Genomic DNA, 113,579 nt, shown 5'->3' with positions numbered 1-113,579 from the left:
GCCACCAGGTAGGGGCCGCCCTCGCCCGATACGGGCTCGACCCACCCTCAACGGATACAGCCCTGCTCATCCTCACCGAGCTTGTCACCAACGCAGTCATCCACGCGTCCGACCTGTCGCCCCGCGTCGATATCGCCGTCGCGGTCCGGTCAGACCACCTCGTGATCGCGGTCCACGATCGGCACCCTCACCGCCCCCGCGTACTTCCCGCATGCCGCCCGGACGGAGGAGGCTGGGGACTGAAGATGGTTACCGATCTGACCACGGAGTCGGGTGGCACCGTCGAAATGCCCGCTGACCCGGACCGGCACGGCAAAACCGTCCGCGTAACCCTCCCGCACCGGGCCGCATGAAGGGCTGCAGCAGACTGCGCGGCCTTGACGGGGCCGCTATAGCACGGGCCACGCCTCAGCCCAGATGTTCCTGGGCTCCACGCCTGTACATAAGTATTTGCGCCTGCGAAGGCGGGACGAACGGCCTTGCCCGGACCTGTATGTACAGGGCACACGCGGGACTCCTGCTGCTAGGGCTCGGGGCCGCGCTCTCCGCGTGCCCTAAAGGTCGGTAAACCACGGTCGATGAGGGCACGTCCGGGACCGGTTATTGAGGCCCTCACTGCCACGTTTACGCAGGTCAGCGACTCCGCGAACAGAAGGTCGCACCCACCGGACTACCTGCAATACTACTGGCGGACGCCTCGCCGGTCGTGCTCGTACCCGGCTGTCCGGTACGTACCGGCTTCGTCGGCCGGAGCCCTTTTTGCCCGTAGGGTCGACAGCATGCGTCTGAGCACTGTCATCCTGCCCGTTTACCGCTGGAACGAGGGAGGGGAGGTGTGGCGGCGGGCCGAGGAGCTGGGGTTCCACACCGCCTACACCTACGACCACCTCTCCTGGCGGGTCCCGTTCCGCGATACCCCCTGGTTTGGCGCCGTGCCTACGCTGACCGCCGCTGCAACGGCGACTGAGGGGTTGCGGCTTGGGACCATGGTTACGTCCCCAAATTTCCGGCACCCGGTGACGCTCGCCAAGGAGCTGATGACGCTCGACGACATCTCCGACGGCCGGATCACGCTGGGCATCGGGGCCGGCACCAACGGCTTCGACGCTGCCGTGCTCGGCCAGCAGGAGTGGACGGCAGGCGAACGGGCCGACCGGTTCGCCGAGTTCCTCTCCCTGCTCGACGCGCTGCTCACGGGGGACAGCACCACCTCCGAGGGCCGCTTCTACTCGGCCCACGAGGCCCGCAACATCCCCGGCTGCGTGCAACGCCCCCGTATCCCCTTCACCGTCGCCGGGAACGGGCCGCGCGGCATGGCCCTCGCGGCGAGGTACGGCGAGTCATGGGTCACCACCGGCAACCCCAAGGGCTACGCGGAGGCGGTCGCCGCCCAGCGCCCCGACCCCGGGCCGGCCTCGATCCGCGCGCAACTGGAAAAGCTCGACGCCGCGTGCGCCGCCGCCGGTCGGGACCCGCAGCAGCTGCGGCGGACCTTCCTGCTCGGCTTCGCCCCCGAGGAGCCCTGGCAGTCCCTCGACGCCTTCGTCGACTTCGCCGGCACCTACGGCGAGCTCGGCATCGACGAGATCGTCCTGCACTGGCCCGTCCCCGACACCCGCTTCGCCGCCGACCAGACCGTCTTCGAACGCATCGCCACCGAAGGGCTCAAACAGCTCGGCTGAGACTGTGTGGCATCATCGCCGCAGGTCAGGATGAGATGGGTGAACAAGGCTCGACTGAGGTGACCATGGTGCCGAGGCGCAGCCATGCGGTCGCCGTCGCGGCGGCGGTCAGCGTGGGTACGGCACCGAACCAGGGGCCGTCGCGGAACGGGACCCGCCAGGAGAGGTGGTCGTAGGTGTAGGCGGTGTGGAACCCCAGCTCCTCGGCCCGGCGCCACACCTGGCGCCCCTCCTTCCAGCGGTACACGGGCAGGATCACAGTGCTCAGACGCATGAGGCCGACCCTACGCCGACCCTGTGACACTCCTGTCCCGTCGTGTCCCGCGCGTGCCCCACTGCTGGTCACTGAGGGTGTGGCGCCGGGTGGGGTGCGTCCTTGGTGAGCGCGTCCATCGTGCGGGCCCGCACCTCGCGTTCGGTGGCCGCGGCGATGAAGGCCGCAGTATGGCGGGGGCCGGTCAGCGCCCGGACGGAGCGGACCGTGGACGCGGGCAGGGTGACCGTGATGTGCTCGGCCTCCCCTGGTCGAGCCGCAGGCCGAGGCCGCTGAGGCTGGGCCGCCTCCCCGAGATGGCGCTGGACGAGCTCGGTCGCCAGCATCCGCATGGCGCGGGCCAGCTCGGCGTCGACGGTCTGCTGGGCGAGCGGTCGCAGCCTGCGGACGAGCGCGGCGGCCTCCGTCGCCTCGGCATCCGACGGCGGGTGGTCGAGGTAGCGGCGGAAGACGTGCTCGCTGGTGAACTGCAGGAAACGCTGGGCGATGTGCTCGACCTGGCCGCGCAACTCTCTGAGATGGCCGGATATGGCACGCAGCGGCACGCCCGCCGCGTGCAGCTCCGCTGCGACTGCCAGCTCCTGGGGGCTGGGGACGAGGAATTCGTCCTCGGCATCCGGCACCGGTTCCAGGACACCGAGCTCGACCGCCTCCGCGATCGCACCGTCGTCGTCCACCCCGCCGAACCTTGCCACCAGCTCGGCACGGCCGATCCGGGCCGGCCGTTCGTCCGACCACGGCCGGTCGACCTCGCTGACGAGACCCAGCACTCCTCCGAGCCCCGTGCCGGCGTCCCAGGCTTCGAGCAGCTCCTTGATGCTGGCCAAGGTATAGCCGCGTTCGAGCAGTTCGGCTATCTGGTGGAGGCGGCCGAGGTGCACCTCGCTGTAGAGATTGGCGCGGCCGCGCCGTTCCGGCTTCGGCAGCAGGCCGCGGTCCTGGTAGGCGCGGATCGTACGGACCGTGGTGCCGGACTCGCGGGCCAGATCGTCGATCCGGTACGCCGGGTAGGCGGGCGCGGCGCGGTCGTCGGTGACGGTGGACAAGCGATCACTCCGCTCTTGGCTTCGCACGGCGTCAGGAGGTGGCGGCCCGCCGCATTGCGGCCGCAGCGGCCCTCGCCGCGGGCGACGTGGCCAGGTATTCGACGGCCGCTCGCATCGAGCCCTCCTGCGAGGGATGGTACGACCGGCGCAGATAGCGGGGTATGGCTGCACCCAACTCGCGCCAGGTGGGGAGGAGCCCCTTCTTCACGGCCTTGTTGTGCTCGCGCAGCGAGTAGCGGATGCTGCCGCGCAGCTGCGGATCGTGGCGTATCAGATACGAAGCGCCTGCGGCCCACAGCCACAGCAGCACGGGCGCAGTGACGGCCATCCCCTCGATCCGGCGGACATAGCGCGGAAGACCGCTGCCGCCGGTGTGCTGGTACATGTCGAAGGCCACCGAGCGGTGTTCCACCTCTTCCGCGCCGTGCCAGCGCAGCAGGTCGAGCATAACGGGGTCGGGGTCGGCGGCGTCGAGGCTCTCGGCGCTGAGCACCCAGTCGCCGAGCACGGCGGTGAACTGCTCGATCGCGGCGATCAGCGACAGCCGGAAGCGCAGCCACTCATTCGCCGGCACCGGCGCCCACACCGGCGGCTTCTCGCCGAGCAGCACGTCGAAGATCCAGTCCACGTGCCTGGTGTACGGCTTGGTGTCCAGCCCCTGCTCGGCGAGGTGGTCGAGGACGTAGGAGTGCTGGACGCTGTGCGTGGCTTCCTGGCCCATGAAGCCCTTGACGTCCGCCAGCAGCTCGTCGTCCGTGACCAGCGGCAGCGCCTCCTTGAAGACCTTGACGAACCAGCGCTCACCGGCGGGCAGCAGCAGATGCAGCACGTTGATCACATGCGTGGCGGTCGGTTCGCCGGGTATCCAGTGCAGCGGGGTGCGCTCCCAGTCGAAGGAGACGCGCCTAGGTTTGATCTCGTACGTGGCATTCATCGGTGAGCTCCTACAAGGGCGGGTCGAGACGGGCCATCGCGCGCAGAGCCCTGGGGGAGAGCCGGGCCAGCAGCCGTGCGCCGCGTGCCTCCGGGGTCACCGGGACCACGGCCGCATTGCGCAGCACGCCGTGCAGCAGCGCGCCGGCGACCTTCTCCGGTGGGTAGTTGCGTATCCGGTACAGCCGCGAGGACTTCGACCGCAGACGCTCCTGCTCCTTTTCGGTCACCCCGGCGAAGCGCGCAGTCGCGGTGATGTTGGTGTTGACGAAGCCGGGACAGACGGCCGTCACACCGATGCCGTGCTCGGCCAGCTCGGCACGCAGGCACTCGCTGAGCATCAGGACGGCCGCCTTCGACGTGCTGTACGCGGGCAAGGCGCGGGAGGGCAGATAGGCGGCGGCCGACGCGGTGTTGACGATGTGCCCGCCCTGCCCGCGGTCGACCATCTGCCGGGCGAACAGCCGACAGCCGTGGATGACGCCCCACAGGTTGACGTCGAGCACCCGGCGCCACTCCTCGGGCGAGGTGTCGAGGAAGGTGCCGGACAGACCGATCCCCGCATTGTTCACCAGCACGTCGACGACGCCGTGTTCGGTGCGGACCTTCTCTGCGAGCTTCTCCATCGCCTGCTCGTCGGAGACGTCCACCGTCTCGGCCCATGCGCCGGGCGCGCCCAGCAGACGGGCCAGCTCCGCGGTTCGGGAGGCCGTTTCCGCATCCCGGTCGACGGCGACAATCCGCGCCCCGGCCTCGGCGAACGCGAACGCCGTGGCACGGCCGATGCCGCTGCCCGCCCCCGTCACCAGGACGAGCTGTCCGCCGAAGCGCTCAGCGAAAGGGCCGCAATCGCCGGTCAACCCTTTGGCGGGGCTGGTGGTCCCGCCGCCCGCATCCTCGGTGGCGGTGACGAACTCCGTGATCCATTCGGCGAGTTGACCGGGCCTGGTGCGGGGCAGCCAGTGCTTGGCGGGGACGGTGCGGCGTCGCAGTCCGGGAGCCCACCGGTCCAGGTCGTCGTAGAGCCGCTCGGAGAGGAACGGATCGCCGGACGGCGTGATCAGCTGGACGGGGGCATGGGCATAGGCATCGGCGCGCGGGTGCGCCAGCCGTTCACGGACGTTGTCCCGGTACAGCCAGGCGCCATGAGCCGCGTCCTGCGGAAGCGACGGGGTCGGGTACTCGCCCGGTGGGAGTTTCTCCACGCGGGCCAGCATCCTGGGCCACTGCCGTCCCAGTGCCCCGCGCCAGGCCAGTTCGGGAAGGACGGGCGTGTGAAGCGCGTACACGTACCAGGAACGGGCGCCCTGTCCGAGGAGTTGGGCGACCCGGCGCGGAGTGGGGTGCCGCATCCGGTGCTTGATCCAATGGCCGAAGTGGTCGAGCGACGGCCCGGAGACGGAGGTGAACGACACGATCCGGCCCTCGGTGCGCTTGGCTGTGGCGAACTCCCAGCCCTGCACCGATCCCCAGTCGTGCCCGACCAGATGGACCGGCCTGTCCGGGCTCACCGCGTCGGCCACCGCCAGGAAGTCGTCGGTGAGCTTCTCGAGGCGGAAGCCCCCGCGCAGCGGCCGGGGCGCGCTGGAGCGTCCGTGGCCGCGCACGTCGTACAGCACAACATGGAAGCGGTCCGCGAGGCGCTCGGCGACGGACGACCACACCTCCTTGCTGTCGGGGTAGCCGTGGACCAGCACCACCGTCGGCCGGCGGGCGTCCTCCTCCTTCCCCTCCATCCCGTACTCGGCGACGCACAGCTCCACGTCGCCCGACCGCACCCAGCGCTCCCGCGCCTCTCCGTTCCCGTTCATGCCGCCGCCCCCTTGTCGGTTTCCTGCCACCGCTTCACGTGCGGCAGTTCGTCGTCCAGCCAGAAGGCGTCGTCCTCGGTGACCACGAGGATCTCCTCGAACTTCGCGCCCGTGCCGCGGAATCCCAGATGCGGCTCGACCGCCCACAGCCCCGGCTGCGGAGGGTGGTCCGACATCCGGTACGGACTCCACAGGGGCGACCAGCCCTCCCGGTGCCCGTGCAGCGCGTCCTTGGCCAGGCCGCGCAGACTCTGCGTGCCGAACCCCGCTATGTGCGGCGACCAGCGGTGCTCCTTGACTCGGTCGACCTTGTGCGCGATCACCCCGAACGGGTAGGCACGGTGGCGGTTGGTGTAGCCCTGTCTGGCCATGAGGCGGTCCACGTCCTCGTAGATCCGCTGCAGCGAACGCCGTTCGCGTACCTCGCGCAGGATCAGGTCGCGGTGGTCCCGCAGATCGGCGAGGAGCCGGTCATGGACGGGGTTGGGCCCCAGACATCCGGAGTAGCCGATGTCGGCGGTGAAGCCGCGGTGTATGGGCGCCAGGTCGAGGATGAAGGGCATCCCCGCCTCCAGCCTGCGGTGCGTCGGGAAGAACTGCGTGGGGATCTTGAAGCCTACGAACGCCGTGCGGTCGCCGAACCAGGCGAACGGCAGATGGAACCAGTCCCGCACCCCGCGCTCGACCGCCCACTCCCGCATCGCGCGGGCGGCGTCCCGTTCGGTCATTCCCGGCCGCAGCTGGGCGGCGACCGCCTCCGCGCAGGCGTACGCCAGCCGCTGCACGTCCCGGAAGCCGTCGAGAGCGTCTGGCTGCACACCGCGTACACCGCTCATGGTGCCGTCCCGTCCTCCGACGAAGCTGACATCAACGAATGTGACAACGCTCCATGGCTGCGTCAAGAGGTCCGCCGGGCCCTGTGGAAAACTCCCGATCACGCAGTGCCCGCCCACCGTCCCCCTATGTGCCCCCTACGGTGAGCCACGCGGTATCAGCCCGCAGGAGTACGTACGGCCACGACCCAGGAGTGACGACTGCTGTGGCTCGCACCACTACCGTCGAGGACGTGACTGTGATCGCGACCGAAAGCCTGACCAAGCGGTATCCACGGGTGACCGCTCTGGACCGGCTCACCGTGGAGATCGCCCCCGGTGTGACGGGACTCGTCGGCGCCAACGGCGCCGGCAAATCCACCCTGATCAAGATCCTGCTCGGGCTCTCCCCGGCGACCGAGGGCACGGCATCCGTCCTCGGCCTCGACTCGCGCACCGACGGGCCGGCCATCCGCGCGCACGTGGGTTACATGCCCGAGCACGACTGCCTGCCGCCCGACGTCTCGGCCACCGAGTTCGTCGTCCACATGGCGCGCATGTCCGGGCTGCCGCCGACAGCGGCCCGTGAGCGCACCGCCGACACACTGCGCCACGTCGGCCTCTACGAGGAGCGCTACCGGCCGATCGGCGGCTACTCGATGGGTATGAAGCAGCGCGTCAAGCTCGCCCAGGCGCTGGTCCACGACCCGCAGCTGGTGCTGCTCGACGAGCCGACCAACGGCCTCGACCCGGCGGGGCGCGACGAGATGCTCGGCCTGATCCGCCGCGTCCACACCGACTTCGGCATCTCCGTGCTCGTCACCTCCCACCTGCTCGGCGAGTTGGAGCGCACCAGCGACCAGGTCGTGGTCATCGACGGCGGCCGTCTCCTGCGCTCCTCCTCCACACAGGAGTTCACACAGGCCACCGGGTCGCTCGCGGTCGAGGTCACCGACACCGACCGCCACCCGGACGGCACCCGTGCGACGCTCGACGCGCTGGCGGCGGCCGGCCTGACGGCCCGTGCCGACGGCCATCTGCTGCTCGTCGACATCCGGGACGAATCCACCTACGACACCGTCCGCGACACCGTCGCCGAGCTGGGCGTCGGCCTGATCCGGATGGAACAGCGCCGCCACCGCATCGCCGAACTCTTCACCGACGAGACCGACCAGCCCGACGAGGAAGGGGGCGATCGCGATGCCGCCTGAGACGGCTGCAGCGGCGTTCGGCAACGCGGCCCGCGCCACCCGCACCGTCTCCGCCAGGACCTCGCTGGGTCCCTTGGGCTGCAACGACATCCGCACCCATCCCCACACGACAACGTCGGCCTTCAAGACCACAACCAAGTCTCAAAGGCCGACGTCACACCAAGCCCCCGATTAACCAACAGCGTCCGGGAAGTTTCGGGGCCCGTGACACGCCCGCTGGAAACCGGGATTAGCGGCACAGTCGGTACTGGTTCCGGCTAAGACGCCCTCATATCGAATATCGGGTCAGGAACCGGCGGACCCGGAAAAACCGGCCTGGCCCGGGATGAGGCCGGTAGCCTGGAGGCCCGCTCCGCCAGAAACCGACGAAGCGGCCAGCTCGGACTCGACGTGATGGATCGCGTGTGCGAGACGGTGAATGGCGTGGTGGTGGCCGCCGGAAACGTTGTCCAGATCGCTCTCGGCGATCTCGCGTGTCTCGACCTCGGGTGTGAAGTCTTTACGCATGACCGACCCTTCCCTTCATGGCTTTGGGCGTCACCGAATGTGCGGGACACCTGCTTGGCGCGAGATCAAACCACATCGCCGAGCTGCCCCACTACCTGGCCAATCGGGCATTCCCATAGATGTTCCGGTATTGCGACATGTCAACGTGCAGAAGCCTCCACTGGGTGCCGACAACTCCTCCACGCGTTTTTCGGCGGTCGACACTCTTGGAGTTGGCCTGGACGTTGATGCCGATGGGACATATGCGTCCCTAAGGTTGGGCGGTCGCGCCACGTAGCGAGATTCTGTGAAAATTCTATGCCTTTTCCGGGCGGGTAATGCACAAGGTCGCCGAGTCTGTGATCTCGTGTGAGTCTGCTCAAACCTGTGGGGCGCCGTACCTCGTGGCTGTTCCCGTCACGCTCATCGTGGTCATCACTGTGGCGGACATCCACTCTGCTGCAGACGTCCATCTGGGATCGTTGCTGGTCATTGCGACCGCCCTCACCGGTACGTTCGCAGGCCCATGCCTGACGGGCTTCATGGGGCTCTGGCCCTAGCGGCCCAGATGATCATCTCGGTGTTCCACGGCGGGCTGGCGACGACCAACCACCTGGCGCAGCTGACCGCGCTCGCCGCGCTCTCGGTCGTGTTCTTCTGCGCGACGCGTGAACGCCGCATGCTCAAACTGGCGCAGGCGCAATCAGTGGCTGAGGCCGCGCAAAGGGCCCTGCTGCGTCCGCTTCCTCACCGAATCGGCCCGCTGCAGATCGCTGCTTTGTACCTTGCCGCCGAAGACGAAGCCGACATCGGCGAGGATCTGTACACCGCTACACGCACCGACATCACCAGCCCTGCTGGTGGACATCCCCTGACCGCGACCCTGTAGTCGAGATGACCAGCTGCGGTCTCCCCTCCGCTACTCCTGCTCAGGGGGAATTACGTCATACCCATTGAATGCTCCCACCCCGTGCCCCGCTCGGCGTAGGCAGGTTGGGCCCCGCGGGCCCCACCGTCGACGTGTTCTCCTTCGAGCCCGGTGACACGCTCCTCCTCTACATCGATGGCGTCATCGAGGCCCGCGACCGCAGCGGAGCCTTCTACCCGTTCGCGGAACAGGTCGGACGGTGGACCGAGAGCAGCCCCGCGACCCTCCTGCACCACATCCGCCGGGATCTCCTTGCCCATACCGAGGGATGCCTCGGTGACGACGCCGCCATCGTCGCGGTCCTCCGCACGCCCGCCCCCCACTCCGGCCACCACCACTTCGGGAAGATTGTCTACGCGGGCGGTGCCCACCACTGATCGCATCCGCGCGACGTCGGACCGTCCCTGGTGGCCTTCCGGCTGGCCATGTGAAAGCCGAGGTCCAGACCAACAGAAGTTATTCAAGAGGCAGAACTTGACGGGATGTGTAAGAGTCCGCCACAGTGATGCCGCCTCACGCAGGGACAGCGATCCACCGCTCGTAACGCCGGTACCTTCGCGCCGCGTTCGCACCTGAGCAGGCATCTTCCTCGCATGGCCATCCCCCCACTCCCCTTGTATTGATGCCCCGACTCTCCCCTTGGGGGTCCTGCGGAAATGACTCGCACCATCCCACGCTCGCGGCTCGGCGCCATCGCCACCACCGCGGCCGTCGTCACCTGCGCCACCGCGGCGCTCAGCCTCAGTACGGCGGGCATAGCCCAGGCCGCCCCGATCAGCGTGTCCGGATCGATGGAAGGCGCCCTCCAGATCCACCCCGGGGACTGGGTCGCCGCCGGCTACCACTTCCGCGTCCAGGGCGCCAAGAGCGGTGGCACCTACACCTTCGCCCAGGCCGAGGTCCGCCTGCCGGTCAGCTGCTCGGCGGGCAGCAAGTCCGTTGCCGGCGACATCACCGTCCCGCTGGCCACCGGTCCGTGGACCGTGCGCCCGGGCGACGGTGACCTGCACCCCTGGTCCGACCAGGGCGCACCGGCCGCCTACCAAGGTGGGGTGAAGGCACCCGACCTGTGCGGTGGCGGCCCGATGTACGACGACGCCGCCTCCGGTGGCGCCACCTTCGCAGCCGACGTGCACTCCACCAACACCCACGACCCGATCGCGGTCCAGTTCCACTACCGCGTCCCCGCTGCCAAGGGCAAGGGCAACATCGACTGCGCGGACGGCATCCAGCACCCGGCCGACGTATGCGGTGCCTCCGAAAGCCCCACCGTCGACCTCACCCCCACCCCGGTCACCGCCCCCACGACGGCACCTGCACCGACCAGCCCCGCACCGACCGGCACACCAAGCCACGGCGCGTCGGCCCCACCGTCACCCACCAGCCCGTCCGCCCCGGCGTCCAGCGCGAGCCCGGCACCGAGCGGGAACCTCGCTCACACCGGTACCTCCGCCATGACCTGGCTCGCCATCGGCGCCGTCCTGCTGCTCGTCGGACTCGGCTCCGTGTCCACGACCCGACTGGCCCGCAACCGCCGCCACTGAATCGACGTCACAGCATCACCAGCGGTTCACACTGCGGCGATCGGTGCGTCGCACAGCACGTCAGGCGCCTTCCCACACCGATCGCCCACCGGCCCCGCGAGACTCCCCCAGCTCGCGGGGCCACCTTTGCGCGCGGACCGACCCAGCACCCATCCGCCACCACGCCCGCGTTCAGCCCGGCCAGCCCCGGCCGGCCTCAGCCAGCGGGGGCTTTCCCGTGTGGTCTGTAAGAGAGCGTCTTCGCCGTTGGAACCTCGTTCGGCCCTCCCTGCGTTCCCCCGGCGCCCGGGCAGGCAGCGTACCGAGCGGGCGGGTACGGGCAGCCCCTACCTCTCTCGGCTGACCCTCACCCATAACCGTCACCCTCCGGGCTGACGACCTAGGCACCGTGGACGCGAGACAGTAGGCCCGTGAGCATCATCAACCAAGTGGCGAGCAGGGCCGGAGGGGCTGATCGTGACCGTTCCCACCAGTGAGCCACCAACGGGGGCTTGCGTCTACGACATCGGCTACCGCCACTACGACGGGGCGCGGCTCGGCCGCGGCTATGTGCGCCGCTCCCTCTATACGCAGAGCCTGCGCGGTGCGTACGGGCTCGGCCGATCGGCGAAGTCCAAGATCCTGCCGGTGATCCTCTTCGCCGTGATGTGCCTGCCCGCGGGCATCATGGTCGCCGTCACGGTCTATGCGCACCTGACCAAGCTTCCGGTCGAGTACACGCGTTACGCGATCTTTCTTCAGGCCGTCATCGGCCTGTTCACGGCGGCGCAGGCCCCGCAGGCGGTCTCCCGCGACCTGCGCTTCAAGACCGTCCCGCTCTACTTCTCCCGCCCGATGGAGCGCATCGACTATGTCATCGCCAAGTACGGCGCCATGGCCTCGGCGCTGTTCATCCTCACCGGGGTGCCACTCGTGATCCTGTACATGGGCGCGCTCCTGGCCAAGCTCGACTTCGCCACTCAGAGCACCGGCTTCGGCAAGGGGCTGCTTGCCGCCGCGCTGCTGTCGCTGCTCTTCGGCGGCATCGGGCTGGTCATAGCCGCGCTGACGCCGCGCCGAGGCTTCGGCGTGGCCGCGGTGATCGCGGTGCTCACCATCTCGTACGCCGCCGTGAGCAGCGTGCAGGCCGTCGCGTACCGGCAGGGTCACACCGGCGCGATCGGCTGGCTCGGGCTCTTCTCGCCGATCACCTTGATCGACGGGGTGCAGAGCTGGTGGCTCGGCGCCACCTCCTCCTTCGTCCGCGGCTACGGTCCGCCTGACGCGGCAGCAGGGTTCGTCTACCTCCTCGTCGTGCTCGGCCTGATCGCCGGATGTTTCGCGCTGCTGATGCGCCGTTACCGAAAGGTCGGGCTGGGATGACCACCATCGCCATCGACAATGTCTCGCGCTGGTTCGGGAACGTGGTCGCGGTCAACGACGTCACGATGGCCATCGGCCCCGGCGTGACGGGCCTGCTCGGGCCCAACGGCGCCGGCAAGTCCACTCTGATCAACATGATGGGCGGGTTCCTCGCCCCCTCGACCGGCAGCGTCACCCTCGACGGCGCCACCATCTGGCGGAACGAGGAGGCCTACCGGCACATCGGCATCGTCCCTGAGCGCGAGGCGATGTACGACTTCCTCACCGGTGCCGAGTTCGTCCGTGCCAACGCCGAGCTGCACGGCCTGCACGAGCCCGGTGCCGCCGCGAAGAGGGCGCTGGCCACGGTCGAGATGGAGTACGCGCAGAACCGGCGCATCGACACCTACAGCAAGGGCATGCGGCAGCGGGTGAAGATGGCCTCTGCCCTCGTCCACGATCCGTCCGTGCTCCTGCTCGACGAGCCGTTCAACGGCATGGACCCGCGCCAGCGGCTGCAACTGATGGGCCTGCTGCGGCGGATGGGCGCCGACGGCCGTACGGTGCTGTTTTCCTCCCACATCCTGGAGGAGGTCGAGCAACTCGCCCACCACATCGAGGTGATCGTGGCCGGGCGGCACGCGGCATCGGGCGACTTCCGCAAGATCCGCCGCCTGATGACCGACCGGCCGCACCGCTACCTCGTCCGCTCCAGCGACGACCGGACGCTCGCCTCCGCGCTCATCGCCGACGGGTCCACGACCGGCCTCGAACTCGACGCCCACGAAAAGGCGTTGCGTATCCAGGCCGTCGACTTCGCGCGCTTCACCGAACTGCTGCCGCGCGTCGCCCGCGAGCACGGTATCCGGCTCTACGAGGTATCACCCTCCGACGAGTCGCTGGAAAGCGTCTTCTCCTACCTCGTAGCGGCCTGAGCGGCCAGAAAGGAGCTCCGAGCGATGTCCGTCGCCTCCGCGACCTACAACCCGACGGTCGCCCGGCTCACCTACCGGGCGCTGCTCGGCCGCCGCCGTGCGCTGATCCTCTTCGCACTGCCGCTGCTGCTGCTCGTGATCTCGGCCGCCGTACGGGCGCTGAGCGGCGCCGACGACCAGACGGCCGGCGACGTGCTCTCCGGCTTCGCGCTCGCCACCATGGTGCCGTTGATCGGCGTCATAGCCGGCACGGGCGCGATCGGTCCCGAGATCGACGACGGCTCGATCCTCTATCTGCTGGCCAAGCCGGTGAAACGCCCGACGATCATCGTCACCAAGCTACTGGTGGCGATGGGGGTGTCGGTCACCTTCGCCGCGATACCCACCTTCTTCGCGGGGCTGATCCTGGACGGCAACGGCCAGCACCTCGCCGTCGCCTTCGGGGTCGCCGCGGCCGTTGCGTCGCTCGCGTACAGCGCGATCTTCCTGCTGCTGGGCGTGGTCACGCGGCACGCAGTGGTGGCCGGTCTCGTCTATGCGCTGGTGTGGGAGTCGCTGATCGGCAACCTGGTGCCCGGCGCACGCACCCTCAGCGTTCAGCAGTGGGCGCTCGCGCTGGCGCAGAAGGTCGCGGACCCGGGCGCCGTCTCGTCGTCGGTCGGCCTGCCGACCGCGGTGGTGCTGCTGATAGGCGTGATGCTGGCGGCCACGTGGTTCGCCGGCCGCAAGCTCCGTACCCTCACGCTCGCGGGGGAGGAGTAGCGAGCGAGCGGCGGGCAGCGGGCAAAGGCGACGGGCGAAGGCGAGCTGTATCCGCACAGCGAATGCGGCCATCATGTGAGCGATGGCCGCACACCACGAGCCCGACGAGTCCAGCCGAGGACGGCGCCGCATCACTCCGCGCGAGGCGGCGCGTACGGGGCTGCACGCCGTGCTGGACTGGGTACGGCACTCCCCGGGCACGCACACCTGGCTGGTGATCCTCGCGATCACCAGCGGAGTGATCGCCACAGCCTCGCCGAGCGTCCGCAACTTCCTGCTGCACCACAACAGCACCAACCTCGTGCAGCTGCGCGACCACCCCATTCGGGTGCTTTTCGTCAGCGCGTTGTGGATCGAGTCGCCGTCCGGTTTCGCGTTCTACTTCGTCTTCTACGAGCTGGTCCACGCGCCGGCCGAGCGCTGGCTCGGCACCTGGCGCTGGCTGCTGACGGTGGCGATCGCGCACGTCGGGGCGACGCTCGTCAGCCAGCAGGCGGTGCGGCTCGGCATCCAGTACGAGCGGCTGCCCCGCTCGATGGCGCATACCGTCGACATCGGGGTCAGCTACGGGCTCGCCGGGGTGATCGGGGTGCTCACCTACCTGGTGCCGCGGCCCTGGCGCTGGGGCTATGCCGTGCTGATCATCGGCTTCTTCGGCTGGTCGGTGATCAACGGCCGTACCTTCACCGACCTGGGCCACTTCACCGCGATGCTGCTCGGGCTCGCCTGTTACGCGCTGACGCCCACGGCACGCCAGCGGGGCCCGCGGCCGCGTCACCCGTCACGGGTGCCACCTCGCCCGACCGGCGAGAGCGATCGGGCCGACGGGACCGGCCGCGCCGACCACGCCGCACACGGCGCGGTCTACGGTAGCGCCGTCAACGGAGCAGCGAAGGCGCCGCCCGGTCCAGCACCGAAGTGACCCGCTCCCAGGTCGCCGTGTCCCGTTCGACAGCGTCCAGCTGATCGCCCTCGCCGCTCCCCCACCCGGTGGCCACAGCGACCGGATCGCCGCCGCCCGCGGCCGATGCGGCGAGCGCGGCAGCACCCAGCGCGACCAGTTCGCTCTGGCGCGGTACGACCACGGGCCGCCCGGACAACCTCCGTACCGCCTCCTGCCACACCCGGCCGCGCGCACCGCCGCCGACCAGCCGCAGCGGTTGCGCGGCCACCGCCGGGTCCGCCGGGTCCAGGCCGCAGGCGCGCAGCAGGTCGTCGAGGGCGCGCAGCACGGTGACGACCGCACCCTCGTACGCGGCGCCGAGCAGCTGCTGGGGGGTGGTCGCATGCCGCAGCCCGACCAAGAGGCCGGAGGCGGTCGGCAGGTCGGGGGTGCGTTCGCCGTCGAGGTACGGCAGCAGAACGGCCTCGCCGCCCGGCACCGCGTCCTCGCGCTCCAGGCCCAGCAAGGACGCGACCCTGTCGACGGCGAGCGTGCAGTTGAGTGTGCAGGCGAGCGGCAGGTACGAGCCGTCTGCCGCCGCGAATCCGCAGATCGCGGGGTCCGTGGCGCGGGCATCGGTGGCGGCGAAGACCGTGCCCGAGGTGCCGAGGCTCACCACCGGATGGTCGAGCAGTCCGGCATGGCCGAGTCCGAGGCCCACCGCCGCGGCCATGTTGTCGCCGGTTCCGGCGGCGACTGGGATCCCGGCGGGCAGCCTCAGGTGGCCGGCCGCGGCCGGGGTGAGGGCGCCGACCCGTGCGCCGCCGCTCGCCGCGACCTCGGGGAGCAGCCCGGCGTCGAGGCCGATGAGGGCGAGAAGCTCCTCGTCGTAGGCGCGTTTCCCGGTGTCGTACCAGCATGTCCCCGACGCGTCGCCCGGATCGGTGACCCCGGTCCCGCTCAGCCGCTCGGTGAGGAAGTCGTGCGGCAGCCGCACGGCGACGACCCGGGACGCCGTCCGCGGCTCGTGCTCGCGCAGCCACGCCCACTTGGCGGCGGTCATCGCGGCGACGGGCGCGCTTCCGGTCCTGGCCGCCCAGGCGTTCGGGCCGCCCAGCGCCCGGGTGAGCGCTGTGGCCTGCGGGGCGGCGCGCACGTCGTTCCAGAGCACGGCGGGCCGCAGCGGTCCGCCGTCCACTCCGAGGACGACGAGCCCGTGCTGCTGCCCGGCGACCGCGATCCCGGATACGCAGGAGGCGGGCACCCCGGCGGCGGCCAGCCCGTCGGCCACGGCGAGCCGCAGCGCCTGCCACCACTGCTCGGGGTCGCTCTCACGCGCCCCGCCGACACCGCTGACGCTGTGCGGTGCCCGTCCGACGGCGAGCAGCGTGCCGCTCTCCGCTGCGACGAGGGCGGCCTTGGTGGACTGCGTGGAGCTGTCCACGCCGATGACGACAGGGGGTACCCCCGGAAGGGAGGGGGAGGACTCATGCATGTCGGCACCTCGCTTCCGCGGACCCTTGTGCGGACCCCTTGTGTGGATCACGTTGTTGCGCTCCATAATTAGTCATGCCGCAAAACAAATCCAGTGCCCATAGTGCCGATCCCTTCGCCCCCACCTCCGAGGACAAGTTCACGTTCGGCCTGTGGACCGTCGGCTGGCAAGGGCGCGACCCGTTCGGCGACGCCACCCGCCCGGCGCTCGACCCCGTCGAGTCCGTCCACCGCCTCGCCGAGCTCGGCGCCCACGGCGTCACCTTCCACGACGACGACCTCATCCCCTTCGGCTCCACCGACACCGAGCGCGAGGCGCACGTCAAGCGGTTCCGCCAGGCGCTCGAAGCCACCGGCATGAAGGTGCCGATGGCCACCACCAACCTGTTCACCCACCCGGTCTTCAAGGACGGCGCGTTCACCGCCAACGACCGCGACATCCGCCGGTACGCACTGCGCAAGACGATGCGCAACATCGACCTCGCCGCCGAGCTCGGCGCCTCCGTCTACGTCGCCTGGGGCGGCCGCGAGGGCGCCGAGTCCGGCGCCGCCAAGGACGTACGCGCAGCACTCGAACGGCTCAAGGAGGCGTTCGACGTCCTCGCCGAATACGTCACCGAGCAGAGGTACGGGCTGCGCTTCGCGCTCGAACCCAAGCCGAACGAGCCGCGCGGCGACATCCTGCTGCCGACCGTCGGCCACGCACTCGCGTTCATCGAGAAGCTGGAGCGGCCGGAGCTGTTCGGGGTCAACCCCGAGGTCGGCCACGAGCAGATGGCAGGGCTCAACTTCGCGCACGGCATCGCCCAGGCGCTGTGGGCGGGCAAGCTCTTCCACATCGACCTCAACGGGCAGTCGGGCATCAAGTACGACCAGGACCTGCGCTTCGGGGCGGGGGACCTGCGGTCCGCCTTCTGGCTGGTCGACCTGCTCGAATCGGCGGGGTACGAGGGCCCGCGCCACTTCGACTTCAAGCCGCCGCGCACCGAGGACTTCGACGGTGTGTGGGCGTCGGCGGCGGGATGCATGCGCAACTACCTGATCCTGCGGGAGAAGGCGCGGGCGTTCCGCGCGGACCCGGAGGTCCAGGAGGCGCTGCGGGCCTCCCGGCTGGACCAGTTGGCAGCTCCCACGCTCGCTCCCGGTGAGACGCCTGCCGCGTTGCGGGCGGACCGGGACGCGTTCGAGGAGTTCGGCGTCGAGGCGGCCGGACGGCGGGGGCTCGCCTTCGAACGGCTCGACCAGCTGGCGCTCGACCATCTGCTCGGGGTTCGCTGACGGAGCCCGTCCGGGCGCTGCGCCCAAGGCTCTGGCGCTGCGCTACCTCGCGGTGCGGGGCGGCGCGGTGCTTCGCCGCCCGGCGCCTCCGTCGCAGCTCGCCTCCTTGTCGCCCGGAGGCGCGAGACGAGACGCGCACCCGCCGAGGCACCATGCCGCCCCGCGGCGCAGCGTCACCGCAGGCGGGACTCGGCACCCCTCGGCAGTGATGCCCACACAGCGTGGGCCGCCGCGCCCCGCGCGGCGACCGTGGTGCCCGCGAGCGACGCGGCCAACAGGCGGTCCTCGGCCCAGAGACCGGAGACGACGCGCTGAGCGAGCTCACGGCCCGCGGCCGCCGCGAGCCACCGCGCAAGACCGCGATAGATCCCGCCCAGCACCACGGCGTCCGGGTCCAGCAGATTCACCGCGCCCGAGAGCGCCAGGCCCAGCATCTGCCCGGCGTCCTCCAGCGCGCCGACCGTCGCCTCGTCACCGGCGGCGGCCCTGCGGGCCAGCTCCTCGACGCCGTCGAGCCCCGCCTTCTCGTCCAGGCCGACGGCGCGCAGCAGCGCTGCCTGGCCCGCGTACTGCTCCAGGCACCCATTCGCCCCGCACCGGCATCGCGGGCCATCCGGCCGGACCACGACATGGCCGATCTCCCCGGCGAAGCCGTGCGCGCCACGGAAGAGCTCGCCGTCCACCACGAGCGCGCCGCCGATGCCGATCTCCCCGCTGACGTAGAGGAAGCTGCGCCGCGGTCCGAGGCCGCCGAACCACAACTCGGCGAGGGCGGCGAGGTTCGCCTCGTTCTCGGCCGTCACCGGCAGCGCCCGGTGGCCGGGACGTGCCGCCGCCAGCGCCTGCGCGAAGACGCCCTCGGCGGCGACCTGGCTCCAGCCGAGGTTGGGCGCCTGGCGTACCGTGCCGCCGGAGACCAGGCCGGGCAGCGCGAGCTCGGCCGCCACGGCGTGCAGCCCGTGCTCCTCGGCGGAGGCGAGGGCCCTGGCGGCCAGCTGCGCGGCACGCCCGAGCGCGTCCGCCGGGGGTCCGCCGCGGTTGTCGGTGTGCTCGGTGAGCCGGAACCGGTCCGCTCCCGAGAGGTCGACGACGCTCGCCGAGATGTAGTCGACGTTGATCTCGACCCCGAGCCCCGCCGGGCCGGTACGGCTCATGCGCAGCACCGTGCCGGGACGCCCCGCCTGGCCGCTGAACGCCTTGCCGTGCTCGGTGAGATAGCCGGCGTCGATCAGTTCGTCGACGAGCGAGGAGACGGCGGCCCTGGTGAGCCCCACCCGGGAGGCGATACCGGCCCGCGTCGCCTCGCCCTCGTCGAGGACGGCTCGCAGCACCAGGCTGAGATTGTGGCTGCGCACCGACTCCTTGCCCGCCTTGGGGCCGAGCGGCGCGAGGTTCGTCTTCATCCTGATGGTGAGCGTAGCCGCCCGTCCCCCGGCCCGCTTGCCGGTACGCCGGCGGGCCGGGGGACGGGCGGCCCGTCAGCCCGCCTCCGCGACGGGTTCGGCGAACTGCGCGGCGTACAGCTTCGCGTACGCGCCGCCCGACTCCAGCAGGTCCTCGTGCGTACCCTGTTCGACGATCTGCCCGGACTCCATCACCAGGATGACGTCGGCGTCGCGGATGGTGGAGAGCCGGTGCGCGATGACGAAGCTGGTCCGGCCGGCGCGCAGTTGGTTCATCGCGTGCTGGATCAGCACCTCGGTACGGGTGTCGACGGAGCTCGTCGCCTCGTCGAGCACGAGGATCGCGGGCTCGGCGAGGAACGCGCGGGCGATGGTGATCAGCTGACGCTCGCCCGCGCTGACGTTGGAGCCCTCCTCGTCGATCACCGTGTCGTAGCCGTCGGGGAGGGTGCGCACGAAGCGGTCGACGTGGGTGGCCTTCGCCGCCTCCACGAGCCGCTCCCGGGTGGCTCCCTCGACGCCGTAAGCGATGTTGTCGGCGATCGTGCCACCGAAGAGCCAGGTGTCCTGCAACACCATGCCGATGTTGCTGCGCAGTTCCTCGCGCGACATCCCGGCGATCTCGACGCCGTCCAGGGTGATCCGGCCGCCCGTCACCTCGTAGAACCGCATGAGGAGGTTGACGAGCGTCGTCTTCCCGGCGCCGGTGGGCCCGACGATGGCGACGGTCTGGCCCGGCTTGACCGCGAGCGACAGGTCCTCGATGAGGGGCTTGTCTTCCTCGTAGCGGAACGAGACGCCCTTGAACTCGACCTGCCCGCGCACCACTTCCGGGCGCGGCGCCTCCTCGGGGGCGGGGTCCGGCTCCTGCTCGGCCGCGTCGAGCAGCTCGAAGACCCGCTCGGCGGAGGCCACACCCGACTGGACCAGGTTGGCCATCGAGGCCACCTGCGTCAGCGGCTGGCTGAACTGGCGCGAGTACTGGACGAACGCCTGCACATCGCCGATCGACAGCGCACCGGAGGCGACCCGCAGCCCGCCGATCACGGCGACGAGCACGTAGTTGAGGTTGCCGATGAACATCATCGCGGGCTGGATGGTCCCGGAGATGAACTGGGCCCGGAACCCGGCCTCGTAGAGCGCCTGGTTCTGCTCGCGGAAGATCGCCGCGGACTCACGCTGCCGGCCGAAGACCTTGACCAGCGAGTGCCCGGTGTACATCTCCTCGATGTGAGCGTTGAGCTTGCCCGTCGTCTTCCACTGCGCGACGAACTGCGGCTGGGCGCGCTTGCCGACGCGGGTGGCGACGACCACCGAGACCGGCACCGTCACCAGGGCGACCAGCGCGAGCAGCCACGAGATCCAGAACATCATCGTCAGCACGCCGACGATGGTCAGCAGCGAGGCGACGATCTGGCTGAGGGTCTGCTGCAGCGTCTGCGCGATGTTGTCGATGTCGTTGGTGGCGCGGCTGAGCACCTCACCGCGCGGCTGCCGGTCGAAATAGCTCAGCGGCAGCTTGGCGAGCTTCTCCTCGACCTGTTTGCGCAGCCGGAAGACCGCGCGCTGCACGATCCGGGTGGCAATGCGCGCCTGGACGAAGCCGAAGGCGGCGGCGCCCACGTAGATCAGCAGCACCCACAGCAGCACGACGCCGACGGCGTGGAAGTCGATGCCCTTGCCCGGGATGACGCCGTGCATCGACGCGAGCATGTCGGCGAGCTTGCCCTGCCCGTGGGCGCGCATCCCGGCGACGGCCTCGGCCAGGGTGGTGCCGGAGGGCAGCATGCGGCCGATGACCCCCGCGAAGATCAGGTCCGTGGCGTGGCCGAGGATCTTCGGGCCGAGCACGGATAGTGCGACGCTGCCGGTGGCCAGAAAGAGGACGAGCGCGACGATGCCGCGCTCGGGGCGCAGCTCACGCAGCAGCCGTTGGCTCGAACCCTTGAAGTTCATGGACTTCTCGGCGGGTTGACCGCCCATCCATCTCGCCGGCCCAGCGGCCGGCGCGGGCCCCCTGCGCGGGGTGGCCTCGCGTGCGTCGCTCACGCCGCCTCCTCTTCCGTGAGCTGGGAGAGCACGATCTCCCGGTACGTCTCGTTGTCGGCCATCAGTTCGCTGTGGGTGCCGGTGCCGACGATCCGGCCTTCGTCGAGGACCACGATGCGGTCGGCGTCGCGGATGGTGCTGACGCGCTGGGCGACGATGATCACGGTCGCCTCGCGAGTCTCGCGTGACAGCGCGGCGCGCAGCCGCGCGTCCGTGGCGTAGTCGAGCGCCGAGAAGGAGTCGTCGAAGAGGTAGACCTCGGGTTTGCGGACCAGCGCGCGGGCGATCGCAAGACGTTGGCGCTGGCCTCCGGAGACGTTGGTGCCGCCCTGCGCGATGGGTGCGTCCAGGCCCTCGGGCATCTTCTCGACGAAGTCACGGGCCTGAGCGACCTCCAGCGCGTGCCATAGCTCCTCGTCGGTCGCGTCGGGCTTGCCGTAGCGGAGGTTGGAGGCGACGGTGCCGGTGAACAGGTACGGCTTCTGCGGCACCAGGCCGACCACCTCGGCCATCGTGTCCGCGTCCAACTCCCGTACGTCCACGTCGTCGACGAGCACGGCACCCCCGGTCGCGTCGAAGAGCCGCGGGACCAGGCCGATCAGGGTGGACTTGCCGCTGCCGGTGGATCCGATGACGGCGGTGGTCTCGCCGGGGCGGGCGGTGAACGAGACGTCCTTGAGCACCGGTTCCTCGGCACCCGGGTAGCGGAACTCGACGTCCCGCAGCTCCAGATGGCCGTGGCGGGCGACGGAGCGGATGGGGGTGACGGGCGGCACGACGCTGGTGTCGGTGGCGAGCACGTCCTGGATGCGCTCGGCGCACACCTCGGCGCGCGGCACCATCATGAACATGAAGGTGGCCATCATCACCGACATCAGGATCTGCATCAGATAACTGAGGAATGCGGTCAGTGCTCCGATCTGCATGTGTCCGCTGTTGATGCGCTCCCCGCCGAACCACAGGACGGCGACGCTGGAGGCGTTCACCACCAGCATCACGACCGGGAACATCATCGACATCAGCCGGCCGGCCCTGACAGCCACGTCCATCAGCTCGGTGTTGGCCTTCTCGAACCGCTCGCGCTCGTGGGTGTCGCGCACGAAGGCGCGAATCACCCGGATGCCGGTGATCTGCTCGCGCAGGATGCGGTTGACGTTGTCGATACGTTCCTGCATCCCGCGGAACAGCGGCCGCATGCGCCGCACGATCAGCGAGACCAGGATGCCCAGCACCGGGACGATGACCAGCAGCAGCGAGGAGAGCGGCACGTCCTGGTTGAGCGCCATCAGAATGCCGCCGACGCACATGATCGGCGCCGACACCATGAGCGTGAACGTCATCAGAACCAGCATCTGGACCTGCTGGACGTCATTGGTGGTCCGGGTGATCAGCGACGGTGCGCCGAAACGACCCATCTCGCGGGCGGAGAAGGACTGCACACGGTCGAAGACGCAGGCACGTATGTCGCGGCCCAGCGCCATCGAGGTGCGGGCGCCGAAATACACCGCGCCGATCGCGCAGACGATCTGCGCGAGGGTGACGGCGATCATCCAGCCGCCGGTGGAGAGGATGTAGCCGGTGTTGCCCTTGACGACACCGTTGTCGATGATGTCGGCGTTCAGGGTCGGCAAATACAGGGTTGCGAGCGTCTGCACAAGCTGCAGAAGCACGATCAGCGCGACGGGTTTGGTGTAGGGCCTCAGGTGAGCCCGCAAAAGTCGGACCAGCACACCGGAACCTTACGTGAGCACCCGCAAGGGCGTACGGGGTTTTTCCGCGACCCCGTTCGACGCCGATCGGCGATACTGCTGGAGAGGGCCTACGGGCCGCACTCAGAGGAGAAGAGGTGGGGCGCCGATGCTACGCAACGGTCTGGAACCGTGGCACCTGGTCATTGTTGTGCTCGTGGTGTTTCTGCTGTTCGGCGCGAAGCGGCTGCCCGACACCGCGCGTGCCCTCGGTAAGTCGCTGCGGATCCTCAAGAGCGAGACGAGGGCGCTGAAGGACGACTTCAAGGAGGCCGCCTCCGACGAGCCTCAGGCGTCCGAGAAGCAGGACGCGCCTGCTCAGCGGACGATTTCCAACGCGCCGGGGGACAGCACGACCGCGCGTCCCGTCGTGGACAAGGAGCCGGTCGAGGGCGACGCGAAGAAATGACCCGGGTCGGGCTCAACCCCCGGTGACGCCTGTGCGTCGTGTCTTTACGTAGTCTTGGTAATCCTTGTAGGACGTACCGGAACGTAGAACGTAAAGGCACACCGGAGGACCATGTGGGCGCGTCCCTGACCAGAGCGAGCCGTGGGCTGCTCGCGCTGCTCCCAGCCCTGCTTCTCGCGGCCCTTGCGCTGATGGCGGCGGAGCCCGCCGCGCACGCGGCGAGCGGCAGCGGGAGCGGTATCCCGGCCGTGGCGGACGCGCTGAAGAAGAACCCGGTCTACGTGGACCCGCGCGCCTCGTCGCAGCTCACCTCCTCCGACGCCGAAGCCCTCGCCAAGAAGATCAAGGACTCCGGCAAGCCGGTCTTCGTCGCCGTGCTCCCCGCCGCGCCGGAGTTCCCGCCCAAGACGCTTCTGCAGGATCTGCGCGCCGAGGTCGGCATCACCGGTGTCTACGCCGTTCACCTGGGCAACGGGTTCAACGCGGGGGCGGACCCTCAGGTCATGCCGCACACCGCTGTGCTCAATCTCACCGGCGCCCTCAAGCGGTCGTACGGCAGTGATACGGCGGGGCTGCTCAACGCCTTTGCCGACCAGGCCGATCAGCAGGCCGCCGGCCACGCCCCGGACAGCTGGGGCTCGTCCGGCGGAGGCGGTGGCAGCGGCGCGGCGATCGCCGCGGGTGTGGTGGTCGTGGCCGGTGCGGGCGGCGGATACGCGCTCTACCGCCGCAGCCGCAAGCGGAAGGCCGAGCGGGAGCAGGCGGCGCTGGACAGGCTGCGGACCGTCATCGACGAGGACATCACCGCCTTCGGCGAGGAGCTCGACAGACTGGACTTCAACCCCTCCGCCACCACCTCCGACGACGCGATGCGGCGCGATTACGAGCACGCCCTCGACTGCTACGACCGTGCCAAGGCGGCGATGGCCGCTGCCCGCCGTCCGGACGACGTCCAGCAGGTCACCGAGGCGCTCGAGGACGGCCGCTTCTCGCTGGCCACGCTGGAGGCCAGGCGCAGCGGGGCACCGCTGCCGGAGCGTCGCCTGCCGTGCTTCTTCGACCCGCGGCACGGGCCGTCGGTGCGTGACGTGGAGTGGGCACCGGCCGGCGGGGCGGTCCGCAGCGTCCCGGCCTGCGCGGCGGACGCCGCCCGGCTGGCCGACGGCGAGGAGCCGATGACCCGTACCGTCCAGACCGCGTCGGGCCCGCAGCCGTACTGGGACGCCGGTCCCGCGTACGCGCCCTGGGCGGGCGGCTACTTCGGCGGCTTCGGGGGCGGGCTGCTGCCCGGGCTGCTGGTGGGCACGATGCTGGGCAGCGCGATGAGCGCCCCGTACGCCTACGCGGACACCGGGCCGGGATTCGACGGCGGCTGGGACAACGGGGGCGACGGCTGGGGCGACGCGGGCGGGCCCCAGGGCGGCGACTATTCGGGAGCCGACTTCAACCCGGCCGACTTCTCCGGCGGCTTCGGCGATGTCGGAGACTCCGGTGGGTTCGGGGACTTCGGCGGGGGTGGTGACTCGGGCGGCGGCTTCGGGGGCGGCGACTGGTGACCGCAGCATGAGGGCGGCACTCGGGTGACAATGACCCGGTGCAGCATGCGGACGTCGATTACCAGCGGGAGCTGGAGCGTGCCCGGGACGCGGCGCTCCGCGTCGCCACCACCGGCCGGGTCGCCGACTACATACCGGCGCTCGCTGCGGCCGACCCCGAGGCCTTCGGCATGGCGCTCGCCACCACCGACGGCGAGGTCTTCGGGGTCGGCGACTGGGAGCAGCCGTTCTCCATCCAGAGCATCTCCAAGCTCTTCACGCTCGCCCTCACCCTTGCCGTCGGCGGTGAGTCCATCTGGAAGCGGGTCGGCCGGGAGCCGTCGGGCACCCCGTTCAACTCGCTGATCCAGCTGGAGACGGAGCACGGCATCCCGCGCAACCCGTTCATCAACGCGGGCGCCATCGTCGTCACCGACCAGCTGCACAGCCTCACCGGCGACGCCCGCGGTGCCGTGCGCGACTTCCTGCGCGCCGAGTCCGGCAATCCTCTGCTGGAGACCGACTCCGTAGTGGCCGCGTCCGAGGCCGACAACGGCCACCGCAACGCCGCCCTCGCCCACTTCCTCGCCAGCTACGGCAACCTCGACAACCCCGTCGACACTGTTCTGGAGCACTACTACGCGCACTGTGCGACGGCGGCGAGCTGCCGTGACCTGGCCCTGGCGGGCCGCTTCCTCGCCCGCCACGGTCTGCGCGCGGACGCCAGCCGGCTGCTCTCCCGCAGCGACGCCAAGCGCATCAACGCGGTGCTGCTGACGTGCGGGATGTACGACGCGGCCGGGGAGTTCGCGTTCCGTGTGGGCCTGCCGGGCAAGAGCGGCGTCGGTGGCGGGATCCTCGCCGTCGTCCCCGGCCGCGGCACCCTGTGCGTCTGGAGCCCAGCGCTCGACCCCGCGGGCAACTCCGTCGGCGGTGTGGCCGCACTCGACGCCTTCACCACCGCGACGGACTGGTCCGTCTTCTGAGGCGATGCAAGCGAGCCCGCCGGCCGCATGATGGCCCCAGAGGGGGGCGGTAGCACGCTCAACTACTACACGCTGTAGAAGTAATCCGGCGAAGATGGCGTGGGCGCGACGTGGCGCTCGCGACGGCGATGGGGCGGTGCGGTGGGGCTCGAAGCGGTGCACGCGGTCAACCCGATGAACAGCGCTGCGGTGCTGTCGGCCTTCGGCGCGCTCGGCGTACTGGTGGTGATCTTCGCAGAGTCCGGGCTGATCGTGGTGGGCTTCTTCCTCCCCGGCGACACGCTGCTCTTCCCGGCCGGACTGCTGTGCAGCGGCGGCCACGGACCCCACCTGCAGCTGGGGCAGGTGCTGGTGTGCGCCGCGGTGGGGGCGGTGACGGGCGCGCAGGCCGGTTACGAGATAGGCCGGCGGGGAGGCAGGGCGCTGCTCGCCCGCAGCTCCAACCGGCAATTGAAACGGGGCATCACCCGGGCGGAGGAGGTGCTCGCGCGCTACGGATACGGCAAGGCCATCGTGCTCGGCCGCTTCGTCCCCATGCTGCGGACGGTGCTCAATCCCGTGGCCGGGGCGCTCGAGGTGCCCGCACGAACCTTCCTCCTGTGGCAGGCGATCGGCGGTGTCGCCTGGTCCCAGGGGCTTGTGCTCGCAGGGTATGCGCTGGGCGCGTCCGTCCCGCACGTCGACCACTATCTGCTGCCGCTGGTCGGCCTCATCGTGTCCGTCTCCCTGCTGCCGCTGGTCGGCGAGGTCGCGCACGGTCGGCGAGCACGAGCAGCGGCACGCAATACCGCGGCGGCCGCCGACGCGCGTGAGGAGCGGACCGGCGGGAGACAATGAGCCCATGTGCCGGCTCTTCGGGATGAGCAGCGCGCCGCGACGGGTGCGCGCGACCTTCTGGCTGCTCCAAGCGCCGGACAACCTCAGCAACCAGAGCCGCCGTGACCCCGACGGCACGGGCCTCGGGTACTTCGACGCCTCCGGCGCACCGATGGTGCACAAGGCGCCGATCGCCGCATACGAGGACCGCGCCTTCGCCGAGGAGGCGCGGGAGGTGGAGTCGGCCACGTTCATCGCCCATGTGCGCTATGCCTCGACCGGCGGCCTCGAAGCGCGCAACACCCATCCCTTCCTCCAGCGCGGGCGGCTGTTCGCGCACAACGGCGTCATCGAGGACCTCGGCAGGCTCGACGCCCACCTGGGCGCCGACCTGTCCCTCGTCGGCGGCGACACCGACTCGGAGCGCTTCTTCGCCCTGATCACGCGTGAGGCCGAGTCGAACGGCGGTGACGTCGGCGCGGCGATCGAGAGCGCCGCCCGCTGGATCGCCGGCCATTTGCCCGTCTACGCCCTCAACCTCGTGCTGACCACCCCCGGTGAACTGTGGGCGCTGCGCTATCCCGGCACCCATGAGCTGTACGTCCTCGAACGAACCACCGGCGGCCACCACGGCGACCGCCGTCTCGACCACGCCGGCAGCGGAGGCCGACTGCGCGTCCACTCGCGGGAGCTGGCCGAGGTCCCGGCAGTGGTGGTCGCCAGTGAACGGCTCGACGACAATCCGCACTGGCGGCTGCTGCGCTCCGGCGAGCTCCTGCACGCAGGCCCCGGCCCCCGCGTCACCTCCCGCGTCGCCTTGCCGGAGCCGCCCGCCCAGCTGCTCACCCTCGACGACCTGCGCCCCGAGGCCGCCGCCTCGCAGGGCGTGGCGTGATGCTCCACGTCCCACAGAGTTTCCACAAAGACCCGTCCTACGGTGCCCCCGTCGACAACACCGGAAGGACGACATCGTGATGAGGAAGCTTTCGCTGCGCAGGCGCGGGACCGTGGTGGCCGGAGTCGTTCTGGCGGGCGCCCTGGCGGTCGGCGGTGCGACCGCATTCGCCGCCACATCGCCGTCGACGTCGACATCGACGCAGGCGTCCGTCCCCACAGCCGCCCACAAGCACCACGGCAAGCACCCTCGCCTCCGCAGACTGCACCTGCTGGGCGTGCACGGTCAGGCCACCGTGAAGAACGCCAAGACCGGCCAGTACGTGGTCCGCGAGTGGCAGCGCGGCCAGGTCACCGCGGTCTCGGGCGCCGACGTGACGGTCAAGAGCGCCGACGGGGTCAGCTGGACCTGGGCGGTGGCGCAGAACTCCAAGATCACCCGCGACGGCAAGAAGATCAGCGAGTCCGTGCTGAAGGACGGCGACACCGTTCTCGTCGTGGGCAAGCAGAGCGGTTCGGCCAACGACGCCGGCCGGATCTTCGCCCCGACCGCTGCCCACCCCCAGACCGGCACCAACGCCTGACCGACGGCCTGAGATGACGCTGGAACAGGTGGCGGAGCGGGGGCGCCGGATCGTCGGCGGCCGGTACGCGGTGCGTGAGGAGCTGGGTCGCGGCGGGATGGCCGAGGTCCATCTCGCCGACGACCTCAGGCTGGACCGGACGGTGGCGGTGAAGACGCTGCGGCCGGAACTGGCGGGGGACCCGACGTACCGGGCGCGTTTCCTGAGGGAGGCGCAGTCGGTCGCGTCGCTCAACCACCCAGGGATCGTTGCCGTGTACGACACGGGTGAGGACGGCGAGCCGGGCTTCGGCCTGCCGTACATCGTGATGGAGTACGTCGAGGGCCGGACCCTGCTCGACCTCGTCCGTTCCGGCCCGCGGCCGACGCCCCGTCAGGCGCTGGAGCTGACAGCGGGCGTGCTCGACGCTCTCGGGCACGCCCACCGCAGCGGCATCGTGCACCGTGACATCAAGCCGGCCAACGTCATGGTGACCGCCGACGGGACGGTCAAGGTCATGGACTTCGGCATCGCCCGGCCCCTCGGGGTGAGCGGCGCGACGCTCACCCAGACTTCCATGGTCATCGGAACGGCCGAATACCTCTCCCCCGAGCAAGCCCGCGGCCAGACGGTGGACGCCCGCTCCGACCTGTACTCCACGGGCTGTCTGCTCTACGAACTGCTCACCGGGGGATCGCCGTTCACCGACGACACGCCGCTCGCCGTGGCCTACAAGCATCTGGGGGAGGAGCCGGAACCGCCGTCGGCGCGCGCGTCCGGGCTCACGTCCGCATGCGATTCCGTCGTGCTCACGGCGCTCACCAAGGACAGGGATCGCCGTTACGGCAGCGCCGAGGAGATGCGCGCCGCCGTCGAGCAGGCGCTGCGTGCGCTCGACGCACCCGAGACCCAGGCGAGTCCGGTCCACGAGCGCGAGGTGCACGAGCGCGAGGTGCACGAGCGCGAGGTGCACGAGCGCGAGGAAACCGCAGGGGCGGAAACAGAGACAGAAACCGCCCGGATCGCGGAGGCGCCGCGGCGCACCTCCCGCCGCCTGTGGCCGGTGGTGGCCGTGCTCGCCGGGATCCTGGCGGTGGTGGGGGCGGGCGCGTACATCGCCACCGCTCCGGGGACCGCCTTCGGCTCCGGCTTCGGCTCCGGCTTCGGCTCCCGCTCCGCAACGGTGCAGGTGCCTGACCTGGCCGGCAAGACCGTCGTGCAGGCGAGGACCGCGGCCTTCGCCGCCGGGCTGCACGTCGTGCGCGCCGGGATGGGTGACTGCGCGGCGACCGGCACCGGGCTGGTGCGGCGGGTCTGCGCGCAGATCCCCGTCTCCGGTAGCCGCCTCGCCCGGGGCTCCACGATCAGGCTGCTGCTGACTCCCTGACGGCGACGGCTGCACGGGACGGCACGTGCGGGCGGCCGCCGCAACGACGAATCGCACGTCGCGCAGGGAGTCCAGATCGGTGAGCGGGGCGCCGCCGACGACCAGGGGGCCAGCGCGGTGGCCGACGGCGATGCGGCCTGTGTCGGAGGCGCGAGACATGAGACGTCAAGGATCTTGGCGCGGCCTGTCGCGTTTTCCACCCGAATGCGGGTAAATGGTTGTCATGGTGACGATCAGCGCGATGTACGCCGCCGCCGGAGGTTCCTTCGACGCCGGTCCGCTTCTCATGGGCATCGCCCTCGTCGTGGGTCTGGGCCTTGTCGGGATCTTCTACGGCTGGCTCAGGAGCGGCCCGCAGCGGTCACGGCCGTCGAGGCTGAAGGAGCCGCAACCGCGTGCAGGGGCCTGGCAGACCCCCGATGAACTGGGGCAAGAGCCCCCGGCCGACCATGGCCCGGGGCACCAGGAGGGGGAGCCGGTCGAATACGAGAAGGGAAGCAGTCCTCCGGAGGAGGTGCCGCACGACGGGAGGCGCCGCATGCCGTACGAGCTTAGGGACTCCTACCCGGGTCCGCGGCACTAGCGCTCGTCCCGCTGAGTGCGCCCGTCGGCGGCCGGAGCCGCCGGCAAGGGGAGATATGTGCCTGTCGGCTCGCCGCCGCCCGTGCGGGCTGAGCCATCGGAGTGGTGTTCATCAGAAGATCGGCGCATATCGGGCGTCGGTCCCACTGGTCCCGAATTGCACACTCATCATGAGAAAGGTATATAGACCGCTCCGATTGAAAGCGAGGGACCGTGGCTACCACCAGGGTCACGAAGATGTGGACCGTCTTCGTCTTCGCCTTCCTCAAGTTCCTTTCCGCGCTGGGCCTCAAGAGCGCGGCGTCCGACCGGCAGCCGGCGGCGCAGCAGCCCGCCGCGCAGCCGGACACGCAGCGGGGCGTGCAGTCGCCCGCGCCCTTCATCCCGGCCGCCGCGGATCCGCCACCGTGCGAACTGCCGTACGGGCTGCCGTACGAGGGGTTTCTCCCCCCGACGATCAAACAGCGCATCCGCGCGGAGGCTCACGGCTCCACGCCGACGGCCCGACGCATCTGCCGCGGCAGCGCTGACGTGGCCGGTACGGCATCCACGTCCGCGTCCACGGGGGCCATCCCTGCCCCACGTGGCGGTCACGGCGCGGAGTTGGGCACACCGGGGCTCGCCGCATAGGCCTGAGACGGGGTCATCGACACGCCGTTCACCTCGACCGTGTCCTCGGTGCCGACCTGGGCGCATGTGTTCTGATCGCCCGTCTGCGCGCTGGATCCCGCGGTCACCGCCGTCGCGGCGACTGACGGGGACGGTGATGCGGACGGTGACGTGGACGGTGACGCGCTGCTCGTCGAGTTCGCGGCGTCCGGACGCATGGCCGCCTGTGCGTGAGACCCTCCGGACGGGCTGGGGCTGGGGCTCGCGGAGGCGCCGGTCGTCAGCGGCTGGTCGTTGGCGATCGCGTCGAACAGGCTCTTCGCGGCAGGGGCGACGACGACCCTGTCGGCGTTGTCCGGGTCCGGCAGCGTCTGCATGGTGACGAACGTGATGCGACCGGAGGGCACCTTGCTCACATCCGATGCGAATCCGAGCAGTTTGGTGATGCTGCCGAGTCCGTTGTCCACGGTCAGCGCCTTGCTCGCGGCGTTCACAACACCGTAGAGCGCGGCGGGGTCGGTGAGCGTGCCCGCGCTTTCCAGGGTGCGGATCAGCGACGCGAGATAGGTGTGCTGGGCGACCGTACGTCCGAGGTCGCTGCCGTCGCCGAAGCCGTGCCGGGTGCGCAGGAACTCCAGCGCCGAGACGCCCTTGAGGGTATGGGTGCCCTTGGAGAGCTTCAGGTGTGAATAGGTGTCATAGACGTCGGCGTTGACGCAGAGCGGCACGCCGCCGACGGTGTTGGACATGTTCACCACGCCGGAGAAGTCGGCCATCATGAAGTGGTCGACAGGGATGCCCGTGACCTGGTGGACTGCGGCCACCTGGCAGGCCGGCCCGTAGGCGAGCGCGCTGTTGATCATTCCGGCCCTGGCGGGGACGGTGCGCCCAGTCGTGGGGTCCGTGCACGCCGGCAGTTCGGTCACTGTGTCGCGGGGGATGCTCATCACCGTGGCGTTGGAGCGGTCCGCCGCCACGTGCACGATCATCTCGACGTCCGCATTGCCCGGTCCGCTGCCGCAGTCGCCGCCGAGCCTGCAGTCCTGGGCGGTGGTACGGGAATCGGTCCCGATCACCAGGACGTTGATCGGGGTGCGGCCGAACGCGTCCGGTTTCTCCGTCCCGTTGCCGGTGATCGGCACCTTCTCCAGGTTGCTGTTGAACTGCTCGAAGAGCAACGCTCCCGCCCCCGCGACGATCAGGACGAGTGTGCAGACCGCGATCGCCGCGAGCCGTGCGATGATCCGCCGTATGTGCCGCGCGCGGCCGCCGCGGGCCACTGCCCGCCGCCCGTCGGATCCGCCGTCCGACGGGCCATCCGAGGCCAGTTCATCCGGACGGTGCGATATGTCGGTCACAGCTCACCCTTCGCGCAGTGCCGTGTGCACTCTCGATGAGTCAGACACGTAGCCCAGGCCAAGGGATGCACAGCAGCCCGACAGGTGATGGCCCCCGAGCCCTCGGGTGCGGGGGCCTGGCCGACGTGGCGCTCTCGCTCGCCGAGGGCGCGGTGAGGTGATCTGCGATGCTGCGGCGCGCCGCCGCGGGTCCTTGTGCGCGGCCGGCCGGATTCTCAGACAACTCACAGGTACGCGAAAGCTCACTTTCAGGCAGGCCGTAGAAGGTGACATCCATGGCTGCACTTCCATCGACCTCGTCCGCCGTCCGTGCCGGGCTCTCCCGTCCCGACGGGGCCCCCATCCGCGTCCTCGTCGTCGACGACGAGTCCGCTCTCGCCGAGCTGATGTCGATGGCGCTGCGCTACGAGGGCTGGGACGTCCGCACCGAGGGCGACGGCAACAGCGCGCTGCGCACCGCCCGCGCATTCCGGCCGGACGTCGTCGTCCTCGACATCATGCTGCCGGACGTGGACGGGCTCAACCTGCTGCTGATGCTGCGCCGCGAGATACCCGACGTGCCCGTGCTCTTCCTCACCGCCAAGGACAGCCTGGAGGACCGGATCGCCGGGCTCACCGCGGGCGGCGACGACTACGTCACCAAGCCCTTCAGCCTCGAAGAGGTGGTCGCGCGGCTGCGTGGGCTGCTGCGCCGCGCCGGGATGACGGCCGCCCGCAGCGAATCGCAGCTCGTGGTGGGTGATCTGGTGCTTGACGAGGACAGTCACGAGGTGTGCCGGGCGGGGCAGTCGATCCATCTGACGGCGACCGAGTTCGAGTTGTTGCGCTATCTGATGCGCAATCCGCGCCGGGTGCTGAGCAAGGCGCAGATCCTGGACCGGGTGTGGTCCTACGACTTCGGTGGCCAGGCCAACGTCGTCGAGCTGTACATCTCGTATCTGCGCAGGAAGATCGATGCGGGACGGGCCCCGATGATCCACACCAGGCGCGGCGCCGGCTACCTCATCAAGCCCGCAGAAACCGCGTGACGGGCGGCAGGGCGCCCATCCCGCGCCGTTGCTGGTCCCTGCGCACCCGGCTGCTGGTCTCCTCCATCTCGCTGATCGCCGTGGTCTGCGCCACGGTCGGGGTGGTCACCGCACTGGCGCTGCACGCCAAGCTCTACGAGCAACTGGACAAGCAGCTGGGCGGCGTGGCACTGCGCGCCCGGCATCCCCGGCCGCCCGGCCAGTTCCCGCCGGCGGGCGGCACGGACCCGCTCGACTTCGTCACCGGCCCCGGTCAGCAGCTCGGCACACTCGGCGCAGTCGTCCAGAACGGGCAGGTGGCGAAAGGCGAGTACAGCCGCCCCAGCTCCAACCAGCGGGCCGTGACCGATGTGCTGGACGCCGCCCAGGCCGCGGCGCTCGCCCGCGTCTCCGAGGACGGCCGGCCGCACTCCGTCGACCTGCCGGGACTCGGCACCTACCACGTCGCGTACATACACAACGACGACGGGGTCGGTCTCCTCGTCGGCCAGTCCGCGTCCGGCGTCGAGGGCACCATGGACCGGCTGATCCTCGCGGAGGTCCTGGTGACGGCGGGCGGCCTGATCGTCGCCGCTGTCGCCGGCATCGCGCTTACCAACTCGGCGCTGCGCCCGCTGCGCCGCGTCGCCGCGACCGCCGGCCGTGTCTCCGAACTGCGGCTGCACCGGGGCGAGGTGATGCTCGATGAGCGCGTGGCCGAGGTGGACACCGACTCGCGTACCGAGGCCGGGCAGGTCGGTGCGGCGCTCAACCGGCTCCTGGACCATGTCGCCTCGGCGCTGGAGGCGCGGCACGCAAGCGAGATGAACGTACGCCGGTTTGTCGCCGACGCCAGCCACGAGCTGCGCACGCCGCTCGCGTCGATCCGCGGCTATGCCGAGCTGACGCGGCGAGGCAGTGAGGAGATCGGCCCCGACACCCGCCACGCACTTGGGCGTATCGAGTCCGAGGCGGGACGGATGAGCACACTCGTCGAGGACCTGCTGCTGCTCGCCCGCCTCGACGCCGGGCGCCCGCTCACCCTCGCGCCCCTGGACATCTCGCCCCTGGTGGTGGACGCCGTCAGCGACGCGCGCGCTGCCGGGCCCGGTCACCACTGGCGTCTCGAACTGCCCGACGAACCGGTGGTGATCCTCGGCGACCAGGAACGCCTGCACCAGGTACTGCTCAACCTGCTGGGCAACGCACGCAACCACACTCCGCAGGGCACCACCGTCACCGCCCGCGTCACCGACCGGCGTGACGACGTTCTCGTCGAGATCGAGGACGATGGCCCTGGCATTCCCGGCGAGTTGCTGCCGTACATCTTCGAGCGGTTCGCGCGCGGCGACGCCTCACGCTCCCGTCACGCCGGATCCACCGGGCTCGGTCTTGCGATCGTGCATGCCGTGACCGTCGCCCACGGCGGCCGGGTCGGGGTGGAGAGCATGCCCGGGCGCACCGTCTTCCAGGTGCGGCTGCCCGGTCCCGTCGGCAACGGCGAGGTGGCGGCAACCTAGTAGCGTGATCGGGTGCCCGTCGCAGAAGGGACCAGATCCGCATGAGCGCGCCACCGCTTCCCGGGGTGCTTGGTGACATCGCACCGATCCTGGAACACTGGGGCTACTGGGCCGTGGGCGGTCTGATCTTCGTCGAGGACTTCGGTGTCCCCTCCCCGGGCGAGACGATCCTGATCGCCGCGGCGCTGTATGCGGGAGCGGGCCAGCTCAACATCGTCGCCGTCATCGCCATCGGCATCGTCGCCGCCATACTCGGCGACAACGTCGGCTATCTCATCGGCCGCACCGGCGGGCACGCCCTGGTTCAGCGCTACGGCAAATACATCTTTCTGACCCCCGAACGGTACGAGAAGGCCGAGAAGTTCTTCACCCGCCACGGCGGGAAGATCGTCACCGTTGCGCGCTTCTTCGAAGGGCTGCGCCAGGCCAACGGCATCATCGCCGGCACCACCCAGATGCCCTGGCTCCGCTTCCTCGCCTTCAACGCGCTCGGCGCCGCGCTGTGGGTCGGTCTGTGGGCCGGTGTCGGCTACGCGGCGGGCAACCACATCACCGCCATCTACACCCAGATCAACCGCTACTCGACCTATGTGCTCGCCGCCGTTGGCGTGCTCGTCGTCGCTCTGGTCGTCCGCACTGTGCTGCGCAGGCGGCAGGCCAGGAAGTCATCTGCATGACGCAGCAGACGCCGGCGCTGCAGCGCCGGCTCGGTGTCTTCGACGCGGTCGTGATCGGACTCGGGTCGATGATCGGCGCGGGGATCTTCGCGGCGCTGGCTCCGGCGGCACGGGCGGCCGGTTCGGGTCTGCTGCTGGGGCTTGCGGTCGCCGCGGTGGTGGCCTACTGCAATGCGACCTCATCGGCGCGACTGGCCGCGCGCTACCCGGCGTCGGGCGGCACCTACGTCTACGGCCGCGAACGGCTCGGCCCCTTCTGGGGATACCTGGCGGGTTGGGGGTTCGTCGTCGGCAAGACGGCCTCGTGCGCGGCGATGGCGCTGACCGTGGGCTCGTATGTGTGGCCGGCGCACGCGCACGCCGTGGCGGTGGGTGCGGTGGTGGTGCTGGTCGCCGTGGGCTACGCCGGGGTGCAGAAGGCCGCGTGGCTCAACCGGGTGATCGTCGCCGTCGTGCTCGCGGTGCTCGTCGCAGTGGTGGTCGCCTCGCTCACCTCGGACGCGTCGGATGCCGGGCGCCTCGACGTCGGCGGGGACGCCACCGCGGGCGGCGTGCTGCAGGCGGCCGGTCTGCTGTTCTTCGCCTTCGCCGGGTACGCGCGCATCGCCACCCTCGGCGAGGAGGTGCGCGAACCGCGGCGCACCATCCCGCGGGCCGTCCCGATCGCCCTGGCCATCACCCTGGCGGTCTACGCCGCTGTGGCGGTGGCCGCGTTGAGCGTGCTGGGGGCCGGGGGGCTGGGCACGGCCTCGGCGCCGCTTGCCGACGCGGTGCGCACGGCAGGGGTGCCGGCGCTGCTCCCGGTGGTGCGTGCGGGGGCTGCGGTGGCGGCACTGGGCTCGCTGCTCGCGCTGATCCTGGGCGTCTCGCGCACCACGCTGGCGATGGCGCGTGACCGGCACCTGCCGCGCGTACTCGCCGCCGTCCACCCGCGGTTCAAGGTGCCGCACCATGCGGAGCTCGCCGCCGGGGCGGTGGTGGCGGTGCTCGCGGCGACCGTGGACGTGCGCGGGGCAATCGGCTTCTCCTCCTTCGGCGTGCTCGCCTACTACGCGATTGCCAACGCCTCGGCGTGGACGCTCACTCCACAGGAGGGGCGGCCGCCGCGCATCGTCCCGGTGGCGGGCCTGGTCGGCTGCGTCGCGCTGGCCTTCTCGCTGCCGGTGGTCTCGGTGGGCATCGGCGCGGGGGTGCTGGTGGCGGGGGCGGCCTGGTACGGCGTGCGGCGGGCGCTCGCGCGGCGGTAGGCCCGTCTCGGGTACCGGGCGGGGGTATCGTCGTCGCCATGACGGACCGCACCCGGGCAGACCGCAGGCCGCAGGCGGCCCGGCTGCTCGCCGTGTGCGCCGTCCTCGTCGGCCTGTTCCTGATGCACGGTGCCCCGTCGGGTGCGGCGGGCGGCTGTCACGGATCCATGCCCGTGGCCACCATGCCGATGGCAAACATGGCCCACATGGCGCCCGTAGCGCACCTGTCGCATGCCGTCGCCGTTCATGACGAGCAAGCGCCGCGCCTGTCTCCCGCAGGCGTGCACGGCGGGTCGTGCGTGTCCACCCCGGCGCACGATCCGGTGCCGGTCGGGGCCGCGGGGCTGTCGGCGGTCGTGACGGCGGCGGGTTGGGCGGTCTTCGGCCGGCGGCCCGGATCGGGGGGTGTGCGGTGGCGGGGACCACCGATGGGTGGGCGAAGCCTGTTGTCACGGGTGTGCGTTGCGCGGACGTGACGAGGCCACCCGGATCCGCAGTATCCGCGGTCCGGGCGCAGCGTCCTGTTCATCGCACCCCGGAAGGCCTTTCCTCATGTCTGTTGTTTCCGCACTGCTCGCCATCACATCCCCCTCCCGGCGTACCTGCGCCGCCGCTTCCGTCGCGGTGGCGCTGGCGCTGGGGCTGACCGCCTGCGGCTCCAGTTCCTCAGGCTCCTCCGACCATGCGGCGGCGCCGGGCGTGGGCCACCACGACTCGGCCATGCCCATGCCGGGCATGGCCGCCATGGCCACCGGCGACGGCCTGGCCTCCGCACAGGACGGCTACGCGTTCACCTCGGCTACCACGACCCTTCCGGCCGGGAAGGAGGTCGGCTACCGGTTCACCATCAGCGGCCCGAACGGCAAGCCGGTCACCGGCTTCGCCGTCGACCAGACCAAGCGCCTGCACTTCTACGCCGTCCGCTCGGACCTCACCGGCTTCCAGCACACCCACCCCACCATGGCCGCTGACGGCACGTGGACGGCGGGGCTTGCGGCTCTGCGGCCTGGATCCTGGCGGCTTTTCGCCCAGTTCACCCCGGACTCCGGTCCCGGCGGGGGGCAGGACTTCGTGCTCAGCCGCACCGTCACCGTTCCCGGTACGGCGTCCACGACGGCGCTGCCCGCGCCCGCCTCGTCCGCGACGGCCGACGGCTACACGGTCACCGTCAACGGTACGTTGAGGGCTGCGGTGGCTCGCTCCCTCACGGTCACCATCACCCGGGACGGGCGTTCCGTGACCGACCTGCAGCCTTATTTGAGCACCTATGCGCACCTGACCGCGTTCCATCAGGGCGACCAGGCCTTCGCTCACCTCCACCCCACCAACGCAGTCGACGGTGATCATGGCGGGCCCGCGCTCACCTTCAACGCCGAGCTGCCCAAGTCCGGCGACTGGCGGCTGTTCCTGCAGTTCCAGACCGCAGGCACGCTGCACACCGCGGCGATCACGCTGCATGCCGGCTGACGTCTGCCGCGCGCAGGGGGTGCCGCCATCCCGTGGTGGCGCCCCTCACCGGGCGTGCGATGACACAGACGGCAACGACGCGGCAAAGTCCCTGATCTTGGCGTTCTCGTCGGCGCCGCGCCAGATCGCCACGGCCCTGGCGGGCGGAAGCCCGGTCATCGGTACGAACACCACCTCGGGGTGGCGGTAGAGCAGCATGAGCGCGGTGGAAGTCGCGCAGACCTCGTTGCTCGTGGCGACCCGGCTGAGCATCTCGGGCTGGGTCGTGACCGGCCGTCCCCTGCGGATGGGCCGCCCCGCGGGCGTGTGCGTCGGGAAGAACCCCTCGCGTACCTCCTTCGGGGCGGAAGGCGGCGTGTCGACCATCGTGAGCTCGGCGAGCTCCTCCGCGTCGACCGACGACCTCGTCGCCAGCGGATGGCCTGCGGCGAGGGCGAGCACGCGCGGGTACTCGGCAATCACCGGGCCGCGCGTCAGATCGGGCTGATGGACCGGCCAGAGGGTCACCTGAATGTCCACCTCGGCCCTCCGCAGCGGTCCGAAGAAGTCACTCCAGCGTGTTTCGACCGTGCTGATCGACGACTTCGGGTGGGCGCGGCGGAAGCCGGCCACCGAGGCGTCGACGGCGCCGGCGAACGGGCCGAGAAAGCCGATGCGCAGCTCGTGCGCGAAAGCCCGGGTCTCCTCGACGGCGCGCTGCAGCCCCTCGAAGCTGGGCTTCGCTCGTTCCAGAAGGAAGTGACCGGTGGGTGTGAGCGTCACGCGGCGGCTTGTGCGGTCGAAGAGCCTGCCGCCGATGCGTCGTTCGAGCGACTGGATGAGCTGGCTCACTCGCGGCCGCGAGAGCCCGAGCCGCTCCGCCGCCTTGGCGAAGTGCAGTTCCTCGGCGAGCGTCAGGAATGCCTCTATCTCCCCAAGTTCGGTAAACGTCACTTACCGATCGTACAGAAGAACGGTCTTGATGAGGGCCCCGCACTTGGGAACGATGGGTTCGGCCTGCCGCAGGCCCTCCCCGCGGGGGAGGGAGGGCCTGGTCGGCGGTCTGTTGAGACCCTTCGCGGGAAGATCCGCCCCGGTGATCGTGTTGGGGAGGGCGAGGCGCATCCGGGCCTTCCTCGACGGTTCCCCGCTTCGCGTCATCGGCTGAGCCATCGGGACCGGCGGGACCGGCGGAACGGGCTGACCCGCCGGGACGGCCTGCTACGTCGGGGTGGTCGGGGTGGTCGGGGTGGTGTGCGAGGCCGAGCCGCGCAGGACGTCCAGGCGGCGCCGGTATTCGTCCTCGTCGATCTCGCCGCTGGCGAACCGCTCGGCGAGCAGCTGCTCGGGGGTGCGCCAGTCGGGCGGCGGGGTGCGGTCGATGCCGTCGTTGCCGGTGGGGGCGAGGGCGCGGAAGAGCAGGGCCACCACCGTGATGATCAGCGCCCAGAACGCGACGGTGCCGATCGACATCGTGAACCAGCCCCAGCCGCTCATGCCGTGGCCGTACCAGAACATCATCGCCTTTCACCTCCGGAGGCCGGCTGGCGGCCGGGCGGTGCCGGCCACCGGGCCTTCACTCCATATATGCCCGGCTTGGCCGCTCCTCAGGCGTGAATTCGCTCTTCGTCAATCCACCCTTGACGTCAGCGCGGTGGCGCGGTGGTGCCGCGGACTTCGAGGCCGGGCGTGGTCAGCACTACCTCGGCGGGGCGGGCGGGGTCGGCGATCCGGTCGAGCAGGCACTGCGCGGCGCGGCGGCCCACGTCGTGGCTGGCGTTGTCGACGGTGGTGAGCCACAGATGGCGCAGGCGCGAGAGATAGGTGTTGTCGTAGCCGACGAGGGACAGGTCGCGGGGCACCTGGAGGCCGAGTTCCTCCGCGGCCGACAGCGCACCGACGCAGGCGATGTCGTTGAAGGCGAAGATGGCGGTGGGGCGTTCGGGGGAGCTGAGCAGCCGGACGGTGGCCCGGTAGCCGCCCTCCTCGGTCAGGTCGCCCTGCTCCACAACGGCCGGCCCCGCCGCGCTGTGCTCGCGCATGGTCGACTCGAAGCTGCGGCGGCGCAGTTCGCCGACGGCTCCCTGACCGGCGATGTGGGCGATGCGCCGGTGGCCGAGGCCGATGAGGTGTTCGGTCGCGAGGCGGGCGCCGTGCTCGTCGTCGCCGGCGACGACGTCCACCCTGGGCAGTTGGGGCTCACGGGTGCCCGCGACGACGGTCGGGACCCGGTCGGCGGCCGTCCGCAGGGCGGAGGGATCGGGCAGGGTGCCGACGGCGACGATGCCGTCGACTCGCAGCTCGGTGAAGGTACGGGTGAGGTCCTCCCCTATGCGCCGGTTGAGGTGGCCGTCGGCGAGGAGCATGTGCAGGCCGCGGTCGTGAAGCAGGGAGTTGAGCCCGTCGAGCAGTTCGACGAACCACGGGTTGCGCATGTCGTTGAGGAGCACCCCGACCGTGCGGGTGCGTCGCTCGCTGAGGCTGCGTGCGGCGGCATTGGGCCGGTAGCCGAGCTCCTCGATGGCGGTGAGGACGGCCTGCCGCTTCCCGTCCCGTACCTGGTCGGAGCCGCGCAGTACGAGGGAGACCAGCGACTTCGAGACCCCGGCGCGATCGGCGACGTCGCGGATCGTCGGCGGCCGGCCGGATTCACGCCCGGACTCACCCATGATTTGGACCGCTCCACATGCGATGCAGTGTACCTGTGCGGACTGCGTCCCGCTGGCTCACGCCTGCGTGCTTGACATTCGCCGTGGATGACCCTCAGGGTGGCTCCGGGCAGCGTTTGGACCGGTCTAAAGAGGTGGGTCATGGAGTTCGACGGCGTCACGTCACGGCGTCCGCTGGGGGTCGCGGTGGTCGGCTTCGGGTGGATGGGCCGGGTGCACACCCAGGCGTATGCGCGCGTGCTGCACCACTTCCCGCAGCTGCCGGTACGGCCGGAGCCGGTCGTCGTCGCCGACGAGGTGCCCGGCCGGGCGGAGGGGGCTGCAACGCAGTACGGCTTCGCCACGGCGACCCGGGACTGGCGGGCGGTGGCCGCCGACACCCGCGTCCAGGCGGTGAGCATCGCCGCCCCGAACTTCCTGCACCGCGAGATCGGTGTCGTCATGGCAGAGGCGGGCAAGCACATCTGGATCGAGAAGCCCGTCGGGCTCACCGCAGCCGACGCAGCAGCCGTCGCCGATGCGGTCGCCAAGGCCGGGGTCCAGGGCACGGTCGGCTTCAACTACCGCAACGCCCCGGCCGTCGACTGCGCCCGCGCCATGATCGAGGCCGGGGAGATCGGCGCGGTCACACACGCCCGCATCCGCCTGTTCAGCGACTACGCCGCCCATCCCGAAGGCGCACTGACCTGGCGGTACGAGCGCGAGCGCGGCGGCAGCGGAGTCCTCGGTGACCTGGCCTCGCACGGCGTCGACCTGGCCATGTACCTGCTGGGGGATATCGCCTCACTCACCGCCGACACCGCCGTCTTCGTGCCGGAGCGCGCCCGCCCGGCAGGCGCGACCGCGGGCCACATCCGTGCGGAGGGCGGCGAACTCGGTCCCGTGGAGAACGAGGACTATGTCTCCTGCCTGTTGCGTTTCGCCTCCGGCGCGCGCGGTGTCCTGGAGGCGTGCAGGGTCTCGGTGGGCGAGCAGAACAACTACGGCTTCGAGATCCACGGCACGAAGGGCGCGCTCTTCTGGGACTTCCGCCGCATGGGCGAACTCGGCGTCAGCCGGGGCACGTCCTACCAGGACCAGCCCGTCAGCACCGTGTACGTCGGCCCTGGTCATGGCGAGTACGCGGCTTTCCAGCCGGGCGCTGCGAACGCCATGGGCTACGACGACCTGAAGGTCATCGAGGCGTATCACTTCCTGCGTTCGGTAGCGGAGCAGCGCCCCTACGGCGCCACGCCGGCCGACGCCGTGCGCAGCGCTGCCGTACTGGACGCCATGATCCGGTCCGCCCGCACCGGGACGTGGACGAACCCGGCGTGAGCGCGTGATCGGCGTCATCGGCGCGAGCAGCGTGACCGGCGTGATCGGCAACGGCGGCTGCGGGTGAGCGGTTTGGGGCAAGGATTTACCTCATCCTGGTTGTTCGTGGTTGACAGGTTGATTAATTTCTTCGCCAGCAGCGGCCAGAGTTGAGAGGATCGCTGACCTTCATGCTGGGGGCGTGGAAGACGTTGGCGTGTTGCGGTTCTGCCGAAGCGCTCCTGGTGGACGCGGTGTTACCTGCGATGTCCGGTCTGTCGCGCGCTGCGCGCCCGGACAGCCCCCGCGGTAGTCGCACTGCCGTTCACTGTCGAACCGTCGGCAGTGGGGTGGCAGAAAGGATTCCTCACTCCCGGCGCCCGCCCCGCACCACACGATCCTCACCGCGCAGCACTCAGCGCTGACGCGCCGCTGTTCTCGCACGACCCGCACTTGCAGCGTTTTGTCGCGTTTGCCATGACCTGATCGGTCATGGGCGCGTCAGCCACACCACAGGAGGGGAATTCCTTGCACCCAAGGACTGAACGATCGACGAAGGAACCCGGCGGCAGACGAAGACTCTTGGTGACCACTGCGGTGTCCACCGTGGCGCTCGTCTCCGGCGGAGTGCTTGCGGCGACTCCGTCCGCCGCCTCCGCCTCCCCCGCATCCGGCTCGTCCGCCTCGTCGGCACACGTCAAGCGCTTGTGCGCGCAGGCGACCAAGCCCGGCCAGATGGCCTGCCTCGCCGAGGCACGCACCGACGTCGTGCAGCACATGAGCCTCAGCCCGATGGCCGTCCCGCCTGGCTACGGCCCCTCCGATCTGCAGAGCGCCTACAACCTGCCTTCCTCGACCGCGGGTTCGGGCCAGACGGTGGCCGTCGTCGACGCCATGGACGACCCCAACGCCGAGTCCGACCTCGCCACCTATCGCTCGCAGTACGGGCTGCCCTCCTGCACCACGGCCAACGGCTGCTTCCACAAGGTTGACCAGACCGGTGGCACCAACTACCCGGCGGCCGACTCCGGTTGGGCCGGTGAGATATCGCTCGACCTCGACATGGTCAGCGCCGTCTGCCCGCAGTGCCACATCCTCCTCGTCGAGGCGAGCTCCGCGAACATGCCGGACCTGGGCACGGCCGTCAATGAGGCCGTCTCGCTCGGTGCGAAGTACGTCTCCAACTCCTACGGCGGCCCAGAGGACTCCAGCGAGCTCACCGCCGACACCACCTACTTCGACCACCCCGGCGTCGCCATCACCGCCAGCTCCGGCGACAGCGGCTACGGCGCCCAGTACCCGGCGGCGTCCCAGTACGTCACCTCCGTCGGCGGCACCTCGCTCAGTCGCGCGAGCACCTCCCGGGGCTGGAGCGAGAGCGCCTGGTACACCCCTACCAGCCAAACGCCCGAAGGCACCGGCTCCGGCTGCTCCGGCTACGACCCGAAGCCCAGCTGGCAGACCGACACCGGCTGCGCCATGCGCACCATCGCCGACGTCTCGGCCGTCGCCGACCCGAACACCGGCGTCGCCGTCTACGACTCCTACGGTCAGTCCGGCTGGAACGTCTACGGTGGTACCAGCGCCTCGTCGCCGATCATCGCGTCCGTCTACGCCCTCGCCGGCACCCCGGCCGCGAACAGCTACCCGTCCTCGTACCCGTACGCCCGCACCTCGGCGCTGAACGACGTCACCTCGGGCTCCAACGGCTCCTGCTCGCCGAGCTACCTGTGCACCGCGGGCCCCGGCTACGACGGGCCCACCGGCTGGGGCACCCCCAACGGCACCGCCGCGTTCACCAACGCGTCGAGCACCGGCACCACGTTGCAGCCGGGCCAGCAGCTCACCCCGGGGCAGAGCCTCGTCACCACGAGCATGACGCTGACGATGCAGACCGACGGCAACCTGGTCGCCTACCTCAAGACGGGCCCCAGCGGTACGGGTCCGGCCGTGTGGGCGAGCAACACCTCCGGCCACTCCGGCGCGTACGCGTACATGCAGAGCGACGGGAACCTGGTGGTGTACAAGAGCGGCGGCGGGCCGAGCAGCGGCGGTGCGCTGTGGGCCAGCGGCACCTCCGGTCACTCCGGCGCCTACGCCACCTTGCAGAGCGACGGCAACTTCGTCGTCTACGGCAGCGGCGGCGGGCCGAGCACCGGCGGTGCGCTGTGGTCCACCGGCACCTACGACCACTCCCAGACCATCGGCTCGGGCCAGCAGCTCAAGCCCGGATGGTGGACGCAGGCGCAGTACACCCGGCTGGTGATGCAGCTCGACGGCAACTTCGTGATGTACCGCAACAGTGATGGCAAGGCCATCTGGGCCAGCGGCACCTCCGGCCACTCCGGCGCGTACGCGTACATGCAGAGCGACGGGAACCTGGTGGTGTACAAGAGCGGCGGCGGGCCGAGCAGCGGCGGTGCGCTGTGGGCCAGCGGCACCTCCGGTCACTCCGGCGCCTACGCCATCATGCAGAGCGACGGGAACTTCGTCGTCTACAAGAGCGGCGGCGGGCCGAGCACCGGTGGCGCGCTGTGGTCGACCGGCACGTACAAGGTCGTGCCCTGACCCGTCGTGACCTGCCCCGACCTGCTCTGACCTGCTCTGAGGCATGAGCTCCTCCCTGCCGGGACCGGCGATCGGCTGCCGGTCCCGGCAGTGCCTTGTTCATCAGCTCATGGTGTCTGTCCGTTCCCGATCGGCCCGTTCCCGATCGGCCCGCGGGCGCTGCTGCGCCGCACGGCGTGCGGCCGCCCGGCTGGGATGTGAGTAGGACGGGCCGCCGATCATGAAGAGCAGGAGGCCGACCGTGAAGATCATCACGCCCAGCGCGAATCCGATGGTCTCCAGAGCGATCATGCGATCCTCCTTCGGTTCCGGTGGGTTCCGGTGGGTTCCGGTCGGTCCCGGTCGGTCCCGGTTGGTTTCCGCAGATGCGCGCCTACCCCGTCGGGGCCGGGCGATCCAGGGCACGGACCATCCGACCCTTGCAGCCGCCGTCCGCACAGCGGACCATTGCAGTATCGCGAGACTGATTCCGGATTGAGCGCCATGCAAAACCGCTTCCGCCCCGACCGGCAGCTGAGCGTCCGCATGGTGATCACCATGTTCCTGCTCGGCCTGCTCTACGTCGCGTTCATCGCGGCGCTGGTCGCCCTGCTGAGGTCCTGGATCCTGGTCGTGGTCGTCGCCGGCGGGTTGCTGGCCGCCCAGTACTGGTACTCGGACAGGATCGCCCTGTTCGCCATGCACGCCCAGGAGGTCAGCGCGCAGGAGCAGCCGCATCTGCACGGCGTCGTCGACCGCCTGTGCGCCACCGCCGACATGCCCAAGCCGCGGGTGGCCATCTCCCGGATGGACATGCCCAACGCCTTCGCCACCGGCCGCAATGCCGACCACGCGGTCCTGTGTGTCACCACCGGCCTGCTGCGGCGTCTCGAGACCGATGAGCTGGAAGGCGTGCTTGCCCACGAGCTCTCCCACGTCGCCCACCGTGACGTCGCGGTGATCACGATCGCCTCGTTCCTCGGTGTCCTTGCCGGGCTGCTGGTCCGGTTCGCGTTCTACTCGGAACTGTTCGGCGGGCGGCGCAACGACCAGAACACCGCGCTTCTGCTCGCTCTGATCATGGCGGTCTCCGCCGTCGTGTACGCCATCAGCTTCCTGCTGATCAGGGCCCTGTCCCGGTACCGGGAGCTCGCCGCCGACCGCGCGGCGGCGATGCTCACCGCACGCCCCTCGGCGCTCGCCTCCGCTCTGACCAAGGTCAGCGGTGATATCGCCCGCATCCCGACGGAGGACCTGCGCACCGCGCAGCCCTTCAACGCCTTCTTCTTCACCCCGGCCCTCGGCGACGGTGCCACGCTGTTCAACCTGTTCTCCACCCACCCCAGCCTGGAGCGCCGCCTCGAACAGCTCGCGAAGATCTCCGTACAGCTGGGCGAGCCCACCTGACGCGCTCTGGCCGACACCACCGGGATGCGGTACGACTGGCTCTGTGATCTGCAACCTCGTATCGCGCAACTCCGACCGCCACCCGCCGGAGCCGGGCGAGGCAGGGCGGTGACCGCCGAACGGGCGCTGCTGGAGCGGCTGGTCGACGACGCCGGACTGTTCCCGCCCACACAGCTGACCATGGCCGCGGCCCTCGCGCGGCACCGCGCCGACCAGGCGGAGAGCAGCGGCATGCTGACCCACCGGTTTCTGTGCCCGGCGTCGCGGATCGCCGAACTGCGCGAGCTGCTGCAGGCGGGTGACCGGATCCGGGTCGGGCTGATCGCCGACACCGGAGCGGCAGGGCTCGCCCCGGCGGTGGCCGCGGTCGCCGCCGACCCGCGCCTTGCCCTGTCCGTGCTGGAGTTCCCGCTCGCCAAGGCCGCCGGCCGGGCAGAGCCCGCGGGGGCGCTGGACGCGGTCCTCGACACGGATCTCGACACGGTTCTTGACGTGATTGCGGCACAAGTGGACGCGGACGTATCGGTGTTCGTCGAGCCGTCCCGGCTCGCCGACGCCGTAAGCCTCGCCGCGGCCATGGCCGCCCACGACGAAGGGACGAGGCTCGGGATGAAACTACGCTGCGGAGGAGTGCGCGCCGACCTCTTCCCGCAGCCGGATGACCTGGCCGCCGCACTGGTGGTGGCAGCCTCGGACCACGTCACCGTCAAGGCCACGGCGGGCCTTCACCACGCGGTCCGCCACACCGATCCGCGGACCGGATTCACCCACCACGGCTTCCTCAACCTCCTTCTCGCCACGGCCGACGCAGTGGCCGGGGCCGGCGTCGACCAGGTGGCCGCGACACTGAGGGTGACCGACCCGGCCGCCCTGGTGAAGCGGGCCGCCGGGCTCGACCCCGCAGCGGTGGCGGCGACACGGCGGGGATTTGCGGCCTACGGCTCGTGCAGCACGAGCACGCCCCTGCAGGAAGCCCGCGATCTGGGACTGTGGGCGTGAAGGACGCGCGCATGGCCGCCGAGCACGCCGAGCACGAAGCTACCCGCGCCGCCCTGCGCGCCGTGATCCCGCGTCTGGCCCAACTGCTGCGCAGCATCGCCGACATGGACGCGCCCTCCGGCGTACCGCCGTGGACGGTGGGCGACGTCGGTGCGCATCTGCGTGCGTGCTATCTCGCTTACTGCTCGGCCTTCACCCATGAGTTCATCGATTGGGACCGCCTCCTGCCGCCCGGCGACAGCCCGCTCATCGAGCGGATCACGGAGGTGAATGCCCGGGCGGTCGCGCTGTTCGGTACGGACCAGCGCCTCCACGCGGGCGACTTCGTCGCCGAGCACGGCGAGATGTTCCTGCAGGCCACCGAGGGACTCGCGCCCGACACCCCTGTCAACGTCCCCTGGTACGGCAAGCAGCTCGTGATCACGCTGGGCACGGCGACCGGCCTGGTGCTCAGCGAGAGCCTCCTCCACGGCCTCGACATCGCGCGCGGCGCACGGCTCCCGTGGACGATCGCACCCGGCGAAGCCCGCCTGGTGCTCGGTCGGACGATGCCCGCGATGATGCCGCTCGTTGTGAACACGGCGAAGGCGCAAGGAGTCAGCATCGCGTTCGACCTCGCCATCACGGGCGGTCCACGGCTGGCGGTCGTCGTCGACGACGGGACGGCGACGGTGACCCGCGACGCGTCACCTCGCCGCTACGACTGCCGGATCATGGCGGCGCCCACCCCATTCCTGCTGGTCAGCTATCGGCGCATGCCGTTGTGGAAGGCGATCGCCACCGGCCGGGTCCGGGCCGGCGGGCGCAAGCCATGGCTCGGCCCGCGCCTGGCCGCGCTTGTGTCCAGCCCCTGAACCGCTCGCCGTTGCCTGGACGGCTACGAGATGTGGGTGCCGAGGACGTGCCCGACGACGAACGTCATGCCGGTGGCCAGCGCGCCGAGGGCGAATTGGCGCAGCCCGCCCAGGAGGGCCGGGCGGCCGGTGAGCTGTGCGACGGCGGCGCCGCCCGCGAAGGCGGCGAGCCCGGCGAGGGTGAGCGCCACCACGAAGGCGGGGAAGCCGATGAGGTAGGGCAGGAGCGGGATGAGCGCGCCGACGGTGAAGGAGGCGAAGGAGGCGCCCGCCGCCGTCCAGGGCGAGGGCAGGTCGTCGGGATCGACGCCGAGCTCTTCGCGCACATGCACCGCCAGGGCCTGGCGTGGATTGGCGGAGATCTGCTGCGCGACGGCCTCCGCGAGCTCGGGCGCCACCCCGCGGTTGACGAAGACCTCGGCGAGTTCCCGTTCCTCCGCCTGGGGATTGCGCGCGTGCTGAAGCTCCTCGACGGCCACCTCGGCTACGGTGAGGTCGTTCTGCGAGGTGACCGAGATGAATTCGCCGGTCGCCATGGAGAAGGCCCCGGCGACGAGCCCCGCAAGACCGGTGAGGGCGATGGTGTGGTTGGCGGCTCCTCCGCCGCCGACGCCCGCGATGAGCGAGGCGTTGGTGACCAGGCCGTCCATGGCACCGAACACGGCCGGCCGCAGCCAGCCGCCGGAGACGTCGCGATGCCGCAGCGCTCTGTGCCGTCCCTGTTCCCGGTGGACGGGCGGCTCGACGGTGAACACCGGAGCCGGGACGAGAGCCGGGTCCGGGGCCGCGTCACGGTGGGGTTCCCACCCGGGCTGCCATCCGGGCTGCCAGTCGCGCCGCCCCTCCACTTGCGAGTCGGCGTACGGGAGCCATTGCGTGTCTGCAGCCACCTCTACCTCCGCAGTCGGCGGACCTCATCTGGGGGTTCGGATTCATCAACGGGAACCGAGGGGCGGCGGTTCACCACGGGGCGTCAGGTGAACCGCCGTCGTGCCCAGGGCGTATAGGAGGCGCCCGGCAAACCCAGCAGCAGCAAACCCAGCAAACCCAGCACGGGAGGCGACGTGGACGTCATGACGGCGATACTGACCCGCCGCAGCGAACAGATGCTGTCGGAACCGGCCCCCGGTGACGCGGAGTTCACCTACCTGTTGCAGGGCGCGAGCACCGCGCCCGACCACGGGAACCTCCGGCCGTGGCGGTGGGTGCTGTTACGCGACGGCGACCGCGACGTCCTCGGCTCCTGCCTCGCCGCCGAGGTGGAGGCCGAGACCGAGAAGATCTCCGGTGAGGTGGTGAAGGCCAAGGTGCTGCGTGCTCCGCTCGTGGCGGCGTTGGTGTTCGCACCACGTCCCGGGCACCGCATCCCGGAGTGGGAGCAGCTGGCGGCGACCAGTTGTATGGTCCACGCGCTGATGCTGCTGCTGCACGCGCGCGGCTACGGCAGCATCTGGCGAACCGGACGGCTCTGCGCCAGCTCGGCGGCTCGTGAGCTGCTGGGTCTCGTCGCCCCCGAACGGCTGCTGGGCTCCCTGGACATCGGGTCGCCGCACCCGGTGGTCCAGCGGCCGCGGCGTCTTCTCAACGACGTCTCCGGGCACGTCACCCGGTTCAGTCCGGCCCTGGCCCGCGGCGGAAAACCGGTTGGCTGCGCGCGGGCCAGGCCGTAGGGTCGCAGCTATGTCTGCAACGTTCGGTACGTGCGGCGTGGTCGCTGCCGTGGCCGCTCGCGCCGTCGCTTTCCGCCGCCCGCGCGAGCGTCGCCCTGCCCTGGGTCAGCCAGGCCGCCGCGACGCCTGATCGTCGACGCCTGATCGTCCGATCGCCTCCGCGACTTCCCCGTCTGTCTCCGGCTCCGGTCTCCGGCTTCCGGCCGGACGCTGAGTCCTGCGTGCTTTCGGTGGCGCCTTCGCCTGTCCAGGGCCTCACGTGCCCGTACCCATCCCGGTGTCAAGGACAGCGATCGTGCCCCGCAATCGACTCAGCCTGCGCGACCAGCGACGGCGTTCGTTCTCGCAGAACTTCATCAAGGACCGCACAGCCATCGACCGCATCGTGCGCACCGCACGGATCGACCCCGCAGGTCTCGTCGTGGAGATCGGCGCCGGTGACGGCCGGCTCACCGCCGCACTCGCGGCCCGCGCGGCCTGCGTCGTGGCCCACGAAATCGATCCGTTCATGGCGGCGCGGCTGCGTGCCCGCTGCCGCGATCTGCCCAACGTCCGGTGCGTGGTCGGCGACTTCCTGAACAGCACTCCCCCGCGACAGCCGTTCGCCGTGGCCGCCTGCATTCCGTACGCGGTGACCTCGCCCATCGTCAACTGGTGCCTGAACGCACCGGGCCTGACGTCGGCGACGCTGGTCACGCAGTGGGAGTACGCACGCAAACGCACCGGCGACTTCGGCAGCTGGAGCCGCGTGACGGTGGAGAGCTGGCCGCGGTTCGACTGGCGGCTCGCCGGGCGCATCGACCGCGGGGCGTTCCGTCCCGTACCCCGTGTCGACTCCGGGATCCTGCGGCTGACGCACAGGGGGAACGGCCTGCTCCCCGCTGCCGTGCTGCCGCGCTACCGGCAGTTCGTCGAGGTCGGTTTCAGCGGCGTCGGAGGCACGCTGCACGCCTCGTTGCGGCGCGAGTTCCCGCGAGCGCGCGTGGACGCCGCGTTCGGGGCGGCCGGGATGGTACGGGGAACGGTGGTGGGATTCGTCCACCCCGATCAGTGGATCACGTTGTTCCGGCACATCCTCGAAATGCCGGAGCGTGTGTGATGGGAGAGGCTGATGCTACGGATGTGCAGATTCGCCGAGACGCGGGAGGTGCCCGATGAGGCGCACGTACTCCGCGGGGGTTGCGGTCGCCGCAACCGCCGCTCTGCTCGCCGGCACGGCATCGACGTCATCGACGTACGCGGCCGGACCTCGCCCCCGGACCACCGCCGGACACACGGCCACGGCTCGCGCGGTCACCTCGGCCGTGCTGCCCGCGTTGCCCACGCGGATGCAGATCGCCGGTCTCTTCGACCGGTGGAACGCGGCTCTGGCCACCGGCGACGCGGACCGGGTCGCCGATCTCTACGCCCCCGACGCCGTGTTGCTGCCGACGCTGTCGGCTCGTATGCGCACCACCCGGGCCGGGATCGTCGACTACTTCGCCCACTTCCTCGAAAGCAGGCCGGTGGCCCGGATCCAGCAACGGGTCATCGACGTACTGGACGCCACCAGCGCCGTCGACACCGGCCTGTACCGGTTCACGCTGACCGGCAAGGACGGCACCACCTCGACGGTCGACGCCCGCTACACCTTCGTCTACGAGCTGCGCGGGGGCCGGTGGCTCATCGTCAGCCACCACTCCTCGGCGCTGCCGACGGGAGGCTGAGGCGAGGCGGGCAGGGACGGTCAGGCAGGTCGGGCGCGTGCATGCGGCGGGGGCCTTCCTGGCATGCCAACCGGTCGGTATGTTTCACCGTCGCCTCTCGGGAGCCCGGTGCCAACGTCAACCAGTTTCTGGACGGCACCCTGGTCGACCCGCTGTCCGGAACGGCGGTCCCGAACGGCTTCCGGGTCCACGTCTCGCCGGCCGGTGCACCCGACGCACCACGGGTGCCCGTCCCGGGATGCGCTGACGGCCGCGGTGTCCCATCGTGAACCTATGAACGACGTCAACGACTCCCGGCGGTCTCTCGAGATCGACACGCGGCTCATCGCGGCCGGAGCGGTCCTCACCGGGGTCGGAGCGACACTGGCGTTCGCAGGCATGACGCTCGTCGGCTTCGCCCTGGTGACCGCGGGACGGCGGTGGGTGCGGCAGATGGAAGTGCCCCCGTCACAGCTGGCAGCCGCCAAACTGCAGCAGGCCAAGCAGGCCTCCCAGGCGGGCATCCAGGCCTGGCAGTCGGCGGGGGCGGGCAGCAACGGGGCCGGCTCGGCCTCGTGAGCCGTTGGGCACTCGCGAACCGTCAGGTGGCGTGGCCGCTCCAGCGGCGGCCGTCCCACAGGCGGCGTTCTTGGCGGTGGGGGTCGAGGACGACGTCCGATGCGGTGTCGAAGCGCATGACGGGCCGGTTCGTGGTGTCGTAAGGCGCCCAGCCCGGGGCGCCGGTGGTGGCGAAGGCGATCCAGGCGCTGTGCATCGCGTCGGCGAGGTGCTGCGGCGGCTCGGTGCCGGTGATTCCGGCGAGGGACTTGTCGTGGAGGTTGTCGAAGACGAAAGGGAGTTCGGCGGCGTGGCAGGCGCCGAGGCGGCCGTCGTAGGTGGCCGGTTGCCAGGCGAACTCGTACACGTAGGTCGAGGCGGCGCGGTGCGCGGTGTGGGCCTCGGCGAGGCGGACGGCCGGGATGCGGTAGAACCAGTCGGTGCTGACCGTGGCGAGCAGGTCGCCCGGCGTGGCGCCCGGCTGGTTGGCGCGGTAGACGGGGAGGGCCAGGTCGGGGTCGAGTCCGTAGGCGGTGGTGCTGCGGCGCAGCACGGTATCGGTTATGTGGTCGATGGCGCCGGTGGGGGTGAGGAAGAAGCGGTACTCGTCGCTGTTGGTGCCGATGAGGACGTCGACGTCCGCACCGGCGCCGCTCCCGATCGCCTCGATCGGTGCGGCCGGGATCAGCTCGCCGTCGATGACGGGCTCGAAGGGCATCAGGTTGAACGCGGCCTCGTTCCAGCGGGCCGGGTCGGGGTTGGCCGAGATCGCGGCGCGCAGCTGCTGCTGGGCCGCGACGAGTCGGTCGAGCGGGACGGCGGCGATGGCCTGGCGGGTGGGCTCGACGTCGAGGAGGGCCGCCAGGTGCCGGCCGATGAGGCGGGCGGTGGTGGGGGTGAGCGTGTGGTGGGCGGCGCCGCTCTGCAGGATCGCGCGGCGGAAGAGACCCGCGGCGCGCTCCATGGCGAGCAGCGTGCCGATGCTCATCGCTCCGGCGGATTCGCCGAAGACGGTGACGTTGCCGGGGTCTCCGCCGAAGGCGGCGATGTTCTCGGCGATCCATTCCAGGGCGGCGATCTGGTCGAGCAGCCCGAGGTTGGCGCTCGACTCGTCGGCGAGGCCGCCGAGGTGGAGGAATCCGTCGGCGCCGAGACGGTAGTTGAGGGTGACCAGGACGACGCCGTGGTGGGCGAAGCGCGTGCCGTCGTAGACGGACGCCGAGCCGGAGCCGTTGACGAACGCGCCGCCGTGCACCCACACCATCACCGGCAGATCTCCGCTGGTGTCCGGGGTCCAGATGTTGAGATTCAGATACTCCTCGCCGGGGATGTCGACCTCGTGCAGCAGCTCGTCGAAGGGCGGGCCGTACGGGGCCTTCGGCGCGGTCGGCCCGTACGCGGCGGCATCACGCACCCCTGGCCACGGAGCTGGCCGCTGCGGCGGGCGGAAGCGGTTGGCGCCGACCGGCGCCGCCGCGTACGGGATGCCCTTGAATGCCGCGACCCGTTCCCCGGTGAGGGTGCCGCGCACTGAGCCGTACGCGGTGCTGACGATCGGTTCCTGCATCGTCTCTTCCCATCTCTCACCGGCGGTGCGCGAGCTGCATACCGAATACCGATGCTGCCGACGGCGCTGGCTGCGAGCAAGATGCCGGCGGGCGCGGTCAGCGCTCGGGCCGCCCGACGGTGACGTAGGCGCCCCAGCGGCAGGCCTGCGCGGAGCCGGGCTCCAGATACAGCCGCCTGCCGGCTCCGTAGGGCCGTGCCTCGGACCTCGTCGGTTACTCGCCGATCACTTCCGAGCACGTCGGCACAGGAATGACGCTCCGCGATCTCATCGCGTCCGCGCTGCAGTTCAGCGACAACACGGCCGCGAACCTGCTCCTGGACCGGCTTGGCGGCCCCGCCGGGATCCGAACGGCGCTCCGCGGCCTGGGAGACGCCACCACTCACGTCGACCGCACCGAACCCGCGCTCAACGACGCGACGCCCGGCGACATCCGGGACACCAGCACCCCGCGGGCGCTCAGTACCGATCTGCGGCTGTTCGTCCTCGGCGACGCGCTGTCCCGGAGCCGACAGCAGCTGCTGACAAACTGGCTCGTGGGGAACACCACCGGCGGGCCCTACATCCGGGCTGGCGTTCCCACCGGATGGAGGGTCGGCGACAAGACCGGCAACGGCGGATACGGCACGCGCAACGACATCGCGATCGCCTGGCCGGCCGGCGGCGCCCCGATTGCCATCGCCGTCCTGTCCGACCGCGGTCTCCCGCACGTGCCCTCCGACGACGCCCTGATCGCGGACGCCACCAGGACGGCCCTCGCCGCGCTCCACTGAGCCACTGATCCACTGAGCCACTGATCCACTGATCCACGGAGCCACCGCCCGGCATGATGGTGCAACCCGGTCCGGCAGTCGGGCGTGACAAGTGGTTGAGGGCGTCATGCCCCTCGAACCCGTGATGTGGAGGGGGGCGTATGCGCGACCAAAGCGACTTCGACACGTTTTACGCCGGCAGCGTGCGTCGGCTGACCAGCCAGATGTATGCGATGACGGGCAGCCGTGCCGAGGCGGAGGACCTAGTGCACGAGGCGTTCGCTCGCGCCTGGCAGCGCTGGGAGAAGGTGTCCGGCTACGCCGATCCCGAGGCATGGGTACGTACGGTCGCCTGCCGCATCAGGGTGAGCGCATGGCGCAAGGCGGTCAACCGATTGGCGGCCCATCGCCGCCATGGCATGCCCGAGGACGTCCCCGGAGCGAGCCCGGACTACGTGGCGATCGTCGCGGCGCTGCGGCGCATCCCCGCCGAGCAGCGCCGGGCGATCGTGTTGCACCACCTGGTCGGCCTGTCCGTGGAGGAGATCGCGCGGGAGACCGGGGCCGCGGTCGGCACGGTCAAGGCCCGGCTCTCACGCGGGCGTCAGGCGATGGCGCCTCATCTGTCCGACCCCGACTCCGACCTCGCACCCGACACCGCACCCGCACCCAGTGCGGCCGGAGTCGGCCGGACCTTCGGCCTCGGCCCCACCGACCAGGAGGTGCGCCACCATGCGTGAGGACTTCGAGACCATCCTGCGGTCAGGGTCGGCGGAGCTTGCGGCGCGGACCAGCCCACGGCCGGCCGGCGCGGTCCGTGCGCGCGGCGATCAGCTGCGGCGCCGGCACTCCGTCGTCACGACGGCGCTGGCCGTCGTTGCTGCGGCCGCGGTCGGGGGCGGGGCATTCGCCGCGACCGGTCTGCCCGGTCGCAGCGGCCCGTCGTCGACCGTCACCACGCACCCGGCGACGAGCGCGCCGTCCAACCCGTCGGACGTGACCACCCCACCGTCGGGTCGTGCGTCTGTCGTGCCCTCACCGAGCGCCAACGGCGCCGGCAACAGCACCGCCTCCTGCCGGTCGCTCGTGGCGTCACCCGCCGTGAAGGACGCCGTCACGGCGGCCTACCGTCAGTCACAGCAGGGGCTCGTTCACATCGAACCGGTCAAGGGCACGTTCTACTACGGCACGTGCGGCGGCGTCACATACGCGGGCACCCGCTTCATGCCCGCGGCCGGCTCCACGCTCGCCGAGCAGGTCGCGCTGCAGGACGCAGGCGGCGCGATGAAGTACTTCGTCCAACGACCCGGCGGCACCTGGATCTTCGTGGCCGGCGACGGACTCCCGGCAAGTCCGCTCGGATGCGCGGCGATCAGCCAGATCCCGTCCGGCCTGGCCACGGCATGGGGGGACTGCCTGGCCCAACGCACCATCGGGTGAGGGCGGGCACCCCACTGGACCTGCCTGCCCATCGGGTGAGGGTGGGCACCGAAGACTCCCAGGTCTTCGCCGCCTGGCGCTGCGCGACAGCGGGCCCGCTCGTCGCCACCACAACCAAGGCCCTTCCCGGCCCCGACCAGGCGATCTGTATGATCCACCGATCAATTTCAGCCAAAACTCTGCGGTAACTGCTCGTGTTCGCATGGGACGGATAGCGTGAGGGCGTCGCGCAGCCACACCCGGGGCGCAGGGCCCTGCTGGGACTAGCGCGCGGCGGAGGGTTACCCCCGTGACCACAGCCTCCGTGCTGATGGCCGACACATTCGCAGTCCAGCCGTATACGCCACATTGCCAGGTGATCTATGACGAGGGCGCTCACGCCGTCATCGGCGTCTCGCCCGGTAACAGCTACTTCTCGGCCCAGCGCCTCCACGACCTCGCGGCTTGGGGTCTGGCCCACTTCGACCAGGTCGATTTCGTGTACACCGACCTGTACGTGGCAGAGATGTACGCGGCCTCCGGCTACACGGTCGATGACGCCCGCAGAAAAGCGGTGAAGAACCTGCGCGGGGTACGGGCGAAGGTGACCAACGCGGCTGCCGAGGCCGACCCCGAGGGAACGCGCCTGCGGGCACACCCGATGTCGGAGTTCCAGACCGGCGCCGCCTACCAGGAGATCCACCGGGACCTGCGAGGCCGACTGGAGACCGACGAGGAATTCCGCTTCGCCTGCGACGCTCTGGTGAGCACCTTCCTCTCCTCGAAGGTCCTTGGTGGAAAATCGCCCACCGCCCAGCAGCGCTCGGTGTGTCTGGAATACGTCTGCGCGGAGGCGCCGCTGTTCCTCGACACCCCCGCGATCCTGGGCGTGCCGTCCTCGCTCAACTGCTACCACCAGCTTCTCCCGATGGCCGAACTGCTCTACTCCCGCGGAGCCGGGCTGCGTGCCTCGCGCAACCAGGGCCATGCCATCGTCACCCCCGCCGAAGGAGCCGACAGTGACCGTCGAAACGCTGCCTGACCTGATCGATTTCCCGTTCTCATGGAACGGGAGCCGGATCCCGTCCGAGGTCGAGGAACTGCGGGAGAAGACCCCCGTACGCCGCGTGCGGACGATCGCAGGGGACGAAGCGTGGCTGGTTTCGTCCTATCGCCTGTGCAAGCAGGTGCTCGAAGACGTCCGCTTCTCTCTCAAGGACACCTCCGCACCAGGGGTGCCCCGGCAGTATGCCCTGACGATCCCGCCGGAGGTCGTCAACAACATGGGCAACATCACCGGCGCGGGGCTGCGCAAAGCCGTGCTGAAGGCGCTCAACCCGAAGTCGCCCGGCATGGTGGACTGGATGCGCGCGAACGCCGCCGCTCTGATCGACGCAGCCATGGCCGACGGCGCGCCCGTGGATCTGCGGGGCTCCTTCGCCGACCCCTACTCGGCCGGGATGCACTGCCATCTCCTCGGCATCCCGCAGACGGATGCGCCGAAGCTGATGCGGTCCCTCGACATCGCGTTCATGAACTCGGCGTGCCCGATCACGGGGGCGAAGCTCAACTGGGACCGCGACATCGCCTACATGGTGGAGCGGCTCGACGACCCGGCCACCACCGGACTCATGGCCGAGCTCGCCGAGCTGCGCGAGGATCCCGACTACGACCACCTCACGGACGAGATGCTGGCCACGGTCGGCGTCACGATGTTCGGCGCCGGTGTCATCAGCACGTCCGGTTTTCTGACGATGGCGCTCGTGTCGCTCATCCAGCATCCCGAGCTGAAGGCCGAACTGCTCGCCGACCCGGCGAAAATACCGGCGGCCGTCGAGGAACTGCTGAGGATCAACCTTTCGATCGGTGACGCGCTGCCGCGTCTCGCGCTCGAGGACGTCCGGCTCGGCGACGCGGAGGTGAAGAAGGATGAACTGGTACTGGTGCTGGTCGAGGGCGCCAATTTCGACCCCGAGGAATTCACGGACCCGACCGACGTCGTCCTCGGCCGCCCCAACGCCGGCGCCCACCTCTCCTTCGGCGGAGGACCTCACTACTGTCCTGCCACCGCACTCGGCCGCAAGCACGCGGAAATCGCCCTGGAAACCCTCTTGGAACGCATGCCCGGCCTCGACCTGGCCGTGCCGATCGAACAGCTCGTTTGGCGTACGGGCTTCATGAAGCGCATTCCGGAACGGCTTCCCGTGACCTGGTAACACCCTCGCCACAGAATCGCCCCCGTCGCCCCTTGAGCTCCTGCGGTCATCGCTGCACCTCAGCTCAAGGGGCGCGCTGGTGTCTGCAAGATCCGCTTGGACCGGACGCCGCAGCACGGCGGCGGCGCCGGAGCCGCTTCACCGGCAAGCAATCTTTGCAAGAGCGTCACAAGAGCTGCGTAGCGCCTTCGGGAAGCCTCGTTAGCGTTGCTGGCCACTCGATCCCGAGTGCCGACGTGAACCATGCCGACGTCCCCGGCGGCGCAGTGAACAGAGGCAACAGAGGCAACAGAGGCAACAGAGACAGAGAGGGCGAGATGGACCGCCGCTCCGCGGGCGCGTGTGCCCACCGATGAGGACGATCACAGGATGACGCCCTCATGCGGCCAGGCGCCCTGCCGGGGGACACCGCTGGCCGGGCGATTGATGCGGCCATCATCGGACGCGAAAGAGGAGAACCCAGTGACGAGCAGCTACCCCGAGCCCGACGCACCACAGATCGATGCCGGACGGTTGTGGGCGGGCGGGCTGGCGACGGCCGTGGTGGCCGCACTGGTCGCGGAGGTCGGCATTCTGGTCGCGAGGGGACTGCTGCACCTGGCGGTCTTCGCGCCCATAGGTGACGGGTTGTGGGGCGACGCCAACAACACCACCTACGCGATAGGGGTCGGTGTCATCGCGCTGGCCGCGACCGGCCTGCTGCACCTCCTGGTCGGGACCACGCCGAGCGGCACCGTGTTCTTTGGCTGGATCATGGGGCTGCTGACCGTGGTCGCCGTGGTGATCCCCTTGAAGGTCATCGGGACCAGCACCGAGATCATCGCCACTACCGTGCTGAACGCCCTCATCGGGCTGGCCATCACCACGCTGCTGACGAGCGTGGCCAACGGAGCACGATCGCGGTCGCGGCAGCAGTACCGGCAAGCCGCGTACGAATCTCGCGAGTGGTAGGAGTGTTCACGCACCGACGACCTGCCGACCGGTGTGGCGAACCCTGTTCGCATCCGCACCAGTTCGGCGAGTAGCGGCGACAGGCGCCGCGAGCCAACCATCACATGAGCACAGCACGAGGCAGGCCCTCTGCGCTGCCCGGCCCCACGCCCACGGAACTGCCGAACGCACCACCGTCGAACGCACCGCCGGGACGCCCTCAAGGCCGGGACATCATCAAGGAGGTCGAGTCCCTGTGAGTACCCCCTATGAAGCGCTGCTCCGCAGAATGGGCCGGTGGTGGGCCGTCGACGTCGCAGCGCTCGACATCCACACCCAGGGACGCACGCTCGACGAGGCCGAGGACATGGCGCGCGACGCCATCGCCGCGGTCCTTGCCGTTCCGTCCCACACGATTGCCGTGGATCTGGTGGTTCCGGAAGTCGCGTCGCTGCTGCACGGTGTGCTGGAGGCAAGAAGGCGCGCCGCCGAAGCGGCCGATGCCGAACGGCAGGCTCTCGCCGATGCCGCCCGCGTGCTGTTCGAGGACATGGGCGTAACCCAGAGCGATGCCTGCCGTCTGCTTGGCGCCTCTCCCGAACAGGTGGCACAGTTCCTTCCAGCCGGCGGCTCCCGTCCACGGCATCGCAACCCACTGCCCGCGGCGGGCGCACCAGTCCCGGCTACCGGCACAAGCAGCGATACGGGACGGTCTGCGCCCCGGTATCGGCGTCCGCGACCGGGACCGGGACCGGGGCCCGCCGATGGCGCATCCGACAACGGCAGTGCAGTGCGCCCCAAACGGAACCGCCCGCCATCGTTCACCCGCCCGACCTGGGCCATCGCTGACGACGATGCCTAGCTCACATTCCCTCGCCCGAGGCTGAGCGGGGCGGGGCGGGGCGGTTCACTCGCCGCCGGAGTGCATCCGACCGTGCTCCCGTCGCCCTTCGTGATGACCGGCCGCATGCCGGGGCGCTGCAGACTGGTCACCTCGTGGCGTGGGACTGGGTGCTGGGGATTCGGAGGCTCCCGCGCCCGGGTCGCCGGTCGACGTGGAGGTGGGCGCAGGCGAGGGCGGGGACGTGTCGTGCGTGGGGTAGCCGGAGGGCGGGTGAATCTGCCGTCCGGCGGGCCGGCCGGTTTCCGCCCGCGGGCTGTGTGTCCGGGCCTGCGTGGTGGTGGGCCCGCCGGCGGTCGCGTCCGGTTGCGCATCTGCCGTCGCAGTCGGGGAGCTGGTGCCGGGCATGTACGGCTGCCGGCTTCCGCCGGCGGCCGCGTGAGGTGACGCGGGTGTCGCAACGGGTGTGTTCGTCTCCGCCGAGGCGAGCGCGATCGGATTCTGCGCCGCCGTGACCTCGGGATCAGCCAGATCCGGCATCGAGGCCGCACGCGCGGAGCCGGAAGTCAATCCGTTGGGCAGCGCTGCGGCGGTCAGGCCGCCGCCCAACAGCGCCATGGCGGTCACTGCCACGGCCCGCCGCCGGCTGTTCTTCTTGCGTGCCCGTCGCCGACGCCGCCCCGCCGGGCCTGGCGGCGTGGCGCCGGCGACGGGCACATCGAAGGGGGCCGGAGCGGTGAACTCCTCGCGAAGAAGGTCCCCGGGGTAATGGGGATAGTGGTCAGCCACGGCCTGAGGCATCGTCGTATCCGTTACGAGGCCGGTGCCAACGAAAGCGCCGCACCCTGGGCAACACAGTGCCCCGTTGAGGTGCCGACGGCAGGTGGGGCAGTAGTCCATCTGCGATCTTCCTGTGCTGACGATGCCGCTTGGGGACGGGGGACGATGGCGACCTGACGTACGGTCGCACACCAGACCGTGCGGGCAGTCACTTTATAGGACGATGGCCGGAAGTGATCGGGTGGTTCTTGTAACACTTTCCTTGAGTTCCCGTGCTGTCGGTGGCGAAGGTGACGTGCCGCCAGGCCGGTGAACGGGACTGCTGCGGAATTCGTCGAACGGCCAGGGCCATGCCCGCTCCGTCAGTCGTCCGTGATGACCACCTTGCCGAAGTGGCCCCTGCTCTCGAAGTGGCGGTAGGCGGCGACCGCGTCCGAGAAGGGAAAGGTGCTGTCGATGACGGGGCGGATCCGGTGTTGCTCGATCGCGCGGTTCATCTGCTCGAACATCTCCCGGCTGCCCACGAACAGCCCTTGGAGGGTGATGCCTTTGCGGAGCACCAACGATGGATCAATGCCGCCGCCCCTGGCCGCCAGCACCCCGATGAGGCTGATGCGACCGCCCGTGCGTACGGCTGTGAGCGACTGCTGCACCGTGCCCGCCCCGCCCACCTCGATGACGTGGTCGACTCCACCCCCGGCCAACTCGTGAACCACCTCACCCCATTCGGGTGTCCGGGAGTAGTTCACCCCGTCTGAGGCTCCGAGTGAGCGCAGCCGCTCCAGTTTGGCGTCGCTGCTGGAGGTGGCGATCACCCGAGCGCCACCCAGGGCGGCGAACCGCAGCGCGAACAGCGATACGCCACCGCTTCCCAGCGTCAGGACGGTCTGGCCGGGGTTGAGCCCGCCGTGCACCGCCGCCACTGCGTGCCATGCGGTCACCGCGGCGCACGGCAGTGTCGCGGCCTCGGCGAAGTCCAGGTGCGGGGGGACGGCGACGACGGCTTCCTGGTCGAAGAGCACGTGTTCAGCGAGAACACCGTCGGCCGTGCCGCCCAGAGCGCCCGAGGTCTTCTCCGCGCTGGGCGGGCCGGAGAGCCATCCGGGCATGAAGACGCTCATGACCCGGTCGCCTGGCTCCCACCGTGTGACCTCGGTGCCGGTTTCGACCACTTCGCCTGCGCCGTCGGACAGTGGAATGACCCCGGGTTTCAGTGCGCGTCCGTAGGCGTTCGCGGCGATCATCAGGTCGCGGTAGTTCAGCGACCACGCTCGCATCCGGACAAGCACCTCGTGCGGTCCGGGAGCGGGCACGTCGCGTTCGTCCAGCCGTAGGGCGTCTGCTCCGGTGAAGTGCGGCAGGTGGTAGTACCTCGTCTTCATCACGCTTTCACTCCTCCGGGATCCGGACGGCCTGGCCGGTGACGCGGACGCGGGGGTCGTCGGGGGTCACGTCGACGAGGAGGTCGCTCGGGCGGCCCATGTCCTCCCCCTGCCGGATGCGGACTCGGGTCGGCTCCTCGACCAACCCCAGGGAGCGCAGGTAGCCGCCGAAGGCGGCGGCCGCGGCGCCGGTGGCCGGGTCCTCCACGACGCCGCCGACCGGGAACGGGTCACGGGCGTGGAAGTCGAAGCAGTTGGCGTCCTCGCGCCACACCAGGTGGACGGTGGTCCAGCCGTGGCGCCGCATGACGTCGTCCAACGCGTCGAAGTCGTAGTCGAGGGCGGTGAGCCGCCCCCGTGTGCCGGCGGCGAGGACGAGGTGGTGGTTGCCCGCGAAGGCGATGTGCGGAGGAAGAGCCGGGTCAAGGTCTTGCCGTGTCCAGCCCAGGGCTTTCAGCGCCGGCTCGATTTCTGCGTCGTCGGCGGGGCGGGAGCGGGCGGGAACGCTGGTGAGGGTCGCGCGGGGTGGACCGTCGCCGGTGCTGGTCGCCACGCGGATCTCACCCGCTCGCGTGTCGAAGACGAACTCGCCGGCGCCGTCACGCCCGGCGAGGGCGACGGCCGTTGCCACCGTGGCGTGTCCGCAGAAGGAGACTTCGGCGCGGGGGCTGAAGTAGCGCAGCCGATAGCGGCGCGCCGGCCGGTCCCGTGCGGTGACGAACGCGGTCTCGGAGTAGCCGAGCCGGGCGGCGACGGCCAGCATCACGCTGTCGTCGAGCGTTTCGGCGTCGAGGACGACGCCGGCGGGGTTGCCGCCCGATGGGTCGGTGGTGAAGGCGGAGTAGCGCAGGACTTCGACGGTGTCCGCGCACGTTTGCGGTGTGGTTTTTTCTACCCGTTCGGTCATGGGTCAACGCTCGCACCCGACGCGACATCGCGTCCAACGATTCTTATCGCTTACGGCGATCGGAGAAATCGATACCATCAGGTGGTGGAGACCAGACTTCTGAGAACCTTCACGGCCCTGGCGAAGGCGGGGAGTTTCACCGCCGCGGCCGCCGAGCTGCATCTCGCCCAGTCCACCGTCACCGTTCAGGTCCGCTCGCTGGAACGGGAGCTGGGAACACGGCTGTTCGACAGGCTGCCCACGGGCGCGCTGCTGACCAGCGCCGGGCGGCGGCTGCTCGAAGAAGCCGAGACGATGCTCGACGCAGAGGCTCGGCTGCGAGCCACCGCGGCTGCCGGTAACGGCGACGGAGCGGTCGAGGGGCAGGTCGCCGTAGGGGCGGGTGAGTCGCTGTGCGCGTCACGGCTGCCCGGAGTGATCGCCTCGCTGCGACGTACCCACCCCGGAATCGACGTCCATCTGCGCCCCGTGGGCAGCGCTGCGGCCGTGGAGGGGCTGCGCGCGGGACGACTCGACATTGCGCTGCTCCTGGAACCCGAGGTGAACGCCGCCGACCTGGTCGCTCGGCCCATAGCGCGCGAACCACTCGTGTACGCGGCATCCCCGGACCACCCGCTCGCCGGGCGCACGGTCGGGTGGGAGGAGCTGGCCGGGGAGAGCTTCTTCGTACACGAGGAAGGGTGTTCGTACAGCGATCACCTGGTGCGCACCCTGCTCGCGCTCCCCGGGCCGCAGCCCCGACTCACGCGGTTCGGCAGTATCGAGGCCGCCCGCTCGTGCGTGGCCGCGGGACTCGGGCTCACGCTGCTGCCTCGGGCCACCGTCGAGCAGCAACTGCGCGACGGGGTCCTGGCCATGGTCGATGCTCCGGAGATTCCACCGGTGCCGGTGCAGCTCGCCCAGCACCGCCGGCGCTGGGTCGCCCCGGCCGCCCGTATCGTCGCCGACGAGCTCACGCGCCTCATTCCTGCCTGACCGCCAAGGGTGGTTCCGCGCGGCCGAGCGTCGCCGCTCGCCCGGGAGCACTTCGCGGCCGGCGGGCACCTGATGATGGCCGTTGCAGCTGTCAACTGAACGGTGGTGTGGCGGCGGGACCATCAATCCAGGCAGCGTCGCCAGACATCGCGTCGAGCGCCCCGGCCCGCGGCTGGGATCACCCCGGTTGCGAGTTTGTGGTTACCGCCTACGGCCGCCGACCGAAGCGGTCGGCGCCCGTGGGCAAGCTCTCTGCGATAAGGCCCCGTTTGCTCAGGGGTGCATGCGTGCGCCCTTGAGCACCTTGTCCACCGCGTTGCGCGGCCCGTATACGGCCACCCCCACCAGATCGAGCCGGTCCTTGCCCACGGCTCGTACCGCCGCCCGGTTGTCCCGGTCATTGCCCGTGCCGAAAAGATCCGATGTGAACACGGCCCTTGGGAGCGAGCGGGACAGCGCACGCCTGTGTGCGGCGGTCAGTGTCTCCTTCGTTCCCTCGAAGACCAGCACGGGCTGGCGGAACATCGGCAGATACGCGGTGTCGTCGGCGTCCGTGTACGGCTCGCCGATCACCTCGGGTGACGCCGTGCCGAGGCCGCTGACCAGGAAGGCGGTCACGTTCAGCCGCTGCCAGGGCTCAAGGTCGTCGCGCAGCAGAACGGCGATCTTGGTGCCGAAGCGGACAGGCATGTCCTTGTCCCCTGCACCGGTCCCGGCCCCGACCTCAGTCCCAACGCAGGCTCCGGCCTCGGCTTCGCTCTTGGTTCTCATGCTGTGAGACTGCGGGGTGCACGTCTTTGCCGTCTTGTACGTTCTTTGCGTGATGCCACGGCAGGAGATCTCAGCCTGGCGCCCGCCGGTCGCGGGTGTCGTGGAGGTGTTCCACGCCCGCTTCACCGAGCACGCGTACCCCATGCACGTCCACGACGCCTGGACTTTGCTGATCGTCGACGACGGCGCGGTCCGCTACGACCTGGCCCGCCACCAGCACGGCACACCGAAGGACACCGTGAGCCTGCTCCCGCCGCAGGTCCCGCACAACGGCTCACCCGCCACCCCTCACGGCTTTCGTAAACGCGTGCTCTATCTCGACATGACGCAGCTGGACGAGCGTTTCATCGGGCCGGCGGTGGACGGACCAGACCTCACCGACCCTCTTCTGCGCAGACGTGTCGGACAGCTGCACACTGTCCTAGCGAACCGGGGCGAGGAGTTGGAAACGGAGAGCCGCCTGGCTCTCATCGGCGAGCGCCTGCGCATGCACTTGCGCCCCGGCCCGGCCTCTGGAAGCGCAGCGCCCGACCGCAGCGCCGCCCGGAGCCTGCGAGACCTCCTCGACGAACGACTGATCGAAGGGATCACCTTGGACGAGGCCGCGCGCTTGCTCCACGCCCACCCCGCGCATCTCGTACGTGCCTTCAGCGGTGCCTTCGGCATCGCCCCGCACCAGTACGTGGTGTCGCGCCGCGTCGACCTGGCCCGCCGTCTACTGCTCGACGGACAGCCGCCGCGCGAGGTGGCGGCCGCCGCAGGCTTCCATGACCAGTCTCACCTCACCCGGCACTTCAAGCGGATCATGGGCACCACTCCGGGCCTGTACACCAGGGCCATCCATTGAGCATGGACCGCCTACGCCCACGCCTGCTCCTCAGCCGACGAAGCGTAACCACAGCCTCCATCGGCGGCGAGTCGGCGCCGTGCTGTGATCGCGATCATCAGAACCAGGGTGATCGGCCTGGTGTTCCAGCCCAGGCCGGCCGTCTTCTTCGGTGAGGCGAACCAGTCCGCGAAGGACGCGCCCAGCGGCCTGGTGATGACGTACGCGAACCAGAACGCGGCGATCGCGTTGAGCCTGAACCGGCGGTGGGCGACCAGGGGTACCGCTATCACCATGCCGAAGGCGACGGCAGACGAGAGGTAGCCCATGTTCATGGTCTTCGCTGTCATGTCACCGGCCGCCGTGCGCACCGCGAACGTCGCCAGCACTGTTGCCCAGTAGAACGACTCTCGACGACGGGTTTGGATGCTGTGGATCGACAGGGTTTTCTCGCTCCAGTACCAGCCGGCGAAGATCGCAGCGAGCGCAACGAGGAAGAACGCAGTCGAGGCTATGTAGGGAACTCCCAGCATGATCGGGTCGATCCTGCTGGCACCGCTGGCCGACCGGCTCGGCCGCCGCACCCTGTTCCAAGTCAACCTCAGAGCCCCTCCCGGCCGGGCGGTACCGACGCCCATCGGCATCCCCTATGCAGCCTCCCGCCTGGTCAGCGCGCTGCTGCCGCTCGGCTCGCTCACCCTGCTGTCCGCCATCGGAGCCGGCGGCTCTACACCTGCGGCGCGCTGTTGCCGGGCGCCATGGCCGTCGCCGTCCGGCTGCTCGGGCCGCGCACCAACAACCAGCAAATGGACGCCATCTGATGGCCCGACCGGCAGGCCGAGCCGCCGCCGTCAACCCGCGCTCTGAGCTTGGGAATCCTGAGAAGACTGTGAGTATGGTCACATAGATTTATCGCAGGGTTAGCGCAACTGTCCAGCTGTGATCGGTTCTGCCCCGCTGACCGCGCCCCACGGCCCGACCGCGTCCGCCGCAGGGCCACCCAGAAACCCGCCCGGGGGAATAGCATCTGCGTCCTGCCGCATCGCGTGCAATCGCGACGGCATCTGCACTCTTCTCTCATCCTTGTCCTGAGCCCACGAGGTCGTAGTGAAGCTGTCCGGTGCCCAGGCGGCAACCGCCTCGCACGCCATCGCCTCCGCCACGGTTCCGGCGGGCCTCGCAGCTGCCTGCGTCGCACAGGCCCACTCCGTCCTCACGTCGCCAAGAGGCGCGGCCGCGGCGAGTGCCTGAGGCCTCCCCGCGCGCAGCAGTCCTCATCCCGCCCATCGGAGGAAGTTGTGATCTCCAAGCGCGGCCTGTTCGCCGCTACCGCAACCGGAGCGGGCGCCGCTGTGCTGTTCAGCGGTGCCGCCTTTGCCTGCAACATAAACGACTTCTCGGTGACCCCCGTGGCCAGTTGTGACACCAGCTCCGGTGTCGCCAAGGCCGCGATCACGGTCACCGACAAAGACAGCTCGGGCACGACTGCCCACGTCACCATCGGCCCGCACCTGGCGTCCGGCCTGCCCGGTCAGGTGCTCGACCAGTGGGACTTCCCCCACCCCACGGCCGCCGGAGTCAGCCACACCTTCTACGTGGACTGGGTGCCCGGTGCCCAATGGGACGTCCGGGTGACAGCCGGACCGATCAGGGACCAGCCCATCACCCCGTACCCCACGTCCGCTGACAAGCCGTGCACCGTCCCGTCGTCGGCGCCGTCGAAGACCCCGGTGCCGTCCAGCAAGCCGACCAGCAGCGCGACACCTGCCCCCGCGCCCAGCTCGGCCGCGCCGTCGACCGCCGCCGGCGGTGCCCCCGCCCCATCCGCTTCGGCGTCGGCTCAAGGCGCATCGCTCGCCAAGACCGGTGGCGGCAGCAATAGCGGCGTGATCGCCGGACTCGCCGGTGTCCTGATCGTCATCGGTGGTGGCGCGCTGTTCACCGTCCACCGCCGCAAGGCCGCTGCGCGGCACTAACCCGTAGCCGTAACAGGCGTGTACTGTCTCCCCGTTCTGCCGCCGCGCGTGCATGCCCGAGACCAACGGGTCAGACAGGCGGGAGGCTTGACCGGGCAGTCGGATTGCGAGGGCCGCTTAGTGGCTAAGCCGGGCCCCGCGAACTCGCGCTCTGGGCTTGGTAATCAACGCTCCGTCAGGTGGGGAAAAGACCCATCTGACCTGCTCCCAGACCCTCTGGCACGGTCATCGATCACGCCCTGACCACACCGACTGCGCCGCCCGGCGCCCTTGGTCCGTCATGCCTGGAGGGCTGCCGGGCCCGGCGCCTGCCCGCTGGACGGAGTTCCAGGCCTGAGGATGACGGAGGTGTAGTGGTTGGCGAAGAAGTATGAGTAGGACAGGCCTTCGTCGATGTTGCCGAACTGGTTGCTCATCATGGTCATCAGCGCTGTAGTGCGGGTGCCGTCGCTGGCGTAGGCGGTGAAGTGCTGGTTGGGTGGCAGTCCAGTGGCTCCGATGGTGACTTCGTCGATGCCTGGGAGTGCCCGGATCAGGGCCGTGCCCTGGCCGGAGCTACCGAGGACGCGCAGGGCGAGGTTCTGCGTGGGCATGTCCAGACCTTGCCTGCCCAGGTTGTTTGTGCTGGTGGCCGGGGTGTTGCGCGCCACGTACACCAGCGCCATCGGTGACTGGCCGACGCGAAGGGTCTTGATCACCGACATTGTGTGCGTGTCGATGACGTCGACCGCATCGGAGTTCTGCAGGGCGACGTAGACCCTGGTGTTGTCGGGGCTCGGCCAGACGCCGTGGGAGCCGTGGCCGTGGTTGTGGATAGTCTTGACCAGGACCGGCCGGGTGCCGTTGGGCGACCGGCGGTAGACCAAGGTCTCGTTGAGTCCGCCCACGGTCTGGTAGGCGTAGTCGACGCCGCCGACCGTGACGAAGTTGGGGTGGTTGGTGCGCGGCCCCGTGCGCAGCACCGCTTCCACACGGTAGGTGCGTGCATTGAGCACAGCAGTGGTCCGGCCGTTGGTGGGCATGCCGAGCCAGATCTCCCGGCCGTCGGGTGAGACGGCCTCGTCGGAGGACCCACCCGCCTGCGCGGGGATCGGCACGCGCCTGATGATCCGGCGGGAGGCCACATCAATCACGTCCAGCACCAAGGCGCGCAGATGGTTGACATAGGCGAGTTTGCCGTCCGGGCTGAAAAACACCTTCGACGGCCCGTCCTCGGTGTGGATCCGGTCGACCTCTCTGCCGGCCCGCCAGTCGATCACCGAGATGTAGTCCTGGCCGCGCACCGCCACCCACAGCCGCGTGCCGTCCGGCGAGAAGAATCCCTCGTGCGGCGCCCGGCCGAGGTACATGGTGCGCACTACTTGGTTGGTTGCGGTATCAATGACATGGACGGCGTTGGTGGTCACGTCGATCACGTCGAGCCACTTCCCGTCCCGGGAGAAGCCCAGGCCGTGCACGTCGATCTGCCCGTCGTACATCGCCCCCAGCACATCCTTGCTGGGGCTCAACCGCGGCTGGCCCAGAGCGATCGTGCCCAGCACCGTGTTCGTCGCCGGATTGATGACACTGACCGTGTTGGAGTCCTGGTCGGCGGTGTACACCCGGTCGTTACCCGAGATCGGCTGCGCCCCGGGCAGCGCCGGGGGTTCGATCAGCGTGCCACGCACTGGCTCAGAGAACGGAACCGCTCTGCCCGTCCGCGAGGGGCCGGCCATTGACCCCACCGTGGGTCTCGGCACCGGACCCAGGTGGGAGGCCGCCATTTGCTGCGCTCTGGGCGTCGTGCAACCGGCGATCGACGCGTACACGACCGCCGCCACGAACGCGAGGGCCAAGCTGGGCTTCGCAGGCATTGCCACTCCTTGTGGTCACCTCGCCCGGCCGCGGATAACCCGCGGCGAAAGCTGCCACCGGCGCGTGGCTTGTGGGGTATATGCCGCGTGGCGTGAGAGGTTGCGGCAGGGGCTGGTCGATGCGTTCAACAAAGGCCGCTGGCGAGAGCGGCGCCTGTCATTGCGGCGCCGAGGTCACCTCGCCCGAACGCGTTCACGTATTCCCGAACACGCGACCGATGACGCCGGTCGCCTGAATCATCGTCGAGCCATCAAGGAATCTAACGGACGCTTTCGACATGTTCACCTCGGTCGGAGGCTTTCACTCGGACGGCCCGTCTCGAACAGCGGGCAAGTGCACGGCCGTGCAGACTTCGCGCAGTGCCCGCCGAACGGGTTCACGTCGGTTTAGCGCGGGCCGACGTTAACTTAGAAGACACCGGCGACATCCTCTGTCAGGCCCTCCCAGACGGAACACCTTCCGTGGGCAGCCGCCGGCGTCCGGCTGCGTCCACCTTGGTTGCCGGCACCGCCGCTGACTGACGATCAAGCGTCAAGAGTCGTAGTCATCGTCGACGCGGCTCCGGGGCAAGTGGGAAGCCGGGAAGCAGGGATCGGATATGCCGATGTGGCTCCGGTGACCGGGCACTCTGGCAGTCTCATGGGCCATGCGTGGGCCAGGAGCCGGGTTCAACGAGCCTCGCATACGGCAAGCGCCGGGTCAGAGGCGGTGATTGGGCGATCGCGGCATTCTCTTGAAAACTTTCGTGGGGCTACGTCACCGTGGGTTCAAATCCCACACCCTCCGCCGGTAGAGCGGTGAAAATGGCCCCCTGAGCAGAACTTTGCTGGCTCCTCGCCCGCCCGCAATGGCCCGATCTGGGGTCGTGATCTCCGAGGCTCGCCCCATGGCGGCTGCCCAAAGCCGTGGAGCCGGCCGCCCCGGCCCCATCGGGTCTCCTCACTCATGGCGTGATCGCTCTAGCCGCGCGCCCGGCGGTGAGCCGGGGGCGCGCGCGGCGAGCCGGAGCGAGCCGCCTTGACGCCCGCCTACGGGCACACGGCGAGGCCACTCAGAGTCATTCCGCACGGAACGGGCACGCGAGGCTTAGCGCGGTCTAGACAACAAACAAGGCCCGGGTCTGTGACCTGGGCCTTTGTCGTGGAGCGGGTGACGGGAATCGAACCCGCGCTCTGAGCTTGGGAAGCTCATGTTCTACCATTAAACTACACCCGCGTAAGTCGCCCTTCGGGCCCTTCGCATCGTCGCACACTGTACCCCATCGTTCGCCTCCGACGCACACAGCGCCGGGGGTTTCGTGCTGTCCAGGGGGGTGTGCGGGCAAGCGCGGACGTGAGTGCGGGGCAAGGGGGTTGGGGCGTACCGTGGGGGCGGAGTGCCATGTGGGACGTGGGGGGACTCATCCCCTAATGTGGCTTTTGTCCTCGCCGCGACGATGCGGCGGGGCGAGTCCGCGGGGAGAGAAAAGGGGAGCGATGGAGCGCACCGTCGTTCGTTGTGCCGATGGGCACGTGTTCAGCACCACGACGTTCCCGATGCAGAATCTGGGCGCCGACCGGCTGGGCCCGGGGCGGCTCATCCGCTGTCCGCAGTGTGCGCGGTTGCGTCACGCCGTGCCGGTGGACGACGCGGGCACGCTCGTGCGCCAAGCACGTCGATGAGCTGAGGGGCGATGAGCCGAGGGTCGATGAGTCGATGAAGGGCGTGCGGGCCCGGTCCGGATCGGGCCGGGCCCGCTGCGGTTCCGTGCCTCACTCTCCACGTATCCTCGTCACGTGCTGCTCTCAGACAAGGACATCCGGGCCGAGATCGACTCCGGCCGGGTGCGGATCGATCCCTTCGACGAGTCGATGATCCAGCCGTCGAGCATCGACGTCCGGCTCGACCGGTTCTTCAGGGTTTTCGAAAACCACCGTTATCCGCACATCGATCCGGCCGTCGAGCAGCCCGACCTGACGCGACTGGTCGAGCCGGACGCTGACGACGCCTTCATCCTCCACCCCGGTGAGTTCGTCCTCGCCTCGACGTATGAGGTCATCACGCTGCCGGAGGACGTTGCCTCCCGCCTGGAAGGCAAGTCCAGCCTCGGCCGGCTCGGGCTGCTCACGCACTCGACCGCCGGCTTCATCGACCCAGGGTTCTCCGGACACGTCACGCTCGAACTGTCGAACGTGGCCACGCTCCCGATCAAGCTCTGGCCGGGGATGAAGATCGGGCAGCTGTGCATGTTCCGGCTGACCTCGGCGGCCGAATTCCCGTACGGGTCCGGCCGTTACGGCTCCCGCTACCAGGGACAGCGCGGCCCGACGCCCTCGCGCTCCTACGTGAACTTCCACCGGACCAAGGTGTGACCTCGGTGGCCGGCGGCGACGAGCGCGAGAATCTGACGTATCCTCTGTTCGGGCAGGCGGTCCGCGAGCTGGCGCAGACCATCGTGGACGACGGCTTCGAGCCCGACATCATCCTGTCCATAGCCCGTGGCGGGCTCTTCGTCGCGGGCGGGCTCGGCTACGCGCTGGACGTGAAGAACCTCCATGTCATGAACGTGGAGTTCTACGTCGGTGTGGGCGCCACGCTCGACATGCCCGTCATGCTGCCGCCGGTGCCGGACGTCGTCGCGCTGAACGAGAAGAAGGTCCTCGTCGCGGATGACGTCGCCGACACGGGCAAGACGCTCAAGCTGGTGCATGACTTCTGTGCGGGGCACGTCGCGGACGTACGGTGTGCGGTCATTTACGAGAAGCCGCAATCGCTCGTGAAGTGCGAGTACGTCTGGAAGCGCACGGACAGGTGGATCAACTTCCCGTGGAGCGCCCAGCCACCCGTGGTGAGCCGGGACGGCCAGGTGCTCGACGCGTAGGCACGAACACCCGGCACCGGTATCTCACAGCGTCGGGAGCTTGAACAGCACCAGCAGCAGCACCAGTTGGACCGAGGCCGCTCCCAGCGCCTTCTGCCACGGCAGATCGTGCGACTTGCTCACCATCGAGGTGAGCAGCGCCGCGCACGCCAGCCACGTCACCCACCCGAGGATCTGGACGAGGCCGTTGGCGCCGCCGAGGAAGATCGCGAAGAGCAGCCGAGGCGCGTCGGTGATGGACGTGATCAGCATCGCCAGGCCGATGGTCGGCGCCCAGCCGCCGTCCCCGCCGAACTGGCGGGCAAGCGCATGGGTCACCGCGCCCGTCATCAGCCCGCTCAACACCACCGCCACTCCCGTGGTCAGCACCCAAGGGATGCTGTTGGAGAAGCTGGAGCTGAGGATCTCCTTGCGCGCGGAGTCGAAGCCGAAGACGGCCAGCAGGCCGTAGACGAAGGTGACGAGCAGTGCCGGGCCCCACACCTGGTAGTCGCGCATCTGCCAGAAGGTGCGTCCGGGCCGCAGCACGATTCCTCTCAGCAGTTCCTTCCAGTGCAGCCTCGGACCGGACGGCGGGGCGCTCGGCTGTCCGGCGCGATAGGTGGCGACGTGGCCCGGCTCATCCCCGTACGCGTAGGCGTCCGGAGCCTCTCCCACGGTGAAGGAGACGGTGTGGCCCGGTGCGTCGTCGTGCCCGCTGTAGCCGCCGTGGCTGCCGTAGCCGTTGTACGACGGCGGGCCTTGGGGTGCGTAGTCCTGCCCGTACTGAGTGCGAGGGGACGGCATACGAGGGGATTGCCGGCCCCGTCCGCGTCCGATCCTGAATCCAGCCACGTCGTCGAACGTACCCGGTCGTGAACGGTGCCGGTCCGGCCGGGGGGCGATTGGTGCGGTTTCAGAGCGAAGCTGTGACATGTACGGCGGAAGGCCGGTGCCCGATCAGGGGGCTCCGGCCTTCCGCCGCTTCTGTCGCGTCCGCCGCCGGTACGGGCTACTTCGCCGGCTCGGACTCCGGTTCGTTGACCGCGTCGGCGTCGCCTGCCGGGTCGGCCGGGGTCTTCACGGAGTCGAGCAGCAGCTGGGCGACGTCGACGACCTGCACCGACTCCTTCGCCTTCCCCGCGTTCTTCTTGCCGTTGACCGAGTCGGTGAGCATGACGAGGCAGAACGGGCAGGCGGTGGAGACGATGTCCGGGTCGAGCGACAGGGCCTCGTCGACGCGCTCGTCGTTGATGCGCTTGCCGATCCGCTCTTCCATCCACATGCGCGCGCCGCCCGCGCCGCAGCAGAAGCCGCGCTCCTTGTGCCGGTGCATCTCCTCGTTGCGCAGTCCCGGCACCTTGGCGATGATCTCGCGCGGCGGCGTGTAGACCTTGTTGTGGCGACCCAGGTAGCAGGGGTCGTGGTAGGTGATCAGGCCCTCGACCGGGGTGACCGGCACCAGCTTGCCCTCGTCGACGAGGTGCTGGAGCAGCTGGGTGTGGTGGATGACCTCGTACTCGCCGCCCAGTTGCGGGTACTCGTTGGCGATGGTGTTGAAGCAGTGCGGGCAGGTGGCGACGATCTTCTTCGCCGACTTCGGCTTCTTCGTCGCGGGGTCCTCGTCGTCCTCGCCGAAGGCCATGTTGAGCATCGCGACGTTCTCGGCGCCGAGCTGCTGGAAGAGGAACTCGTTGCCGAGGCGGCGCGGGGAGTCGCCGGTGCAGTTCTCGTCACCGCCCATGATCGCGAAGTTGACGCCCGCGATGTGCAGCAGCTCGGCGAAGGCCTTGGTGGTCTTCTTGGCCCGGTCCTCCAGGGCGCCGGCGCAGCCGACCCAGTACAGGTACTCGACCTCGGTGAGGTCCTCGACGTCCTCGCCGACGACCGGGACGGGGAAGTCGACCTCCTTGACCCACGCCAGGCGCTGCTTCTTCGGCAGGCCCCACGGGTTGCCCTTCTTCTCCAGGTTCTTGAGCATCGTGCCGGCCTCGGAGGGGAACGAGGACTCGATCATCACCTGGTAGCGGCGCATGTCGACGATGTGGTCGACATGTTCGATGTCGACGGGGCACTGCTCGACGCAGGCGCCGCAGGTGGTGCAGGACCACAGCACGTCCGGGTCGATGACGCCGTTCTCCCCGGCGGTGCCGATCAGCGGGCGCTCGGCCTCGGCGAGGGCCGATGCCGGCACACCGGCGAGCTGCTCGGCGGAGGCCTTCTCCTCGCCCTCCATGGTCTTGCCGCCGCCGGCGAGCAAGTATGGCGCCTTGTTGTGGGCGTGCTCGCGCAGGCTCATGATCAGCAGCTTCGGGGAGAGCGGCTTGCCGGTGTTCCATGCCGGGCACTGAGACTGGCAGCGGCCGCACTCGGTGCAGGTGGAGAAGTCGAGGATGCCCTTCCAGGAGAACTGTTCGACCTGCGAGACACCGAAGACGTCCTCCTCGCCCGGGTCCTCGAAGTCGATCGGCTTGCCGCCGCTGGTCATCGGCTGCAGTGCACCCAGCGCCACATCACCGCTCGACTCGCGCTTGAACCAGATGTTGGGGAAGGCGAGGAAGCGGTGCCAGGCGACTCCCATGTCGGTGATGAGGGAGACCGTGATCATCCAGATGAAGGAGGTCGCGATCTTGATCATCGCGAAGAGGTAGATCAGGTTCTGCAGCGTGCTCACGCTCAGGCCCTTGAAGGCCACGGCCAGCGGATACGAGACGAGGTAGGCCGGCCCGTAGCCTCCGACGTGGTTCAGGGCACCCTCGAGGCCGCGCAGTGTCATGATGCAGACGCCGATGATGAGGATGACGGCCTCGACGAAGTACGCCTGGCCGAAGTTGGAGCCTGCGAAGCGGGACTTGCGGCCCGCCTTACCCGGCCGGCTGAGCTGGCGGATGATGATCAGGGTCAGGATGCCGAGCGTGGTCGTGGTGCCGACGACCTCGACGAAGATCTCGTACGGCAGCCACGTGCCAATGATCGGCAGCGTCCAGTCGGCCTTGAACAGCTGGCCGAAGGCGTTGACGAGCGTCAGGACGAGGGTGAAGAAGCCGACCGCGACGAACCAGTGCGCGAAGCCCACGATGCCCCAGCGGTTCATCCGGGTGTGACCGAGGAACTCCTTGACCACGGTGACGGTGCGCTGCTTCGGGTCGTCGGTGCGGGTTCCGGCGGGCACCGGCTGTCCGAGCCGTACGTAGCGGTAGATCTGCCCGATGGCTCGGGCGAACAGCGCAACGCCGACCGCGGCTAGCACCAGCGAAACGACGATCGCGGCGAGTTGCATGGGGGCTCCTCGGGCCTGCGAGAGCGGGATTACTAAGCAGTAACTTGTGTGGTCTTCCGAGATTACCCGCTTCGCGCGGGGTCATACAGGCGCTCACTCGGTGATCTGCGTCGCCCCTCTCCCAGGTCGTCCCGGTATCTTTATGCGTCACTTACTTATAGAAGACTTGAGTCTGACTGACTCACCTCTGTTGACACCCATCGAGCGCTCCGGCACTCTTGAGTCAGTTCCACTCAAGTCCACTGGAGGATCAACCATGGCACGTGCGGTCGGCATCGACCTGGGCACGACGAACTCCGTCGTCAGTGTTCTCGAAGGCGGTGAGCCCACCGTCATCACCAACGCCGAGGGCGCCAGGACCACGCCGTCCGTCGTCGCTTTCGCGAAGAACGGCGAGGTGCTCGTCGGCGAGGTGGCCAAGCGCCAGGCTGTCACCAACGTGGAGCGGACCATCCGGTCGGTCAAGCGCCACATGGGCACCGACTGGAAGATCGGTATCGACGGCAAGGACTTCACCCCGCAGCAGATCTCTGCCTTCATTCTGCAGAAGCTGAAGCGGGACGCCGAGGCGTACCTGGGCGAGAAGGTCACGGACGCGGTCGTCACCGTCCCGGCGTACTTCAACGACGCCGAGCGTCAGGCCACCAAGGAAGCCGGTGAGATCGCGGGCCTCAACGTCCTGCGGATTGTCAACGAGCCCACGGCGGCCGCCCTGGCCTACGGGCTCGACAAGGAAGACCAGACCATTCTCGTCTTCGACCTCGGTGGCGGCACCTTCGACGTGTCGCTGCTGGAGATCGGCGACGGCGTCGTCGAGGTGAAGGCCACCAACGGCGACAACCACCTCGGTGGCGACGACTGGGACCAGCGGATCGTCGACTACCTGGTCAAGCAGTTCCACTCCGGCCACGGCGTGGACCTGTCCAAGGACAAGATGGCGCTGCAGCGGCTCCGCGAGGCCGCCGAGAAGGCGAAGATCGAGCTGTCCAGCTCCACCGAGACCTCGATCAACCTGCCCTACATCACCGCGTCGGCCGAGGGCCCGCTGCACCTGGACGAGAAGCTGACCCGGGCGCAGTTCCAGCAGCTCACCGCCGACCTGCTGGAGCGCTGCAAGACCCCGTTCCACAACGTGATCAAGGACGCGGGCATCCAGCTCTCCGACATCCACCACGTGGTGCTCGTCGGCGGCTCGACCCGTATGCCGGCCGTCGCCGACCTGGTCAAGGAGCTGACCGGCGGCAAGGAGGCGAACAAGGGCGTCAACCCGGACGAGGTCGTCGCGGTGGGTGCGTCGCTGCAGGCGGGTGTGCTCAAGGGTGAGGTCAAGGACGTCCTGCTGCTCGATGTGACGCCGCTGTCGCTCGGTATCGAGACCAAGGGCGGCATCATGACCAAGCTGATCGAGCGGAACACCACGATCCCGACGAAGCGTTCGGAGATCTTCACCACGGCGGAGGACAACCAGCCGTCGGTGCAGATCCAGGTGTACCAGGGTGAGCGTGAGATCGCTGCGTACAACAAGAAGCTGGGGATGTTCGAGCTGACCGGTCTGCCGCCGGCGCCGCGTGGTGTGCCGCAGATCGAGGTGACCTTCGACATCGACGCCAACGGCATCATGCATGTCTCCGCCAAGGACCTGGGTACCGGCAAGGAGCAGCGGATGACGGTGACCGGTGGTTCGGCGTTGCCGAAGGAGGACATCGACCGGATGATGCGGGAGGCCGAGCAGTACGCGGAGGAGGACCACAAGCGTCGCGAGGCTGCGGAGACCCGTAACCAGGCCGAGCAGCTGGTCTACCAGACGGAGAAGTTCCTCAAGGACAACGAGGACAAGGTTCCGGGTGAGGTCAAGACCGAGGTCGAGACCGCGGTGGGCGAGCTGAAGGAGAAGCTGAAGGGCGAGGACATCGCCGCGATCCGTGAGGCGACCGAGAAGGTGGCCGCGACCAGCCAGAAGCTCGGCCAGGCGATGTACGCCCAGGCCGGCGCCGACGGCGCGGGTGCGGCGGCCGGTGCCGGTGCCGGGGCCGGTGCCCACGAGGCGAAGGACGAGGCCGGCGAGGACGTCGTCGACGCCGAGATCGTCGACGACGAGGGATCGAAGCGTGAGGGTGGTGCCGCGTGACGGAGGAGTCGCAGGGTTTCCAGCAGAAGCCCTCTGACGTCCCCGTCGACGCCGTGGAATCCGCCGCGGAAGAAGCGGCGCAGGGCGCCGGGCCCGCCGAGCAGGCGGGCCCGGGCGCCCCGGCCGGGGACGAAAGGGCGAACAACAAGGACCTGGAGTCGCTGCGCGGACAGCTGGCGGAGCGCACCGCGGATCTTCAGCGCCTCCAGGCGGAGTACCAGAACTACCGCCGACGGGTGGAGCGCGACCGCATCGCGGTCCGTGAGGTCGCGATCGCCAACCTGCTGGGCGAGCTGCTGCCCGTGCTCGACGACATCGGGCGCGCACGGGAGCACGGCGAGCTGGTGGGCGGCTTCAAGTCGGTCGGCGAGTCGCTCGAGACCGTGGTGGCCAAGATGGGCCTGCAGCAGTTCGGCAAGGAGGGCGAGCCCTTCGACCCGCTGGTGCACGAGGCCCTGATGCACAGTTACTCGCCGGACGTCAGCGAAACCACGTGCGTGCAGATCCTGCAGCCGGGGTATCGGATCGGCGAGCGTACGATCCGCCCGGCGCGGGTCGCGGTCGCCGAGCCCCAGCCCGGTGCGCAGCCCGGTGCGCAGAACAAGGCGGAAGAGGCGTCCGACGAGGAGAACGGTGGCCCGGAACAGGGCTGACGTCATGATGGTCGTGATCGCGGGAGAGGAGGGACGCCGGGGATGAGCACCAAGGACTTCATCGAGAAGGACTACTACAAGGTCCTCGGCGTCCCCAAGGACGCGACCGAGGCAGAGATCAAGAAGGCGTACCGGAAGCTCGCCCGCGAGAACCATCCGGACGCCAACAAGGGCAACCCCAAGGCCGAGGAGCGCTTCAAGGAGATTTCCGAGGCCAACGACGTGCTCTCCGACCCCAAGCGGCGCAAGGAGTACGACGAGGCACGCACGCTCTTCGCCAACGGCGGCTTCCGCGGCCCGGGCGGTGCGACGGGCCCCGGCGGCTTCGGCTTCGACCTGGGCGACCTGTTCGGCGGGGCGCCGAGCGGCGGTGGCGCAGGCGGCGGCGCAGGCGGCGGCTTCGGCGGCGGGCTCGGCGACGTCTTCGGCGGGCTGTTCAACCGCGGCACGACGCGCACCCAGCCGCGCCGCGGCCAGGACGTCGAGTCCGAGGTGACGCTGAGCTTCACCGAAGCGGTGGACGGGGCCACGGTCCCGCTGCGCATGTCGAGCCAGGCGCCGTGCAAGCGGTGCTCCGGCACCGGCGACAAGAACGGCACCCCGCGGGTCTGCCCGACCTGTGTGGGCACCGGTCAGGTCTCGCGCGGCGCGGGCGGGGGCTTCTCGCTCACCGACCCGTGTGCGGAGTGCAAGGGCCGCGGGCTGATCGCCCAGGATCCGTGCGACGAGTGCAAGGGCAGTGGCCGGGCGCGCAGTTCGCGCACCATGCAGGTGCGCATCCCGGCAGGCGTCAGCGACGGGCAGCGGATCCGGTTGCGCGGCAAGGGCGCTCCGGGCGAGCGGGGCGGCCCGGCGGGCGATCTGTACGTCGTCGTCCACGTCAAGCCGCACCCGGTGTTCGGGCGCCGCGGCGACAATCTGACGGTCACTGTGCCGGTCACCTTCCCGGAGGCGGCGCTGGGCGCGGAGATCAAGGTGCCGACGCTCGGCGGGCCTGCAGTAACGCTCAAGCTCCCCCCGGGTACGCCGAACGGGCGGACGATGCGCGCCCGCGGCAAGGGCGCGGTACGCAAGGACGGCACCCGTGGCGACCTGCTGGTCACCGTCGAGGTCGTCGTCCCGCCGACGGTGGGCGGCAAGGCGCTGGACGCGCTTGAGTCGTATCGCGAGGCAACCGCGGGTACGGATCCGCGGGCAGAGCTGTTCAAGGCCGCGAAGGGAGCTTGAGATGGACGGCCGTGGCGCACGCCGCAATCCGTATGAGCTGACCGACGAGTCACCGGTGTACGTGATCTCCGTTGCGGCCCAGCTGTCCGGACTGCACCCGCAGACGCTGCGGCAGTACGACCGGCTCGGTCTCGTGTCGCCGGACCGCACCGCCGGCCGGGGCCGCCGCTACTCCGCGCGGGACATCGAACTCCTGCGTCAGGTGCAGCAGTTGAGCCAGGACGGCATCAACCTCGCCGGGATCAAGCGGATCATCGAACTGGAGAACCAGGTGGCTGCGCTGCAGGCGCGCGTCGCCGAGCTCCAGGCCGGCCTGGAGGGGGCAGCGGCGGCGATGCGGCAGCGTGAGCAGGCGGTGCACGCCTCGTACCGCCGTGATCTGGTGCCGTACGAGGACGTGCAGCAGGCCAGTGCGCTGGTGGTCTGGCGCCCCAAGCGCGACACCTGACGGTGACGGATGACCTGACGGGTATACGGATATGGGGACGGGCCCGCCGCTGTGACAGCAGTGGCGGGCCCGTTGTCTTCGGCAGTCGTGTCACACGCGGCCCATCGCGGACGTCAGCGCGATCTCGATGACGACGCGGTCCGGGTTCGCGTCCGGCGTCCGGTAGCGCTCGGCGTAGCGGCGCTCGGCCTCGGCGACCGCGTCCGGGTCGGTGGCGATGGTGGCGACGCCTTCGAGCGTCGCCCAGCGGCCGCGGTCCACCTGGCAGACGGCGACGCGGGCGCCCGACGGGCCGGCGGCGAGGACGTTGGCCACCTTGATGCTGTCCTTGCGTGTGATCACCCGGGCGAGACCGGCCTGCGGGTCGTAGGTGGCGCCGACCGGCACGACATGCGGGGTGCCGTCGAGGCGGGGCGTCGTGAGGGTGCACAGGTGGTACTCGCGCCAGAAGCTCAGGAAGCCGGCGCTCGGCTGCGAAGGGTTGATCGCCATGGTCGGACGGTATCCAAAAGCGGCGTCACGGAAGGCGGCGGAAGTTGAGCGGTATAGGCTCAACTTGTTTTATGCTGTATCTGGCAGCATCGGTGGTGTAGGCGTTGAGCCGACGAGGAGGTCACCCCGCAGATGAACGCAGAGTTGACCAACAAGAGCCAGGAGGCGCTGAGCAGCGCCAACAGCAGGGCGGTGTCCGCGGGACACCCGGATCTCACCCCTGCCCATCTGCTCGTGGCGCTCCTCGAAGCGCCGGAGAACGACAACATCAAGGACCTGCTCACCGCCGTCGGCGCCGACGGCGACTCCCTGCTCAAGGGCGCGCAGGCCCAGCTCGCCACGGTGCCCAGCGTCCAGGGCTCGACCGTCGCCCCGCCGCAGGCGAACCGCGAACTGCTCGCCGTGATCGCCGACGCGAGCCGGCGGGCCCGCGAACTCGGCGACGCCTATGTCTCGACCGAACACCTGCTCATCGGCCTCGCTGCCAAGGGCGGCGCCATGGCTGAGCTGCTCGACCGCCAGGGCGCCACGGCCGCTGCCCTGCTCGACGCCTTCGAAACCGCCCGCGGAGGGACGCGCGTGACCAACCCCGACCCCGAGGCCACCTACAAGGCGCTGGAGAAGTACGGCACGGACTTCACGGCGATCGCCCGTGAGGGCAGGCTCGACCCCGTCATCGGCCGGGACAACGAGATCCGCCGCGTCGTGCAGGTGCTCTCCCGCCGTACCAAGAACAACCCGGTGCTCATCGGCGAGCCCGGCGTCGGCAAGACCGCCGTCGTCGAGGGCCTGGCCCAGCGCATCGTCAAGGGCGACGTGCCCGGCTCCCTGAAGGACAAGCGCCTCGTCCAGCTGGACCTGGGCGCGATGGTCGCGGGCGCGAAGTACCGCGGTGAGTTCGAGGAGCGGCTGAAGGCCGTGCTCGCCGAGATCAAGGAGAGCGACGGCCGCATCATCACCTTCATCGACGAGCTGCACACCGTCGTCGGCGCGGGCGCCGGCGGCGACTCGGCGATGGACGCGGGCAACATGCTCAAGCCCATGCTGGCCCGCGGCGAGCTGCGCATGGTCGGCGCGACCACACTCGACGAGTACCGCGAGCGCATCGAGAAGGACCCGGCGCTGGAGCGCCGCTTCCAGCAGGTGCTCGTCGCCGAGCCGAGCGTCGAGGACACCGTGGCGATCCTGCGCGGCCTCAAGCCGCGCTACGAGGCCCACCACGAGGTCCGTATCGCCGACTCCGCGCTGGTGGCCGCCGCCAACCTCTCGCACCGCTACATCACCTCCCGCTTCCTCCCCGACAAGGCCATCGACCTCGTCGACGAGGCGGCCTCCCGGCTTCACATGGAGATCGACTCCTCGCCCGTGGAGATCGACGAGCTGCAGCGCGCCGTCGACCGGCTGCGGATGGAGGAGGAGTCGCTGCTGGCGACGACGGGAGCCAAGGACAAGAAGCAGAAGAAGCAATCCGAGAACGAGGAAACGCTCGACCCGCAGGCCCGCGAGCGCCTCGACGATCTGCGCAGGTCGCGCGAGGAGAAGGAGGAGCAGCTGCGGGGCCTGACCGCGCGCTGGAACAAGGAGCGCGAGGTCCACAACCGCGTCGGTGAGCTGAAGAAGCGCCTGGACGAGCTGGAGAGCGAGTTCCAGCGCGCCGAGCTGAAGGCCCCGGAGACCGGCGACTGGGTGACCCCCGGCAAGATCAGGACCGAGCTCATCCCGGAGGCCGAGAAGGAGCTCGCCGCGGCCGTCGAGGCGCAGCGCGAGCTCGAAGGCATGGTCGGTGAGGAGGTCACCCCGGACGACATCGCCCAGGTGGTCGCCTCCTGGACGGGGATTCCGGCGGGCCGGCTGCTCGAAGGCGAGACGCAGAAGCTGCTGCGCATGGAGGAGGAGCTCGGCAAGCGGCTGATCGGCCAGACGGAAGCCGTCCGGGCCGTCTCGGACGCCGTGCGCCGCTCGCGCTCGGGCATCGCCGACCCCGACCGGCCCACCGGGTCGTTCCTCTTCCTCGGCCCGACCGGCGTCGGCAAGACCGAACTGGCCAAGGCGCTCGCCGACTTCCTCTTCGACGACGAGCGGGCCATGGTCCGCATCGACATGAGCGAGTACGGCGAGAAGCACTCCGTGGCCCGCCTCGTCGGCGCCCCGCCCGGGTACGTCGGCTACGAGGAGGGCGGCCAGCTGACCGAGGCGGTGCGCCGCCGCCCGTACACCGTCGTGCTGCTGGACGAGGTCGAGAAGGCCCACCCCGAGGTCTTCGACATGCTGCTGCAGGTGCTCGACGACGGGCGGCTCACCGACGGGCAGGGACGGACGGTGGACTTCCGTAACACCATCCTCATCCTCACCTCCAACCTAGGCTCGCAGTACCTGGTCAACCCGGAGCTGACGGCCGCGCGGAAGCGCGACGCCGTGCTGGAGACGGTCCGGCAGTCCTTCAAGCCGGAGTTCCTCAACCGTCTCGACGACATCGTCGTCTTCACCGCGCTCAGTGAGGACGAGCTGCGTCGGATCGCCCGGCTGCAGGTCGACCGCCTCGCCGACCGGCTCAAGGACCGCCGCTTGGAGCTCGACGTCACCGACGCCGCGCTCGACTGGCTGGCCCGCGAGGGCAACGACCCGGCGTACGGCGCCCGGCCGCTGCGCCGGCTCGTCCAGACGGCCATCGGCGACCAGCTCGCCCGCGAGATCCTGGCCGGTGAGGTACGGGACGGCGACACCGTGCTCGTCGAGACGGCGGCAACGGACGGCGGCGAGCAGTTGGTGGTGCGACCCGCGCGATGAGCCGGGGGTTGCCAGACGGGGTCGATGATGGGGGAGGATGGCGAATATCGCTATGAAGGGAACCCTACGGTGAGCATTGACCCATCCTCGATCCCGAACTTCGGCCAGGAACCGCCCAAGGGGTCGGCCGGTCCGTCCGGCGGGGTGGTCCAGCCCGACCAGGACCTGGTCAAGCAGCTCCTCGAACAGATGGAGCTCAAATACGTCGTCGACGACGAGGGGGACCTCGCGGCGCCGTGGGAGGACTTCCGTACGTACTTCATGTTCCGCGGCGAGTCCGAACAGCAGGTTTTCGCCGTGCGCACGTTCTACGACCGGGCGTACTCCATCGACGACAAGGGCAAGCTGCTCGAAATTGCCGACGGGTGGAACCGGCAGACGCTGTGGCCGAAGGTCTACACCCACACCCATGACGACGGCTCGGTCCGCCTGATCGGCGAGGCACAGATGCTGATTGGCCTCGGCGTCGGGCTGGAGCACTTTGTCTCCAGCACGGTCAGCTGGGTGCGTGCTTCGATCGAGTTCGACCGGTGGGTGATCGAGCAGCTCGGCCTGGAGAAGGACGCCGAGAGCCCCGACGGTGAGATCGGCGAGGGCGACGACGAGTAGCGCCGAGTAGCAGCGACGAGAAGCGGTTTCCGGGGGGCTTCGGCCCCCGGGACCGGCTTCAGATCGCGATCCTGGAGATCGTGAGCAGGTACGTCCCGTAGAAGAACGAGAACCCGGCGAGCGAGATGACCGCCACCCAGGCGGTGCGCGGCCTGGCCCTTGCCAGCGCGATCGCCGCCGGGATCAGCAGGGGGAAGGCCGGCATCAGGAACCGCGGCTTGGAGTTGAAGAACCCGGCCCCGCCGATGCCGATGAGCAGCAGCACCGCGCAGTAGGCGAGCAGCGTCAGCGGGATGCGGTCGGTGATGCACAGCGCGAAGAGGATCACGAACGCCGCCACGATGAACGCCGCAACGTAGTAGGCAAAGTAGTCCGGGTGGCTGACCAGGTGCTTGAAGAAGCGCGCCGCGCTCAGCCCGAAGTCGAACTTCGAGCCCCACCCGGCCTGGATCTTGAAGTAACCGGTGGGGGTGCCGGTCTCGTACCCCACCCACAGCACATAGCCGAACCAGCCGAGCGGCGAGATCAGCGCTCCCACCCAGGCCCGCCAGTTCTGGCCCCGCCCGGCGTTCCGGCGCCGCCAGGCGTCCACCAGCATGCCCACGCAGACCGCGGCAGCGACCGCACAGCCGTTCGGCCGCGACAGGCCCGCGAGCGCGGCGAGTGAGCCGGCCCACAGCCAGCGGCGGGTGAGCACGGCGTACAGCGACCATGCGGCGAACGCCGTCATCACCGGTTCGGTGTACGCCATCGTCTGGATGACGGCGCTGGGCAGCAGCGCGTACAGCAGGACGAGCGCGATGCCGACGCGGTGGCCGTACAGCCGTGCGCCTATCAGGTAGATCGCCCAGGCCGACAGCAGCGTGGCCACCCAGGCGACCAGCAACGCGACATTGACCGCACCGATCGGCACCACGGCCGAGATGAGCCGGACCGTCTCCGGGTACAACGGGAAGAACGACAGGTCGTTGTAGATGATCTGGTGCTGGTCGGCGGCCGGGATGATCGTCCCGTACCCGTACTCCGCGATGCGGTTGTACCAGCGGGCGTCCCACCCGAGGCCGATCAGGTTGCGCGGGTGCGAGCCCTGGTACCAGGCGTAGGCCCACAGTGCCAGCAGCCCGCAGCCGCGGACCGCCGCGTAGATCCACAGCGCGGGTGCCGCACGCCGCAGCGAGGCCTTCGCCCGCTCGACGGTGGTGCGGACCACAGCCTGCGGGGCAGTGGCTCCTCCAGACGACGGACGAGGAGGGGTCGAGACTGGCTCGGCCGTGTACACCTGTTCCGCTCCTCCCGGTGCGACCGTTTTCTACCGGCGACCGTACTGTGACGACAAGCTTTGGTCTGTCTGGCTATGCGGGCATTGTCGGGACATACGGAACCGATGGGCCGCGCTGCGCCGCAATCCACCCCCATGGGTGACAGACGGCAGTAAGGCGGAGTGGGTTGCCTCAGGAGCGTAGCTGTTTGAGGCGGGAGATCGCATCGTGAAGCACTTCTGTTCGCTTGCAGAACGCGAAACGTACAAAGGCTGTTCCTCCATTCGTATCGTTGTAGAAGACCGCGTTGGGGATCGCCACCACGCCGCAGCGCGCAGGCAGGGAGCGGCAGAAGGCGAAGCCGTCGTCGTCGCCGAGAGGGCGGATGTCGGTGGTCACGAAGTACGTACCCGCCGGTCGGAAGACGTCGAAACCCGCCTCCACCAGGCCGTTCGACAGCAGGTCGCGCTTCGCGCGGAGATCGTCGGCGAGATGTGAGAAATATGTGTCCGGCAGGCGGAGGGCCTCGGCAACCGCGTATTGGAACGGCCCCGACGCGACATAGGTCAGAAATTGCTTCGCCGTTCTGACGGCGTTCACCAACCCGGGTGATGCGGTGACCCAGCCCACCTTCCACCCGGTGAAGGAAAAGGTCTTGCCGGCGGAACTGATGGTCACGGTTCGGTCACGCATTCCGGGGAATGTGACGAGCGGCACATGCTCCCCGTCGAAGACGAGGTGCTCGTAGACCTCGTCGGTGACCACCAGAAGATCACGCTCGACCGCCAGCTGGGCGATCGCGGCGAGCTCCGCCCGGGTGAGCACGGTGCCGGTCGGGTTGTGCGGAGTGTTGAGCAGGATCAGCCGGGTGCGGTCCGTGACGGCGGCGCGCAGCTCGTCGAGATCGAGCACGAAGCGGTCGCGGCCCGCGGACGGCCGGAGGGTGACCGGCACCCGCCGTCCGCCGGCCATCGCGATGCATGCGGCGTACGAGTCGTAGTACGGCTCCAGCGCGATCACCTCGTCACCCGGTTCGAGGAGGGCGAGCAGTGCCGCCGCGATCGCCTCCGTGGCACCGGCGGTCACCAGCACCTCCGTGTCCGGGTCGAAGGCCAGCCCGTAGCGGCGTGCCTGGTGCTCGCTGATCGCGCTGCGCAGCTCAGGGATGCCGGGGCCGGGCGGGTACTGATTGCCCCGGCCGTCGCGCAGCGCCCGTACGGCGGCCTCGCGCACCTCCTCGGGGCCGTCGGTGTCCGGGAAACCCTGCCCGAGGTTGATAGATCCGGTGCGGGTGGCAAGCGCGGACATCTCGGCGAAGATCGTCGTGCCGAAGCCGTCGAGGCGACGGTTGAGCAAAGGCCGTGTCATGCCCGCCATCCTCCGGCGAACCTCAGGAATTCCTCAACTCCTCATAACCGGTCGCGCCACGGGGCATGTCCTGGGGTGGACGGACAGGGCTGACACGGAGCGCCTCGCGACGGGGGATGCCTCGGGGGAGCAGAAGGTGAGGTGGGGAGGATGCCCTTCCCTGGCGGACTGATCATCTGTATCTGCATTGCGGCAGTGGTGGTGGCGGCGATCGTCTCGGCGTCGCGCCCTGGGCCAACGGAACCCGCGGAGCACATGGAGCGCCGGTCACGGCGGGGCGCCGGCGGCGCCCGGCGGCCGTCCTGAGCGCCCCCGCCCTCATGGCGGGCCTCCTCATGACGTGGCCAACTGCGCTTGTCCCATGCCCTTTCGCATATGCGCATCGCTGGTCACGACCCACATCGGAGCCTGCGGTGTGAACACATGAACAGCCACCTGCTCGTGGGGATGTAAACGGGGCGTGAATGGGTAAAAGCGCTGTGGGCGCCCCTATTTTCATGATTCCGTATTCCCCGGACCCAAGTGGACTCGAGCCGGCGGACGTTCCCTGGGTCCGTCCTCCACACTCCCCCGCGCGCGAGGGGGATCAGGGGGCGGGCCGGCCCACCAACCACTTCTGCGTGCTTGCGGAGCCGACCCATGCTCACGACTCTCCAGACTGCTTATACCGATACCCGCGCCGGGGACTTGGCCTGGTGTTTGGGGAAAGAACCACTGCCTGCGCTCGCCACCGTCGACCTCGACCTGACGGGCCCTCGGGCGAAGACGATCAACGTGCAGATGAGGCTGCTCGGGGCCTCCCACCAGGTGCTGCTCGACGCCTCCGGCGGCGGGTGCTCCGAGACGGTCGCGTGCATGACAGGCAGCAGCACCCCGCTGCCGCTCGGGGTCGCCAAACGCATCGGCGACTGGGAGTACGAGTTCGCGGCGCGCGTTGAGGAGTTGTCCCGCAGTGCATTCGCCGGCCGTGCACAGGAGTTGCTCGCGCTCGTGGCAGACCACCCCAACGGGCTCGCCGGGCGGTTTCCCGGCGACCCGCATGCGTTCACCGCGATGCTCGTCCAGCGTGATCCGGCCGGGGGCGCCGGAGGCGAGGTGCACTGGCGTACGTGGCACGCGTATCCACAGGAGGGGCGCCTGGTGACGACGCGTTCGCGGGTGACCGGACTGGCGTGAGAGCGGGCGTGGGAGCGGGCGTGGGAGCGGGCGTGGAGGCGGCAGGCCGCGGGCCGCGGAAATCGCGCCGCACCGGTGGCAGCGGGCGTTCGCGGCGTGACGTAGCGTGACTTCATGATCGAGGTCGACCACTACCAGCCGGCGCTGCGGCTGCCCGTACCGGCAGCCTTGGGCCGCGCGCTGGTGCTCGCCTCGGTCTTCGTCTGCGCCGCGTGCGGGCTGGTCTACGAACTCGAACTCGTTGCCATGGCCTCGTACTTGGTCGGGGATTCGGTCACCCAGACCTCGATCGTGCTCTCCGTAATGGTCTTCGCGATGGGTGCCGGCTCGCTGATCGCCAAGCGGATGCGGTGCAAGGCGGCGGTCGGCTTCGCCCTGGTCGAGGCGGCGCTGGCGCTGATCGGCGGCCTTTCGGCGATGGCCCTCTACGCCAGTTTCGCGTGGCTGGGCCAGTCGCGCGGTGTGATGACGGTGTTCGCGTTCACCATCGGGCTGCTCATCGGGGCCGAGGTGCCGCTGCTGATGACGCTGATTCAGCGGATCCGCAAGCAGGACGCGGGCGGCGCGGTCGCCGATCTGTTCGCCGCCGACTACGTGGGCGCGCTCGCGGGAGGGCTCGCCTTCCCCTTCGTGCTGCTGCCGTTCCTCGGACAGTTGAACGGGGCGCTGCTGACGGGTGCGGTCAATGCGGTGGCGGGTGCGGCGATGGTGCTCGGCCTGTTCCGCCGGGACCTGAGCTGCCGGGCGCGGGGCCGGCTGCTCCTGGTCAACCTCGCCGTCCTCGGGGTGCTTGCGGCTGCGGCCGCCTACGCGGGACCGTTCGAACGGGCCGCGGGGCAGGCGGTGTACGGGGGTGATGTGCGGCTCGCGGAGCAGTCGGGCGTGCAGCAGATCGTCCTCGCCGGACGGGAGACGGGGCCGAGCCTGCGGCTCTATCTCGACGGTAGGCTCAGCGCCTCGGCGCGTGACGAATTCCGTTACCACGAGGCGCTGGTGCACCCCGCGATGGCCGGCCCGCACCGGCGGGTGCTGCTGCTCGGCGGCGGCGACGGGCTCGCCCTGCGCGAGGTGCTGCGCTACCCGGACGTCGGATCGGTGACCGTCGTCGAGCTCGATCCCGAACTGGTGCGGGTGGCCCGTACGGATCCGGGGCTCGCCGCGCTGGGCCATCACTCCTTCGCGGACCGGCGGGTGAGGGTGGTGATCGCTGACGCGTTCGACTGGTTGCGCGCGCCGGCGCGCGGTACGTACGACGTGGTCATCTCGGACCTACCGGCGCCGTGCATCTCGCGCAGCTCGAAGCTGTATTCGCAGGAGTTCTACGGGCTGGTGTCGGGCGTGCTCGCGCCGGACGGGCGCCTGGTGGTGCACGCGGGCTCGCCCGGCGAGGAGTTCTGGACCGTCGATGCGACGGTACGGGCCGCGGGGCTGCGCACGGCGGACTACTGGACGTGGGGTCAGGGCTTCGTCCTCGCGGGATGGCAGCGGCCGGTGGTGCGGCTCGCGGCGGACGGACCGCGGCTGCGCTCCCTGACGGATTGGAGCCTGCGGGAGGCGGCGCAGGCCGCGGCGGCGCGGAGAACGGATGCGGTGCCCTCGTCACTGATGCGGCCGCGCTATCTGTGACGTGATGGACGTCCATGGACGTGATCGCTGCCGTTCGAGCACCATCACGGAAAAACACCTCGCGTACCGGCCCCCGCGGCCGAGCGGATCGGTAGGCTGCCCAGGTATGGAGCACGAGGCGTTCGTTCCGTTTCCGGTCGATACCGTGCGCCGGGCCCTCGCCGACCCGGAGCGCGTTGCCCGCTGCGTGGCGGGGCTGCAACGTGACGTCGATCCGGCCGCGGGCCATGGCGGCGCGCTCGTCGGCCGCCTCCGGCTCCGGCTCGGGGGATCCACCATCACCTACCGCGGCAGCCTGCGCATCGCGTCACGCGAGGACGGGGGCATCGGCGTCGAAGGCGACGGCACCGAGGCCCGCGGCACGGGCTCGGCGCAGCTGGCGATGGTCGTCGCCCTCAGCGCCGCGGACGCCCCGCTCGACGGCACGCGGATGAGATTCTCCGCCGCCGTGAAGGCCGACGGTCGCCTCGCCGAGTGCGACGACGCGACGGCGGAGGCTGCGGGCCGCCGCCTGCTGGACCGTTTCTCCGCGGACCTCGCCACCGACCTGCGCGCCGAGCCCCCCGTCGCGCCCCCGGAGGACGCCGACGTCGTCGACACCGGAGTCCCCGAGGACGAGGACGACTTGGACGTCGTCGAGGTGGAAGTTCCGGAGACGGTGGCGGGCCTCGAGGAGGAACCCCCTGCGCCGCCTGCAGAGGCCGCGCACGCCCGCCGTACGATGATCGGCCGTAGCGCCGAGGAGGTCGACCACGCCCCGCCGCGCGGCCGCTATGCCCCTGTCCCGGCGCCGGAGATCTCCACCACGGGCGACACCCTGCGCTGGGCGGCTCCCGCGGCCGCGGCGCTGATCGCGTCGGCCGTCGTGGTCGGACGTGTGCTGAGGCGGCGCCGATAGATTCGTCCCCATGGACGAGACACCACAACCTGTTCGCCTGACGGCGGGCGACGCCGAAGTGACCGTGCTGCCGGAGGCGGGCTGCCGGATCGGCAGCCTGCGCATCGGTGGTACCGAACTGCTGCGCCAAGGCCTGCACTACGGATCGTTCCCCATGGTGCCGTGGTGCGGGCGCACCGAGAACGGCCGCTTCCGCAACGGTGCCGTAACCCACCAACTCCCCGTCAACGCCGCCCCGCACGCCATCCACGGCACGGGCCGGGACACCGTCTGGCACAAGGTGGCCGGTGCCACGCCGTCCACTGCCGCGTTCTACTTCGACCTCGCCGACCCCTGGCCGTATGAGGGCCGGGTCACCCAGGCGTTCGAGCTCACCGAGAACGAGCTGCGCATCAGCATGGACGTCGAGACGGCGAAGGAGTCCTTTCCGGCGCAGGCCGGCTGGCACCCGTGGTTTCTGCGGAATCTTGGAGGCGGCGGGAAGGATGCCGTGATCGACTTCGCGCCGGCCTGGCAGGAGGAGCGCGGCGCCGACCATCTGCCCACAGGCAAGCGGATCGGGCCGCAGCCGGGCCCCTGGGACGACTGCTTCGGCATGCCCGACGGTGTCGACGTCACGCTCACCTGGCCCGAACAGCTGCGGCTGCGGGTGAAGAGCCCGGCCGAATGGGTGGTGGTCTACGACGAGCAGCCGGAGGCGATCTGCGTCGAGCCGCAGTCCGGGCCGCCCAACGGCCTGAACATCGCTCCGCGGCTGGTCACCCTCATCGAGCCGCTGGAGATCACGACGGTCTGGTCGTGGGAACGGCTCGGCTAGTCTCGTGGACATGACCGACGCGCGTGACGCCCTGCTGCAGCAGATCAAGGACAAGGCCGTGGTGCACGGCAAGGTGACCCTCTCCTCCGGCAAAGAGGCCGACTACTACGTCGATCTGCGGAGGATCACGCTGGACGGCGAGGCCGCGCCGCTGGTCGGTCAGGTCATGCTCGACGTGACCGCCGCTGTGGACTACGACGCGGTGGGCGGGCTGACGCTGGGCGCCGACCCGGTCGCCACGGCGATGCTCCACGCGGCGGCCGCACGCGGCAGGCGGCTGGATGCCTTCGTCGTTCGCAAGGCGGGCAAGGCGCACGGCCTGCAGCGGCGGATCGAGGGCCCGGATGTGAAGGGCCGGCGGGTGCTGGCGGTGGAGGACACCTCGACCACCGGCGGCTCCGTGCTGACCGCCGTCGAGGCGCTGCGCGAGGCGGGCGCGGAGGTCGTCGGCGTTGCGGTGATCGTCGAGCGTGGCGCCGCGCCGGCGATCGCGGAGGCGGGTCTGCCGTACTACCAGGCGTACGGGTTGAAGGATCTCGGACTCTCCTGAACCCCCTCTGACCTGCGTGTTCGGGCGGTCGTTCGAGGTTTCACGTGAAACCTGGGGCGGCCGCCCGTGCCTGTGGTGCGGGCAGTGTGGAGCTTTGCGCGGAGTCTGCGAAGATGAGGACGACGATGACGTCGGGACGCTTCGACGTTGACGCGTCCCCCCGCCGTACGACCCCGCACACCACAAGGAGCGGACATATGCCCATCGCAACCCCCGAGGTCTACAACGAGATGCTCGACCGGGCGAAGGCAGGCAAGTTCGCCTACCCGGCCATCAACGTGACCTCGTCGCAGACGCTGCACGCCGCGCTGCGCGGCCTCGCCGAGGCGGAGAGCGACGGCATCATCCAGATCTCCACCGGCGGTGCGGAGTTCCTGGGCGGTCAGTACAGCAAGGACATGGTCACCGGCGCCGTCGCGCTCGCCGAGTTCGCGCACATCGTCGCCGACAAGTACCCGGTTCATGTCGCCCTGCATACCGACCACTGCCCGAAGGACAAGCTGGACGGCTACGTGCGCCCGCTGCTCGCGATCTCCCAGGAGCGCGTCGCCAAGGGCCAGAACCCGCTCTTCCAGTCCCACATGTGGGACGGCTCCGCGGAGATCCTCGCCGACAACCTCGCCATCGCGCAGGAACTGCTCGCCGAGGCCGTCAAGGCCAAGATCATCCTCGAGATGGAGATCACCCCGACCGGCGGTGAGGAGGACGGCGTCTCGCACGAGATCAACGACAAGCTCTACACCTCCGTCGAGGACGGTTTCCGCACCGCCGAGGCCGTCGGCCTGGGAGAGAAGGGCCGCTACCTGCTGGCCGCCTCCTTCGGCAACGTGCACGGTGTGTACAAGCCGGGCAACGTCGTGCTGCGCCCCTCGATCCTGCGTGAGCTGCAGGACGCCGTCGGCCAGAAGTACGGCAAGACCGACCCGTTCGACTTCGTCTTCCACGGCGGCTCCGGCTCCACGATCGAGGAGATCAACGAGGCCCTGGACAACGGCGTCGTCAAGATGAACATCGACACCGACACCCAGTACGCCTTCACCCGCCCGGTGGCCGCGCACATGTTCAAGAACTACGACGGTGTGCTGAAGGTCGACGGAGAGGTCGGCAACAAGAAGGCCTACGACCCGCGGACGTGGGGCAAGTCCGCCGAGGCGGGCATGGCCGCGCGTGTCGGCGTCGCCGCCGAGAACCTGCGCTCCGCGGGCAAGAAGCTCAAGTGAATTCCCGGTTGTGATGCGCGCGGGCCCGGCTGTTGCCGGGCCCGCGGGCGCACCGGCACCGCCGGACGGCCCGTCGACGGGGCAGACTGGAACCCATGGCCATTCACGAGAACCTGCTCGGGGGACCGCCCCCGACCCATCTGCCCGACGATCCCGAGCCGCGCGAGCTGATCGCCTCCGGGGCCGCCCCGGCCGAGGTCGCCGCGAAGTACCCGGCCTCGTCGCTCGCGTGGGCGCAGCTCGCCGACGACGCCTTCGAGGCCGGCCGGGTCATCGAGTCGTACGCGTACGCCAGGACCGGCTATCACCGGGGCCTGGACGCCCTGCGCCGCAACGGCTGGAAGGGGCACGGTCCGGTGCCGTGGGAGCACGAGCCGAACCGCGGCTTCCTGCGGGCACTGCATGCGCTCGCCCGGGCCGCGCAGTCGATCGGCGAGAACGAGGAGTACGAGCGCTGCGCCGCCTTCCTGCGCGAATCCTCGCCCACGGCCGCCGACACGCTCTCCTGATCCCTCCCGACCGCGGCCCCGGGGGCCGGATGCCCTACGGCGTCCGGCCTCTTGCCGTATCCGGCCGGGCCGAAGATGATCGCGGTGGGCCCGGCGATCCCGGGCGAATCATGAGGAGACAGTGATGTCGCAGCCGATGTCGCACATGCCCGAGGACGGTCCGGAGACCCCGAACCTCGACTTCAAGGGCACCACGCCGTACGAGGACTACGTCCAGGCCGACGTCCTCACCCACCTCCAGCACCCGCTCTCTGACGATCCCGGCGAGATGGTCTTCCTGGTGACCACACAGGTGATGGAGCTGTGGTTCACCGTGCTGGTCCACGAATGGACCACGGCCGCGCGGGCACTGCGCGAGGACGACCTGCCGACCGCAATGGCGGCGCTCGGACGCAGCACGCATGAGCTGGAGTCGCTCAACGCCTCCTGGCGGCCGATCTCGCATCTCACCCCGGCGCAGTTCAACTCCTACCGGGCGGCGCTCGGCGAGGGCTCCGGCTTCCAGTCGGGGATGTACCGGCGGCTGGAGTTCCTGCTCGGCGAGAAGTCCGCCTCCATGCTCGTGCCGCACCGCGGCACGCCGCGCGCCCACGACGAGCTGGAGAAGGCGCTGCAGGAGCCGAGCCTGTACGACGAGGTGCTGCGTCTGCTCCACCGCCGCGGCTACGCCATCCCGACGGCCGTGCTCGAACGCAACCCGGCGCTGCGGTACGAACCGGATCCGCAGGTCGAACGGGTCTGGCAGCAGATCTACGCCGGTGACCAGGACAGCGAACTGGTCCGGCTCGGCGAGGCGTTGACCGATGTCGCCGAGCTGGTGTGGCGCTGGCGCAACGATCACCTGGTGGCGACCCGGCGGGCGATGGGCGCCAAGACGGGCACCGGCGGCTCCGCGGGTGTGGCGTGGCTGGAGAAGCGTGTGCAGAAGAACCCGTTCCCGGAGATCTGGACGGCCCGTAGTCATGTCTGAGGCAGTGAGAGAGCTGGGGGAGAAGGCCGCGCTGCTCGACGCCGCCGATGAACTGGCCAAGGTGCGCGACCGCTTCGTCCTCGAGGACGACGTGGTCTACCTCGACGGGAATTCGCTCGGGGCGCTGCCGCGAGGCGTTTCCCGGCGTCTCGCCGACGTCGTGGAGCGCGAATGGGGGCGGTTGCGGATCCGCTCGTGGGACGAGAGCGGCTGGTGGACGGCACCGGAGCGGGTCGGCGACCGGATCGCGCCGCTGATCGGCGCTGCGCCCGGCCAGGTGGTGGTCGGCGACTCGACGAGCGTGAACGTCTTCAAGGCGCTCGTCGCCGCGGTGCGGCTCGCGGGGGAGGGGCGCGACGAGATACTCGTCGACGCGGCCACGTTCCCCACCGACGGATACATCGCCGCCTCCGCGGCACGGCTGACCGGGTGCACCCTCCGCGCGGTGGACGCCAGTGCAATGGCGGCACAGGCCGGTCCACGCACTGCCGTGGCGCTGGTCAACCACGTCGACTACCGCACCGGGCGGCTGGGTGACCTGCCCGGCACGACCCGGGCCCTGCACGAGGCGGGAGCCCTCGCCGTCTGGGACCTCTGTCACAGCGCGGGTGCGCTGCCGGTGGCGGTCGACGCGGACGGCGTGGACATGGCCGTTGGCTGCACGTACAAATACCTCAACGGGGGGCCGGGGGCCCCTGCGTACCTCTACATCCGCCGCGATCTGCAACCGCGTTTCGACTCGCCGCTGCCCGGTTGGAACTCGCACACCGACCCGTTCGCGATGCGACCGGGGTACGAGGCGGCCGACGGCGTGGTGCGCGGCCGCGTCGGCACCCCCGAGATCCTCTCGCTGCTCGCCCTCGACGCCGCGCTGGAGGTGTGGGACGGGGTGCGCATCGAGCAGGTGCGCGCCAAGAGCCTCGCGCTGACGGACTTCTTCCTGGAGTGCGTCACGCGGCTGGTGCAGCCGGGCCGGGTCGCATCGGTGACCCCTGCCGAGCACGCCCTGCGCGGCAGCCAGGTTTCGCTGCGCTGCGAGCGGGCCGGTGAGGTGATGGGGGCGCTCGTCGAGCGCGGGGTCGTCGGCGACTTCCGCCCCCCCGATGTGCTGCGCTTCGGCTTCACGCCGCTGTACACGCGCTTCGTCGATGCCTTGCACGCGTCGCGCGTGCTCGCGGATGTGGCGGCCGGGGCGGAGTGACGGATGACCTCCACGGATGCCGAAGAGATGGCGGCGGCCCTCGGTCGCCGGCCGGTCCCGCCGGATGCGACCGTGGCCTACGGCGGTCACCCCGACCAAGTCATCGACCTCTACGCGCCACATGACGCCGTGCCCGGGCGGCCCGCGCCGCTCGCCGTGCTGGTGCACGGCGGCTTCTGGCGCCAGGAGTACGACCGTGTCCACGCCTCGCCGTTCGCCGGCCGCCTCGCCGCAGCGGGCTTCGCAGTCGCCTCCGTCGAGTACCGCAGGGTGGGCGGAGCAGGGGGTTATCCGGAGACGCTCGACGACATCGCCGCGGCCGTCGACGCGGTGGCCGAGGCGGCCGTGAAGTCGCTCGGAGCCGGCGTCGCCGATCCTGACTCGGTCGTGCTCACCGGGCACTCGGCCGGTGGCCATCTCGTGCTGTGGTCGGCAGCCAGGCACCGGCTGCCCCAGGATGCGCCATGGCATCGCTGTCTCCCCCTCCCCGTGCGCGGTGTCGTCGCCCTTGCGCCGGTCGCGGACCTGCGGGCCACGGTCGACCTGGCGCTCGACGACAACGCCGCCGTCCAATTCCTTGGCGATGCCGGACGGTTGGCACAGCGGCTGCCGCACGCCGACCCGGCGGGACTGCTGCCGACCGGTATCGCCACGACCATCGTGCACGGCACCACTGACAGCACGGTCCCGCCGCAGGTCGCGGAGGGTTTCGCGGCCACGGCGGAGGCGGCGGGCCAATCCGTCCGGCGGGTGTGGCTGGACGGTGTCGGGCACTACGCGCTGATCGACCCGGACACCGCCGCCTGCGCAACGGTGGTCGATGAGCTGCGGCGGCTCGTCGGGGTTCCGGGCGCTGTCAGACCCCGGTCGTAGTCTTCGGACATGAACGCCATGGACTTCGACCCGTGGAACCCGGCCTTCGTCGCCGACCCCTACCCCGCGTACGTGCAGTTGCGCGAGGAGGGGCGGGTGCACTGGTACGAGCCGAGCCGGCAGTGGCTCGTCCCGCACTACGCGGACGTCAGCGCGCTGTTGCGCGACCGCCGTCTCGGCCGTACCTACCTGCACCGTTTCGGCCACGAGGAGTTCGGCCGCACCGCGCCACCGCCCGAGCACGAGCCGTTCCACACCCTCAACGGCAACGGGCTGCTCGACCTCGAAGCCCCCGACCACACCCGCATCCGGCGGCTGGTCTCCAAGGCGTTCACCCCTCGCACCGTCGAACGGCTGGTGCCGACCGTCGAGCGGATCGCCGCCGGCCTCGTCGACGACCTGCTCGCGGACGGTGGCGGTGATCTGCTCACCACCGTCGCGGAGCCTCTCCCGGTCGCCGTGATCGCCGAGATGCTCGGCATACCGCCCGCCGACCGTGGTCTGCTGCGCCCCTGGTCGGCCGCGATCTGCGGGATGTTCGAGCTCAACCCGGACGAGGAGACCGCGCGCCGGGCGGTCCGGGCGAGCCGGGAATTCTCCGCCTATCTGCGAGAAGTGATCGCCGAGCGCCGCAAGCACCCCGGGGACGACCTGATCACCGCCCTGATCGCCGCCCATGAGGAGGGGGACCGGCTCAGCGAGCAGGAGATGATCTCCACCTGCGTGCTCCTTCTCAACGCGGGCCACGAGGCGACGGTCAACACCACCGCGGGCGGCTGGTGGACGCTGTTCCGCCACCCCGACCAGCTCGAACTGCTCCGCGCCGCGCCGCAGATGCTGCCCACCGCGATCGAGGAGCTGCTGCGCTTCGACACACCGCTGCAGATGTTCGAGCGATGGGTGCTCGACGACATCGAGGTCGACGGGACCACTGTCCCCCGCGGCAGTGAGATCGCCCTGCTCTTCGGCTCCGCCAATCGCGATCCGGTCCGCTTCCCCGACCCCGACCGCCTCGACCTCGCACGCGCCGACAACCCGCACATCAGCTTCGGCGCCGGCATCCACTACTGTCTCGGCGCGCCGCTCGCCCGTATCGAACTGACGGCATCGTTCTCCGCGTTGATTCGCCGGGCGCCCACCCTCCGGCCGGTCCGCGAACCCGAGTGGGCGTCCGGCTATGTCATACGCGGCCTGAAGGAGCTGCTGGTCGAGGTGTAGGGCGGGCGCCATCACCCCATGTCACGGTGGCGCAGGGCGGCGAGTCCGGATGCCGTCAGCGCCGCGGTGAGCACGAGCAGCCACAGCAGCGGTGTCGCGGTCGCCGGTGCAGTCGGCACCTTCGGCAGGTGGGTGAAGGCGGACAGATCCAGCACCCAGCGGCTGAGCTTCAGCAACGGCCCGTAGAGCCCGATGGCGAGCGTGAGCGAGGCCGCGCTCCAGCTCGCCATGGCCATCTTCGGTGCCGCTCCGAGGATCAGTACGGCGAGGGCGCCGACGAACAGCACCGCCGGCAGCTGGACCAGCCCGGCCCCCGTCATGCGCGGCACCTGCCCGCTCACGTCGCTGACCGATGCCCCGTAGCCGATGCCCATGGCGATCCCGCCGGCGACCATCAGCACCACCGAGCCCGCCGCCGCGATCACCAGATGGCTCGCGGCCCACCGCAGTCGTCCCACGGCGGTGGCGAGCACCGGCTCCGCCCGGCCGTCCGACTCCTCGCCGCGCAGCCGCAGCACGGCCTGGACGATGTAGACGGCAGCGAGCATGCCCAGGAAATTGATCATGGCGGCGAGGAAGGAGTCGACGAGGCTGTGCGTCCCGCCCAGATGGTTGATCTCGTCGGCGATCGACTTGTTGGTCCTGCCCAGGTCTGCGATGCCCTTGCCCGTCGCCCCGAACACCAGGCCCGACACGGCGTAGCCGAAGGCCCAGCCCCACAGCGATCCGCGCTGCAGCCGCCAGGCCAGTCCGTAGGCGCCGCGCAGCCGCCTCCCGGCCCGCTCGGGACCGGGCCGCGACGGCAGCAGACCGGCGTCCAGGTCGCGCCCGGCCACGAGCGCGTAGGCCGCCGTGACGAGAAGCACGATGACGCCGGCGAAGAGTGCGAGCACCCACCACCGTTCGTGCGCATACGGATGCAACCGCTCCGCCCAGCCGAGCGGGGAGAGCCATGCGACCCACTCCGGGCCGCCCGGCGCCGCGGCGTCTCCCGTGGCCCGCACGAGGAAGGCCACGCCCAGCAGGGCGCCCGCGATGCCCTTGGCGGCCCGGGCGCTCTCGGTGAGTTGTGCCGTGACCGCCGCGACGGCCGCGAAAACGCACCCCACGGCGCCGAAGGCGAGTCCGAACGCCACCGCGCCCACGGCGCCTTGGGTGAGCAGACCGAGCGTGATGAGCAGCGCAAGCAGCAAGGAGGCGCCGCATCCCGTGATCAGCGAGGCGGTCAGCGGGGCCCGCCGCCCGACGACGCCCGCACCCACCAACTCCAGGCGTCCGGCCTCCTCTTCCTCGCGGGTGTGGCGCACCACGAGCAGCAACGTCATCAGACCCGCGAGCGCGGGCCCCATCGATCCCATGCGCCAGGCCGTGAGGCCGCCGATGCTGGTGCCGTACACCGGTCCGTAGAGCGCGCGCAGCGAACCGTTGGCGGCCATGCTCGCGGCGAGTGAGGCGCGCCCGGCCTCCGTGGGGTAGAGGGTGCTGATCGACGATGCGGTCCCGATGACGATCACCGCGAGCGAGAGCACCCACGCCGGGATCATGATCCGGTCACGCCGCAGCGCCAGACGCACCAGGCTGGGCGTGCCCGTGAAGGTGCCCGTGAAGGTGCGCATCATGCCGTCGCCCCCGACGCGGCGAGGTCGTCCTCGTAGTGGCGGAGGAAGAGCTCTTCGAGCGTGGGCGGTGTGCTGGTCAGGCTCCGCACGCCCGTCGCGCTGATCTGCCGGAGCACCGCGTCGAGCTGGTCGGTGTCGACCTGCAGGGTGACGCGGTCGCCGCGGATGTCGACGTCGTGGACGCCGGGCAGCTGTGCGAGCCCGTTGGGCGGGCCCGCGAGCTCGGCGGTGATCGAGGTGCGGGTGAGGTGGCGCAGCCCGGTCAGGGTGCCGGTCTCGACCGTGCGCCCCTTGCGGATGATGCTGACCCGGTCGCAGAGGGCTTCGACCTCGCTGAGGATGTGGCTGGAGAGCAGCACGGTCCGGCCACGGTCGCGTTCCTCGCGGACGCACTCGCGGAAGACCGACTCCATCAACGGGTCGAGCCCGGAGGTCGGTTCGTCGAGGATCAGCAGCTCGGCGTCGGAGGCGAGCGCGGCGACGAGGGCGACCTTCTGCCGGTTGCCCTTGGAGTAGGTACGGCCCTTCTTCGTCGGATCGAGTTCGAAGCGGCGCAGCAGTTCCTGCTTGCGCCGCTGGTCGAGCCCTCCGCGCAGCCGTCCGAGCAGGTCGATGACCTCGCCGCCGGACAGGTTGCGCCACAGCGTGACGTCCCCGGGGACGTATGCCAGACGACGGTGCAGCCTGACCGCGTCGCGCCACGGGTCACCTCCGAGCAGCCTCGCCTCGCCCGCGTCGGGGCGCAGCAGGCCGAGGAGAACCCGGATGGTGGTGGACTTCCCGGCACCGTTGGGGCCGAGAAAGCCGTGCACCTCGCCTTCCTCGACGGTGAGGTCGAGCCCGTCGAGTGCGCGGATGCGGCCGAATGACTTGCGGAGCCCGACTACCTCGATTGCCTTCGCCATGATTCTGAACGTACGCTAGTTTCACAAATTTGTGAAGTTAAGGAACCGTATAGTGATCGCCATGTCAGACGACGAGAGGCGGGACGAGGAGCGGGACGAGGACGCGGTCGCCCGCTTCGTCGAGCGGTTCGCATCGGGGCTGGTCGAGGCGGGCATGCCGCGGATGCCGTCCCGCGTCTTCGCAGCGCTGCTCGCCTCCGATTCCGGAGCTCTCACATCGGCCGAGCTGGGCGAACAGCTGCGGGTCAGCCCGGCTGCCGTGTCGGGCGCGGTGCGCTATCTCGCACAGCTCGGGATGGTCGCCCGTGAGCGCGAGCCGGGCTCCCGCCGCGAGCGTTACAGCGTGCACAGCGACACCTGGTACGAGACCTTCAGCCGCCGCGACCAGATGCTCAGCCGCTGGGAGGCGACCCTGGCGGTGGGCGTCGAGGCGGTCGGATCGTCCAGTCCGGCCGGCCGTCGCCTCGCCGAGACGGCCGATTTCTTCGCGTTCCTGAAGAAGGAAGCGTCCGAACTGATGCAACGGTGGCGCGCCCAGCGCGAGGGGTGACGCGGCGGACGTCGGCCCGGGCACTGTCAGCGCGGCACTGTCACCCCGGCACCGTCGGCCTGGCACTGTCAGCGCGGTACTGTCAGCCGCCAGGCCCTCGGCTGCACCGTCCACGTACGCCTGCGCACCGGGCCCGCGTCCGATTCGTCCGCCCGGTAGCGGAAATCCCGCCCGGAGACGGTGAGGACCCGCGCACGCACCCTCAGCGGCCCCCGGCTCTCCGGGTGCCGTACGAAGACCTCCGCGAGGCCGCCTGCCGTGGAGCGCACCGACACCTCGTGCACCGGACGGTCCAGGTCGGCGAGGACCACACCGTCCGCCTCGACCCGCAGCCGGTGGCCCGCGCCGTCCCCGTTCGCCGCACCCGGCCCACCCGGACCGGGCCGGCCGAGCAGCGGCAGCGGCAGGGGAAGGGGCAGCGAGGGCAGCGGTGCGGTGAGTGCCCGTACCAGATTGCGGGCACCGCGCTCCAGCCAACGTCCCTCGGCCCGCCCGCACGCCTCCGCGCAGCCGCCGTCGCCGGCCTCGCCGGGGCTCCCGGGAATCCGCAGTGCGCCCACCACGATCCCGCCGCTGTCGTCCACCAGCAGATCAAGCGACCGCTCGGTCCCGCCGAGCACGGCCCGCGCCGCCGACACCGTCGACAGCGGCACGCCCAGCGCCCGCGCGAGCGCAAGCGCCGGCCGCTGCCCGACCGGAACCAGCGACAGCACGGCCTCGTCCAGCGCGCGCTCCCGGTGCAGTATGCGAACCGTCCGCAATAGGGCCCGGTCGTCGCCGACGACCACAGGACGCCGTCTGCCCCGGTGGGCCAGCGCCCGCTCCAGCTCCTCGTGCGATTCCGGAAGACAGATTTTCAGCGAGGGCGCGCCGGCCTGCAGGACGTCTTTCGCGATCCGCACGGATTCGCCGTCCATCGTGCGGGCAAGCGGGTCGATGACCACCAGTAGCGGGCGTTCGGCCGAGGCTGGAGCCGACACCTTCGTCCTTCCTCAGGTAAAATCTCGGTGCAAGAGCCCCTTGCGCCTTTGCGCCAGGGGCTTCGTCTATTCCGGGGCACCGGTTCGACGGCTCTTACGCACGTTGGACATGCCCCGCCCGGAAGGGGTGTACGCCTGTGCCCGCACTTGTGCTGCTCGGTGCTCAGTGGGGTGACGAGGGCAAGGGGAAGGCCACCGACCTGCTCGGTGGATCGGTCGACTACGTGGTGCGATACCAGGGCGGCAACAACGCCGGCCACACGGTCGTCGTCGGCGACCAGAAGTACGCGCTGCACCTGCTCCCCTCCGGAATCCTCTCACCGGGGTGCACCCCGGTGATCGGCAATGGTGTCGTCGTCGACCCGGCGGTCCTGCTCTCCGAGCTGAGCGGCCTCGACGAGCGCGGCGTTGACACCTCCAAGCTTCTGATCAGCGGAAACGCCCATCTCATCACGCCGTACCACCAGACGCTCGACAAGGTGACGGAACGGTTCCTTGGTAAGCGGCGGATCGGCACCACCGGGCGCGGCATCGGCCCCACCTACGCCGACAAGATCAACCGGGTCGGCATCCGGGTGCAGGACCTGTTCGACGAGTCGATCCTTCGCCAGAAGGTCGAGGCGGCGCTGCACGACAAGAACCAGATCCTCGTCAAGATCTTCAACCGCCGGGCGATCTCCGCCGACCAGGTCGTCGAGGAGTACCTCGGCTACGCGGACCAGATCAAGGACTACGTCGCCGACACCACCCTGGTGCTCAACCAGGCGCTCGACGAGAACAAGGTCGTCCTCCTCGAAGGTGGCCAGGGCACGCTCCTCGACGTCGACCACGGCACGTACCCCTTCGTGACCTCGTCCAACCCGACCGCCGGGGGTGCCTGCACGGGCTCCGGTATCGGCCCCACACGTATCACCCGCACCATCGGCATCCTCAAGGCCTATACGACGCGCGTCGGCGCCGGTCCGTTCCCGACCGAGCTGTTCGACGAGGACGGCGAGGCGCTGCGCACCATCGGCGGCGAGCGCGGTGTGACCACCGGCCGCGACCGGCGCTGCGGCTGGTTCGACGCGGTGATCGCGCGCTACGCGACGCGGGTCAACGGCCTGACCGACTTCTTCCTCACCAAGCTCGACGTGCTCACCGGCTGGGAGCAGATCCCGGTCTGCGTCGCGTACGAGATCGACGGGAAGCGGGTCGAGGAGCTGCCGTACAGCCAGAGTGACTTCCACCACGCCAAGCCGGTCTACGAGATGCTGCCGGGCTGGAGCGAGGACATCACGAAGGCGAAAAGCTTCGAGGACCTGCCGAAGAACGCGAGGTCCTATGTGAAGGCGCTGGAGGAGATGTCGGGGGCGCCGATCTCGGCGATCGGCGTCGGCCCCGGCCGTGACGAGACCATCGAGATCAACTCCTTCCTGTAAGCACAGGCTGCAAGCCGGCACGCGCCCGCTCGCGCCGACACTGTGTCGGCGCGAGCGGCTCGGCGCATACAGGTTGTCCATTAACGGCCGCCCGCCCCCTACCTACGCTGGAGCCATGACCCCTCACGCCGATCCCGAGGCAGGCGCCGCCGTCAAGGCGGCCGACCGCGCGCATGTCTTCCACTCCTGGTCCGCGCAGGCCGCGATCGATCCGCTCGCCGTTGCCGGTGCGGAAGGTTCGTATTTCTGGGACTACGACGGCCACCGCTATCTGGACTTTTCATCCCAGCTGGTGAACACCAACATCGGCCACCAGCACCCCAAGGTGGTCGCCGCCATCCAGGAACAGGCGGGCAGGCTCACCACGCTCGCGCCCGGCTTCGCAGTCGACGTGCGCTCCGAGGCTGCGCGGCTGATCGCCGAGCTGACCCCGGGCGACCTGAACAAGATCTTCTTCACCAACGCCGGCGCCGAGGCGGTCGAGAACGCGGTGCGCATGGCGCGGCTGCACACCGGCCGCCCGAAGGTGCTCAGCACCTATCGCTCCTACCACGGCGCCACCGCTGCGGCGATCAATCTGACGGGTGATCCACGGCGTTGGGCCTCGGACACCGCCACGGCCGGGGTCGTGCACTTCTGGGGTCCGTTCCTCTACCGCTCGCCGTTCCACGCGACCACCGAGGAAGAGGAGTGCGAGCGCGCCCTGAAGCACCTCGATGACCTGATCGCCTTCGAGGGGCCGCAGTCCATCGCCGCGATCATCCTGGAGACGGTCGTCGGCACGGCGGGCATCCTCGTCCCGCCGCCCGGCTACCTCGCGGGTGTGCGCGAGATCTGCGACCGGTACGGGATCGTTTTCATCCTCGACGAGGTCATGGCGGGGTTCGGTCGTACGGGGGCATGGTTCGCCGCCGACCACTGGGGCGTGACTCCGGACCTGTTGACCTTCGCCAAGGGCGTCAACTCCGGTTATGTACCGCTGGGCGGCGTCGCGATATCCGAGAAGATCGCCGAGACCTTCGCCACCCGCCCGTACCCTGGCGGCCTGACCTACTCCGGACACGTGCTGGCCTGCGCCTCCGCCGTGGCGACGATCAATGCGATGCGCGAGGAGAAGGTCGTCGAGAACGCCGCCGAGATCGGGGAGAAGGTCATCGGCCCCGAGCTGCGCGACATCGCCGAGCGGCACCCATGCGTCGGGGACGTGCGCGGCAGGGGTGTCTTCTGGGCGGTGGAGCTGGTCAAGGACAAGGCCACGCGCGAGCCGCTGGTCCCCTACAACGCGGCCGGTGCCGACAACGCGCCGATGGCGGAGTTCGCTGCCGCGTGCAAGCGGCGCGGCCTGTGGCCGTTCGTCAACATGAACCGCACCCACGTCGTCCCCGCGTGCACGATCACCGAATCGGAGGCCAAGGAGGGCCTGGCGATTCTCGACGAGGCGCTGACGGTGACCGACGCCTACTGCGCCTGACAGCGCGCCCCCAGCGGCAGGAGCGACGGCCGGGCTTTGCCCGGCCGTCGCCTTTTGTATGCGTGCTCGCCGTCAGAGATCTGTCAAGGGTTCCGATAAATGCGAGGGGTCCGCTCGCCGCAAGCGGTACAATCGTTGGGAGCGACGACGATTATCCTAAGAATCGCAGGTCGTTGCCATCAGATAGGCCGCACACGACAACAGAGGGAAGCGAACAGTCATGGGGACGCGGGTCATCGTCGGAGTCAGCGGGTCGCTGAGCAGTCTGGCGGCCCTGCATCACGCGATGGACGAGGCGCGCCGCAGGGACGCACTGCTCGTCCCGGTCCTGGCCTGGACCCCGCCCGGCGGCGAGGCCGCCTACCGTCGCAGCCCCTGCCCGCCGCTGCTGAAGCAGTGGGAGCAGGCCGCCGTCCAGCAGCTCGACACCGCCTTTGAGCAGGCCTTCGGCGGTTACCCGGACGACGTGCGCATCCGCCCGCTCACGGTGCGGGGCGAACCCGGCCCCGCTCTCGTCGACGCGGCCGACCACCCCGGCGACATCCTCGTGGTGGGCACAGGCAAGCGCGGCAACCGTCTGCAGCGTCTCTTCCGCGGCTCCGTCAGCCGCTACTGCCTCGCCCGCGCGCGCTGCGCCGTCACTGCCGTCCCGCCCTCCGACCTCATGGCGGAGCTCGGACGCGTGCCGCGCCTCGGCGACCCGATGAAGCTGCTGGCGAAGGCGCACACCTCCGTCGGCTTCTGATCCTTCGGCTGCCGGGCCCAAGGGCTGATCGGGCTCGCCGCCCTCGCATATCTTGTGGGGTGGCGAAGTCCGGCGAAGGGAGACCGGATGTCCGGCGTTACGGGCAGTACCGGCAATTCGGGCAGTACGAGTAGTACAGGCGGTGCAGGCGGTACACCGGTGCGGCGCAGCAGCCTGCGACAGCAGCTCGCCGACGCGCTGCGCGACGAGATCGTCACCGGTCGCCTCGCCGCCGGACGGCGCTTCACGGTCAAGGAGATCGGCGAGCACTACGGCGTGTCCGCCACTCCTGTGCGCGAGGCGCTCGTCGACCTCGCCGCGCAAGGGCTGCTCGACGTCGAGCACCACCGTGGCTTCCAGGTGCACGAGTTCACCTACCGCGACTACCGCAGCATGGTCGAGGCCCGCATCCTCGTCACCGACGGGATCTTCCGCCGGATCGAGACGGGCGGGATGGGACACATCCCGGAGCCGGCGCTGGCGTCGGTGCGGCGCAGGGCGGAGGCGGCGTCGAGTGCCGCGCGGGCCGGAGCGCTCGACGTGCTCATCGGCTGCGACCTGCGTTTCTGGCGCGAACTCTGCGCGCTTGCCGGAAATCCCCAGGTGAGCGAATTCCTGGACCGACTGCGGGTCCAGTCGTGGGTGTTCGGGGTTCCCTATCTGCGTGCAGAAACGGATCTTTCCGGGCTGTGCTGGGCCGAGCACGTGGCACTCGCCGACGCCGTACGCGACGGCGACGCCCAGCTGGCGGTGCGCATCGTCACCTCGTACAACGAGCACTCGCTCGCGCTGATGGAGAAGCTCGCCGGGCGGCACTCCTGACCGAACGCGGTCAGGCCACTACGCTAGGCGTCCCGATCACCCTCAATCCCCGGGAGTTCGCCTGTGGCCTGCGACTTGTGGCTGGTCCCCCTCGTGGACGTACTCTGCCACAGCCCTGACAACCCCTTCGCCGACGAGATCGCGGCCTACGACAAGGCACTCGGCGAAGCGGGCCTGCCGCCGGTCCCGGTCTACGGTTACATGCCGGGCCTGTCGGGCGATGTCGCGCCGGTCGCGGGATTCGACTACGACGCACTGCACTTCCTGCGCAGGGCGCACATGCTGCGGCTGTGCGGGCTCGAGGTGACCCCGGTCGACGAACTCGGCAGTGACTACGAGCAGTTGCTGGAGATGTTCGAGTCGGCCGCGCAACAGTCGCACCTGGTCTGGCACTACGACCACGCCGGCGCGTACATCCCCCTCGACTTCCCCGTGCCTGTCGCCAACGACGAACTGCTGGCGGGAAGCGGCCCCTTGGGGTCGTGTCATGGTCTGCTGCGGGAGCTCGAATCCGTGGCCCCGGCCATCGGCATCGATCCGGCCTGCCCGCCCGCGGCGCCCGCACCGCCCGCGCACCACACGACCCTCGAGGAGCCGGCCGCCCAACCCCCGGACGAAAACCACCCGTTCGCCCGTGAACGCCACGTATGGCTCGGACTGCACGCGGCCGCCACGCGTAGCCTGGCCCAGGGCTCGATGATCGTCTTCAGCTAGTGGAGCCAGAGGAGCTCGAGGAGCTCGTGGACGGTGCCGGCAGCCGACGCCGGCCGGTTCCGGTCAGCGGCCGGGGCCCTCGGGAGGGCGCTGACGCGGCATGTTGGGGCGGTTGCCCGGCGGCAGCGGGAACCGGTGCTGCTGCTGCCCGCCGTCGCAGTGCCGCCCCCAGCCGACGAGCGCCTGTGTGTGCAGCGGTGCGGGGCCGGCGCGGAACTCCACCATCCAGTCCATCGTTTCGTCCCGCACCAGCTCGGAGACGTCCTCGCAGAACCGGCGCAGCACAGCGAGGCAACGTTCCGCCGCCTCGCTTGCGGTGCCCTCGGTCGGGCCGAGCACCTCCCGCACGCTCTCCGACGCCCAGTCGAAGCGCAGCGCTTCGAGCCTGCGCTGCACGGCCTGCGCCGTCGCCACGTCCCGCATCCAGCCGGACGTCAGCCCGAACCACCGGTCAATGCCGACGCACGCCACGGCGACCAGCAGCCACACGTACCCCCAGCGCGCCAGGCCCGGCTGCCCGTCCGCCAGCCCCAGCAGCGGCAGCCCCACGCCCGCGGCCGTGCCGAGCACGGCGCCCGCCCTCAGCACCCGTGCGACCCGGCGCTTCCAGAGGCGGTCGCCGAGATACCACTCGATCGTGCGGATGGCGCCGTCCTCCGCCCAGCGGTAGAGCTCGTCGAGCCGGGCGGCCGGATGCCCCCAGTCCCCGAGTGGGAACGGCACACCGTGCAGATCCCCGCGCGGGGTGCGGCGCGGCGGGCGCCACGACGGGCGCCGGGGGTTGCCGTTCACCCGCCACCAGGCCCTTGCGGGCCTGCCGTCGGCGCTGTCCCCGTCGTCGTGCCGACCGTCGCGGCCATCGCGGCCCTCTCGTCCGTCTCGCTCGTCCCTTCCTGTCCTCGCCTGCCAGCCGAGCGGCCCGATCCCGTGGCCGCGCGGGCTTCCGTCCCGAGGGGCCCCCTCGGGGTGCTTGTCCGGTTGGCTCACCAGCGAACTCCCTCGCACCCTCGCAGTCCGATCACGCCTCACGCCCGAAACCCCCTTCTTACCGCCGAACGGCTGACCGTGTGCGCGGGGTCAACGGAAAACCGCCCGAAGGAGCCGCGCCATCAGGTAGAGGGCGCCATGCAATCCACCCGAAAGTGTGACGCGAGTGCTGCCATGCGGTTTCCGGGGACGGCTCGTTCGGGCGCACCCGGCGGGCCGTAGGCTGGGGCCCGTGAAGCTCCTAGTCATCGGTGGCGGCGCCCGCGAACACGCCCTGTGCCGTGCCCTCTCCCTCGACCCCGACGTGACCTCGCTGCACTGCGCGCCCGGCAACGCCGGAATCGCGGAGATCGCCGAGCTCCACGCCGTCGATCCGCTCGACGGCGCCGCCGTCGCCGAGCTCGCCGCGGAGCTGGGCGTCCAACTGGTCGTCATCGGCCCAGAGGCGCCGCTGGTCGCCGGTGTCGCCGACGCCGTGCGCGCCCGTGGCATCCCGTGCTTCGGCCCGTCCCGCGAGGCCGCACAGCTCGAAGGATCGAAGGCGTTCGCCAAGGACGTCATGGCCGCGGCCGGCGTGCCCACCGCTCGCTCATACGTCTGCACCACGCCCGAGGAAGTCGATGTGGCGCTCGGCGCCTTCGGCCCGCCGTACGTGGTGAAGGACGACGGGCTCGCCGCGGGCAAGGGGGTCGTCGTCACCGAGGAGCTCGACACCGCCCGCATTCACGCGCTCGCCTGCGACCGCGTCGTGATCGAGGAGTACCTCGACGGCCCTGAGGTCTCGCTCTTCGCGATCACCGACGGCGAGACCGTCCTGCCGCTGCAGCCCGCGCAGGACTTCAAGCGGGCCTACGACGAGGACGAGGGACCGAACACCGGGGGCATGGGCGCGTACTCGCCGCTGCCGTGGGCCGACCCGAAGCTCGTCGACGAGGTGCTGGAAACGGTCCTCCAGCCCACAGTCGACGAGATGCGCCACCGGGGCACACCGTTCTCCGGGCTGCTCTACGCGGGGCTCGCCATCACCTCGCGCGGAGTGCGGGTGATCGAGTTCAACGCGCGCTTCGGTGACCCGGAGACGCAGGTCGTGCTCGCACGGCTGAAGACCCCGCTGGCGAGTGTCCTGTTGAACGCCGCGACCGGGAGCCTGCACGACGAGCCTTCGCTGCGCTGGAGCGACGACGCCGCCGTCACGGTGGTCATCGCGTCCCACAACTACCCGGGGACGCCGCGCACCGGTGACCCGATCGAGGGTCTGGACGCCGTGAACGACGATCCTCACGCGTACGTGTTGCACGCGGGAACCAGGCGTGAACCGGACGGCCGCGTCGTGAGCGCCGGTGGACGTGTGCTGTCGGTCACCGCGGCAGGACCCGACCTGGCCACAGCACGGGAGCGCGCCTATGCGCGAGTGGCCCGGATCCACCTGGACGGCTCACACCACCGCACGGACATTGCGTACGCGGCGGCGCAGGACATCGCCACCGCGCAGAGCAGCTGAAGCCGGATCTGGTTCCCGGCTTTGACCAAAGCCATTCCATCGGGTGAGGGGATGCCTTATCCGGCTGACGCGGGGCTGGCACCCAACTAGGGTGCCGCGCAAGCGGCCTGCGGGAGACGTCGCCGGTTCCTCCGTGGCGCCCACCGAGGGCTTCAGGCAACTGGCCGTACGGACATTGCGTTGTCAGTGGGCGGTGCCACAGTGGGGGCATGAGCAACGCCGTCGGCGTCCCGTCCGTTGCGGGGCCGTCTCAGCTAGGGGGTGAACAGCTCGGTGGCCGGTGAGGATGCAGCCCGTACCCGCGCCCTCGCGGTGCTCCGCATTCGCGGTGCCGCGCTGGCCGTCGCCCTGCTGCCCGCAGCTGTGGCGGTGGTGCTGCTGGTCGGCGGAGCGACCGGGCGGATCGGCGGCGCGGGATGGGATGCACTGCGCTGGGCGGTGGTCGCGGGCGCGCTGATCGTGCTGCTGCTCGCCGGAGGCGTTGCCGCAGTGATCGCACGGGCCCGGCCCGCGGTGAGCCCCACCGTCCCGGTCGCCGAACAGGCCGCGCCCGAGCTGTACCGGATGGTCCGCGACCTGGCGGGCCGGCTCCAGGTGCCGGCGCCTTCGGCGATAGAGCTCACGCCCGACTGCGACAGCTGGCTGGAGGACCGCAGTCACCGGCGCCGCGGCTCCGGTCGCGACGGCCCGGCCACGGCGTTCGGCGGGGCGGCGAGCGGAGCCCCGCCCTTGCGGGGGATACCGCGGCGCGCGTCGCAGGCACCGGTGCTGGTGATCGGATCGCCGTTCATGTGGTGGATGCGGGTGGCCGAGCTGCGCGCCCTGCTGGCACCCGTCGTCGCCGGTACGGGCCCGTCCGCCGACCCCGACATAGCCGCGGCACGCCGCTTCGTGCGCGGCTTGGACGCGGCCGTCGCGGTCGCCGCTCAGGGAGCGGCCCCCGCGGTCACCGGCGGCGGCCGGGACGGTCCACGCGCGCCGGGGGCCGCGCTGGCCGGGCTGGTGCGCAGACCTGGGCTCGCCTTCATCGGCTGGGTCGCCAGACTCCTGCTGCGCGGCTGTCGGGGCCACGTCGCCGAGATGGAGCGCGCAGTCGCCGCGGCGGCCTCGGAGCGCGCCCAGGCCGTCGACTACGGCCTGCGGATCGTCGCCCAGGAGCAGGTGGGCCTCGCCTACGCGGGCTGGGACCGGCTGCTGACCCGTGTCGCACTGCCTGCCTGGCGGATGGGCCGGTGGCCGTCCCGGCTCGACGCGGGCGTCGTCTCCGCCCTCACCGAGCTCTCCCGCCGCGACCGGCTCGCCGAGGGGTTCGAGAGCCGTCTGGGCGAGCGGCCCGCGTGCGATCTGCTCGAAGAGCCCGGCGCAGTGGACGAGGCCGCGTCCCTTCTCGCCGCCCGGCTCTTCCACGGCGGACCGTCACGGCCGGGTCCCGACTGGTCGCCCGTCGCCTGGGAGGAATACCCCGAAGAGGTGGTGGACCGCATATGGCGCAGCGAGGCCGCCCGCCTCCACCGTGTGCTCGACGAACTCTCCCCGCACCCCTCCGACACGCGGCTCTCCGACGGCCCCGCCAAGGCCACACTCGCCCGTGTGCTCGACCGGCTTTCGCAGGGCGGCAGTGAGGAACTCGCCGCCAGGATCAGCGCCCACCAGCAGCGCGAGGAACGCGAGGAGCGGGAGCGCGACGCCGCCTCCGCCACCCCTGCCGCGCCGTCGGCGACCTCGTTCGGCCCGGACGGCGAACCTCCGGCCCCCGTCTACGAACTGCTGCCGCCGCGCACCGGCCGCGAACTGCTCACCGACCACGTCACCGCGATGGTCTGCTGCGCCGCCGTGGACACGGCGGGCGCGGCTCCCGGACTCGACTGGCTGGACGGCCCTACCCTGCTCATCGGTGGTGCCCGCCGCTCCGACCTCGCCCGGCCGGTTCTGCGTCTGGTGGAGCACGGTGACGCGGGACCGCTGCGCGCGTGGCTGACAGCGGTCGGCGTGCGCCTGGAGAAGCCCGTACGTCTTGTGTGATGTCTCGTGTGACGTGATGTCCCATGTGACGTGACGCAACGAAAGACACGGGTGACCGGAATCCGCCTTACCCATAGTTAATCTGTTCAGATAATTAGCCACGAAGGGTGACGGATAGGGTGCGTTGTGTGATGTGCTGGCTACAGACACCAGAGGACACCTCCCGCCGTCGGCAGGGGGACCACCCGACCCGGCGATGATGCGAGGGAGGGGACATTCATGGGAACGGACCGCCATGCCGCGGCAGCGGCCGGTTGCCACCGTCGGCGCTGGGACTCCGGAGCCCTGGCGCACGCCGTGACGGACCCCTTCGGCCAGGGCCCGCTGCCCTGGCTGCGCGAAAGCGAGCAATATCTCGACGACTCCGGCCAGTTGCTGCCCTGGTACGTCGATCCCTCCGTCATCGACAGCCTCGACGGTAGCGACGGTAGCGACGGCATCGACGAAATCGGCGCCACGGCCGACGGCCGCGTCCCCGCCCCGCGCTCGGCCCACCACCGCGTCCCGGGCCCGCGCAACGCCGACGACGTCCACCTGCAGATCAAGGGCTTCGTCTCGCCCGGCTCCATCACCCCCGGCGGCTCGGCCGACTTCCACATCACCGTCGACCCGCCCCAGCAGTTCAGCGTCGACATCTACCGGATCGGTCACTACGGCGGCGACGGCGCCGCCCACATCACCACCAGCCCGAGGCTCTCCGGCATCGTCCAGCCGCCGCCCCTCGCCGCCGGCCGCACGGTCTCCTGCCACCACTGGTGGCTCTCGTGGCGGCTTCAGGTGCCTTCGTACTGGAGCACCGGAGCCTACGTGGCCGTGCTGACCACCGCCGACGGCTACCGTAGCCACATCCCGTTCACCGTCCGTGACGAGCGCACCGCCGACCTGCTGCTGATCCTGCCCGACGTGACCTGGCAGGCGTACAACCTCTACCCGGAGGACGGCCACACCGGTGCGAGCCTCTACCACGCGTGGGACGAGCAGGGCCGGCTGCTCGGCGAGGAGGGCGCCGCCGTCACCGTCTCCTTCGACCGCCCGTACGCCGGCGCCGGGCTCCCGCTGCACGTCGGCCATGCCTACGACTTCATCCGCTGGGCGGAGCGCTACGGCTACGACCTGGCCTACGCCGACACCCGCGATCTGCACGCGGGCCGCATCGACCCCACCCGGTACCGCGGTCTGATCTTCCCCGGGCACGACGAATACTGGTCGGTGCCGATGCGCAGGGCGGTCGAACGCGCCCGCGCCTCCGGCACCTCGGCCGTCTTCCTCTCCGCCAACACCATGTACTGGCAGGTGGAGTTGGGCCCGTCCCCGACCGGGGAGCCGGACCGGCTGCTCACCTGCCGCAAGCGCCGCCGCGACCGCCACGGCCGCACCGCGCTCTGGCGGGATGTGGGCGAGCCGGAGCAGCAGCTGATCGGCGTGCAGTACGCGGGCCGGGTCCCCGAACCGTCCCCGCTCGTCGTACGCAATGCCGACCACTGGCTGTGGCAGGCCACCGGCGCGGGCGAGGGGGACGAACTGCCCGGCCTGGTCGCCGGTGAGGCTGATCGTTACTTCCCGCGCACCGCGCTGCCCGAGTACACCGGGCGGATCCTGCTCGCCCACTCGCCGTACCAGGACACCTCGGGGGTGCGCCGCCACCAGGAGACGTCGCTGTACCGGGCGCCCAGCGGGGCGTACGTCTTCGCCTCCGGCACCTTCGCCTGGTCGCCCACGCTCGACCGCCCCGGCCACGTCGACCCGCGCATCCAGCGCGCCACGGCCAACCTCCTCGACCGCATCTGCAAGAGCGACTGAACAAGAGCGACCGAACAGAGCGACCGAACAGAGCGACCGAACAGAGCGACTGACCCGCATGGCGCGGCTGCCCACCCCATAAGCGAGAATCGAAGCGCTTGGACCACACCACGGGGAGGAACCGTGTCCGGATTCGTCGAAAAGCCCGAGCCCGTACAGGTGCCGGGCTTGGTGCACCTGCACACAGGGAAGGTGCGGGACCTGTACCAGGACGCGGCCGGGCACCTGGTGATGGTCGCCAGCGACCGCGTGTCCGCCTACGACTGGGTGCTGCCCACCGAGATCCCGGAGAAGGGCCGGATCCTGACCCAGCTGTCGATGTGGTGGTTCGACCAGCTCGCCGATCTCGCGGCCAACCACGTCATCTCCACCGACGTGCCGGACGGCGCCCCCGCCGAGTGGGAGGGCCGCACGATGGTCTGCCGCTCGCTGCGGATGGTGCCCGTCGAGTGCGTCGCCCGCGGCTACCTCACCGGCTCCGGTCTTGCCGAGTACCGCCGCGACCGCACGGTATGCGGGCTCGCCCTCCCCGAGGGCCTCGTCGACGGGTCCGAGCTGCCCGCCCCGATCTTCACCCCGGCAACGAAGGCCGAAGTCGGCGAGCACGACGAGAACGTGAGCTACGAGGAGGTGGCCCACCGGATCGGGGTGGAGACCGCCGCGCAGCTGCGACAGATGACGCTGGCGGTGTATTCGCGGGCGCGGGACATCGCACGGGAGCGGGGGATCATCCTCGCGGACACAAAGTTCGAATTCGGCCACGACGGGGACGAGTTGATCCTCGCGGACGAGGTCCTCACCCCGGACTCCTCGCGCTTCTGGCCGGCCGATCTCTGGGAACCGGGGAGGGCGCAGCCCTCGTACGACAAGCAGTTCGTGCGGGACTGGCTCACGTCGTCGGAGGCGGGGTGGGACCGTGCTGCGGACCAGCCGCCGCCCGCGCTGCCGGAGCGCGTAGTCGAGCAGACCCGTGCCCGGTACGTCGAGGCGTTCGAACGGCTGACGGGGACGCCCTGGGCCGGGTGAGTGCTCGCGCGCCGGCCCGGTGTCGTGGCGTGACCGGGCCGGCTCACGTCCCCGGGGGCACGTGCGCTGTCGCGCCGTGCGGGGCCGGTGCCGCTCTGGGGTGCCTCGGCCCTCGAGCTCGAACGTCGCGTGAGCAGTTTGTGCGCCGTGGAGTTGTTCTCGTCGCCTGCGGGGGCACCCCTACGCGTCCCCTGCGGTTCGCCGGCGGATGCGGTCCGGTGGAACATTGCGAAAAGGAGAAAGGCCCCAGTCGGTGACCGGGGCCTTTCGGGAGTGGAGCGGACGACGGGATTCGAACCCGCGACCCTCACCTTGGCAAGGTGATGCTCTA

General features: G+C 70.1%; 106 protein-coding genes, 1 tRNA gene and 2 pseudogenes (1 of these 109 running past the window's edge). 76 read left to right on the top strand and 33 right to left on the bottom strand.

The genetic code is table 11. From position 1 onward, the window contains the following. A protein-coding gene (locus NGB36_RS33785) for an ATP-binding protein (protein WP_372509438.1) crosses the window boundary here: on the top strand, positions 1-353 show its 3' portion. Its footprint begins 55 nt before the window's first position; 353 of the gene's 408 nt are visible here — the last part of the coding sequence; the start codon falls outside the window, past its left edge; its stop codon occupies positions 351-353. Between the two features lie 426 nt (positions 354-779). After that, positions 780-1,682 carry an LLM class flavin-dependent oxidoreductase gene (locus NGB36_RS14355; RefSeq protein WP_255920640.1) on the top strand — a complete coding sequence of 301 codons (903 nt, stop codon included), beginning with the start codon at positions 780-782 and terminating at the stop codon, positions 1,680-1,682. Between the two features lie 31 nt (positions 1,683-1,713). Here the strand turns inward: NGB36_RS14355 and NGB36_RS14350 are convergent. The 5 genes and pseudogenes from NGB36_RS14350 to NGB36_RS14330 all read right to left on the bottom strand — a co-directional run. After that, positions 1,714-1,956 (bottom strand): annotated as a pseudogene (locus tag NGB36_RS14350) (LLM class flavin-dependent oxidoreductase); the annotation flags it as partial. Positions 1,957-2,024: 68 nt separating this feature from the next. After that, positions 2,025-3,002, bottom strand: coding sequence for a MerR family transcriptional regulator (locus NGB36_RS14345; RefSeq protein WP_255920639.1), 978 nt, complete (start codon positions 3,000-3,002; stop codon positions 2,025-2,027). Positions 3,003-3,033: 31 nt separating this feature from the next. Next, on the bottom strand, positions 3,034-3,936 hold the full coding sequence (locus tag NGB36_RS14340; protein ID WP_255920638.1) for a metal-dependent hydrolase: 903 nt from the start codon (positions 3,934-3,936) through the stop codon (positions 3,034-3,036). A gap of 10 nt (positions 3,937-3,946) precedes the next feature. Beyond that, on the bottom strand, positions 3,947-5,746 hold the full coding sequence (locus NGB36_RS14335; RefSeq protein ID WP_255920637.1) for an SDR family oxidoreductase: 1,800 nt from the start codon (positions 5,744-5,746) through the stop codon (positions 3,947-3,949). Next, a complete protein-coding gene (locus tag NGB36_RS14330; protein WP_255920636.1) occupies positions 5,743-6,582 on the bottom strand; it encodes a M24 family metallopeptidase in 840 nt (279 codons plus the stop codon). The genes NGB36_RS14335 and NGB36_RS14330 overlap by 4 nt, the downstream gene beginning before the upstream one ends. A 203-nt stretch (positions 6,583-6,785) precedes the next feature. Between NGB36_RS14330 and NGB36_RS14325 the strand changes: the two genes are divergently transcribed. Further along, on the top strand, positions 6,786-7,769 hold the full coding sequence (locus NGB36_RS14325; RefSeq protein ID WP_255920635.1) for an ABC transporter ATP-binding protein: 984 nt from the start codon (positions 6,786-6,788) through the stop codon (positions 7,767-7,769). A gap of 285 nt (positions 7,770-8,054) precedes the next feature. Here NGB36_RS14325 and NGB36_RS14320 read toward each other — a convergent pair whose 3' ends face one another. Then, the gene (locus NGB36_RS14320) at positions 8,055-8,276 is read right to left on the bottom strand and encodes a type A2 lantipeptide (RefSeq protein ID WP_255920634.1); all 222 of its coding nucleotides are present in this window, start codon (positions 8,274-8,276) and stop codon (positions 8,055-8,057) included. Positions 8,277-8,823: 547 nt separating this feature from the next. Between NGB36_RS14320 and NGB36_RS14315 the strand changes: the two genes are divergently transcribed. From NGB36_RS14315 to NGB36_RS14285, 7 genes are all read left to right on the top strand, one after another. Then, entirely contained in the window at positions 8,824-9,144 is a 321-nt protein-coding gene (locus NGB36_RS14315) for a hypothetical protein (protein WP_255920633.1), read from the top strand. A 68-nt stretch (positions 9,145-9,212) separates the two neighbouring features. Beyond that, positions 9,213-9,560, top strand: coding sequence for a SpoIIE family protein phosphatase (locus tag NGB36_RS14310; RefSeq protein WP_255920632.1), 348 nt, complete (start codon positions 9,213-9,215; stop codon positions 9,558-9,560). 279 nt (positions 9,561-9,839) lie between these two features. Further along, positions 9,840-10,727 (top strand): hypothetical protein, encoded by an 888-nt coding sequence (locus NGB36_RS14305; RefSeq protein WP_255920631.1) that lies wholly within the window; start codon positions 9,840-9,842, stop codon positions 10,725-10,727. Between the two features lie 456 nt (positions 10,728-11,183). Next, on the top strand, positions 11,184-12,089 hold the full coding sequence (locus NGB36_RS14300; RefSeq protein WP_255920630.1) for an ABC transporter permease subunit: 906 nt from the start codon (positions 11,184-11,186) through the stop codon (positions 12,087-12,089). Beyond that, positions 12,086-13,003 (top strand): ABC transporter ATP-binding protein, encoded by a 918-nt coding sequence (locus tag NGB36_RS14295; protein ID WP_255920629.1) that lies wholly within the window; start codon positions 12,086-12,088, stop codon positions 13,001-13,003. The genes NGB36_RS14300 and NGB36_RS14295 overlap by 4 nt, the downstream gene beginning before the upstream one ends. A 24-nt stretch (positions 13,004-13,027) precedes the next feature. Beyond that, positions 13,028-13,765 carry an ABC transporter permease subunit gene (locus tag NGB36_RS14290; RefSeq protein WP_255920628.1) on the top strand — a complete coding sequence of 246 codons (738 nt, stop codon included), beginning with the start codon at positions 13,028-13,030 and terminating at the stop codon, positions 13,763-13,765. Between the two features lie 82 nt (positions 13,766-13,847). Further along, positions 13,848-14,687 (top strand): rhomboid-like protein, encoded by an 840-nt coding sequence (locus NGB36_RS14285; RefSeq protein WP_255920627.1) that lies wholly within the window; start codon positions 13,848-13,850, stop codon positions 14,685-14,687. Here the strand turns inward: NGB36_RS14285 and xylB are convergent. Further along, positions 14,644-16,143: a xylulokinase gene (xylB, locus tag NGB36_RS14280; protein ID WP_255920626.1), complete on the bottom strand. Its 1,500-nt coding sequence runs from the start codon at positions 16,141-16,143 to the stop codon at positions 14,644-14,646. The genes NGB36_RS14285 and xylB overlap by 44 nt on opposite strands. A gap of 74 nt (positions 16,144-16,217) precedes the next feature. Here xylB and xylA point away from each other — a divergent pair, with 74 nt between their 5' ends. Continuing rightward, positions 16,218-17,420 (top strand): xylose isomerase, encoded by a 1,203-nt coding sequence (gene xylA, locus NGB36_RS14275; protein WP_255920625.1) that lies wholly within the window; start codon positions 16,218-16,220, stop codon positions 17,418-17,420. 173 nt (positions 17,421-17,593) lie between these two features. Here the strand turns inward: xylA and NGB36_RS14270 are convergent, their stop codons facing one another. From NGB36_RS14270 to NGB36_RS14260, 3 genes are all read right to left on the bottom strand, one after another. Next, positions 17,594-18,823 (bottom strand): ROK family transcriptional regulator, encoded by a 1,230-nt coding sequence (locus NGB36_RS14270; protein ID WP_255920624.1) that lies wholly within the window; start codon positions 18,821-18,823, stop codon positions 17,594-17,596. 75 nt (positions 18,824-18,898) lie between these two features. Next, positions 18,899-20,806: an ABC transporter ATP-binding protein gene (locus NGB36_RS14265; protein ID WP_255920730.1), complete on the bottom strand. Its 1,908-nt coding sequence runs from the start codon at positions 20,804-20,806 to the stop codon at positions 18,899-18,901. Positions 20,807-20,868: 62 nt separating this feature from the next. Further along, positions 20,869-22,602: an ABC transporter ATP-binding protein gene (locus NGB36_RS14260; protein WP_255920623.1), complete on the bottom strand. Its 1,734-nt coding sequence runs from the start codon at positions 22,600-22,602 to the stop codon at positions 20,869-20,871. Positions 22,603-22,729: 127 nt separating this feature from the next. Between NGB36_RS14260 and tatA the strand changes: the two genes are divergently transcribed. From tatA to NGB36_RS14215, 9 genes are all read left to right on the top strand, one after another. Further along, positions 22,730-23,029 (top strand): Sec-independent protein translocase subunit TatA, encoded by a 300-nt coding sequence (gene tatA / locus NGB36_RS14255; protein ID WP_255920622.1) that lies wholly within the window; start codon positions 22,730-22,732, stop codon positions 23,027-23,029. Positions 23,030-23,142: 113 nt separating this feature from the next. Further along, positions 23,143-24,585: a hypothetical protein gene (locus NGB36_RS14250; RefSeq protein ID WP_372509437.1), complete on the top strand. Its 1,443-nt coding sequence runs from the start codon at positions 23,143-23,145 to the stop codon at positions 24,583-24,585. Between the two features lie 38 nt (positions 24,586-24,623). After that, entirely contained in the window at positions 24,624-25,550 is a 927-nt protein-coding gene (locus NGB36_RS14245) for a glutaminase (RefSeq protein ID WP_255920621.1), read from the top strand. A 174-nt stretch (positions 25,551-25,724) separates the two neighbouring features. After that, entirely contained in the window at positions 25,725-26,387 is a 663-nt protein-coding gene (locus tag NGB36_RS14240; RefSeq protein WP_269470173.1) for a DedA family protein, read from the top strand. Positions 26,388-26,391: 4 nt separating this feature from the next. Further along, on the top strand, positions 26,392-27,261 hold the full coding sequence (locus NGB36_RS14235; protein ID WP_255920620.1) for a class II glutamine amidotransferase: 870 nt from the start codon (positions 26,392-26,394) through the stop codon (positions 27,259-27,261). Positions 27,262-27,337: 76 nt separating this feature from the next. Continuing rightward, a complete protein-coding gene (locus tag NGB36_RS14230; RefSeq protein ID WP_255920619.1) occupies positions 27,338-27,844 on the top strand; it encodes a hypothetical protein in 507 nt (168 codons plus the stop codon). 13 nt (positions 27,845-27,857) lie between these two features. Continuing rightward, positions 27,858-29,210: a Stk1 family PASTA domain-containing Ser/Thr kinase gene (pknB, locus tag NGB36_RS14225; RefSeq protein ID WP_255920618.1), complete on the top strand. Its 1,353-nt coding sequence runs from the start codon at positions 27,858-27,860 to the stop codon at positions 29,208-29,210. A gap of 223 nt (positions 29,211-29,433) precedes the next feature. Beyond that, positions 29,434-29,793: a DUF6479 family protein gene (locus tag NGB36_RS14220; protein WP_255920617.1), complete on the top strand. Its 360-nt coding sequence runs from the start codon at positions 29,434-29,436 to the stop codon at positions 29,791-29,793. 212 nt (positions 29,794-30,005) lie between these two features. Beyond that, a complete protein-coding gene (locus NGB36_RS14215; protein ID WP_255920616.1) occupies positions 30,006-30,422 on the top strand; it encodes a DUF6344 domain-containing protein in 417 nt (138 codons plus the stop codon). On the opposite strand, the gene NGB36_RS14210 is transcribed toward NGB36_RS14215, so the two are convergent. After that, positions 30,383-31,759, bottom strand: coding sequence for an LCP family protein (locus NGB36_RS14210; protein WP_255920615.1), 1,377 nt, complete (start codon positions 31,757-31,759; stop codon positions 30,383-30,385). The genes NGB36_RS14215 and NGB36_RS14210 overlap by 40 nt on opposite strands. Positions 31,760-32,034: 275 nt before the next feature. Between NGB36_RS14210 and NGB36_RS14205 the strand changes: the two genes are divergently transcribed. The 6 genes from NGB36_RS14205 (at position 32,035) to NGB36_RS14180 (ending at position 37,677) form a co-directional block, all read left to right on the top strand. Continuing rightward, positions 32,035-32,787 carry a response regulator transcription factor gene (locus NGB36_RS14205; protein ID WP_255920614.1) on the top strand — a complete coding sequence of 251 codons (753 nt, stop codon included), beginning with the start codon at positions 32,035-32,037 and terminating at the stop codon, positions 32,785-32,787. After that, the gene (locus tag NGB36_RS14200; RefSeq protein ID WP_255920613.1) at positions 32,784-34,286 is read left to right on the top strand and encodes a sensor histidine kinase; all 1,503 of its coding nucleotides are present in this window, start codon (positions 32,784-32,786) and stop codon (positions 34,284-34,286) included. The genes NGB36_RS14205 and NGB36_RS14200 overlap by 4 nt, the downstream gene beginning before the upstream one ends. Before the next feature lie 41 nt (positions 34,287-34,327). After that, positions 34,328-34,963, top strand: coding sequence for a DedA family protein (locus tag NGB36_RS14195; RefSeq protein ID WP_255920612.1), 636 nt, complete (start codon positions 34,328-34,330; stop codon positions 34,961-34,963). Further along, positions 34,960-36,210 carry an APC family permease gene (locus tag NGB36_RS14190; protein WP_255920611.1) on the top strand — a complete coding sequence of 417 codons (1,251 nt, stop codon included), beginning with the start codon at positions 34,960-34,962 and terminating at the stop codon, positions 36,208-36,210. Before NGB36_RS14195 ends, NGB36_RS14190 begins: the two co-directional genes overlap by 4 nt. 38 nt (positions 36,211-36,248) lie before the next feature. Beyond that, complete coding sequence (locus NGB36_RS14185) at positions 36,249-36,686, top strand: hypothetical protein (protein ID WP_255920610.1); 438 nt, start codon at positions 36,249-36,251, stop codon at positions 36,684-36,686. Positions 36,687-36,762: 76 nt separating this feature from the next. Then, positions 36,763-37,677 carry a DUF8832 domain-containing protein gene (locus NGB36_RS14180; RefSeq protein ID WP_255920609.1) on the top strand — a complete coding sequence of 305 codons (915 nt, stop codon included), beginning with the start codon at positions 36,763-36,765 and terminating at the stop codon, positions 37,675-37,677. A gap of 45 nt (positions 37,678-37,722) precedes the next feature. Here NGB36_RS14180 and NGB36_RS14175 read toward each other — a convergent pair whose 3' ends face one another. The 3 genes from NGB36_RS14175 to NGB36_RS14165 all read right to left on the bottom strand — a co-directional run bounded on the left by NGB36_RS14175 (position 37,723) and on the right by NGB36_RS14165 (position 40,325). Further along, on the bottom strand, positions 37,723-38,610 hold the full coding sequence (locus tag NGB36_RS14175; protein ID WP_255920608.1) for a LysR family transcriptional regulator: 888 nt from the start codon (positions 38,608-38,610) through the stop codon (positions 37,723-37,725). A gap of 267 nt (positions 38,611-38,877) precedes the next feature. After that, positions 38,878-39,177 carry an SHOCT domain-containing protein gene (locus NGB36_RS14170; protein ID WP_255920607.1) on the bottom strand — a complete coding sequence of 100 codons (300 nt, stop codon included), beginning with the start codon at positions 39,175-39,177 and terminating at the stop codon, positions 38,878-38,880. Between the two features lie 125 nt (positions 39,178-39,302). Then, complete coding sequence (locus NGB36_RS14165) at positions 39,303-40,325, bottom strand: LacI family DNA-binding transcriptional regulator (RefSeq protein WP_255920606.1); 1,023 nt, start codon at positions 40,323-40,325, stop codon at positions 39,303-39,305. A gap of 141 nt (positions 40,326-40,466) precedes the next feature. On the opposite strand from NGB36_RS14165, the gene NGB36_RS14160 reads away from it, so the two are divergent. Then, a complete protein-coding gene (locus NGB36_RS14160) occupies positions 40,467-41,642 on the top strand; it encodes a Gfo/Idh/MocA family protein (protein ID WP_255920605.1) in 1,176 nt (391 codons plus the stop codon). Positions 41,643-42,206: 564 nt separating this feature from the next. Then, entirely contained in the window at positions 42,207-44,189 is a 1,983-nt protein-coding gene (locus NGB36_RS14155) for a hypothetical protein (RefSeq protein WP_372509436.1), read from the top strand. Positions 44,190-44,291: 102 nt separating this feature from the next. On the opposite strand, the gene NGB36_RS14150 is transcribed toward NGB36_RS14155, so the two are convergent. Beyond that, on the bottom strand, positions 44,292-44,480 hold the full coding sequence (locus NGB36_RS14150; protein WP_255920603.1) for a hypothetical protein: 189 nt from the start codon (positions 44,478-44,480) through the stop codon (positions 44,292-44,294). A 192-nt stretch (positions 44,481-44,672) separates the two neighbouring features. Here NGB36_RS14150 and htpX point away from each other — a divergent pair, with 192 nt between their 5' ends. From htpX to NGB36_RS14135, 3 genes are all read left to right on the top strand, one after another. Further along, positions 44,673-45,575 carry a zinc metalloprotease HtpX gene (gene htpX, locus NGB36_RS14145; RefSeq protein ID WP_255920727.1) on the top strand — a complete coding sequence of 301 codons (903 nt, stop codon included), beginning with the start codon at positions 44,673-44,675 and terminating at the stop codon, positions 45,573-45,575. A gap of 108 nt (positions 45,576-45,683) precedes the next feature. Next, entirely contained in the window at positions 45,684-46,574 is an 891-nt protein-coding gene (locus NGB36_RS14140; RefSeq protein WP_255920602.1) for a hypothetical protein, read from the top strand. Between the two features lie 11 nt (positions 46,575-46,585). Further along, positions 46,586-47,428, top strand: a complete 843-nt coding sequence (locus tag NGB36_RS14135; RefSeq protein ID WP_255920601.1) for a maleylpyruvate isomerase N-terminal domain-containing protein — start codon at positions 46,586-46,588, stop codon at positions 47,426-47,428. Positions 47,429-47,451: 23 nt separating this feature from the next. On the opposite strand, the gene NGB36_RS14130 is transcribed toward NGB36_RS14135, so the two are convergent. Next, complete coding sequence (locus tag NGB36_RS14130) at positions 47,452-48,183, bottom strand: VIT1/CCC1 transporter family protein (protein WP_255920726.1); 732 nt, start codon at positions 48,181-48,183, stop codon at positions 47,452-47,454. 318 nt (positions 48,184-48,501) lie between these two features. Here NGB36_RS14130 and NGB36_RS14125 point away from each other — a divergent pair, with 318 nt between their 5' ends. From NGB36_RS14125 to NGB36_RS14105, 4 genes are all read left to right on the top strand, one after another. Further along, positions 48,502-49,098 (top strand): nitroreductase family protein, encoded by a 597-nt coding sequence (locus tag NGB36_RS14125; protein WP_255920725.1) that lies wholly within the window; start codon positions 48,502-48,504, stop codon positions 49,096-49,098. A 316-nt stretch (positions 49,099-49,414) separates the two neighbouring features. Then, on the top strand, positions 49,415-50,197 hold the full coding sequence (erm, locus tag NGB36_RS14120; RefSeq protein ID WP_269470168.1) for an ErmE/ErmH/ErmO/ErmR family 23S rRNA (adenine(2058)-N(6))-methyltransferase: 783 nt from the start codon (positions 49,415-49,417) through the stop codon (positions 50,195-50,197). Positions 50,198-50,252: 55 nt separating this feature from the next. Further along, positions 50,253-50,804, top strand: coding sequence for an SgcJ/EcaC family oxidoreductase (locus tag NGB36_RS14115; protein ID WP_255920599.1), 552 nt, complete (start codon positions 50,253-50,255; stop codon positions 50,802-50,804). 273 nt (positions 50,805-51,077) lie between these two features. Next, entirely contained in the window at positions 51,078-51,362 is a 285-nt protein-coding gene (locus NGB36_RS14105; RefSeq protein ID WP_255920598.1) for a hypothetical protein, read from the top strand. A 22-nt stretch (positions 51,363-51,384) separates the two neighbouring features. On the opposite strand, the gene NGB36_RS14100 is transcribed toward NGB36_RS14105, so the two are convergent. Continuing rightward, a complete protein-coding gene (locus tag NGB36_RS14100) occupies positions 51,385-52,908 on the bottom strand; it encodes a carboxylesterase/lipase family protein (RefSeq protein WP_255920597.1) in 1,524 nt (507 codons plus the stop codon). A gap of 209 nt (positions 52,909-53,117) precedes the next feature. Between NGB36_RS14100 and bla the strand changes: the two are divergent. The 7 genes and pseudogenes from bla to NGB36_RS14065 form a co-directional block, all read left to right on the top strand. Further along, positions 53,118-53,681, top strand: a pseudogene (gene bla, locus NGB36_RS14095) (class A beta-lactamase); the annotation flags it as partial. Positions 53,682-53,821: 140 nt separating this feature from the next. After that, a complete protein-coding gene (locus tag NGB36_RS14090) occupies positions 53,822-54,400 on the top strand; it encodes a SigE family RNA polymerase sigma factor (protein WP_255920595.1) in 579 nt (192 codons plus the stop codon). After that, on the top strand, positions 54,393-55,100 hold the full coding sequence (locus NGB36_RS14085; RefSeq protein WP_255920594.1) for a hypothetical protein: 708 nt from the start codon (positions 54,393-54,395) through the stop codon (positions 55,098-55,100). Before NGB36_RS14090 ends, NGB36_RS14085 begins: the two co-directional genes overlap by 8 nt. A gap of 289 nt (positions 55,101-55,389) precedes the next feature. Then, a complete protein-coding gene (locus NGB36_RS14080; protein ID WP_255920593.1) occupies positions 55,390-56,121 on the top strand; it encodes a cyclodityrosine synthase in 732 nt (243 codons plus the stop codon). After that, positions 56,099-57,295: a cytochrome P450 gene (locus NGB36_RS14075; protein ID WP_308288847.1), complete on the top strand. Its 1,197-nt coding sequence runs from the start codon at positions 56,099-56,101 to the stop codon at positions 57,293-57,295. Before NGB36_RS14080 ends, NGB36_RS14075 begins: the two co-directional genes overlap by 23 nt. Positions 57,296-57,757: 462 nt before the next feature. Beyond that, a complete protein-coding gene (locus NGB36_RS14070) occupies positions 57,758-58,246 on the top strand; it encodes a DUF6069 family protein (RefSeq protein WP_255920591.1) in 489 nt (162 codons plus the stop codon). Positions 58,247-58,514: 268 nt separating this feature from the next. Further along, on the top strand, positions 58,515-59,087 hold the full coding sequence (locus NGB36_RS14065; RefSeq protein WP_255920590.1) for a type II toxin-antitoxin system HicB family antitoxin: 573 nt from the start codon (positions 58,515-58,517) through the stop codon (positions 59,085-59,087). A 45-nt stretch (positions 59,088-59,132) separates the two neighbouring features. Here the strand turns inward: NGB36_RS14065 and NGB36_RS34050 are convergent, their stop codons facing one another. From NGB36_RS34050 to NGB36_RS14055, 3 genes are all read right to left on the bottom strand, one after another. Further along, positions 59,133-59,966, bottom strand: a complete 834-nt coding sequence (locus NGB36_RS34050; RefSeq protein ID WP_443741509.1) for an SCO2400 family protein — start codon at positions 59,964-59,966, stop codon at positions 59,133-59,135. Positions 59,967-60,208: 242 nt separating this feature from the next. Then, on the bottom strand, positions 60,209-61,228 hold the full coding sequence (locus tag NGB36_RS14060) for a zinc-dependent alcohol dehydrogenase family protein (protein WP_255920724.1): 1,020 nt from the start codon (positions 61,226-61,228) through the stop codon (positions 60,209-60,211). Positions 61,229-61,235: 7 nt separating this feature from the next. After that, positions 61,236-62,135: a PhzF family phenazine biosynthesis isomerase gene (locus tag NGB36_RS14055; RefSeq protein WP_255920589.1), complete on the bottom strand. Its 900-nt coding sequence runs from the start codon at positions 62,133-62,135 to the stop codon at positions 61,236-61,238. Positions 62,136-62,219: 84 nt separating this feature from the next. Here NGB36_RS14055 and NGB36_RS14050 point away from each other — a divergent pair, with 84 nt between their 5' ends. Next, positions 62,220-63,110, top strand: a complete 891-nt coding sequence (locus NGB36_RS14050) for a LysR family transcriptional regulator (RefSeq protein WP_255920588.1) — start codon at positions 62,220-62,222, stop codon at positions 63,108-63,110. 273 nt (positions 63,111-63,383) lie between these two features. On the opposite strand, the gene NGB36_RS14045 is transcribed toward NGB36_RS14050, so the two are convergent. Further along, the gene (locus NGB36_RS14045) at positions 63,384-63,800 is read right to left on the bottom strand and encodes a DUF2000 family protein (protein WP_255920723.1); all 417 of its coding nucleotides are present in this window, start codon (positions 63,798-63,800) and stop codon (positions 63,384-63,386) included. 133 nt (positions 63,801-63,933) lie between these two features. On the opposite strand from NGB36_RS14045, the gene NGB36_RS14040 reads away from it, so the two are divergent. Beyond that, entirely contained in the window at positions 63,934-64,728 is a 795-nt protein-coding gene (locus tag NGB36_RS14040; protein WP_269470164.1) for a helix-turn-helix transcriptional regulator, read from the top strand. Between the two features lie 11 nt (positions 64,729-64,739). On the opposite strand, the gene NGB36_RS14035 is transcribed toward NGB36_RS14040, so the two are convergent. Next, on the bottom strand, positions 64,740-65,240 hold the full coding sequence (locus NGB36_RS14035; RefSeq protein ID WP_255920586.1) for a COG4705 family protein: 501 nt from the start codon (positions 65,238-65,240) through the stop codon (positions 64,740-64,742). On the opposite strand from NGB36_RS14035, the gene NGB36_RS14030 reads away from it, so the two are divergent. Beyond that, a complete protein-coding gene (locus tag NGB36_RS14030) occupies positions 65,239-65,574 on the top strand; it encodes a hypothetical protein (RefSeq protein WP_255920585.1) in 336 nt (111 codons plus the stop codon). The two genes, NGB36_RS14035 and NGB36_RS14030, sit on opposite strands and share 2 nt — an antisense overlap. 431 nt (positions 65,575-66,005) lie before the next feature. Further along, positions 66,006-66,683, top strand: coding sequence for an LAETG motif-containing sortase-dependent surface protein (locus tag NGB36_RS14025; protein WP_255920584.1), 678 nt, complete (start codon positions 66,006-66,008; stop codon positions 66,681-66,683). Between the two features lie 278 nt (positions 66,684-66,961). Here NGB36_RS14025 and NGB36_RS14020 read toward each other — a convergent pair whose 3' ends face one another. After that, complete coding sequence (locus tag NGB36_RS14020) at positions 66,962-68,350, bottom strand: YncE family protein (protein WP_255920583.1); 1,389 nt, start codon at positions 68,348-68,350, stop codon at positions 66,962-66,964. Positions 68,351-69,678: 1,328 nt separating this feature from the next. Continuing rightward, positions 69,679-69,752: transfer RNA gene (locus NGB36_RS14015), tRNA-Gly, on the bottom strand. Positions 69,753-70,012: 260 nt separating this feature from the next. Here NGB36_RS14015 and NGB36_RS14010 point away from each other — a divergent pair. The 3 genes from NGB36_RS14010 (at position 70,013) to NGB36_RS14000 (ending at position 71,397) form a co-directional block, all read left to right on the top strand. Continuing rightward, on the top strand, positions 70,013-70,198 hold the full coding sequence (locus NGB36_RS14010) for a hypothetical protein (RefSeq protein ID WP_255920582.1): 186 nt from the start codon (positions 70,013-70,015) through the stop codon (positions 70,196-70,198). Between the two features lie 114 nt (positions 70,199-70,312). Next, the gene (dcd, locus tag NGB36_RS14005) at positions 70,313-70,888 is read left to right on the top strand and encodes a dCTP deaminase (RefSeq protein WP_255920581.1); all 576 of its coding nucleotides are present in this window, start codon (positions 70,313-70,315) and stop codon (positions 70,886-70,888) included. Between the two features lie 5 nt (positions 70,889-70,893). Continuing rightward, on the top strand, positions 70,894-71,397 hold the full coding sequence (locus NGB36_RS14000) for a phosphoribosyltransferase (protein WP_255920580.1): 504 nt from the start codon (positions 70,894-70,896) through the stop codon (positions 71,395-71,397). Between the two features lie 24 nt (positions 71,398-71,421). Here the strand turns inward: NGB36_RS14000 and NGB36_RS13995 are convergent, their stop codons facing one another. Both NGB36_RS13995 and NGB36_RS13990 read right to left on the bottom strand, forming a co-directional pair. Then, positions 71,422-72,312 carry a Yip1 family protein gene (locus NGB36_RS13995; protein WP_255920579.1) on the bottom strand — a complete coding sequence of 297 codons (891 nt, stop codon included), beginning with the start codon at positions 72,310-72,312 and terminating at the stop codon, positions 71,422-71,424. A gap of 76 nt (positions 72,313-72,388) precedes the next feature. Then, positions 72,389-74,656: a (Fe-S)-binding protein gene (locus tag NGB36_RS13990; protein WP_255920578.1), complete on the bottom strand. Its 2,268-nt coding sequence runs from the start codon at positions 74,654-74,656 to the stop codon at positions 72,389-72,391. A 256-nt stretch (positions 74,657-74,912) separates the two neighbouring features. Here NGB36_RS13990 and dnaK point away from each other — a divergent pair, with 256 nt between their 5' ends. Genes dnaK through NGB36_RS13970 form a run of 4 tightly spaced genes read left to right on the top strand, consistent with a single transcriptional unit; the run spans position 74,913 to position 79,112 of the window. Further along, entirely contained in the window at positions 74,913-76,784 is a 1,872-nt protein-coding gene (gene dnaK, locus NGB36_RS13985) for a molecular chaperone DnaK (protein ID WP_255920577.1), read from the top strand. Continuing rightward, on the top strand, positions 76,781-77,437 hold the full coding sequence (grpE, locus tag NGB36_RS13980) for a nucleotide exchange factor GrpE (RefSeq protein WP_255920576.1): 657 nt from the start codon (positions 76,781-76,783) through the stop codon (positions 77,435-77,437). The genes dnaK and grpE overlap by 4 nt, the downstream gene beginning before the upstream one ends. A 42-nt stretch (positions 77,438-77,479) precedes the next feature. Beyond that, positions 77,480-78,664 (top strand): molecular chaperone DnaJ, encoded by a 1,185-nt coding sequence (dnaJ, locus tag NGB36_RS13975; protein WP_255920575.1) that lies wholly within the window; start codon positions 77,480-77,482, stop codon positions 78,662-78,664. 1 nt (position 78,665) lies between these two features. After that, positions 78,666-79,112: a heat shock protein transcriptional repressor HspR gene (locus tag NGB36_RS13970; protein ID WP_255920574.1), complete on the top strand. Its 447-nt coding sequence runs from the start codon at positions 78,666-78,668 to the stop codon at positions 79,110-79,112. Between the two features lie 90 nt (positions 79,113-79,202). Here the strand turns inward: NGB36_RS13970 and NGB36_RS13965 are convergent, their stop codons facing one another. Then, complete coding sequence (locus tag NGB36_RS13965; protein ID WP_255920573.1) at positions 79,203-79,604, bottom strand: pyridoxamine 5'-phosphate oxidase family protein; 402 nt, start codon at positions 79,602-79,604, stop codon at positions 79,203-79,205. Positions 79,605-79,736: 132 nt separating this feature from the next. Here NGB36_RS13965 and NGB36_RS13960 point away from each other — a divergent pair, with 132 nt between their 5' ends. Beyond that, the gene (locus tag NGB36_RS13960) at positions 79,737-82,391 is read left to right on the top strand and encodes an ATP-dependent Clp protease ATP-binding subunit (RefSeq protein WP_255920572.1); all 2,655 of its coding nucleotides are present in this window, start codon (positions 79,737-79,739) and stop codon (positions 82,389-82,391) included. A gap of 27 nt (positions 82,392-82,418) precedes the next feature. Next, positions 82,419-83,000, top strand: coding sequence for a type III secretion system chaperone family protein (locus tag NGB36_RS13955; protein ID WP_255920722.1), 582 nt, complete (start codon positions 82,419-82,421; stop codon positions 82,998-83,000). Between the two features lie 58 nt (positions 83,001-83,058). Here NGB36_RS13955 and NGB36_RS13950 read toward each other — a convergent pair whose 3' ends face one another. Both NGB36_RS13950 and NGB36_RS13945 read right to left on the bottom strand, forming a co-directional pair. Then, positions 83,059-84,210, bottom strand: a complete 1,152-nt coding sequence (locus tag NGB36_RS13950; RefSeq protein WP_255920571.1) for a glycosyltransferase family 39 protein — start codon at positions 84,208-84,210, stop codon at positions 83,059-83,061. A 241-nt stretch (positions 84,211-84,451) separates the two neighbouring features. Further along, a complete protein-coding gene (locus NGB36_RS13945; RefSeq protein WP_372509434.1) occupies positions 84,452-85,636 on the bottom strand; it encodes a pyridoxal phosphate-dependent aminotransferase in 1,185 nt (394 codons plus the stop codon). 630 nt (positions 85,637-86,266) lie between these two features. On the opposite strand from NGB36_RS13945, the gene NGB36_RS13940 reads away from it, so the two are divergent. The 11 genes from NGB36_RS13940 (at position 86,267) to NGB36_RS13890 (ending at position 96,685) form a co-directional block, all read left to right on the top strand. Further along, on the top strand, positions 86,267-86,803 hold the full coding sequence (locus tag NGB36_RS13940; protein WP_255920569.1) for a DUF2617 family protein: 537 nt from the start codon (positions 86,267-86,269) through the stop codon (positions 86,801-86,803). Positions 86,804-86,917: 114 nt separating this feature from the next. Next, positions 86,918-88,429: a polyamine aminopropyltransferase gene (locus tag NGB36_RS13935; RefSeq protein ID WP_255920568.1), complete on the top strand. Its 1,512-nt coding sequence runs from the start codon at positions 86,918-86,920 to the stop codon at positions 88,427-88,429. A gap of 106 nt (positions 88,430-88,535) precedes the next feature. Then, positions 88,536-89,327, top strand: a complete 792-nt coding sequence (locus tag NGB36_RS13930; RefSeq protein ID WP_255920567.1) for an SRPBCC domain-containing protein — start codon at positions 88,536-88,538, stop codon at positions 89,325-89,327. A 10-nt stretch (positions 89,328-89,337) separates the two neighbouring features. Continuing rightward, a complete protein-coding gene (locus NGB36_RS13925) occupies positions 89,338-90,144 on the top strand; it encodes an aldose epimerase family protein (RefSeq protein ID WP_255920566.1) in 807 nt (268 codons plus the stop codon). Between the two features lie 10 nt (positions 90,145-90,154). Then, complete coding sequence (pyrE, locus tag NGB36_RS13920) at positions 90,155-90,694, top strand: orotate phosphoribosyltransferase (RefSeq protein ID WP_255920565.1); 540 nt, start codon at positions 90,155-90,157, stop codon at positions 90,692-90,694. Between the two features lie 197 nt (positions 90,695-90,891). Then, the gene (gene fbaA, locus NGB36_RS13915) at positions 90,892-91,914 is read left to right on the top strand and encodes a class II fructose-bisphosphate aldolase (RefSeq protein WP_255920564.1); all 1,023 of its coding nucleotides are present in this window, start codon (positions 90,892-90,894) and stop codon (positions 91,912-91,914) included. A 95-nt stretch (positions 91,915-92,009) separates the two neighbouring features. Continuing rightward, a complete protein-coding gene (locus tag NGB36_RS13910) occupies positions 92,010-92,423 on the top strand; it encodes a DUF3151 domain-containing protein (RefSeq protein ID WP_255920563.1) in 414 nt (137 codons plus the stop codon). A gap of 124 nt (positions 92,424-92,547) precedes the next feature. Further along, complete coding sequence (locus NGB36_RS13905) at positions 92,548-93,393, top strand: tryptophan 2,3-dioxygenase family protein (protein WP_255920562.1); 846 nt, start codon at positions 92,548-92,550, stop codon at positions 93,391-93,393. Continuing rightward, entirely contained in the window at positions 93,386-94,594 is a 1,209-nt protein-coding gene (gene kynU, locus NGB36_RS13900) for a kynureninase (RefSeq protein ID WP_255920561.1), read from the top strand. Before NGB36_RS13905 ends, kynU begins: the two co-directional genes overlap by 8 nt. 3 nt (positions 94,595-94,597) lie before the next feature. Next, entirely contained in the window at positions 94,598-95,467 is an 870-nt protein-coding gene (locus tag NGB36_RS13895; RefSeq protein ID WP_255920560.1) for an alpha/beta hydrolase family protein, read from the top strand. Between the two features lie 9 nt (positions 95,468-95,476). Then, on the top strand, positions 95,477-96,685 hold the full coding sequence (locus tag NGB36_RS13890; RefSeq protein WP_255920559.1) for a cytochrome P450: 1,209 nt from the start codon (positions 95,477-95,479) through the stop codon (positions 96,683-96,685). An 11-nt stretch (positions 96,686-96,696) separates the two neighbouring features. On the opposite strand, the gene NGB36_RS13885 is transcribed toward NGB36_RS13890, so the two are convergent. After that, positions 96,697-98,304 (bottom strand): ABC transporter permease, encoded by a 1,608-nt coding sequence (locus NGB36_RS13885; RefSeq protein WP_255920558.1) that lies wholly within the window; start codon positions 98,302-98,304, stop codon positions 96,697-96,699. Further along, positions 98,301-99,209 carry an ABC transporter ATP-binding protein gene (locus NGB36_RS13880; protein ID WP_255920557.1) on the bottom strand — a complete coding sequence of 303 codons (909 nt, stop codon included), beginning with the start codon at positions 99,207-99,209 and terminating at the stop codon, positions 98,301-98,303. Before NGB36_RS13880 ends, NGB36_RS13885 begins: the two co-directional genes overlap by 4 nt. Positions 99,210-99,270: 61 nt before the next feature. Here NGB36_RS13880 and NGB36_RS13875 point away from each other — a divergent pair, with 61 nt between their 5' ends. Then, entirely contained in the window at positions 99,271-99,759 is a 489-nt protein-coding gene (locus tag NGB36_RS13875) for a GbsR/MarR family transcriptional regulator (protein ID WP_255920556.1), read from the top strand. Between the two features lie 68 nt (positions 99,760-99,827). Here NGB36_RS13875 and NGB36_RS13870 read toward each other — a convergent pair whose 3' ends face one another. Next, a complete protein-coding gene (locus NGB36_RS13870) occupies positions 99,828-100,703 on the bottom strand; it encodes a diacylglycerol kinase (protein ID WP_255920721.1) in 876 nt (291 codons plus the stop codon). 173 nt (positions 100,704-100,876) lie between these two features. Between NGB36_RS13870 and NGB36_RS13865 the strand changes: the two genes are divergently transcribed. The 5 genes from NGB36_RS13865 (at position 100,877) to NGB36_RS13845 (ending at position 105,912) form a co-directional block, all read left to right on the top strand. Then, a complete protein-coding gene (locus NGB36_RS13865; protein WP_255920555.1) occupies positions 100,877-102,160 on the top strand; it encodes an adenylosuccinate synthase in 1,284 nt (427 codons plus the stop codon). Between the two features lie 115 nt (positions 102,161-102,275). Next, positions 102,276-103,631 carry an aspartate aminotransferase family protein gene (locus NGB36_RS13860; RefSeq protein WP_255920554.1) on the top strand — a complete coding sequence of 452 codons (1,356 nt, stop codon included), beginning with the start codon at positions 102,276-102,278 and terminating at the stop codon, positions 103,629-103,631. Between the two features lie 220 nt (positions 103,632-103,851). Next, complete coding sequence (locus NGB36_RS13855; RefSeq protein WP_255920553.1) at positions 103,852-104,376, top strand: universal stress protein; 525 nt, start codon at positions 103,852-103,854, stop codon at positions 104,374-104,376. Between the two features lie 87 nt (positions 104,377-104,463). Continuing rightward, positions 104,464-105,198 carry a GntR family transcriptional regulator gene (locus NGB36_RS13850; RefSeq protein ID WP_255920552.1) on the top strand — a complete coding sequence of 245 codons (735 nt, stop codon included), beginning with the start codon at positions 104,464-104,466 and terminating at the stop codon, positions 105,196-105,198. A 63-nt stretch (positions 105,199-105,261) separates the two neighbouring features. Further along, positions 105,262-105,912, top strand: coding sequence for a putative DNA-mimic protein (locus tag NGB36_RS13845; RefSeq protein WP_255920551.1), 651 nt, complete (start codon positions 105,262-105,264; stop codon positions 105,910-105,912). 63 nt (positions 105,913-105,975) lie between these two features. Here NGB36_RS13845 and NGB36_RS13840 read toward each other — a convergent pair whose 3' ends face one another. Continuing rightward, complete coding sequence (locus NGB36_RS13840) at positions 105,976-106,704, bottom strand: SLATT domain-containing protein (RefSeq protein WP_255920720.1); 729 nt, start codon at positions 106,702-106,704, stop codon at positions 105,976-105,978. Between the two features lie 427 nt (positions 106,705-107,131). On the opposite strand from NGB36_RS13840, the gene purD reads away from it, so the two are divergent. The 4 genes from purD to NGB36_RS13820 all read left to right on the top strand — a co-directional run bounded on the left by purD (position 107,132) and on the right by NGB36_RS13820 (position 113,248). Beyond that, a complete protein-coding gene (gene purD / locus NGB36_RS13835) occupies positions 107,132-108,400 on the top strand; it encodes a phosphoribosylamine--glycine ligase (protein ID WP_255920550.1) in 1,269 nt (422 codons plus the stop codon). Between the two features lie 273 nt (positions 108,401-108,673). Beyond that, positions 108,674-110,422: a hypothetical protein gene (locus tag NGB36_RS13830; protein ID WP_255920549.1), complete on the top strand. Its 1,749-nt coding sequence runs from the start codon at positions 108,674-108,676 to the stop codon at positions 110,420-110,422. A gap of 219 nt (positions 110,423-110,641) precedes the next feature. Next, positions 110,642-112,222, top strand: coding sequence for a N,N-dimethylformamidase beta subunit family domain-containing protein (locus tag NGB36_RS13825; protein ID WP_255920548.1), 1,581 nt, complete (start codon positions 110,642-110,644; stop codon positions 112,220-112,222). Between the two features lie 123 nt (positions 112,223-112,345). Then, positions 112,346-113,248, top strand: coding sequence for a phosphoribosylaminoimidazolesuccinocarboxamide synthase (locus NGB36_RS13820; protein WP_255920547.1), 903 nt, complete (start codon positions 112,346-112,348; stop codon positions 113,246-113,248). The last annotated feature ends 331 nt before the right edge of the window (positions 113,249-113,579 follow it).

The organism is Streptomyces humicola (assembly GCF_024436035.1).
Lineage (GTDB): Bacteria > Actinomycetota > Actinomycetes > Streptomycetales > Streptomycetaceae > Streptantibioticus_B > Streptantibioticus_B humicola.
The sequence above is the reverse complement of the archived record's forward strand: the minus strand, read 5'-3'. Positions and strand labels throughout refer to the sequence as shown.

Excerpts from the sequence above, each read along its gene's own strand:
- NGB36_RS14355 (WP_255920640.1), top strand. The coding sequence starts at position 780 with ATGCGTCTGAGCACTGTCATCCTGCCCGTTTACCGCTGGAACGAGGGA.
- NGB36_RS14340 (WP_255920638.1), bottom strand. The coding sequence starts at position 3,936 with ATGAATGCCACGTACGAGATCAAACCTAGGCGCGTCTCCTTCGACTGG.
- NGB36_RS14335 (WP_255920637.1), bottom strand. The coding sequence starts at position 5,746 with ATGAACGGGAACGGAGAGGCGCGGGAGCGCTGGGTGCGGTCGGGCGAC.
- NGB36_RS14330 (WP_255920636.1), bottom strand. The coding sequence starts at position 6,582 with ATGAGCGGTGTACGCGGTGTGCAGCCAGACGCTCTCGACGGCTTCCGG.
- NGB36_RS14320 (WP_255920634.1), bottom strand. The coding sequence starts at position 8,276 with ATGCGTAAAGACTTCACACCCGAGGTCGAGACACGCGAGATCGCCGAG.
- NGB36_RS14315 (WP_255920633.1), top strand. The coding sequence starts at position 8,824 with ATGATCATCTCGGTGTTCCACGGCGGGCTGGCGACGACCAACCACCTG.
- NGB36_RS14310 (WP_255920632.1), top strand. The coding sequence starts at position 9,213 with ATGCTCCCACCCCGTGCCCCGCTCGGCGTAGGCAGGTTGGGCCCCGCG.
- NGB36_RS14305 (WP_255920631.1), top strand. The coding sequence starts at position 9,840 with ATGACTCGCACCATCCCACGCTCGCGGCTCGGCGCCATCGCCACCACC.
- NGB36_RS14295 (WP_255920629.1), top strand. The coding sequence starts at position 12,086 with ATGACCACCATCGCCATCGACAATGTCTCGCGCTGGTTCGGGAACGTG.
- NGB36_RS14290 (WP_255920628.1), top strand. The coding sequence starts at position 13,028 with ATGTCCGTCGCCTCCGCGACCTACAACCCGACGGTCGCCCGGCTCACC.
- NGB36_RS14285 (WP_255920627.1), top strand. The coding sequence starts at position 13,848 with ATGGCCGCACACCACGAGCCCGACGAGTCCAGCCGAGGACGGCGCCGC.
- xylB (WP_255920626.1), bottom strand. The coding sequence starts at position 16,143 with ATGCATGAGTCCTCCCCCTCCCTTCCGGGGGTACCCCCTGTCGTCATC.
- xylA (WP_255920625.1), top strand. The coding sequence starts at position 16,218 with ATGCCGCAAAACAAATCCAGTGCCCATAGTGCCGATCCCTTCGCCCCC.
- NGB36_RS14270 (WP_255920624.1), bottom strand. The coding sequence starts at position 18,823 with ATGAAGACGAACCTCGCGCCGCTCGGCCCCAAGGCGGGCAAGGAGTCG.
- NGB36_RS14265 (WP_255920730.1), bottom strand. The coding sequence starts at position 20,806 with ATGGGCGGTCAACCCGCCGAGAAGTCCATGAACTTCAAGGGTTCGAGC.
- tatA (WP_255920622.1), top strand. The coding sequence starts at position 22,730 with ATGCTACGCAACGGTCTGGAACCGTGGCACCTGGTCATTGTTGTGCTC.
- NGB36_RS14240 (WP_269470173.1), top strand. The coding sequence starts at position 25,725 with ATGAACAGCGCTGCGGTGCTGTCGGCCTTCGGCGCGCTCGGCGTACTG.
- NGB36_RS14235 (WP_255920620.1), top strand. The coding sequence starts at position 26,392 with ATGTGCCGGCTCTTCGGGATGAGCAGCGCGCCGCGACGGGTGCGCGCG.
- pknB (WP_255920618.1), top strand. The coding sequence starts at position 27,858 with ATGACGCTGGAACAGGTGGCGGAGCGGGGGCGCCGGATCGTCGGCGGC.
- NGB36_RS14220 (WP_255920617.1), top strand. The coding sequence starts at position 29,434 with ATGGTGACGATCAGCGCGATGTACGCCGCCGCCGGAGGTTCCTTCGAC.
- NGB36_RS14205 (WP_255920614.1), top strand. The coding sequence starts at position 32,035 with ATGGCTGCACTTCCATCGACCTCGTCCGCCGTCCGTGCCGGGCTCTCC.
- NGB36_RS14195 (WP_255920612.1), top strand. The coding sequence starts at position 34,328 with ATGAGCGCGCCACCGCTTCCCGGGGTGCTTGGTGACATCGCACCGATC.
- NGB36_RS14190 (WP_255920611.1), top strand. The coding sequence starts at position 34,960 with ATGACGCAGCAGACGCCGGCGCTGCAGCGCCGGCTCGGTGTCTTCGAC.
- NGB36_RS14185 (WP_255920610.1), top strand. The coding sequence starts at position 36,249 with ATGACGGACCGCACCCGGGCAGACCGCAGGCCGCAGGCGGCCCGGCTG.
- NGB36_RS14180 (WP_255920609.1), top strand. The coding sequence starts at position 36,763 with ATGTCTGTTGTTTCCGCACTGCTCGCCATCACATCCCCCTCCCGGCGT.
- NGB36_RS14170 (WP_255920607.1), bottom strand. The coding sequence starts at position 39,177 with ATGATGTTCTGGTACGGCCACGGCATGAGCGGCTGGGGCTGGTTCACG.
- NGB36_RS14165 (WP_255920606.1), bottom strand. The coding sequence starts at position 40,325 with ATGGGTGAGTCCGGGCGTGAATCCGGCCGGCCGCCGACGATCCGCGAC.
- NGB36_RS14160 (WP_255920605.1), top strand. The coding sequence starts at position 40,467 with ATGGAGTTCGACGGCGTCACGTCACGGCGTCCGCTGGGGGTCGCGGTG.
- NGB36_RS14150 (WP_255920603.1), bottom strand. The coding sequence starts at position 44,480 with ATGATCGCTCTGGAGACCATCGGATTCGCGCTGGGCGTGATGATCTTC.
- htpX (WP_255920727.1), top strand. The coding sequence starts at position 44,673 with ATGCAAAACCGCTTCCGCCCCGACCGGCAGCTGAGCGTCCGCATGGTG.
- NGB36_RS14135 (WP_255920601.1), top strand. The coding sequence starts at position 46,586 with ATGGCCGCCGAGCACGCCGAGCACGAAGCTACCCGCGCCGCCCTGCGC.
- NGB36_RS14125 (WP_255920725.1), top strand. The coding sequence starts at position 48,502 with ATGACGGCGATACTGACCCGCCGCAGCGAACAGATGCTGTCGGAACCG.
- NGB36_RS14115 (WP_255920599.1), top strand. The coding sequence starts at position 50,253 with ATGAGGCGCACGTACTCCGCGGGGGTTGCGGTCGCCGCAACCGCCGCT.
- NGB36_RS14105 (WP_255920598.1), top strand. The coding sequence starts at position 51,078 with ATGAACGACGTCAACGACTCCCGGCGGTCTCTCGAGATCGACACGCGG.
- NGB36_RS14100 (WP_255920597.1), bottom strand. The coding sequence starts at position 52,908 with ATGCAGGAACCGATCGTCAGCACCGCGTACGGCTCAGTGCGCGGCACC.
- NGB36_RS14090 (WP_255920595.1), top strand. The coding sequence starts at position 53,822 with ATGCGCGACCAAAGCGACTTCGACACGTTTTACGCCGGCAGCGTGCGT.
- NGB36_RS14085 (WP_255920594.1), top strand. The coding sequence starts at position 54,393 with ATGCGTGAGGACTTCGAGACCATCCTGCGGTCAGGGTCGGCGGAGCTT.
- NGB36_RS14065 (WP_255920590.1), top strand. The coding sequence starts at position 58,515 with ATGGGCCGGTGGTGGGCCGTCGACGTCGCAGCGCTCGACATCCACACC.
- NGB36_RS34050 (WP_443741509.1), bottom strand. The coding sequence starts at position 59,966 with ATGGACTACTGCCCCACCTGCCGTCGGCACCTCAACGGGGCACTGTGT.
- NGB36_RS14060 (WP_255920724.1), bottom strand. The coding sequence starts at position 61,228 with ATGAAGACGAGGTACTACCACCTGCCGCACTTCACCGGAGCAGACGCC.
- NGB36_RS14055 (WP_255920589.1), bottom strand. The coding sequence starts at position 62,135 with ATGACCGAACGGGTAGAAAAAACCACACCGCAAACGTGCGCGGACACC.
- NGB36_RS14045 (WP_255920723.1), bottom strand. The coding sequence starts at position 63,800 with ATGCCTGTCCGCTTCGGCACCAAGATCGCCGTTCTGCTGCGCGACGAC.
- NGB36_RS14040 (WP_269470164.1), top strand. The coding sequence starts at position 63,934 with ATGCCACGGCAGGAGATCTCAGCCTGGCGCCCGCCGGTCGCGGGTGTC.
- NGB36_RS14030 (WP_255920585.1), top strand. The coding sequence starts at position 65,239 with ATGATCGGGTCGATCCTGCTGGCACCGCTGGCCGACCGGCTCGGCCGC.
- NGB36_RS14035 (WP_255920586.1), bottom strand. The coding sequence starts at position 65,240 with ATGCTGGGAGTTCCCTACATAGCCTCGACTGCGTTCTTCCTCGTTGCG.
- NGB36_RS14010 (WP_255920582.1), top strand. The coding sequence starts at position 70,013 with ATGGAGCGCACCGTCGTTCGTTGTGCCGATGGGCACGTGTTCAGCACC.
- NGB36_RS13995 (WP_255920579.1), bottom strand. The coding sequence starts at position 72,312 with ATGTCACAGCTTCGCTCTGAAACCGCACCAATCGCCCCCCGGCCGGAC.
- NGB36_RS13990 (WP_255920578.1), bottom strand. The coding sequence starts at position 74,656 with ATGCAACTCGCCGCGATCGTCGTTTCGCTGGTGCTAGCCGCGGTCGGC.
- dnaK (WP_255920577.1), top strand. The coding sequence starts at position 74,913 with ATGGCACGTGCGGTCGGCATCGACCTGGGCACGACGAACTCCGTCGTC.
- dnaJ (WP_255920575.1), top strand. The coding sequence starts at position 77,480 with ATGAGCACCAAGGACTTCATCGAGAAGGACTACTACAAGGTCCTCGGC.
- NGB36_RS13970 (WP_255920574.1), top strand. The coding sequence starts at position 78,666 with ATGGACGGCCGTGGCGCACGCCGCAATCCGTATGAGCTGACCGACGAG.
- NGB36_RS13965 (WP_255920573.1), bottom strand. The coding sequence starts at position 79,604 with ATGGCGATCAACCCTTCGCAGCCGAGCGCCGGCTTCCTGAGCTTCTGG.
- NGB36_RS13960 (WP_255920572.1), top strand. The coding sequence starts at position 79,737 with ATGAACGCAGAGTTGACCAACAAGAGCCAGGAGGCGCTGAGCAGCGCC.
- NGB36_RS13955 (WP_255920722.1), top strand. The coding sequence starts at position 82,419 with ATGGGGGAGGATGGCGAATATCGCTATGAAGGGAACCCTACGGTGAGC.
- NGB36_RS13945 (WP_372509434.1), bottom strand. The coding sequence starts at position 85,636 with ATGGCGGGCATGACACGGCCTTTGCTCAACCGTCGCCTCGACGGCTTC.
- NGB36_RS13940 (WP_255920569.1), top strand. The coding sequence starts at position 86,267 with ATGCTCACGACTCTCCAGACTGCTTATACCGATACCCGCGCCGGGGAC.
- NGB36_RS13935 (WP_255920568.1), top strand. The coding sequence starts at position 86,918 with ATGATCGAGGTCGACCACTACCAGCCGGCGCTGCGGCTGCCCGTACCG.
- NGB36_RS13930 (WP_255920567.1), top strand. The coding sequence starts at position 88,536 with ATGGAGCACGAGGCGTTCGTTCCGTTTCCGGTCGATACCGTGCGCCGG.
- NGB36_RS13925 (WP_255920566.1), top strand. The coding sequence starts at position 89,338 with ATGGACGAGACACCACAACCTGTTCGCCTGACGGCGGGCGACGCCGAA.
- pyrE (WP_255920565.1), top strand. The coding sequence starts at position 90,155 with ATGACCGACGCGCGTGACGCCCTGCTGCAGCAGATCAAGGACAAGGCC.
- fbaA (WP_255920564.1), top strand. The coding sequence starts at position 90,892 with ATGCCCATCGCAACCCCCGAGGTCTACAACGAGATGCTCGACCGGGCG.
- NGB36_RS13910 (WP_255920563.1), top strand. The coding sequence starts at position 92,010 with ATGGCCATTCACGAGAACCTGCTCGGGGGACCGCCCCCGACCCATCTG.
- NGB36_RS13905 (WP_255920562.1), top strand. The coding sequence starts at position 92,548 with ATGTCGCAGCCGATGTCGCACATGCCCGAGGACGGTCCGGAGACCCCG.
- kynU (WP_255920561.1), top strand. The coding sequence starts at position 93,386 with ATGTCTGAGGCAGTGAGAGAGCTGGGGGAGAAGGCCGCGCTGCTCGAC.
- NGB36_RS13895 (WP_255920560.1), top strand. The coding sequence starts at position 94,598 with ATGACCTCCACGGATGCCGAAGAGATGGCGGCGGCCCTCGGTCGCCGG.
- NGB36_RS13890 (WP_255920559.1), top strand. The coding sequence starts at position 95,477 with ATGAACGCCATGGACTTCGACCCGTGGAACCCGGCCTTCGTCGCCGAC.
- NGB36_RS13885 (WP_255920558.1), bottom strand. The coding sequence starts at position 98,304 with ATGATGCGCACCTTCACGGGCACCTTCACGGGCACGCCCAGCCTGGTG.
- NGB36_RS13880 (WP_255920557.1), bottom strand. The coding sequence starts at position 99,209 with ATGGCGAAGGCAATCGAGGTAGTCGGGCTCCGCAAGTCATTCGGCCGC.
- NGB36_RS13875 (WP_255920556.1), top strand. The coding sequence starts at position 99,271 with ATGTCAGACGACGAGAGGCGGGACGAGGAGCGGGACGAGGACGCGGTC.
- NGB36_RS13860 (WP_255920554.1), top strand. The coding sequence starts at position 102,276 with ATGACCCCTCACGCCGATCCCGAGGCAGGCGCCGCCGTCAAGGCGGCC.
- NGB36_RS13855 (WP_255920553.1), top strand. The coding sequence starts at position 103,852 with ATGGGGACGCGGGTCATCGTCGGAGTCAGCGGGTCGCTGAGCAGTCTG.
- NGB36_RS13850 (WP_255920552.1), top strand. The coding sequence starts at position 104,464 with ATGTCCGGCGTTACGGGCAGTACCGGCAATTCGGGCAGTACGAGTAGT.
- NGB36_RS13825 (WP_255920548.1), top strand. The coding sequence starts at position 110,642 with ATGGGAACGGACCGCCATGCCGCGGCAGCGGCCGGTTGCCACCGTCGG.